101 protein-coding genes and 1 riboswitch are annotated in these 111,715 nt (G+C 56.3%); of the genes, 55 read left to right on the forward strand and 46 right to left on the reverse strand.

Annotated features, from left to right (window positions below; all coding sequences use genetic code 11):
- Nucleotides 1-354 precede the first annotated feature (354 nt).
- Both murI and btuB read right to left on the reverse strand, forming a co-directional pair.
- Nucleotides 355-1,206, reverse strand: a complete 852-nt coding sequence (gene murI, locus CKK19_RS01920) for a glutamate racemase (protein ID WP_063853121.1) — start codon at nucleotides 1,204-1,206, stop codon at nucleotides 355-357.
- Complete coding sequence (gene btuB / locus CKK19_RS01925; RefSeq protein ID WP_023330102.1) at nucleotides 1,151-2,998, reverse strand: TonB-dependent vitamin B12 receptor BtuB; 1,848 nt, start codon at nucleotides 2,996-2,998, stop codon at nucleotides 1,151-1,153. The genes murI and btuB overlap by 56 nt, the downstream gene beginning before the upstream one ends.
- A 65-nt stretch (nucleotides 2,999-3,063) precedes the next feature.
- Nucleotides 3,064-3,240, reverse strand: a riboswitch (cobalamin riboswitch).
- Nucleotides 3,241-3,344: 104 nt separating this feature from the next.
- Here btuB and trmA point away from each other — a divergent pair.
- On the forward strand, nucleotides 3,345-4,445 hold the full coding sequence (trmA, locus tag CKK19_RS01930) for a tRNA (uridine(54)-C5)-methyltransferase TrmA (RefSeq protein ID WP_023298887.1): 1,101 nt from the start codon (nucleotides 3,345-3,347) through the stop codon (nucleotides 4,443-4,445).
- Between the two features lie 90 nt (nucleotides 4,446-4,535).
- Here trmA and CKK19_RS01935 read toward each other — a convergent pair whose 3' ends face one another.
- A complete protein-coding gene (locus CKK19_RS01935) occupies nucleotides 4,536-4,895 on the reverse strand; it encodes a YijD family membrane protein (protein WP_063853122.1) in 360 nt (119 codons plus the stop codon).
- 9 nt (nucleotides 4,896-4,904) lie between these two features.
- Nucleotides 4,905-5,543 (reverse strand): HTH-type transcriptional repressor FabR, encoded by a 639-nt coding sequence (gene fabR / locus CKK19_RS01940; RefSeq protein WP_003862059.1) that lies wholly within the window; start codon nucleotides 5,541-5,543, stop codon nucleotides 4,905-4,907.
- A 196-nt stretch (nucleotides 5,544-5,739) separates the two neighbouring features.
- Between fabR and sthA the strand changes: the two genes are divergently transcribed.
- The gene (sthA, locus tag CKK19_RS01945) at nucleotides 5,740-7,140 is read left to right on the forward strand and encodes a Si-specific NAD(P)(+) transhydrogenase (protein WP_063853123.1); all 1,401 of its coding nucleotides are present in this window, start codon (nucleotides 5,740-5,742) and stop codon (nucleotides 7,138-7,140) included.
- On the opposite strand, the gene oxyR is transcribed toward sthA, so the two are convergent.
- The 4 genes from oxyR to argC form a co-directional block, all read right to left on the reverse strand.
- Nucleotides 7,123-8,040 carry a DNA-binding transcriptional regulator OxyR gene (gene oxyR / locus CKK19_RS01950; RefSeq protein ID WP_022649783.1) on the reverse strand — a complete coding sequence of 306 codons (918 nt, stop codon included), beginning with the start codon at nucleotides 8,038-8,040 and terminating at the stop codon, nucleotides 7,123-7,125. The genes sthA and oxyR overlap by 18 nt on opposite strands.
- Nucleotides 8,041-8,345: 305 nt before the next feature.
- A complete protein-coding gene (gene argH, locus CKK19_RS01955; protein ID WP_058646043.1) occupies nucleotides 8,346-9,719 on the reverse strand; it encodes an argininosuccinate lyase in 1,374 nt (457 codons plus the stop codon).
- Nucleotides 9,720-9,824: 105 nt separating this feature from the next.
- Nucleotides 9,825-10,601, reverse strand: coding sequence for an acetylglutamate kinase (gene argB / locus CKK19_RS01960; RefSeq protein WP_094948456.1), 777 nt, complete (start codon nucleotides 10,599-10,601; stop codon nucleotides 9,825-9,827).
- 6 nt (nucleotides 10,602-10,607) lie between these two features.
- Nucleotides 10,608-11,612 carry an N-acetyl-gamma-glutamyl-phosphate reductase gene (gene argC / locus CKK19_RS01965; protein WP_045623064.1) on the reverse strand — a complete coding sequence of 335 codons (1,005 nt, stop codon included), beginning with the start codon at nucleotides 11,610-11,612 and terminating at the stop codon, nucleotides 10,608-10,610.
- Nucleotides 11,613-11,700: 88 nt separating this feature from the next.
- Between argC and argE the strand changes: the two genes are divergently transcribed.
- The 5 genes from argE to gldA all read left to right on the forward strand — a co-directional run bounded on the left by argE (nucleotide 11,701) and on the right by gldA (nucleotide 18,584).
- Complete coding sequence (gene argE, locus CKK19_RS01970; RefSeq protein ID WP_015569956.1) at nucleotides 11,701-12,852, forward strand: acetylornithine deacetylase; 1,152 nt, start codon at nucleotides 11,701-11,703, stop codon at nucleotides 12,850-12,852.
- A 306-nt stretch (nucleotides 12,853-13,158) separates the two neighbouring features.
- The gene (gene ppc / locus CKK19_RS01975) at nucleotides 13,159-15,810 is read left to right on the forward strand and encodes a phosphoenolpyruvate carboxylase (RefSeq protein WP_022649787.1); all 2,652 of its coding nucleotides are present in this window, start codon (nucleotides 13,159-13,161) and stop codon (nucleotides 15,808-15,810) included.
- A gap of 102 nt (nucleotides 15,811-15,912) precedes the next feature.
- Nucleotides 15,913-16,677, forward strand: coding sequence for a helix-turn-helix transcriptional regulator (locus CKK19_RS01980; RefSeq protein WP_023298892.1), 765 nt, complete (start codon nucleotides 15,913-15,915; stop codon nucleotides 16,675-16,677).
- Nucleotides 16,678-16,805: 128 nt separating this feature from the next.
- A complete protein-coding gene (gene fsa / locus CKK19_RS01985) occupies nucleotides 16,806-17,468 on the forward strand; it encodes a fructose-6-phosphate aldolase (RefSeq protein WP_063853125.1) in 663 nt (220 codons plus the stop codon).
- 12 nt (nucleotides 17,469-17,480) lie between these two features.
- Nucleotides 17,481-18,584 (forward strand): bifunctional L-1,2-propanediol dehydrogenase/glycerol dehydrogenase, encoded by a 1,104-nt coding sequence (gene gldA / locus CKK19_RS01990; RefSeq protein ID WP_023298894.1) that lies wholly within the window; start codon nucleotides 17,481-17,483, stop codon nucleotides 18,582-18,584.
- 91 nt (nucleotides 18,585-18,675) lie between these two features.
- Here gldA and katG read toward each other — a convergent pair whose 3' ends face one another.
- The 4 genes from katG to metB all read right to left on the reverse strand — a co-directional run bounded on the left by katG (nucleotide 18,676) and on the right by metB (nucleotide 25,757).
- On the reverse strand, nucleotides 18,676-20,856 hold the full coding sequence (gene katG, locus CKK19_RS01995; RefSeq protein ID WP_023298895.1) for a catalase/peroxidase HPI: 2,181 nt from the start codon (nucleotides 20,854-20,856) through the stop codon (nucleotides 18,676-18,678).
- A 144-nt stretch (nucleotides 20,857-21,000) separates the two neighbouring features.
- Nucleotides 21,001-21,891 carry a methylenetetrahydrofolate reductase gene (gene metF, locus CKK19_RS02000; RefSeq protein WP_022649792.1) on the reverse strand — a complete coding sequence of 297 codons (891 nt, stop codon included), beginning with the start codon at nucleotides 21,889-21,891 and terminating at the stop codon, nucleotides 21,001-21,003.
- Nucleotides 21,892-22,161: 270 nt separating this feature from the next.
- Nucleotides 22,162-24,594 (reverse strand): bifunctional aspartate kinase/homoserine dehydrogenase II, encoded by a 2,433-nt coding sequence (locus tag CKK19_RS02005; protein WP_063853126.1) that lies wholly within the window; start codon nucleotides 24,592-24,594, stop codon nucleotides 22,162-22,164.
- A 2-nt stretch (nucleotides 24,595-24,596) separates the two neighbouring features.
- Complete coding sequence (metB, locus tag CKK19_RS02010) at nucleotides 24,597-25,757, reverse strand: cystathionine gamma-synthase (protein ID WP_063853127.1); 1,161 nt, start codon at nucleotides 25,755-25,757, stop codon at nucleotides 24,597-24,599.
- Between the two features lie 275 nt (nucleotides 25,758-26,032).
- Here metB and metJ point away from each other — a divergent pair, with 275 nt between their 5' ends.
- Nucleotides 26,033-26,350, forward strand: a complete 318-nt coding sequence (metJ, locus tag CKK19_RS02015) for a met regulon transcriptional regulator MetJ (protein WP_006179183.1) — start codon at nucleotides 26,033-26,035, stop codon at nucleotides 26,348-26,350.
- Nucleotides 26,351-26,398: 48 nt separating this feature from the next.
- Here metJ and rpmE read toward each other — a convergent pair whose 3' ends face one another.
- Complete coding sequence (gene rpmE / locus CKK19_RS02020) at nucleotides 26,399-26,611, reverse strand: 50S ribosomal protein L31 (protein ID WP_003862040.1); 213 nt, start codon at nucleotides 26,609-26,611, stop codon at nucleotides 26,399-26,401.
- A gap of 200 nt (nucleotides 26,612-26,811) precedes the next feature.
- Between rpmE and priA the strand changes: the two genes are divergently transcribed.
- The 7 genes from priA (at nucleotide 26,812) to rraA (ending at nucleotide 34,749) form a co-directional block, all read left to right on the forward strand.
- Complete coding sequence (priA, locus tag CKK19_RS02025; protein WP_063853128.1) at nucleotides 26,812-29,007, forward strand: primosomal protein N'; 2,196 nt, start codon at nucleotides 26,812-26,814, stop codon at nucleotides 29,005-29,007.
- A gap of 119 nt (nucleotides 29,008-29,126) precedes the next feature.
- Nucleotides 29,127-30,152 carry a DNA-binding transcriptional regulator CytR gene (gene cytR, locus CKK19_RS02030; protein ID WP_063853129.1) on the forward strand — a complete coding sequence of 342 codons (1,026 nt, stop codon included), beginning with the start codon at nucleotides 29,127-29,129 and terminating at the stop codon, nucleotides 30,150-30,152.
- Nucleotides 30,153-30,244: 92 nt separating this feature from the next.
- Nucleotides 30,245-31,213, forward strand: coding sequence for a cell division protein FtsN (ftsN, locus tag CKK19_RS02035; protein WP_063853130.1), 969 nt, complete (start codon nucleotides 30,245-30,247; stop codon nucleotides 31,211-31,213).
- 94 nt (nucleotides 31,214-31,307) lie between these two features.
- A complete protein-coding gene (gene hslV / locus CKK19_RS02040; protein ID WP_022649795.1) occupies nucleotides 31,308-31,838 on the forward strand; it encodes an ATP-dependent protease subunit HslV in 531 nt (176 codons plus the stop codon).
- A gap of 9 nt (nucleotides 31,839-31,847) precedes the next feature.
- Entirely contained in the window at nucleotides 31,848-33,182 is a 1,335-nt protein-coding gene (gene hslU / locus CKK19_RS02045; protein WP_022649796.1) for an HslU--HslV peptidase ATPase subunit, read from the forward strand.
- Between the two features lie 62 nt (nucleotides 33,183-33,244).
- On the forward strand, nucleotides 33,245-34,171 hold the full coding sequence (gene menA / locus CKK19_RS02050) for a 1,4-dihydroxy-2-naphthoate polyprenyltransferase (protein WP_088581795.1): 927 nt from the start codon (nucleotides 33,245-33,247) through the stop codon (nucleotides 34,169-34,171).
- 92 nt (nucleotides 34,172-34,263) lie between these two features.
- Entirely contained in the window at nucleotides 34,264-34,749 is a 486-nt protein-coding gene (gene rraA, locus CKK19_RS02055; RefSeq protein ID WP_022649798.1) for a ribonuclease E activity regulator RraA, read from the forward strand.
- Between the two features lie 393 nt (nucleotides 34,750-35,142).
- Here the strand turns inward: rraA and zapB are convergent, their stop codons facing one another.
- Complete coding sequence (gene zapB, locus CKK19_RS02060; RefSeq protein WP_022649799.1) at nucleotides 35,143-35,382, reverse strand: septal ring assembly protein ZapB; 240 nt, start codon at nucleotides 35,380-35,382, stop codon at nucleotides 35,143-35,145.
- 400 nt (nucleotides 35,383-35,782) lie between these two features.
- On the opposite strand from zapB, the gene CKK19_RS02065 reads away from it, so the two are divergent.
- From CKK19_RS02065 to fpr, 4 genes are all read left to right on the forward strand, one after another.
- Nucleotides 35,783-36,628 carry an MIP/aquaporin family protein gene (locus CKK19_RS02065; RefSeq protein ID WP_022649800.1) on the forward strand — a complete coding sequence of 282 codons (846 nt, stop codon included), beginning with the start codon at nucleotides 35,783-35,785 and terminating at the stop codon, nucleotides 36,626-36,628.
- A 21-nt stretch (nucleotides 36,629-36,649) separates the two neighbouring features.
- Nucleotides 36,650-38,158 (forward strand): glycerol kinase GlpK, encoded by a 1,509-nt coding sequence (gene glpK, locus CKK19_RS02070; RefSeq protein ID WP_063853131.1) that lies wholly within the window; start codon nucleotides 36,650-36,652, stop codon nucleotides 38,156-38,158.
- A gap of 170 nt (nucleotides 38,159-38,328) precedes the next feature.
- Nucleotides 38,329-39,339, forward strand: coding sequence for a class II fructose-bisphosphatase (glpX, locus tag CKK19_RS02075; RefSeq protein ID WP_023307187.1), 1,011 nt, complete (start codon nucleotides 38,329-38,331; stop codon nucleotides 39,337-39,339).
- Between the two features lie 96 nt (nucleotides 39,340-39,435).
- Nucleotides 39,436-40,182 (forward strand): ferredoxin--NADP(+) reductase, encoded by a 747-nt coding sequence (gene fpr, locus CKK19_RS02080; RefSeq protein ID WP_022649803.1) that lies wholly within the window; start codon nucleotides 39,436-39,438, stop codon nucleotides 40,180-40,182.
- On the opposite strand, the gene CKK19_RS02085 is transcribed toward fpr, so the two are convergent.
- Nucleotides 40,183-40,602 (reverse strand): DUF805 domain-containing protein, encoded by a 420-nt coding sequence (locus tag CKK19_RS02085; protein WP_022649804.1) that lies wholly within the window; start codon nucleotides 40,600-40,602, stop codon nucleotides 40,183-40,185. It lies immediately after the preceding gene.
- A gap of 112 nt (nucleotides 40,603-40,714) precedes the next feature.
- Between CKK19_RS02085 and CKK19_RS02090 the strand changes: the two genes are divergently transcribed.
- Together CKK19_RS02090 and tpiA are read left to right on the forward strand one after the other, a co-directional pair.
- Nucleotides 40,715-41,311 carry a DUF1454 family protein gene (locus CKK19_RS02090; protein ID WP_022649805.1) on the forward strand — a complete coding sequence of 199 codons (597 nt, stop codon included), beginning with the start codon at nucleotides 40,715-40,717 and terminating at the stop codon, nucleotides 41,309-41,311.
- Between the two features lie 111 nt (nucleotides 41,312-41,422).
- Nucleotides 41,423-42,190 (forward strand): triose-phosphate isomerase, encoded by a 768-nt coding sequence (tpiA, locus tag CKK19_RS02095; RefSeq protein WP_003862019.1) that lies wholly within the window; start codon nucleotides 41,423-41,425, stop codon nucleotides 42,188-42,190.
- 46 nt (nucleotides 42,191-42,236) lie between these two features.
- On the opposite strand, the gene CKK19_RS02100 is transcribed toward tpiA, so the two are convergent.
- From CKK19_RS02100 to cpxP, 6 genes are all read right to left on the reverse strand, one after another.
- Complete coding sequence (locus CKK19_RS02100; RefSeq protein WP_063149395.1) at nucleotides 42,237-43,541, reverse strand: SLC13 family permease; 1,305 nt, start codon at nucleotides 43,539-43,541, stop codon at nucleotides 42,237-42,239.
- A gap of 73 nt (nucleotides 43,542-43,614) precedes the next feature.
- Complete coding sequence (locus CKK19_RS02105; protein WP_063853151.1) at nucleotides 43,615-44,358, reverse strand: CDP-diacylglycerol diphosphatase; 744 nt, start codon at nucleotides 44,356-44,358, stop codon at nucleotides 43,615-43,617.
- Nucleotides 44,359-44,469: 111 nt separating this feature from the next.
- A complete protein-coding gene (locus CKK19_RS02110) occupies nucleotides 44,470-45,459 on the reverse strand; it encodes a sulfate ABC transporter substrate-binding protein (protein WP_023298902.1) in 990 nt (329 codons plus the stop codon).
- A gap of 208 nt (nucleotides 45,460-45,667) precedes the next feature.
- A complete protein-coding gene (gene pfkA / locus CKK19_RS02115) occupies nucleotides 45,668-46,630 on the reverse strand; it encodes a 6-phosphofructokinase (protein ID WP_003862009.1) in 963 nt (320 codons plus the stop codon).
- A 184-nt stretch (nucleotides 46,631-46,814) separates the two neighbouring features.
- Nucleotides 46,815-47,699 carry a CDF family cation-efflux transporter FieF gene (fieF, locus tag CKK19_RS02120; RefSeq protein ID WP_023298903.1) on the reverse strand — a complete coding sequence of 295 codons (885 nt, stop codon included), beginning with the start codon at nucleotides 47,697-47,699 and terminating at the stop codon, nucleotides 46,815-46,817.
- Nucleotides 47,700-47,852: 153 nt separating this feature from the next.
- The gene (gene cpxP / locus CKK19_RS02125) at nucleotides 47,853-48,359 is read right to left on the reverse strand and encodes a cell-envelope stress modulator CpxP (protein ID WP_023305089.1); all 507 of its coding nucleotides are present in this window, start codon (nucleotides 48,357-48,359) and stop codon (nucleotides 47,853-47,855) included.
- A gap of 150 nt (nucleotides 48,360-48,509) precedes the next feature.
- Here cpxP and cpxR point away from each other — a divergent pair, with 150 nt between their 5' ends.
- Complete coding sequence (gene cpxR / locus CKK19_RS02130; protein WP_003862004.1) at nucleotides 48,510-49,208, forward strand: envelope stress response regulator transcription factor CpxR; 699 nt, start codon at nucleotides 48,510-48,512, stop codon at nucleotides 49,206-49,208.
- A complete protein-coding gene (gene cpxA, locus CKK19_RS02135; RefSeq protein ID WP_063853132.1) occupies nucleotides 49,205-50,578 on the forward strand; it encodes an envelope stress sensor histidine kinase CpxA in 1,374 nt (457 codons plus the stop codon). Before cpxR ends, cpxA begins: the two co-directional genes overlap by 4 nt.
- 99 nt (nucleotides 50,579-50,677) lie before the next feature.
- Here cpxA and yiiM read toward each other — a convergent pair whose 3' ends face one another.
- A complete protein-coding gene (gene yiiM / locus CKK19_RS02140; protein ID WP_046621326.1) occupies nucleotides 50,678-51,352 on the reverse strand; it encodes a 6-hydroxyaminopurine reductase in 675 nt (224 codons plus the stop codon).
- Nucleotides 51,353-51,418: 66 nt separating this feature from the next.
- Nucleotides 51,419-52,039, reverse strand: coding sequence for a superoxide dismutase [Mn] (gene sodA / locus CKK19_RS02145; protein WP_003861999.1), 621 nt, complete (start codon nucleotides 52,037-52,039; stop codon nucleotides 51,419-51,421).
- Nucleotides 52,040-52,327: 288 nt separating this feature from the next.
- Between sodA and rhaT the strand changes: the two genes are divergently transcribed.
- Nucleotides 52,328-53,362 (forward strand): L-rhamnose/proton symporter RhaT, encoded by a 1,035-nt coding sequence (rhaT, locus tag CKK19_RS02150; RefSeq protein WP_022649813.1) that lies wholly within the window; start codon nucleotides 52,328-52,330, stop codon nucleotides 53,360-53,362.
- Here the strand turns inward: rhaT and rhaR are convergent, their stop codons facing one another.
- Complete coding sequence (rhaR, locus tag CKK19_RS02155; RefSeq protein WP_032676783.1) at nucleotides 53,363-54,211, reverse strand: HTH-type transcriptional activator RhaR; 849 nt, start codon at nucleotides 54,209-54,211, stop codon at nucleotides 53,363-53,365.
- A gap of 73 nt (nucleotides 54,212-54,284) precedes the next feature.
- Nucleotides 54,285-55,121, reverse strand: a complete 837-nt coding sequence (gene rhaS / locus CKK19_RS02160) for an HTH-type transcriptional activator RhaS (protein ID WP_022649815.1) — start codon at nucleotides 55,119-55,121, stop codon at nucleotides 54,285-54,287.
- A 301-nt stretch (nucleotides 55,122-55,422) separates the two neighbouring features.
- On the opposite strand from rhaS (CKK19_RS02160), the gene rhaB reads away from it, so the two are divergent.
- The 9 genes from rhaB (at nucleotide 55,423) to rhaM (ending at nucleotide 65,369) form a co-directional block, all read left to right on the forward strand.
- Nucleotides 55,423-56,892, forward strand: a complete 1,470-nt coding sequence (rhaB, locus tag CKK19_RS02165; protein WP_048965903.1) for a rhamnulokinase — start codon at nucleotides 55,423-55,425, stop codon at nucleotides 56,890-56,892.
- On the forward strand, nucleotides 56,889-58,148 hold the full coding sequence (rhaA, locus tag CKK19_RS02170) for an L-rhamnose isomerase (RefSeq protein ID WP_022649817.1): 1,260 nt from the start codon (nucleotides 56,889-56,891) through the stop codon (nucleotides 58,146-58,148). Before rhaB ends, rhaA begins: the two co-directional genes overlap by 4 nt.
- Nucleotides 58,149-58,269: 121 nt before the next feature.
- Complete coding sequence (rhaD, locus tag CKK19_RS02175; protein WP_022649818.1) at nucleotides 58,270-59,100, forward strand: rhamnulose-1-phosphate aldolase; 831 nt, start codon at nucleotides 58,270-58,272, stop codon at nucleotides 59,098-59,100.
- 82 nt (nucleotides 59,101-59,182) lie between these two features.
- Nucleotides 59,183-60,169, forward strand: a complete 987-nt coding sequence (gene rhaS, locus CKK19_RS02180; RefSeq protein ID WP_023298909.1) for a rhamnose ABC transporter substrate-binding protein — start codon at nucleotides 59,183-59,185, stop codon at nucleotides 60,167-60,169.
- A gap of 100 nt (nucleotides 60,170-60,269) precedes the next feature.
- On the forward strand, nucleotides 60,270-61,772 hold the full coding sequence (locus CKK19_RS02185) for a sugar ABC transporter ATP-binding protein (RefSeq protein WP_063853134.1): 1,503 nt from the start codon (nucleotides 60,270-60,272) through the stop codon (nucleotides 61,770-61,772).
- A complete protein-coding gene (locus CKK19_RS02190) occupies nucleotides 61,772-62,776 on the forward strand; it encodes an ABC transporter permease (RefSeq protein WP_225455020.1) in 1,005 nt (334 codons plus the stop codon). Before CKK19_RS02185 ends, CKK19_RS02190 begins: the two co-directional genes overlap by 1 nt.
- Complete coding sequence (locus tag CKK19_RS02195) at nucleotides 62,773-63,774, forward strand: ABC transporter permease (protein ID WP_063853135.1); 1,002 nt, start codon at nucleotides 62,773-62,775, stop codon at nucleotides 63,772-63,774. The genes CKK19_RS02190 and CKK19_RS02195 overlap by 4 nt, the downstream gene beginning before the upstream one ends.
- A gap of 135 nt (nucleotides 63,775-63,909) precedes the next feature.
- On the forward strand, nucleotides 63,910-65,058 hold the full coding sequence (gene fucO, locus CKK19_RS02200) for a lactaldehyde reductase (protein WP_063853136.1): 1,149 nt from the start codon (nucleotides 63,910-63,912) through the stop codon (nucleotides 65,056-65,058).
- A complete protein-coding gene (gene rhaM, locus CKK19_RS02205; RefSeq protein WP_022649824.1) occupies nucleotides 65,055-65,369 on the forward strand; it encodes an L-rhamnose mutarotase in 315 nt (104 codons plus the stop codon). Before fucO ends, rhaM begins: the two co-directional genes overlap by 4 nt.
- Here the strand turns inward: rhaM and CKK19_RS02210 are convergent.
- The 4 genes from CKK19_RS02210 to CKK19_RS02225 all read right to left on the reverse strand — a co-directional run bounded on the left by CKK19_RS02210 (nucleotide 65,357) and on the right by CKK19_RS02225 (nucleotide 70,469).
- Entirely contained in the window at nucleotides 65,357-66,634 is a 1,278-nt protein-coding gene (locus CKK19_RS02210; RefSeq protein WP_063853137.1) for an MFS transporter, read from the reverse strand. The genes rhaM and CKK19_RS02210 overlap by 13 nt on opposite strands.
- 44 nt (nucleotides 66,635-66,678) lie before the next feature.
- Nucleotides 66,679-68,802, reverse strand: a complete 2,124-nt coding sequence (locus CKK19_RS02215) for an alpha-galactosidase (RefSeq protein ID WP_063853138.1) — start codon at nucleotides 68,800-68,802, stop codon at nucleotides 66,679-66,681.
- A 105-nt stretch (nucleotides 68,803-68,907) separates the two neighbouring features.
- On the reverse strand, nucleotides 68,908-69,903 hold the full coding sequence (locus tag CKK19_RS02220; RefSeq protein ID WP_063853139.1) for a LacI family DNA-binding transcriptional regulator: 996 nt from the start codon (nucleotides 69,901-69,903) through the stop codon (nucleotides 68,908-68,910).
- A 17-nt stretch (nucleotides 69,904-69,920) separates the two neighbouring features.
- Complete coding sequence (locus CKK19_RS02225; RefSeq protein ID WP_023305101.1) at nucleotides 69,921-70,469, reverse strand: helix-turn-helix domain-containing protein; 549 nt, start codon at nucleotides 70,467-70,469, stop codon at nucleotides 69,921-69,923.
- 103 nt (nucleotides 70,470-70,572) lie between these two features.
- On the opposite strand from CKK19_RS02225, the gene CKK19_RS02230 reads away from it, so the two are divergent.
- Together CKK19_RS02230 and CKK19_RS02235 are read left to right on the forward strand one after the other, a co-directional pair.
- Nucleotides 70,573-71,232 (forward strand): AzlC family ABC transporter permease, encoded by a 660-nt coding sequence (locus CKK19_RS02230; RefSeq protein WP_022649831.1) that lies wholly within the window; start codon nucleotides 70,573-70,575, stop codon nucleotides 71,230-71,232.
- Nucleotides 71,232-71,555, forward strand: coding sequence for an AzlD domain-containing protein (locus tag CKK19_RS02235; protein ID WP_022649832.1), 324 nt, complete (start codon nucleotides 71,232-71,234; stop codon nucleotides 71,553-71,555). Before CKK19_RS02230 ends, CKK19_RS02235 begins: the two co-directional genes overlap by 1 nt.
- A 40-nt stretch (nucleotides 71,556-71,595) precedes the next feature.
- On the opposite strand, the gene CKK19_RS02240 is transcribed toward CKK19_RS02235, so the two are convergent.
- Nucleotides 71,596-71,808, reverse strand: coding sequence for a DUF1471 domain-containing protein (locus CKK19_RS02240; protein WP_003861966.1), 213 nt, complete (start codon nucleotides 71,806-71,808; stop codon nucleotides 71,596-71,598).
- 114 nt (nucleotides 71,809-71,922) lie between these two features.
- Complete coding sequence (gene fdhD, locus CKK19_RS02245) at nucleotides 71,923-72,759, reverse strand: formate dehydrogenase accessory sulfurtransferase FdhD (protein ID WP_063853140.1); 837 nt, start codon at nucleotides 72,757-72,759, stop codon at nucleotides 71,923-71,925.
- Between the two features lie 371 nt (nucleotides 72,760-73,130).
- Between fdhD and fdnG the strand changes: the two genes are divergently transcribed.
- From fdnG to fdhE, 4 genes are read left to right on the forward strand one after another with little or no spacing between them, the layout of a single operon-like run.
- Nucleotides 73,131-76,181, forward strand: coding sequence for a formate dehydrogenase-N subunit alpha (fdnG, locus tag CKK19_RS02250; protein ID WP_139153886.1), 3,051 nt, complete (start codon nucleotides 73,131-73,133; stop codon nucleotides 76,179-76,181).
- A gap of 12 nt (nucleotides 76,182-76,193) precedes the next feature.
- Nucleotides 76,194-77,096: a formate dehydrogenase subunit beta gene (gene fdxH / locus CKK19_RS02255; protein ID WP_003861960.1), complete on the forward strand. Its 903-nt coding sequence runs from the start codon at nucleotides 76,194-76,196 to the stop codon at nucleotides 77,094-77,096.
- Complete coding sequence (gene fdoI / locus CKK19_RS02260; RefSeq protein ID WP_006808711.1) at nucleotides 77,093-77,728, forward strand: formate dehydrogenase cytochrome b556 subunit; 636 nt, start codon at nucleotides 77,093-77,095, stop codon at nucleotides 77,726-77,728. Before fdxH ends, fdoI begins: the two co-directional genes overlap by 4 nt.
- A complete protein-coding gene (fdhE, locus tag CKK19_RS02265) occupies nucleotides 77,725-78,654 on the forward strand; it encodes a formate dehydrogenase accessory protein FdhE (protein WP_022649835.1) in 930 nt (309 codons plus the stop codon). The genes fdoI and fdhE overlap by 4 nt, the downstream gene beginning before the upstream one ends.
- 39 nt (nucleotides 78,655-78,693) lie before the next feature.
- Here fdhE and CKK19_RS02270 read toward each other — a convergent pair whose 3' ends face one another.
- Complete coding sequence (locus tag CKK19_RS02270; protein ID WP_080339264.1) at nucleotides 78,694-79,065, reverse strand: type II toxin-antitoxin system VapC family toxin; 372 nt, start codon at nucleotides 79,063-79,065, stop codon at nucleotides 78,694-78,696.
- A gap of 2 nt (nucleotides 79,066-79,067) precedes the next feature.
- Complete coding sequence (locus CKK19_RS02275) at nucleotides 79,068-79,310, reverse strand: ribbon-helix-helix protein, CopG family (protein WP_023298920.1); 243 nt, start codon at nucleotides 79,308-79,310, stop codon at nucleotides 79,068-79,070.
- A gap of 199 nt (nucleotides 79,311-79,509) precedes the next feature.
- On the opposite strand from CKK19_RS02275, the gene CKK19_RS02280 reads away from it, so the two are divergent.
- Nucleotides 79,510-80,430, forward strand: coding sequence for an alpha/beta hydrolase (locus CKK19_RS02280; protein WP_063146850.1), 921 nt, complete (start codon nucleotides 79,510-79,512; stop codon nucleotides 80,428-80,430).
- A gap of 8 nt (nucleotides 80,431-80,438) precedes the next feature.
- Here the strand turns inward: CKK19_RS02280 and fabY are convergent, their stop codons facing one another.
- From fabY to CKK19_RS02310, 6 genes are all read right to left on the reverse strand, one after another.
- Nucleotides 80,439-81,380, reverse strand: coding sequence for a fatty acid biosynthesis protein FabY (gene fabY, locus CKK19_RS02285; RefSeq protein WP_022649838.1), 942 nt, complete (start codon nucleotides 81,378-81,380; stop codon nucleotides 80,439-80,441).
- A gap of 44 nt (nucleotides 81,381-81,424) precedes the next feature.
- Nucleotides 81,425-81,862 carry a D-aminoacyl-tRNA deacylase gene (gene dtd, locus CKK19_RS02290; protein ID WP_015569909.1) on the reverse strand — a complete coding sequence of 146 codons (438 nt, stop codon included), beginning with the start codon at nucleotides 81,860-81,862 and terminating at the stop codon, nucleotides 81,425-81,427.
- Nucleotides 81,859-82,740, reverse strand: coding sequence for a virulence factor BrkB family protein (locus tag CKK19_RS02295; RefSeq protein WP_023298923.1), 882 nt, complete (start codon nucleotides 82,738-82,740; stop codon nucleotides 81,859-81,861). The genes dtd and CKK19_RS02295 overlap by 4 nt, the downstream gene beginning before the upstream one ends.
- Complete coding sequence (gene yihX, locus CKK19_RS02300) at nucleotides 82,734-83,333, reverse strand: glucose-1-phosphatase (RefSeq protein WP_063853141.1); 600 nt, start codon at nucleotides 83,331-83,333, stop codon at nucleotides 82,734-82,736. Before yihX ends, CKK19_RS02295 begins: the two co-directional genes overlap by 7 nt.
- 118 nt (nucleotides 83,334-83,451) lie before the next feature.
- Nucleotides 83,452-84,252 carry a DeoR/GlpR family DNA-binding transcription regulator gene (locus CKK19_RS02305; RefSeq protein ID WP_023298924.1) on the reverse strand — a complete coding sequence of 267 codons (801 nt, stop codon included), beginning with the start codon at nucleotides 84,250-84,252 and terminating at the stop codon, nucleotides 83,452-83,454.
- Nucleotides 84,253-84,286: 34 nt separating this feature from the next.
- Nucleotides 84,287-85,183: a sugar kinase gene (locus tag CKK19_RS02310; RefSeq protein WP_038416951.1), complete on the reverse strand. Its 897-nt coding sequence runs from the start codon at nucleotides 85,181-85,183 to the stop codon at nucleotides 84,287-84,289.
- A gap of 155 nt (nucleotides 85,184-85,338) precedes the next feature.
- Between CKK19_RS02310 and yihU the strand changes: the two genes are divergently transcribed.
- The 7 genes from yihU (at nucleotide 85,339) to ompL (ending at nucleotide 94,076) form a co-directional block, all read left to right on the forward strand.
- Entirely contained in the window at nucleotides 85,339-86,229 is an 891-nt protein-coding gene (gene yihU, locus CKK19_RS02315) for a sulfolactaldehyde 3-reductase (protein ID WP_225455021.1), read from the forward strand.
- Between the two features lie 17 nt (nucleotides 86,230-86,246).
- Nucleotides 86,247-87,122 (forward strand): sulfofructosephosphate aldolase, encoded by an 876-nt coding sequence (yihT, locus tag CKK19_RS02320; RefSeq protein WP_023305113.1) that lies wholly within the window; start codon nucleotides 86,247-86,249, stop codon nucleotides 87,120-87,122.
- Nucleotides 87,123-87,136: 14 nt separating this feature from the next.
- Nucleotides 87,137-88,378: a sulfoquinovose isomerase gene (gene yihS, locus CKK19_RS02325; RefSeq protein WP_225455022.1), complete on the forward strand. Its 1,242-nt coding sequence runs from the start codon at nucleotides 87,137-87,139 to the stop codon at nucleotides 88,376-88,378.
- A 16-nt stretch (nucleotides 88,379-88,394) separates the two neighbouring features.
- Nucleotides 88,395-90,419, forward strand: a complete 2,025-nt coding sequence (locus tag CKK19_RS02330; protein ID WP_063853143.1) for an alpha-glucosidase — start codon at nucleotides 88,395-88,397, stop codon at nucleotides 90,417-90,419.
- A gap of 45 nt (nucleotides 90,420-90,464) precedes the next feature.
- Nucleotides 90,465-91,847 (forward strand): MFS transporter, encoded by a 1,383-nt coding sequence (locus tag CKK19_RS02335; protein WP_063853144.1) that lies wholly within the window; start codon nucleotides 90,465-90,467, stop codon nucleotides 91,845-91,847.
- Nucleotides 91,848-91,890: 43 nt separating this feature from the next.
- A complete protein-coding gene (locus CKK19_RS02340; RefSeq protein ID WP_063853145.1) occupies nucleotides 91,891-93,315 on the forward strand; it encodes an MFS transporter in 1,425 nt (474 codons plus the stop codon).
- 74 nt (nucleotides 93,316-93,389) lie between these two features.
- Nucleotides 93,390-94,076, forward strand: coding sequence for a porin OmpL (gene ompL, locus CKK19_RS02345; RefSeq protein ID WP_032626918.1), 687 nt, complete (start codon nucleotides 93,390-93,392; stop codon nucleotides 94,074-94,076).
- A gap of 75 nt (nucleotides 94,077-94,151) precedes the next feature.
- On the opposite strand, the gene typA is transcribed toward ompL, so the two are convergent.
- Complete coding sequence (typA, locus tag CKK19_RS02350; RefSeq protein ID WP_022649851.1) at nucleotides 94,152-95,975, reverse strand: ribosome-dependent GTPase TypA; 1,824 nt, start codon at nucleotides 95,973-95,975, stop codon at nucleotides 94,152-94,154.
- A gap of 377 nt (nucleotides 95,976-96,352) precedes the next feature.
- Between typA and glnA the strand changes: the two genes are divergently transcribed.
- From glnA to CKK19_RS02370, 4 genes are all read left to right on the forward strand, one after another.
- Nucleotides 96,353-97,762, forward strand: a complete 1,410-nt coding sequence (glnA, locus tag CKK19_RS02355) for a glutamate--ammonia ligase (protein WP_023298930.1) — start codon at nucleotides 96,353-96,355, stop codon at nucleotides 97,760-97,762.
- A gap of 167 nt (nucleotides 97,763-97,929) precedes the next feature.
- Nucleotides 97,930-98,979: a nitrogen regulation protein NR(II) gene (gene glnL, locus CKK19_RS02360; protein WP_003861923.1), complete on the forward strand. Its 1,050-nt coding sequence runs from the start codon at nucleotides 97,930-97,932 to the stop codon at nucleotides 98,977-98,979.
- Nucleotides 98,980-98,990: 11 nt separating this feature from the next.
- Entirely contained in the window at nucleotides 98,991-100,403 is a 1,413-nt protein-coding gene (glnG, locus tag CKK19_RS02365; protein ID WP_022649852.1) for a nitrogen regulation protein NR(I), read from the forward strand.
- 110 nt (nucleotides 100,404-100,513) lie between these two features.
- Nucleotides 100,514-100,624: a YshB family small membrane protein gene (locus tag CKK19_RS02370; RefSeq protein WP_017382667.1), complete on the forward strand. Its 111-nt coding sequence runs from the start codon at nucleotides 100,514-100,516 to the stop codon at nucleotides 100,622-100,624.
- Nucleotides 100,625-100,724: 100 nt separating this feature from the next.
- Here the strand turns inward: CKK19_RS02370 and hemN are convergent, their stop codons facing one another.
- Nucleotides 100,725-102,098: an oxygen-independent coproporphyrinogen III oxidase gene (hemN, locus tag CKK19_RS02375; protein WP_048966006.1), complete on the reverse strand. Its 1,374-nt coding sequence runs from the start codon at nucleotides 102,096-102,098 to the stop codon at nucleotides 100,725-100,727.
- A 188-nt stretch (nucleotides 102,099-102,286) separates the two neighbouring features.
- Nucleotides 102,287-102,802, reverse strand: coding sequence for a Der GTPase-activating protein YihI (gene yihI / locus CKK19_RS02380; protein WP_022649854.1), 516 nt, complete (start codon nucleotides 102,800-102,802; stop codon nucleotides 102,287-102,289).
- Nucleotides 102,803-103,382: 580 nt separating this feature from the next.
- Between yihI and yihA the strand changes: the two genes are divergently transcribed.
- A complete protein-coding gene (yihA, locus tag CKK19_RS02385) occupies nucleotides 103,383-104,012 on the forward strand; it encodes a ribosome biogenesis GTP-binding protein YihA/YsxC (protein WP_003861913.1) in 630 nt (209 codons plus the stop codon).
- Nucleotides 104,013-104,323: 311 nt separating this feature from the next.
- On the opposite strand, the gene polA is transcribed toward yihA, so the two are convergent.
- Entirely contained in the window at nucleotides 104,324-107,116 is a 2,793-nt protein-coding gene (gene polA / locus CKK19_RS02390; RefSeq protein WP_063853146.1) for a DNA polymerase I, read from the reverse strand.
- Nucleotides 107,117-107,555: 439 nt separating this feature from the next.
- Here polA and CKK19_RS02395 point away from each other — a divergent pair, with 439 nt between their 5' ends.
- On the forward strand, nucleotides 107,556-108,464 hold the full coding sequence (locus tag CKK19_RS02395) for an acyltransferase (protein WP_022649857.1): 909 nt from the start codon (nucleotides 107,556-107,558) through the stop codon (nucleotides 108,462-108,464).
- 21 nt (nucleotides 108,465-108,485) lie between these two features.
- Here the strand turns inward: CKK19_RS02395 and dsbA are convergent, their stop codons facing one another.
- The 3 genes from dsbA to CKK19_RS02410 all read right to left on the reverse strand — a co-directional run bounded on the left by dsbA (nucleotide 108,486) and on the right by CKK19_RS02410 (nucleotide 110,468).
- On the reverse strand, nucleotides 108,486-109,109 hold the full coding sequence (gene dsbA / locus CKK19_RS02400) for a thiol:disulfide interchange protein DsbA (RefSeq protein ID WP_022649858.1): 624 nt from the start codon (nucleotides 109,107-109,109) through the stop codon (nucleotides 108,486-108,488).
- A gap of 27 nt (nucleotides 109,110-109,136) precedes the next feature.
- The gene (locus tag CKK19_RS02405) at nucleotides 109,137-110,123 is read right to left on the reverse strand and encodes a serine/threonine protein kinase (RefSeq protein ID WP_063853147.1); all 987 of its coding nucleotides are present in this window, start codon (nucleotides 110,121-110,123) and stop codon (nucleotides 109,137-109,139) included.
- A 75-nt stretch (nucleotides 110,124-110,198) separates the two neighbouring features.
- Complete coding sequence (locus tag CKK19_RS02410; protein ID WP_003861904.1) at nucleotides 110,199-110,468, reverse strand: YihD family protein; 270 nt, start codon at nucleotides 110,466-110,468, stop codon at nucleotides 110,199-110,201.
- A 68-nt stretch (nucleotides 110,469-110,536) separates the two neighbouring features.
- Here CKK19_RS02410 and mobA point away from each other — a divergent pair, with 68 nt between their 5' ends.
- The gene (mobA, locus tag CKK19_RS02415) at nucleotides 110,537-111,121 is read left to right on the forward strand and encodes a molybdenum cofactor guanylyltransferase MobA (RefSeq protein WP_063853148.1); all 585 of its coding nucleotides are present in this window, start codon (nucleotides 110,537-110,539) and stop codon (nucleotides 111,119-111,121) included.
- The gene (mobB, locus tag CKK19_RS02420) at nucleotides 111,118-111,621 is read left to right on the forward strand and encodes a molybdopterin-guanine dinucleotide biosynthesis protein MobB (RefSeq protein ID WP_022649861.1); all 504 of its coding nucleotides are present in this window, start codon (nucleotides 111,118-111,120) and stop codon (nucleotides 111,619-111,621) included. The genes mobA and mobB overlap by 4 nt, the downstream gene beginning before the upstream one ends.
- Nucleotides 111,622-111,715 lie beyond the last annotated feature (94 nt).

Genomic DNA, 111,715 nt, shown 5'->3' on the forward strand with positions numbered 1-111,715 from the left:
TGAATTACGTATGTTCACTCGTTGAGACTTGGTATTCATTTTTCGTCCGAGGACGTTAAGAATCCATGTCACTTTGAGTGCCCACACAGATTGTCTGATAAATTGTTAAAGAGCAGTTGCAACGCGGCTTTCAGCTCATCGTTGCGAGGTCCCGTATATTACGTTTTCCTCATTCAGAGTCAAGCAATTATTTTCACTTTTCTCTGTTGGCGTTCATCTCTGAACCCCGCTGTCCCGGCGGCTTGTAAGCCGTTGTTCCGTGTCAGTGGAGGCGCATTATAGGGAGTTCTCAGACGTTGACAACCCCTCTTTGAAAAAAAACGTTCAACCGTCTCTTTTTTGCTCAAAACCGTGCTACAGCGCCAGTTTTTCGAGCGTTTCGAAGCCATAACGACGTAAAACGGGCAAAAGTTGTTCGGTTTCTTTTGTTATCGCCATACAGAAAGCGATGTTCGCATCCGCTGATTTCGCATCCGGCGCCTCGTGCTCCAGTAGCCAGCCGGTCCGACGCGCAATCGCAGCACCGGAATCCACCAGCCGGGTCCCTTCAGGCAAAACCTTTAACAGCTCTTCCTGTAATAGCGGGAAATGGGTGCAGCCGAGAACAACCGTATCCGGTGGTTCCTGCATCCGCAGCCATGGACGCAGAATGCGACGCAGCTCTTCAAGCGATACCGTCTCGCCGTGCAGTTTCGCTTCCGCCATTTCCACCAGCTCCGCGGAGCCGAGCATGGCGATCTGGCATTCATTGGCAAAGCGCTCAATAAGCTCACGCGTATAAGGACGTTTTACCGTACCGCGTGTCGCCAGCAACCCCACGATACCGTTCGCCGTCAGACGCGCCGCAGGTTTGATTGCCGGGACAACGCCCACAACCGGGAACGGGAATTTTTCGCGCAGGGCAGGAAGAGAGACCGTGCTTGCCGTATTACAGGCAATAACCGCCAGCGCCAGGGGATAGCGCTTTTGTACCGCAGTGACGATTTCAATCACACGCTCAACGATAAAGTCTTCACTCTTTTCCCCATACGGGAACGCGACGTTATCGAAGGCGTAGATGTAATGGAGATCCGGCAGGAGCTGCCGAATCTCATCATAGACCGAAAGCCCACCGACGCCGGAATCAAACACCAGCACGGTGGGACGCGGATCAGAAGGTGTAGCTGCCAGACAAGGTGTATTCCCGTCCTGCAGTTTGGTAGCCATAAACTGTCTCGTAATCTTTATCGAACAGGTTGGCTATTTTACCACGAACTGTGAGATGTGAGGTGACAGGATATGAAACCGCGACGTCCCACAGGCTGACGCCGCCCATTTTAACTTTCTCTGACGGATAGGTTCCAAAGTCGGTGTCGTAGCGCGTGCCGAGATAGTGATACGTCAGGCTCCAGTCAACATCATAGATCTGCGTATCAAGCTGATATTTCACCTGCTGTTTAGCACGACGGTCCAGAAGTTGATTGGTTGCCGCATTGCGGGCATCCACATAGTCGTAGCCCACAGTATGCGTCAACGGACCCGTATCAAACGACGCTGTCGCTTCTACACCTTTAATGCGTGCTTTGCCGACGTTGTAATATTGCTGCAGGTTATTGTTGAAGTCGATGAGATTATCAACGTCATTACGATAGCCGGATACGCGCCAGCTTACGCCTGCCGTCAGGCCTTCAAACGCCCCTTCCCACTGCTTGCTCTCTTCAGGATCAAGATGGGTATTGCCGTAGAAGCCATAGAGCTGACCCAGATTCGGCGCTTTATAGGCCGTGCCATAAGAGGCTATGAAGCGGTAACCGTCAACGAACTCCCAGGCTGCGCTACTTTGCCAGGTACCATGGCGACCAAACTGAGAGTTGTCATCGCTGCGGGCCGCCGCCTCCAGAGTGAAATCTCCAAACTGCTGCAACCCAGTCAGGTAGACGCCAGTGTTACGCAGGTCATAGGCGTTGGTTACGTAGTTGGTACCCGGCTCGGTGCTCTGTTTCTGCCAGTCAACGCCCGCGCCGATGTTGCCATGTCCCACGTCAACTGAGTTGGTCCACTGAACATTGTACTGTTTGATTTCATCCAGGGTTGCTGTGGAGTCATAGCGTCCAAGGTGCGGATCGTAATTGTAGTCTTTGCTGTGACTGTAGCTGGAGAGCAACTGTGAATGGAAAACATCCCGGTTAAACCGCAATCCGGCATCCCAGGTCTGGCTATAGAGTTGGCGGGTATCAACCAGCACATCAGGGGTAAATGAACTGTAATAGCCGTCATAGGCGGTACGGTTGCTGTAACCATAGCCGCGAACGAAACCACTCCATTGCTCAGAGAAAGCATGCTCCAGTGCGCCGTAGAGCGTTTTATTCATAAAGCCGTCGCGATCGGTCTGGGCAAGGCCGCCGTTATTACCGTCAGCAACGACGTCAAAGCCTTTTGTGTAGGTGTAATCCCCCGCCAGCGTAACGCGCGTACTTTCACCCAATGTTTGCTGGGTGCTGCCACCATAATTCTGGAAGCCGTGTGTCCCAACGCCAGCATTCAGCGTTGTGCCATCCTTCGCACGCGTAGTGATAATGTTGACTACACCACCGATCGCATCCGAGCCGTACACCGCCGAACGCGGTCCACGAAGATATTCGATGCGCTGCACCAGGGAGATCGGAAACTGGCTGAGATCGGACGACCCCGTGACGCCCGCCTGGTTAAGGCGGATCCCATCGACGAGAATCAGGACATGGCTGGAGTTCGTACCGCGTATAAAGAGAGAAGAGAGCTGCCCCATCCCGCCATTTTGTGCCGTATCTACGCCAGGCAGGCGACGCATGACATCCAGAACAGTGGTGGATTGCCAGCGGTCGATATCGGCCCGCGTCACGACAGAAGTCGCAGCCAGGACAGATTTTTCAGGTTGTTCGAAACGGTTTGCTGTCACCACCAACGAGTCGGCGCTTTCCTGCGCCCAGCCCGAAAATGCCGTGACGGAAAACGCCGTCAACAGCGATACTTTTTTAATCATTGTTAAAGCATCCACAATATAAGAAGGATGCCGCAGGCCTCATCGATAGCACGCGATGATGAAACCAAATGCGACGTGATCCCGGCAGGTCTTCGGGCTGGGTGGCGTTATACGGATGAAGACTTCCCGTTTTCACAGTGTCTACAACTCTCATCCCGCCAGTCTTTACCGCTGCGCGTCAGCTCCAGATTTGCACTGGATTCCCTTTTCACTCTCAGGAGACCGGAAACAGAATGCTACAATTAGACACGTATAGATGTCCAGATAGCTATTAGCCATTAAATCTGGACATCCACTGCACAATCCCTACAATCCCCGCGTAATTCTTTATCACTCAGGACGCATCATGACCCCCGAACACCTCCCGACAGAACAGTACGACGCACAGCTGGCAGAAAAAGTTGTCCGCCTGCAAAGTATGATGACGCCTTTCAACGCGCCCGTTCCCGAGGTGTTTCGTTCTCCGGTCAGCCACTACCGTATGCGCGCTGAGTTTCGCATCTGGCACGATGGCGATGACCTGTACCACATCATTTTCGATCAGCAGACGAAATCCCGGATTCGCGTAGACAGTTTCCCGGCGGCGAGTGAGCTTATCAACCAGCTAATGACGCTGATGATCGACGGTGTGCGCACTAATCCGGTGCTGCGCAACAAGCTGTTCCAGATTGACTACCTGACCACCCAAAGCAATCAGGCCATTGTCTCTCTGCTCTATCACAAAGCGCTGACCGACGAGTGGCGCGAGCAGGCAGAAGCCCTGCGCGATGCGCTGCGCGCGCAGAACATCAACGTGCACCTGATTGGCCGCGCGACCAAAACCAAAATCATGCTGGACCAGGATTACATCGACGAGCGTTTGCCGGTGGCAGGAAAAGAGATGGTTTACCGTCAGGTGGAGAACAGCTTCACCCAGCCGAATGCGGCAATGAACGTGCAGATGCTGGAGTGGGCGCTGAATGCGACGGAAGGGTCGACGGGGGATCTGCTGGAGCTCTACTGCGGTAACGGCAACTTCTCGCTGGCGCTGGCGCGTAACTTCGAGCGCGTGCTGGCGACGGAAATCGCCAAACCGTCGGTGGCCGCCGCGCAGTACAACATCGCCGCTAACCATATTGATAATGTGCAGATCATTCGTATGGCGGCAGAAGAGTTTACCCAGGCGATGAACGGCGTACGTGAGTTTAACCGCCTGCAAGGGATTGATTTGAAGAGCTACCAGTGTGAGACAATTTTTGTCGATCCGCCGCGCAGTGGCCTGGACAGCGAAACCGAGAAGATGGTGCAGGCGTACCCGCGTATTTTGTACATCTCCTGTAACCCGGAGACGCTGTGCAAGAATCTGGAAACATTAAGCCAGACGCACAAGGTTGAACGTCTGGCGCTGTTCGATCAGTTCCCATATACGCACCATATGGAGTGCGGCGTACTGCTCACGGCGAAGTAATGTGGGCCTTGTAGGGCAGGTAAGCGAAGCGCCACCTGCCAAAAAAGCCGGATGGCGCTTCGCTTATCCGGCCTACAATGACAAAACCCTTTACTCTGGTAACTGGCTCTTGCGGCTACGCATGCGCGAGCCAATCCAGAACACCAGCGCCACAGACAGCACCGCAGGCAGGAAGTTAGAACCGATATCCGGATACTCTGCACGCACCACGGTGCTGTACAACAGTACACCCTGAATAAAACAGGCTGCGGCCAGCCCCGGTAACCCAACCGGCATGGTGCGGTTCAGATAACGTTGATGCAGGCAATACACCGTCAGCACCAGCGCGATAATCGGGAAAATCGAGAACGGTACAATTGAGCTGAAAACCGCCGCAAACGTACCGTTAATGGATAAGCCAGCGATCAATGCCAGCAACAGCGTTCCTTTATCCTGACCTGACTGTTTCATTACTCACCTTCACTCATCGTTTTGATGTGCCAACTTCTCTTGTTCACGGCGATACCAGTAGTACGCACCTTTAGAAATCATCCGCAGCTGCAATACCAGTCGCTCTTCGAGTTGCTTACGTTGTTCAATGCTGACATCCAGCGCTTCGGCACCCGCACTGAAAACAATGGTCACCATCGCCTCGGCCTGTGCTTCCGTAAACGCACGCGGCATATGGTTTTCGAGTTCAAGATAGTCGGCAAGTTCCGCGATGAAATGCTGAATTTCACGCGCGACGGCGGCACGAAACGCCGCCGACGTGCCAGAGCGCTCGCGCAGCAAAAGGCGAAACGCGTTAGGGTTATTGCCGATAAATTCCATAAATGTCGACACGGAGGTGCGGATCACGCTGCCGCCTTTGGCAATACGCTGACGCGCCTGACGCATAAGCTGGCGCAGCATCAAACCGCTCTCGTCGACCATGGTCAGGCCCAGTTCATCCACATCACGGAAATGACGATAGAAGGACGTTGGCGCAATCCCGGCCTCGCGCGCCACTTCGCGCAGGCTTAAACTGGCAAAACTCCGCTCAGCACTCAGTTGACTGAATGCGGCTTCCACCAGCGAACGCCGGGTTTTCTCTTTTTGTTGTGCTCTTACGCCCATCACGATAGTTGAATCCTTCCAAAGGCCCGTTGGCACTATACCAGAGAATAAAATTAATCTGTTTACCTGGCTTTGTGAATGATTGTTTACGCGCGGTTTGTGCTCCACTGCCCGAAAAAAGCACAACGATAATTGGGTTACCCAGGCAATGATGTTATGATTCTGTTGCTTTTATGTATAAGAACAGGTAAGCCTTGCCATGCCACATTCCTACGATTACGACGCAATAGTTATTGGTTCCGGCCCCGGCGGCGAAGGTGCTGCTATGGGTCTGGTAAAACAGGGAGCCAGAGTAGCGGTTATTGAGCGCTACCATAATGTCGGCGGCGGTTGCACCCACTGGGGCACCATCCCTTCGAAAGCCCTCCGCCACGCCGTTAGCCGCATTATCGAATTTAACCAGAACCCTCTTTACAGCGACCACTCCCGACTTCTTCGTTCTTCTTTTGCCGATATCCTGAATCACGCAGACACGGTCATTAACCAGCAGACGCGCATGCGTCAGGGTTTCTATGAGCGCAACCACTGTGAAATTCTGCAGGGTAACGCGCATTTTGTGGATGAACACACCCTGGCGCTGGAGTGCCACGACGGTTCGGTTGAGACGCTCACCGCTGAAAAATTTGTGATTGCCTGCGGATCGCGCCCATATCATCCGGCAGACGTGGACTTCTCTCATCCACGCATTTACGACAGCGACTCCATCCTCAGCCTGCACCACGAGCCACGCCATGTGATCATCTATGGCGCGGGCGTGATTGGCTGTGAATATGCGTCGATTTTCCGGGGAATGGAGGTCAAAGTTGATTTGATCAACACCCGCGACCGGCTGCTGGCATTCCTCGATCAGGAGATGTCAGATTCCCTCTCCTACCACTTCTGGAACAGTGGCGTGGTGATTCGCCACAACGAAGAGTACGAGAAAATCGAAGGCTGCGACGACGGTGTGATCATGCACCTGAAATCTGGTAAGAAGCTGAAGGCGGACTGCCTGCTGTATGCCAACGGCCGTACCGGCAACACGGATTCATTACAGCTGGAGAATATCGGGCTTGAAACCGACAGCCGCGGTCAGCTCAAGGTCAACAGCATGTACCAGACTGCGCTGCCGCACGTTTACGCGGTCGGCGACGTTATTGGTTACCCAAGTCTGGCCTCCGCTGCTTACGATCAGGGCCGCATCGCCGCACAGGCGTTGGTGAAAGGTGAAGCGACGGCGCATCTGATCGAGGACATCCCGACGGGCATCTACACCATCCCGGAAATCAGTTCTGTCGGCAAAACCGAGCAGCAGTTGACGGCCATGAAGGTGCCTTACGAGGTGGGTCGTGCCCAGTTTAAACACCTGGCGCGCGCACAAATTGTGGGGATGAGCGTGGGTACGCTGAAGATCCTGTTCCATCGCGAGACGAAAGAGATCCTCGGTATTCACTGCTTTGGTGAACGTGCCGCGGAAATCATTCATATCGGCCAGGCGATCATGGAGCAAAAAGGTGGTGGCAACACCATCGAGTACTTCATTAACACCACCTTTAACTACCCGACCATGGCGGAAGCCTATCGGGTAGCTGCGCTGAACGGCTTAAACCGCCTGTTTTAACGCGTTGTCGAAATGGCCATCCATTGCACCACGGATGGCCTCTGCCAGCTGCTCATAGCGGCTGCGCAGCGGTGAACCCGGACGATAAACCAGGCCGATCGTGCGACGCGGCTCTGGCTTAATACACGGCAGATAGACCACGCCATCACGCTTACGCTCGCGCGGCACGGCCAGCGCAGGCAGCAGCGTAATGCCACTTCCCGCCGCGACCATGTTACGCAGCGTTTCCAGGCTGGTTGCGCGGAAATGGGTATCTTCATCTGCACCCGCTTCGAAGCAGAAGCCCATCGCCTGATCGCGCAGACAGTGGCCGTCTTCCAGCATCAGCAGCTTTTCTCCGGCCAGATCGGCCATCGGCACGCGATCGCGGTTCGCCCACGGGTGATCTTCATAGATCGCCAGCATCATCGGCTCATCGAACAGCGGTACTTCAATAAAGGCTTCACTCTCTTTGACCAGCGCCAGGATCGCGCAGTCGAGCTTGCCGCTGTCTAACTGCGCCAGCAGCTGATGGGTTTGCGCTTCATGCAGGTACATTTCGAGTTTCGGGAACGTCTGGTGCAGCAGCGGAATGATTTGCGGCAACAGATACGGGCCAACGGTTGGGATCAGGCCAATATGCAGCGGGCCGGACATCGCCTCCCCCTGCTGGCTTGCCATTTCCTTGAGCACTTTGACCTCGCGCAGTACGGTGCGCGCCTGATCCACCAGCAGCAGACCTGCCTGCGTGAACAGTACCTTACGACTGGTGCGCTCCAGCAGCATCACGCCCAGCTCATCTTCCAGCTTGCGGATCTGACCGCTCAGCGTTGGCTGGCTGACGTGGCAGGAGTCTGCCGCGCGGCGAAAATGGCGATGCTCAGCTAACGCTACCAGGTATTCAAGATCACGAATATTCATTATTCATCCTCCGTCGCCACGATAGTTCATGGCGATAGATAGCATAGCAACGAACGATTATCCCTATCAAGCATTCTGTTGAATAATACATCACATAGACGAGGCGGCACGTGTTTGACCCAAAACGACCCCGCACCGTCAGCGAGTTTCTCTCAAAACTCGAAAAACTAAAGCCAACGTGAACTTTTGCGGACCCCGTGGTCCGCTTTTTTTTGCGTATAAAAAAGCCCGGCACTAAGCCAAGCTCCGTTTTTCTCCCTCTCCCTGTGGAAGAGGGCCGGGGTGAGGGCACCAGCCCGCACAAATCAAACCAACCGGTTTTTCGCGTCCGTAATCGCCTGCGCTACCTGCTTCGGCGAGACTCCACCTTTCGCTGCACGCTTATCCAGGCAGGATTGCAGGGCCAGAATCGGGTAGACATCCTCCCCAATAACCGCACTGAATTTTTGCAGGTCGGCAAGCGCCAGCTCTTCAAGGGCTTTACCCTGACGAATCGCTTCCACTACCGCTTCACCCACAATATGGTGCGCCTCGCGGAACGGTACGCCTTTCGCCACCAGGTAGTCTGCCAGCTCGGTAGAGTTAGCATACCCCTGCTGCGCCGCTTCCTGGCAGCGAGGACGTTTCACCTGAATGCCGTCCAGCACCAGCGCGCCCATATGCAGACAGTCCAGCCAGGTGTCGAGCGCGTCGAACAGCCCCTCTTTGTCTTCCTGCATATCTTTGTTGTATGCCAGCGGCAGCCCTTTCAGGGTCATCATCATGCCGGTCAGCGCGCCCTGCACGCGGCCACATTTGCCGCGGATCAGCTCCAGCGCATCCGGGTTTTTCTTTTGCGGCATCAGGGAGGAGCCGGACGTCACACGGTCGGACAGCTCCACAAACCCGGCTTCGCCAGAGTTAAAGAAGATCAGGTCTTCGGCAAAGCGCGACAGGTGCACCATCCCGATAGAGGCATTCGACAGCAGCTCCAGCACGTGGTCACGGTCAGAGACGCTGTCCAGGCTGTTGCGGGTGGCGGAAGCAAAGCCCAGCCAGCCTGCCAGCTGCTCACGGTCGATTTCATAAGCCGTACCGGCCAGCGCGCCGCTGCCCAACGGGCTAACGTCCAGACGCGTTAAGGTATCCTGTAAACGGCTCTCATCACGCGCCAGCATCTCAACGTAGGCCAGACACCAGTGCGCAAAGGTCACCGGCTGTGCGCGTTGCAGGTGGGTATAACCCGGCATCACCGCATCCTGATTGTTCTGCGCAGTGTCCACCAGCGCGCTCTGCAGCTGACGATTCGCCGCCAGCAGTTCGCCGACGGTCTCTTTACACCACAGCTTCAGGTCGGTCGCCACCTGGTCATTACGGCTACGCCCGGTATGGAGCTTTTTACCCAGCTGGCCGACTTTGTCGATCAGTTTGCCTTCCACCCAACTGTGAATATCTTCGGCATCGCTCTGGAGGATTTGCTGCGGATCCAGACGCACCTCTTCCAGCAGGTTGTTCAGCGCCTCTTCCAGCTGCTGCTGTTCGTCTGCGGTCAGCACGCCAACGGTCACCAGCGCTTTGGACCAGGCCACAGAGCCGACAATATCCTGTTCGGCCAGGCGGTAGTCGAAGCGCAAAGAGTCGTTGAACTGTTTGAACCGCTGATCCGCTGCCTGTGTAAAACGCCCACCCCAAAGTGCCATAACGAATTTCCTTAATGATGATATTTTTGCCCGGTTGCGCTGCGCTTACCGGGCCTACAAAATTCACGTAGGCCGGATAAGCGAAGCGCCATCCGGCACAGAATCTTAAGCCAGAATACGCGTACCAATCGGCGTACCGTTAAACAGCGCCGGGAGTTGCTCCGCGTGACGCCAGGAGGCGATATCCACCGGACGACCCAGCGTGCGCGCGGCATCCAGCGCCGCGTTCACCTTAACGATCATGCCGTCGGTGATAATGCCCTGATCGATCAGCTGTTCGGCTTTTGCGGCGGTCATTTCCGCTATACGCTGGCCTTTGCCGTCCAGAATACCGCTCACGTCGGAGAGCAGGATCAGGTCTGCGCCCAGCGTGGCCGCCAGCGCGGTTGCCGCCTGGTCCGCATTGACGTTCATCAGCTCGCCCTCTTCGGTCACGCCGATTGAGCTCACCACCGGCAGAAAACCACCTTCCAGCAGGGTGTTAATCAGCTTAGGCGAACCTGGCTGCGCCAGTCCAACATGGCCAAGCGCTTCGTCGAGCTGGGTCACTTTCACGCTATCGCCATCGCCCAGACAGAGACCAACGGACGCGATGTGGTGCTTCTTCGCCCACGCCAGCAGCGTTTTGTTCGCCGTCCCCGCCAGCGCACCAGTAATAATGTCAATCTGGTCGGCAGGCGTGACGCGCAGGCCATTTTTCTTAATCACCGGCAGGTTGAGCCCTTTCATCAGCTCGTCCACCACACAGCCGCCGCCGTGGACAATCACCAGCGGACGTTGATGTGATTCACGATAGTTCACCAGCGCGGTAAACAGGCGCTCCAGCGCTTCTTCGCTGTCCAGCAGTACACCACCGAGTTTGATAATTAATGGGTTCATCATCACACCTTAAATAAGAGCCTGCGTTTCAGGGAAGCCGAAACGAATATTTGCACACTGCATTGCCTGTGCGGCAGCGCCTTTGAGTAAGTTATCTTCTGCGGCGACCACAATCAGGTGCTCGCCCTGCACGGCAAAGCCGATGTCGCAGAACGGCAGGCCGACCACGTTTTTTAGCGCTGGTACGCCTTTGTCATACAGACGCACCAGTGGTTTATCCGCATACGCCTGCGTGAAGACTTCGCTCACCTGTTCTTTGGTCACACCCGGCTTCAGGCGGCAGGTAATGGTTTCGAGGATCCCGCGCGGGAAGCTACCGAGGTGCGGGGTGAAGATCACCTCCGCGCCCAGATGGGTGGTGATTTCAGGGTGATGACGGTGATTAAACACGCCATACGGCTGAAGGCTCACTTCGCAGAAACTGTTGGAGATCGCGGCCTTGCGCCCGGCGCCGCTCACGCCGCTGGTGGCGTTGATCACCGGCCACTGGTCAAGATCCAGCAGACCCGCGTCGATCAGCGGCTTAAGGGAGAGCTGCGCCGCCGTCGGGTAACAGCCAGGCACGGCAATCAGATTCGCTTCTTTCAGTTTATCTGCGCTCCACTCCGCCAGGCCGTACACCGCTTTTTCGAGCAGATCCGGGTGCTGATGGGTGAAGCCGTAATATTTTTCGTAGAACGCGCTGTCGTTAACGCGAAACGCGCCGGAGAGATCGAAGACCACGCAACCGGCTGCCAGAAACTGCGGCGCCAGGTCGTGACTGACCTCGTGTGCGGTGGCTAAAAACACCACGTCAACGCCGTCGGTAAACTCGCTGATGTCAGACATGGCCTGCAAAGGCAAATCAACCACGCCCTTAAGTTGTGGATGCAAATCGGAAATTAACTTTCCGGCATCATTGCTTTGCGCTGACACGGTCAAAGCGGTTATGGTCATATGTGGGTGGCGATTCACGTAGCTTACAAGCTCTGCGCCCGCATAACCGCTAGCGCCTACAATCAGCGTATTCAACATCGGGTTCCTTTATGCTCAACGTTAATGTATTTTTATTCACATTTATTGCATGAATATTGATACTATCACGACCTAAGGTGTGTCAACAATGAAAATGAACTTACCGCCATTTATCGAGATTTACCGCGCCCTGATTGCCACACCGTCCATCAGCGCAACGGAAGAAGCGCTGGATCAGAGCAATGAGTCTTTAATCAATCTGCTGGCGGGTTGGTTTAGCGATCTTGGGTTTAACGTTGAGGTTCAGCCCGTCCCCGGAACACGTCACAAATTTAACCTGCTCGCCAGCACCGGACATGGCGCTGGCGGCCTGCTGCTGGCTGGTCACACTGACACCGTGCCGTTTGACGATGGCCGCTGGACCCGCGATCCGTTCACCCTGACAGAGCACGACAACAAGCTCTACGGTCTCGGCACGGCGGACATGAAAGGCTTCTTTGCTTTTATCCTCGACGCGCTGCGTGACGTGGACGTGACAACGCTGAAAAAGCCGCTCTACATTCTGGCGACCGCCGATGAAGAGACCAGCATGGCGGGCGCACGGTATTTCTCTGAAAACACATCGATTCGCCCGGACTGCGCGATCATCGGTGAACCTACCTCTCTGCAACCGATTCGGGCGCACAAAGGCCATATTTCTACCGCAGTGCGCGTGCTGGGCCAGTCTGGTCACTCCAGCGATCCGGCGCGCGGCGTGAACGCCATTGAGCTGATGCATGACGCGATTGGCCGCATCATGACCCTGCGCGACGATCTGAAAGAGCGCTATCACTACGAGGCGTTCACCGTGCCGTATCCGACGCTGAACCTCGGCAGCCTGCACGGCGGTGATGCGTCCAACCGTATCTGCGCCTGCTGCGAACTGCATATGGATATCCGTCCTCTGCCGGGTATGACGCTGAGCGATCTGGATGGCTTACTGAACGAAGCGCTGGCCCCGGTCAGCGAGCGCTGGCCGGGACGTCTGACGGTCTCCGAACTGCATCCGCCGATTCCAGGCTACGAATGCCCGCCTGACCACCAGCTGGTTCAGGTGGTGGAAAAACTGCTCGGAGAGAAAACCGACGTGGTGAACTACTGCACCGAAGCGCCGTTTATTCAGACCCTGTGCCCGACGCTGGTTCTGGGCCCTGGCTCCATCAACCAGGCCCACCAGCCGGACGAATATCTCGAAACCCGCTTCATCAAGCCCACCCGCGAACTCATTACCCAGGTTGTGCATCACTTCTGCTGGCATTAAAACGGCCCCTCACCCTGCCCTCTCCCCAAAGGCGAGAGGGTGTTCAAGTTCCCTCTCCCCTTTGGGGAGAGGGTTAGGGTGAGGGGAGTAAATCCCGCGATTTTCGTCACATTCCCATAAGCATCTCTTATCTGACGCAATACGAATTAAATTTCGTAAATTGCCCGCATTTATTCATCTGCTGAACCGTTTTCGCAGCAATTGACGACGGGGGTTTTACGTGGCTTTATAAAGGGAGATGACAAAATAATGTCCAGAAAATTTTCGCCTGGGCATAAACAAAAATGATGGGGTGACTGGGTTTTTATGAACGAACAATATTCCGCGTTGCGTAGTAATGTCAGTATGCTCGGCAAAGTGCTTGGAGATACCATCAAAGATGCGTTGGGGGAGAACATCCTCGACCGTGTTGAAACCATCCGCAAGCTGTCCAAATCTTCCCGCGCCGGTAACGAGGCCAATCGTCAGGAGCTGCTCACCACCTTGCAGAACCTCTCTAATGATGAGCTACTGCCCGTTGCCCGCGCCTTCAGCCAGTTTCTGAACCTGGCAAACACCGCTGAGCAATACCACAGCATTTCGCCAAAAGGCGAAGCGGCCAGCAACCCGGAAGTCATTGCCCGCACCCTTCGTAAACTCAAAGATCAGCCCAACCTCAACGAAGCGACCATCAAAAAAGCGGTGGAATCCCTTTCGCTGGAGCTGGTGCTGACCGCACACCCAACCGAAATCACACGTCGTACGCTGATCCACAAAATGGTGGAAGTGAACAACTGTCTGAAACAGTTGGATAACAAAGACATTGCCGACTACGAACGTAACCAGCTTATGCGCCGCCTGCGCCAGCTGATTGCTCAGTCCTGGCACACCGATGAAATTCGTAAGCATCGCCCAAGCCCGGTCGACGAAGCAAAATGGGGCTTTGCGGTGGTGGAAAACAGCCTGTGGGAAGGGGTGCCAAACTACCTGCGCGAGCTTAACGAACAGCTGGAAGAAAATCTGGGCTATCGCCTGCCGGTCGACTTTGTGCCGGTTCGCTTCACTTCCTGGATGGGCGGCGACCGCGACGGCAACCCGAACGTGACGGCGGAAATCACCCGTCACGTCCTGTTGTTGAGCCGCTGGAAAGCAACCGACCTGTTCCTGAAAGATATTCAGGTGCTGATCTCCGAGCTGTCGATGGTAGAAGCGACGCCGGAACTGCGCGCGCTGGCCGGTGAAGAAGGTGCCAGTGAGCCGTACCGTTTCCTGATGAAAAAACTGCGCGGTCAGCTGATGGCCACGCAGGCCTGGCTGGAAGCGCGCCTGAAAGGCCAGCGCCTGCCGAAGCCGGAAGGTCTGCTGAGCCAGAACGAACAGCTCTGGGAACCTCTGTACGCCTGTTATAAATCGCTTCAGGCCTGCGGGATGGGCATCATTGCCAATGGCGAGCTGCTCGACACCCTGCGCCGCGTGAAGTGTTTCGGCGTGCCGCTGGTGCGTATCGACGTCCGTCAGGAAAGCACCCGTCATACCGAAGCGCTGGGCGAGCTGACCCGCTATCTCGGCATTGGCGACTATGAAAGCTGGTCCGAAGCCGACAAACAGGCGTTCCTGATCCGCGAGCTGAACTCCAAGCGCCCGCTGCTGCCGCGCAATTGGGAGCCAAGCAATGACACCCGCGAAGTGCTCAACACCTGTAAAGCGATCGTGGATGCGCCGAAAGGATCGGTGGCCGCCTATGTGATCTCCATGGCGAAGACCCCGTCCGACGTGCTGGGCGTTCACCTTCTGCTGAAAGAAGCGGGCATCGACTACGCACTGCCGGTAGCACCGCTGTTTGAGACTCTCGACGACCTGAACAACGCCAACGACGTGATGACCCAGTTGCTGAACATCGACTGGTATCGCGGCTTTATTCAGGGCAAGCAGATGGTGATGATTGGCTATTCCGACTCCGCGAAAGATGCGGGCGTGATGGCAGCCTCCTGGGCGCAGTATCAGGCGCAGGATGCGCTAATTAAAACCTGCGAAAAAGCCGGTATTGAACTGACCCTGTTCCACGGACGCGGCGGTTCAATTGGTCGTGGCGGTGCGCCTGCACACGCGGCGCTGCTCTCCCAACCACCAGGAAGCCTGAAAGGCGGACTGCGCGTGACCGAGCAGGGCGAGATGATCCGCTTCAAGTACGGCCTGCCGGAAGTGACCATCAGCAGCCTGTCGCTCTATACCAGTGCGATCCTGGAAGCCAACCTGCTGCCGCCGCCGGAGCCAAAAGAATCCTGGTGCCGGATTATGGACGAGCTGTCTGACATCTCCTGCGATCTGTATCGCGGCTACGTGCGTGAAAACAAAGACTTTGTGCCTTACTTCCGCTCAGCCACGCCTGAGCAGGAGCTGGGTAAACTGCCGCTCGGCTCGCGCCCGGCCAAGCGTCGTCCTACTGGCGGCGTTGAATCCCTGCGCGCCATTCCGTGGATCTTTGCCTGGACGCAAAACCGTCTGATGCTGCCAGCCTGGCTGGGTGCCGGTGCGGCGCTGCAAAAAGTGGTGGAAGACGGTAAGCAGAGCGAACTGGAAACCATGTGCCGCGACTGGCCATTCTTCTCTACCCGTCTGGGCATGCTGGAGATGGTCTTCTCGAAAGCCGACCTGTGGCTGGCGGAATACTACGATCAGCGTCTGGTGAAACCCGAGCTGTGGGCGCTGGGTAAAGAGCTACGCGAGCTGCTGGAAGGCGACATCAAAGTGGTGCTGGATATCGCTAATGACTCCCACCTGATGGAAGACCTGCCGTGGATCGCCGAGTCTATCCAACTGCGTAACATCTACACCGACCCGCTGAACGTTTTACAGGCTGAACTGCTGCACCGTTCGCGTCTGGCGGAAGAGGAAGGTAAAGAGCCGGATCCACGCGTCGAACAGGCGTTAATGGTGACGATTGCAGGCGTTGCGGCGGGGATGCGTAACACCGGTTGATCGGTTTTGCCGGGTGGCGCTTACGCTTACCCGGCCTACAATAGGCTTTTCGTAGGCCCGGCAAGCGCCAGCGTCGCCGGGCAATACCCTGGTATCCACACCATGCACCACGATATCCCCCACATCCTGAATGACCTGATCAACGGCACCTTGCCGCTGCGTCAGGTGCATTTCCCCCCTTCGGCTAAACCGCTCCCCCGAACGTCACCTTGCCTCGTGCTTAGCTTTGATACGGCCTGCGAAGCGTTATTTTTTTCATCCGGTAATATTCCGCTTCAACCCGCCTTTTCGCTCAACATCAGCTTCGGCAAGCAACAACTGACTCTTCAGCTCGAGCGCGACAACACGCTTTTGCAACAGCAACAGGTTGCCAGACGCGGGCCGCGAGTGGGCGCATTCCTTTTGCAGACGCTCGCTGAATTGCAAATGCAGCCAGACGATCGGGAAACGGCCAGACTGGTGGTATTAAGTTTGCTCAGCCACTGTCGCGATCTGCTGGGCAGCGATATCCATACCGCCAGCCGCAGCCGTGCATTATTTGAAGCGATTCGTCACTACATCGAAGAACATCACGCCTCTGCACTGACCCGTGAATCGGTGGCGCAGGCGTTTTATATTTCACCGAACTACCTTTCTCATCTTTTTCAAAAAACAGGCAGCGTGGGGTTCAACGAATATCTTACGCAAACACGCCTCGAGCACGCGCGTCAGCTTCTTAAAGGCTACGAGTTTAAAATCAAAGATATCGCTGCAAGCTGCGGATTTACGGACAGTAACTACTTTTGCCGTCTCTTTCGCAAGCACACTGAACGTTCCCCTTCCGAATATCGACGCCAGTATCACAGCCAGCTGATCGCCAAAAAGTAGCATTGTGATCGCTCTCTCACTTCGCCAGGGACATTACATTTATCCAGTATTTGGCAAAATTGACCTGTATTCGCCGCGACTGGGTGCGCCGTATCCTTTATTCAACCTTTCTGACTTAAGGAAAAATAATGGAACTGTACCTGGATACCGCCAACGTGGCAGAAGTTGAACGCCTGGCGCGCATTTTTCCCATTGCGGGCGTGACCACCAACCCAAGCATCGTAGCCGCCAGCGGCGAATCTGTCTGGGAGATGTTGCCGCGCCTGCAGCATGCTATCGGCCCGGAGGGCAGGCTGTTTGCCCAAACCATGAGCCGCGACGCCGAAGGAATGGTGGCGGAAGCAAAACGGCTGAACAATGCCCTGCCGGACATCGTGGTAAAAATTCCCGTCACTGCACAGGGGCTCATCGCGATTAAAGCGCTGAAGAAAGAGGGAATTACCACGCTGGGAACCGCCGTTTACAGCGCCGCTCAGGGGTTACTGGCCGCGCTGGCAGGAGCGAAATATGTCGCACCGTATGTAAACCGCGTCGATGCGCAGGGCGGTGACGGCATTCGCACGGTACAGGAACTGCAATCCCTGCTGGAACAGCATGCGCCAGAGAGCATGGTGCTGGCTGCCAGCTTTAAAACGCCGCGCCAGGCGCTGGATTGCCTGTTGGCAGGATGTGAGGCAATTACGCTTCCCTTAGACGTAGCGCAACAAATGCTCGGCACGCCAGCGGTAGAGTCAGCCATAGAGAAGTTCGAGCAGGACTGGAAAAACGCGTTTGGTAACCTCAACCTCTAAGGGAGATATGTTATGGACCGTATCATTCAATCGCCGGGGAAGTACATCCAGGGCGCTGATGTTCTCACTCGTCTCGGCGACTACCTGAAGCCGCTGGCGGCTCGCTGGCTGGTGGTAGGCGATAAATTTGTGCTGGGTTTTGCCGAAGAAACCCTGCGTCAGAGTTTTAAAAAAGCCGGACTCCATGCCGAAATTGCACCGTTTGGCGGCGAATGTTCGCAAAATGAAATCGATCGCCTGAAAAAACTGGCCGACAGTACCGACTGCCTGGCGGTGCTGGGTATCGGGGGCGGAAAAACGCTGGATACCGCCAAAGCGCTGGCGCACTTTATGGACGTGCCGGTGGCTATTGCCCCGACCATTGCCTCCACCGATGCGCCGTGCAGTGCCCTTTCCGTGATTTATACCGACAGCGGCGAGTTCGATCGCTACCTGATGCTGCCGCACAACCCGAACATGGTGATTGTCGATACCAGGGTGGTGGCGGGCGCACCTGCGCGCCTGCTGGCCGCCGGGATTGGCGATGCCCTGGCAACCTGGTTTGAAGCGCGCGCCTGTTCGCGTAGCGGCGCCACGACCATGGCGGGTGGCAAGTGCACGCAGGCAGCGTTAGCGCTGGCTGAGCTGTGCTACAACACGCTGGTTGAAGAGGGCGAGAAAGCGATGCTGGCGGCGGAACAACACGTGGTGACGCCTGCTCTGGAACGCATTATTGAAGCCAACACCTATCTGAGCGGCGTGGGCTTTGAAAGTGGCGGGCTGGCGGCGGCACACGCCATTCACAATGGCATGACGGCGGTGCCGGATGCGCACCATTTCTACCACGGTGAAAAAGTGGCATTTGGTACGCTGACGCAACTGGTACTGGAGAACGCGCCGGTAGAAGAAATCGAAACCGTTGCGGCGCTGTGCCATAGCGTCGGGCTGCCAATTACGCTGGCGCAGCTGAATATCAAAGAGGATATTCCGGCTAAAATGCGGCTGATCGCGGAGGCGTCCTGTGCCGAAGGGGAAACCATTCACAACATGCCTGGCGGCGTAACGCCGGATCAGGTCTATGCGGCGCTGCTGGTGGCGGACCAGTATGGACAGCGATTCTTGCAGGAGTGGGAGTAATAGAAAAGCCGGGTGGCGCTGCGCTTACCCGGCCTACATGGCACTTTAATTTGTAGGCCGGGTAAGGCGTAGCCGCCACCCGGCACAAGGGTTACTTCACGTCAAACCGATCCAAATCCATCACTCGCGCCCATGCGGCAACGAAGTCGCGGACGAACTTCTCTTGTGCATCGCTGCTGGCGTAAACTTCGGCCAGCGCGCGGAGGACAGCGTTGGAACCGAAGACCAGATCGGCGCGGGTGGCGGTATATTTCACTTCCCCGCTGGCGCGATCGCTACCGGCAAACAGCTCGTTTGAGTCGTCGGTCGCTTTCCACTGGGTGTTCATATCCAGCAGATTGACGAAGAAGTCGTTGCTCAGCACGCCCTCGCGGTTAGTAAACACGCCATTCTTGCTGCCATCGAAGTTTGCACCCAGCACGCGCAAACCGCCGATCAACACCGTCAGTTCCGGCGCGGTCAGGGTCAACTGCTGGGCTTTGTCGATCAGCAGCGACTCCGTGGTGGACACATCCACCTGTGCGCGATAGTTACGGAAACCGTCGGCAATCGGTTCGAGCAGGTTAAACATCTCGATATCCGTCTGATCCTGACGCGCATCCACACGACCTGGAGTGAACGGTACGTTGACGTAAACGCCTGCCGCTTTCGCCGCCTGCTCAACGCCCACGACACCCGCCAGCACAATGATATCGGCCAGTGACGCTTTGTTGGTGGTGCGCTGGATCGCTTCCAGAGCCGGTAATGCCCGCACCGCCGCGGCGTTAACGTCCCAGTCGCGCTGAGGTGCCAGCGCCAGACGCGCGCCGTTAGCGCCGCCACGCTTGTCGCCGCCGCGGAAGGTCGATGCCGACGCCCAGGCCACGGAAACCAGCTCGCTCACGGAGAGACCCGAGGCCGCGATTTCCGCTTTCAGGCTTTCAATATCTTCCTGCGTCGGATGGAACACCGGCTGAGGCAGCGGATCCTGCCAAATCAGATCTTCTTTCGGTACTTCCGGGCCGATGTACCGCGCTTTTGGCCCCATATCGCGGTGGGTCAGCTTGAACCACGCGCGCGCAAAGGCTTCGTTGAAGGCCTGCGGATCGTTCAGGAAACGACGGGAAATTTTCTCGAATTCCGGATCAAAACGCAGCGTCAGGTCGGTGACCAGCATGGTTGGCTTGCGTTTTTTCGACGGGTCGAACGGGTCAGGCATAATTTCCGGCGCATCCACGGCTTCAAACTGAATTGCGCCCGCCGGGCTACGCGTCTGCACCCATTCGTATTTGAACAGGTTCTCGAAGAAATAGTTGCTCCACTGGGTTGGGGTTTGAGACCAGATAACTTCCAGCCCGGAGGTGATGGCGTCAGCGCCAATACCGGTGCCGTGCGTGCTGGCCCAGCCCAGGCCCTGCGCTTCAATAGGCGACGCTTCAGGGTCAGTGCCCACGTGCGTGGCTTCGCCTGCACCGTGCGTTTTACCGAGCGTATGGCCGCCTGCAATAAGCGCAACGGTCTCTTCGTCATTCATGCCCATGTTGCCAAAGGTAGCGCGGATCGCCGCCGCCGCAGACAGCGGTTCACCACTGGCGTTTGGCCCTTCCGGGTTAACGTAAATCAGGCCCATTTCTGTGGCGGCCAGCGGGCGCTTCGCCAGCGCTTCCGGGTCACGGTGAGTCAGCCAGGCTTTTTCATCGCCCCAGTTCACGTCCAGATCCGGTTCCCAGACGTCTTCACGCCCGGCACCGAAACCAAAGGTGCGGAAGCCGGAGTTCTCCAGCGCCACGTTACCCGCGAGGATAAACAGGTCGGCCCAGGAGATTTTTTGTCCGTATTTTTGCTTAATTGGCCACAGCAGACGGCGAGCCTTATCCAGGCTGACGTTGTCAGGCCAGGAGTTCAGCGGCGCAAAACGCTGCTGACCGCGACCGGCACCGCCGCGACCATCAACGGAGCGATAGGTACCCGCACCGTGCCAGGCCATACGGATAAACAGGCCCGCATAGCTGCCCCAGTCGGCAGGCCACCACGGTTGTGAGTCGGTTAACAGTGCTTTGAGATCGCCCTTAAGGGCGGAATAGTCGAGCTTACTGAATTCTTTACGGTAGTCGAAGTCTTCACCCAGAGGGTTTGAACGGCTGGAGTGTTGATTAAGTAAATCGATGCGGAGTTGTTTAGGCCACCACTCTTTGCTGCCGGTACCTGCACCCGCGCTGTGATCGACGCCGCCCTGGTGGAACGGACATTTGCCGGCGGATGCCGCGTTATTGGTCTCGTCTGACATGCTCATCGCTATGCTCCCTTTACAGTGTTACCGTTACGATATACACCACTAGCGATAAGAGATAGTTGAATTAATCCACAGATTCGATAGCTAATACCTTTTAACTTTCTGTTCGAGTAAAAAACCCTCACTTTATGAGGGTTTTTTACTTTATAACGCCGGGCGGACACCCAGCGTATGGCAAATGGCGTAACTCATCTCCGCGCGGTTAAGCGTATAGAAGTGGAAATCCTTCACCCCTTCACGGCTTAAAATCTTCACCATATCCATCGCGATATTGGCCCCCACCAGCTTGCGTGTTTCCGGGTCATCGTCCAAACCTTCGTACATTTTGGACATCCACAGCGGAATGCGCACGTTGGTCATATCCGCGAATTTCTTCGCCTGTTTGAAGTTCGAGACCGGCAGAATGCCAGGGATGATTTCGACATCAATACCCGCCGAGACGCAGCGGTCGCGAAAGCGTAAATAGCTTTCCACATCAAAGAAGAACTGAGTAATGGCGCGATTGGCACCTGCGTCCACCTTACGCTTCAGGTTAAGCAGATCCGCCTGGGCGCTTTTCGCTTCCGGGTGAACTTCCGGGTAAGCGGCAACGGAAATATCAAAGTCAGCAACGTCTTTCAGCAGGGCAACCAGATCGGTGGCGTACATGTCCGGCTTACCGCTCCCCGGCGGCAGGTCGCCGCGCAGGGCAACGATATGACGAATGCCGTTGTTCCAGTAGTCCTGAGCAATCGCGCGCAGTTCATCAGGGGTGGCGTCGATACAGGTGAGGTGCGGTGCCGCTTCCAGACCGGTTCGGTCTTTAATGCCCTTAATGATGCTGTGCGTGCGGTCACGCTCACCGGAGTTGGCGCCGTAGGTCACGGAGACGAACTTCGGCTTCAGGCTGCTCAGGCGATCGATAGAGCTCCACAGGGTTTGCTCCATTTCACTGGTGCGCGGCGGGAAAAATTCAAAAGAGACGTTAATCTGGCCGTTTACTTCGGCCAGGCTCTGATTCAGGGCTTCCCGCTGGTTGGCGTGAAAAAAGCTCATACCTTACCTCTATCTTTCGCGTGTCATTGTTTGTTGTGTTGTGAACTTCTATACGTTTAGACGTCCAGATGTAAAAATGACGGAAAAGCGGGATGACGTCAACAGAAATAATCAACATTAACGGTGAGGTTTGTTCAGGGAAGATGAAGGGCGTTCATGATGGGGGGTGAGAAGGCCCCTCACCCCAGCCCTCTCCCCAAAGGGGCGAGGGGGGAAAGACCGCACCGAGCAGTCCCCTCTCCCCTAAGGGGAGAGGGTTAGGGTGAGGGGTTACAGTAGCTTAGCCAGGCGATTAATGTCGGACTGAATGGCTCCGGCGGTCACATCGCGCCCCGCACCCGGGCCACGGATCACCAGCGGGTTATCGCGGTACCAGCGGCTTTCGATGGCGAAGACGTTATCGCACGGCAGCAGCGCCGCCAGCGGATGTTCAGGACGTACCGCCTCCACGCCCACACGCGCTTTACCGTTCGCCTCGAAGCGCGCCACGTAACGCAGCACCAGGCCCATCTCGTTTGCCGCTTCCAGACGTTGCACCATCTGCTCGTTCAGCTCGTCGCCGTTCTCAAAGAAGTGATCGACAGATCCTTCCTCGCAGCCCGCAGGCACCAGAGACTCAACGCGAACCTGACCCGGCTCAATGTCGTAGCCCGCTTCACGCGCCAGGATCACCAGCTTGCGCATCACGTCTTTACCGGCAAGGTCAACGCGCGGATCCGGCTCGGTTAAGCCCTGCTGCCACGCCTGATCCACCAGGTCGGTGAACGGCACGGTACCGTCAAATTGCAGGAACAGCCAGGAGAGCGTGCCGGAGAAGATCCCGCTCAGCGCCAGAATGCTGTCGCCGCTATCAATCAGATCGCGCACGGTATGGTTAACCGGCAGACCTGCGCCAACGGTGGCGTTATACAGCCAGTGACGACCCGTTTTTTCGAACGCGTCGTGGATCTGGCGATATTTGTCAGTGCTGCTCGCGCCTGCCAGCTTGTTGGCGCTGATGACGTGGAACCCGTGGCTGGCGAAATCCAGATACTGATCGGCCAGTTGCTCGCTGGCGGTAACGTCCAGCACCACCAGATCGTCGTACGGGTGCGCGCGCATCCACAGGAACAGCGACTCTTCGTCCTGCTCAACCGCTTCATCGTTAAAGAAGGCCAGCGCCCGACTGGCGTCCAGCCCTTCGTAGTTCAACAGGCTGCGGCGGCTGTCCACCACGCCTGCCAGAATAAACTCAAATCCGGTACGCGCCGAAAGCGTCACCTGCTCGCGGGCGAACAGCTCCAGCCAGCGGGAACCGATGTTCCCTTTCCCGAACAGTACCAGGCCGATGCGTTTTTCCGCACGGAACAGGGAGGTGTGCAGGCCCTGAATCAGGCTTTCGGTTGGCCCCTTGCGCAGAACGGCAACCAGGCTGATGCCTTCTTCCGACTGCCAGGTGAACTCCACCGGCTGCCCTTTCAGCTGCTGCCAGAAGCGGTGGCAGTGCAGCGGGTTACGGGTGACGCCCGCGCCCACCATTGCCACCAGCGCCAGTCCCTGACGCAGGCGAAGCTCGCCCGGCAGTCCCGCTTCATCCAGAATCTTCAGGGCGCTGTCCACCACTTCAGCGGTATAGCAGAACTGTAACAGCTGGCGATCGTTATGCACGCCAACGGCCAGCGGACGCACCTGGGCACGTTTCAGGATGGTGTCGATATCTTTGTGCGCCAGTTTGAAATCCTGGCCCGCAGGTACCTGGAACTCAATCAGGCAGATGTCATCGTGGCTGGTGACAATGCGCGCGCCCGTACCGGATGCCAGCACGCGCTCGATGCGAGTGGAACCCTGATCCGGCGTGTAGCTACAGCGTAGTTGCAGGTCGATGTCGCTGCCGGAAACCGGCTGTAGCGTGCGCGCGTGCAGCACTGGTGCCGCCAGACGCGCCAGCTCGCTCGCTTCGTCGAGACGCAGCAGCGGCAGCAGGCAGGCATCTTTTACTTTGCGCGGGTCCGCGCTGTAGACACCGGCCACGTCGCTCCAGATGGTGACGCGGGACACGCCCGCCAGGGCGCCAATCTGCGTTGCCGAGTAGTCAGAGCCGTTACGGCCCAGCAGTACGGTTTCACCTGCGTTGCTGCGACTGATAAAGCCGGTCACCACAATACGTTTACCCGGATGTTGCACCAGCAGCTGTTGCAGCAGCGGGTAGGACAACCCTTCGTCCACCTGCGGCTGTGCGGCGCGTTCGGCACGCAGGAAATCACGCGCGTCGAGCCAGGCGGCTTCCACGCCAAGATGTTGCAGCACGGCGGCCATCAGGCGCGCAGACCACACTTCACCATGGCCAACCACTTCCGCATACACCGCATCGGTAACGCCGCTGTCCAGCAGAGCTGCCAGACGCTCAAGGTCGTGAGTAAAGGCGCTTATCAGTCCGTCCGCCACGTCTGCAGGCAGCAAACCGGCAATCAGTTCACTCTGGTAACGACGTAAGGACTGTTGCACCTGATGCGCAGAGAGGCGATCGGTCTGGCTCAGTTTCAGCCAGCTAATCAGCTGGTTGGTGGTGCTGCCCGCCGCAGAGACAACCATCATGTCCCCCGGCTGTGAATACTCGGTCATGATCCCTGCGACACGCAGATAACATTTCACATCAGCAAGACTACTACCACCAAACTTGTGCAGCTGACGACCCTTCGCCCCTGCCTGCGCTATCACACTCATGATTACCCCTTGGCTGCGACCCGGAAGCCATTTTCCAGATCGGCAATTAAATCTTCAGAATCTTCAATACCGGTCGAGATACGCAGCAGCGTCTCGGAAATCCCGGCGGCGGCACGTGCTTCGGGTGCCATACCTGCGTGCGTCATGGTTGCGGCGTGGGAGATCAAGCTTTCTACTCCCCCTAAGGATTCCGCCAGCGTAAACAATGACAACCCGCTCAGGAAGCGACGCAGCGTTTGCTCGTCACCGTCCAGTTCAAAACTTAACATCGCGCCAAATCCTTTCTGTTGGCGCGCGGCAATCTCGTGCCCCTGGTTTTCCGGCAGCGACGGGTGATAAAGCTTCTTCACCAGCGGCTGGGTTTTCAGGAAATCCACGATCGCCTGGGCATTACGCTGCGCCACGTCCATACGCGGTGACAGGGTGCGGATACCACGCAGCAGCAAATAGCTGTCGAACGCGCCCGCGGTGACGCCAATGTTATTGGCCCACCATGCCAGTTCAGTGACAACATCAGGATCTTTGGCAATCACCACACCCGCTACCACGTCAGAATGGCCGTTCAGATATTTCGTGCATGAATGCAACACCAGATCGGCACCCAGTGCCAGTGGGTTCTGAAGGGCCGGACTGAGGAACGTATTATCCACTACACTTATCGCTCCCGCATCCCTTGCGAGCTGACAAATTTTCGCAATTTCGACTACGCGCAACAATGGATTGCTTGGACTTTCCACCAGAACCAGCTTCGGCTGTTCGGCTAACGCCTGTTTCAGCGCCTGTTCGTCGTTTTGATCGACAAACAACACGCGGTAGCAGCCACGTTTCGCCAGGCTATCAAACAGACGATAGCTGCCGCCGTAGCAGTCGTGCGGCGCCACCAGCAAATCGCCAGGTTTCAGGAACACCGTGGTCACCAGATGAATGGCAGACATGCCGGTATTGGTTAATACCGCCCCTGCGCCGCCTTCCAGTTCCGCCAGCGCGCGCTGGGTAACGTCACGCGTAGGATTGCCGCGACGCGAGTAGTCATGCGCGCGAGGTTCATTAAATCCGGTGAAATTATAGGTGCTGGAGAGATGAATTGGCGGGACAACGCAGCCGTACTGCTCGTCATCATTCAATCCGCTACGCACTGCGATGGTGGCCTGTTTACGCGTCATGGTGAGGCTTCCTGGCGAATGAGGTGAAAAGTCAGGCACCAGAGTAAACATTGAAAGTATGGACGTCAATACATCTGGACATCTAAACTTCTTTGCGTATAGATTGAGCAATGCGCAAATAGCCGTTAAAATTATATGCTTTAGGACACGCTACAGCGGCAATATCCGTGCCTCGGTATCGTCTCTACGGTAAACTACGCAAGATTACGGTTCAAAACTGATGGTTACTGGTTTTGCACCTTTAGATTAATGACTGAGAGGATTAAAGGTATCTCATGGCTGAATGGAGCGGCGAATATATCAGCCCATACGCTGAGCACGGTAAGAAGAGTGAGCAAGTCAAGAAAATCACGGTGTCCATTCCTCTGAAGGTGTTGAAGATCCTCACCGATGAACGTACGCGTCGTCAGGTGAACAACCTGCGTCACGCCACCAATAGCGAACTGCTGTGCGAAGCGTTCCTGCATGCGTTTACCGGCCAACCGTTGCCGAACGATGACGATCTGCGCAAAGAGCGCAGTGACGAAATTCCAGAAGAGGCGAAGGTGATCATGCGTGAACTGGGTATCGACCCGGATACGTGGGAATACTGATAAGCGGATACAAAAAAGGCACCTTGCGGTGCCTTTTTTTCGGGAAACTTATTTAGCGCCCGGGATGCTGAAACGCTTGTTGAAGCGGTCAACACGGCCACCGGTTGCAACATCACGCTGCTTACCAGTGTAGAACGGGTGGCATTTGCCGCACACGTCCAGGTTCAGATCGTGACCCACGGTAGAGCGGATCTGGATAGAGTTACCGCAAGAGCAGTTTGCAGTAATCATTTCGTATTTCGGGTGAATATCTTTTTTCATGGGAGAACCTCAGTTAAGGCCGCGTCGCTCTTCCAGCCCTAACGCCAGACACCACGCGATGTTGAATGTAAGTTCTTTGGCGTAAAGTACACCAAAGGCGGCGAATCATACAGAATTTAACCAACGTATGCAAACTGATCCGCACGCCGCTTTCACTAATGTGTATACTAACGCGCCACTTTTCAAGTCAGGAAGATTCGATGCCCGTCGCTCACGTTGCCCTGCCCGTTCCGCTTCCCCGCACCTTTGACTACCTGCTGCCCGACAGCATGAGCGCCAAAGCGGGCTGTCGCGTGACCGTGCCGTTCGGTAAACAGCAGCGCGTGGGGATCGTCGTCTCCGTCAGCGATAAAAGCGAGCTGCCGCTTACCGAGCTGAAATCGATCGTTGAAGTGCTGGATGATGAACCTGTTTACTCTCACAGCACCTGGCGACTGCTGTTGTGGGCGGCAGATTATTATCACCATCCTATTGGCGACGTATTGTTCCACGCCCTGCCGATTATGCTGCGTCAGGGTAAGCGCGCCAGCCATGCGCCAATGTGGTACTGGTTTGCCACCGAGCAGGGTCAGGCGGTCGACATTAACAGCCTGAAGCGCTCGCAAAAACAACAGCAGGCGTTGGCCGCGCTACGCCAGGGGAAAATCTGGCGCCATCAGGTCGACGAGCTCGAGGTGAGCGAAACCGCGTTGCAGGCATTAAGGAAGAAAGGGCTGAGCGAGCTGGCCAGCGAAGCACCTGCCCTTCACGACTGGCGCGACGGCTTTTCCGTCTCGGGCGATCGCCTGCGTCTGAATACCGAGCAGGCCACCGCCGTGGGCGCGATTCACAGCGCCGCCGATCGTTTCTCCGCCTGGCTGCTGGCGGGCGTCACCGGCTCCGGTAAAACCGAAGTGTATCTGAGCGTACTGGAAAATGTGCTCGCGCAGGGCAAACAGGCGCTGGTAATGGTGCCGGAAATCGGCCTGACGCCGCAAACCATCGCCCGTTTCCGTGAACGCTTTAATGCGCCCGTTGAGGTTCTGCACTCCGGCCTGAACGACAGCGAGCGCCTCAGCGCCTGGCTGAAAGCGAAAAACGGCGAAGCGGCGATTGTGATTGGCACCCGTTCCTCACTCTTTACGCCGTTTAAAAATCTCGGCGTTATCGTGATCGATGAAGAGCATGACAGCTCCTATAAACAGCAGGAAGGCTGGCGCTATCACGCCCGCGACTTAGCCGTGTACCGCGCCCACAGCGAGCAAATCCCCATTATTCTGGGGTCCGCCACCCCCGCGCTTGAAACGCTGCACAACGTTCGCCAGCGTAAATACCACATGCTGCGCCTGACGCGCCGCGCGGGAAATGCCCGTCCGGCTATTCAGCATGTGCTGGATCTGAAAGGCCAGCAGGTGCAGGCCGGGTTAGCGCCTGCGCTGATTAGCCGCATGCGCCAACATTTGCAGGCGGGCAACCAGGTGATCCTGTTTCTGAACCGCCGCGGCTTCGCGCCTGCGTTGCTGTGCCACGACTGCGGCTGGATTGCCGAGTGCCCGCGCTGCGATCACTACTACACCTTCCACCAGGCTCAGCGCCATTTACGCTGCCACCACTGCGACAGCCAGCGTCCGGTACCCCGTCAGTGCCCGTCCTGCGGCTCAACGCACATCGTGCCGGTGGGTCTGGGGACGGAGCAGCTCGAACAGGCGCTGGCGCCGTTCTTCCCGGATGTACCCATCTCGCGTATCGACCGGGACACCACCAGCCGCAAAGGGGCGCTGGAGCAGCAGCTGGCGGAAGTGCATCGCGGCGGCGCGCGCATCCTGATTGGCACTCAAATGCTGGCGAAAGGGCATCACTTCCCGGACGTGACGCTGGTCGCCCTGCTGGACGTCGACGGCGCGCTGTTCTCCGCGGATTTTCGCTCCGCCGAGCGTTTCGCACAGCTTTATACCCAGGTTGCTGGTCGCGCCGGTCGAGCGGGTAAGCAGGGCGAAGTAGTGCTGCAAACGCACCATCCTGAGCACCCGCTGCTGCAAACGCTGCTGCACAAAGGCTATGACGCCTTCGCCGACCAGGCGCTGGCCGAACGTCAGACGATGCAGCTTCCTCCGTGGACCAGCCACGTCATCATCCGTGCGGAAGATCATAACAACCAGCAGGCGCCGCTATTCCTGCAACAGCTGAGAAATCTCCTGCAGGCCAGCCCACTGGTGGATAATCAGCTGTGGATTTTAGGCCCGGTACCCGCGCTCGCCCCGAAACGCGGCGGCCGTTTCCGCTGGCAACTCTTACTTCAGCACCCTTCGCGTATCCGTTTACAGCAGATCGTCAGCGGCTCGCTGGCGCTGATTAATACCCTGCCGGAAGCGCGAAAAGTGAAGTGGGTTCTGGACGTCGATCCGATTGAAGGCTGAAGACGGATCGAAAAATTTAATGCGCCTCACACTTTTTATGAAAATTCTGTAACCGATTCCATTAACTATCTGTAAAAATGGTGCGGTCCGCAGTTCGGTGTTCAGGCGAGGAGAAGACGTTGAAGTCCAGGAAAGAGGTTGCCTCGGCGACCATGAAAGACGTTGCCGAGAAAGCACAAGTCTCAACAGCAACCGTGTCCCGCGCATTGATGAACCCTGACAAAGTCTCCCAGGCGACCCGAAACCGGGTTGAAAAGGCGGCGCTTGAGGTCGGTTATTTCCCGCAAGCCATGGGGCGCAACGTTAAACGCAACGAATCCCGCACCATCCTGGTGATCGTGCCGGACATCTGCGATCCCTTCTTCAGCGAAATCATCCGCGGCATTGAGGTCACGGCCGCCGCCCAGGGCTATCTGGTGCTGATTGGTGATTGTGCCCACCAGAACCAGCAGGAAAAAACGTTCATCGACCTGATCATCACCAAGCAGATTGATGGCATGCTGCTGCTTGGCTCACGCCTGCCGTTTGATGCCAGCATTGAAGAACAGCGCAATTTACCGCCAATGGTCATGGCGAACGAATTCGCGCCGGAGCTGGAGCTGCCGACCGTTCATATCGATAACCTCACCGCCGCGTTCAACGCCGTGAACTATCTTCAGGAGCTGGGGCATAAGCGTATCGGTTGTATTGCCGGACCAGAAGAGATGCCGCTGTGTCATTACCGGTTGCAGGGCTACGTTCAGGCGCTTCGCCGTACCGGGGCTATTGTCGATCCGCACTACATTGCGCGCGGTGATTTCACCTTTGAAGCGGGCGGGCAGGCGCTGGAAAAATTGCTTGCCTTGCCAGAACCACCTACCGCGGTCTTCTGCCACAGCGACGTGATGGCGCTGGGGGCGTTATCCTACGCCAAACGTCACGGCCTGCGCGTGCCAAAGGACCTGTCGATAATCGGTTTTGATAATATTTCGCTTTCGGAGTTTTGCGATCCGCCGCTTTCGACTGTTTCGCAGCCGCGGTATGACATTGGCCGGGAAGCGATGCTGCTTTTGCTGGATCAGCTGCACGGTCAAACAGTTAGCAGTGGGTCACGACTACTGGATTGTGAGCTGATTGTGCGCGGCTCTACCCAGGCATTAACTTAAAGTAAATACCTTTCGACACCCTTATCTGGTCAAAGCCCCGTCGCTTAAGTAACATGGCGGGCTGACGAACGAATAAATACAGCGAAACGATAGTGGCACAACGAGATTATGTACGTCGCGGCCAGCCGGCACCTTCGCGACGCAAAAAGAGTAGTTCAAAAAGCAAGCAACGTAGCCTGTCTGCTGTCTCCCCAGCCATGGTCGCCATTGCTGCGGCTGTGCTGGTGGCCTTTATTGGCGGCCTCTACTTCATTACGCATCATAAAAGAGAAGAGTCTGAAGCCCTTCAGGGTAACAAGGTCGTCGGCAACGGCCTTCCTCCGAAGCCTGAAGAGCGCTGGCGCTACATTAAAGAGCTGGAAAGCCGCCAGCCTGGCGTACGTGCGCCTACCGAGCCTTCTGCCGGGGGTGAAGTGAAGAATGCCGATCAGCTGACGGACGAACAGCGCCAGTTGCTCGCTCAGATGCAGGCGGACATGCGCCAGCAGCCTACGCAGCTGAACGAAGTACCGTGGAACGAACAAACCCCGGCGCAGCGTCAACAAACGTTGCAGCGCCAGCGTCAGGCACAGCAGCAAACGCAACAGCAGCAGTGGACGCAGACGCAGCCGGTACAACAGCCGCGTACACAACCGCAGCAGCAGACGCGTACTGTACAAACGCAGCCTGTTCAGCAGCAGCCGAAAGCCCAGCCGCAGAAGCAAACAGCACAGCCGTATCAGGATCTGTTGCAGACGCCTGCACATACCACTGCGCAACAGCCAAAAACGCAGCAGGCTGCGCCGGTCACTAAAGAGACCGAGGCACCGAAGCAGACGGCTGAGAAAAAAGATGAACGCCGCTGGATGGTTCAGTGCGGTTCGTTTAAAGGCGCTGAGCAGGCAGAAACGGTGCGAGCTCAGCTGGCATTTGAAGGATTTGACTCACGCATTACCACCAATAACGGCTGGAATCGCGTGGTGATTGGACCGGTCAAAGGCAAAGAAAACGCAGACGGCACCATTTCCCGTTTGAAAGTGGCTGGCCACACAAACTGCATTCGACTCGCCTCCGGGGGTTGAAACCCCCAAAATCCCCCCCATCTATCATTTAATTCAGCCCTGAGCACAGGCTCAGGGCTTCTGTTTCCCGAATCTGTAACCAGGGGGTCTGCTCGTGACAACAATAGTAAGTGTACGCCGTAACGGCCAGGTGGTAATTGCCGGTGATGGCCAGGCCACGCTGGGTAATACCGTCATGAAAGGCAACGTGAAGAAAGTACGTCGTCTTTATAACGACAAAGTGATCGCCGGTTTCGCAGGCGGCACGGCTGATGCCTTCACGCTGTTTGAACTGTTTGAACGCAAACTGGAAATGCATCAGGGTCATCTGGTGAAAGCCGCCGTTGAGCTGGCAAAAGACTGGCGTACCGACCGCATGCTACGCAAGCTCGAAGCGCTGCTGGCCGTGGCTGACGAAAACGCCTCGCTGATCATCACCGGTAACGGCGATGTGGTTCAGCCTGAAAACGACCTGATTGCCATCGGCTCTGGCGGCCCGTACGCCCAGGCCGCAGCCCGTGCGCTGTTGGAAAATACCGACATGAACGCGCGCGATATCGCGGTGAAAGCGTTGGATATTGCAGGTGATATCTGCATCTATACCAACCACAATCACACCATCGAAGAATTGACCTCCAAAGCGTAAGGATCGCCCATGTCTGAAATGACCCCACGCGAAATTGTCAGCGAACTGAACAAACACATTATCGGCCAGGACAACGCCAAGCGCTCCGTGGCTATCGCACTACGTAACCGCTGGCGTCGCATGCAGCTCGACGAAGAGCTCCGCCACGAAGTGACACCAAAAAATATTCTGATGATCGGCCCGACCGGGGTGGGTAAAACCGAAATCGCTCGTCGTCTGGCCAAACTGGCTAACGCGCCGTTCATCAAAGTTGAAGCCACCAAGTTCACCGAAGTGGGCTATGTGGGTAAAGAAGTGGACTCCATCATCCGCGATCTGACCGATTCAGCGATTAAGATGGTGCGTGTCCAGGCGATTGAGAAAAACCGCTATCGCGCCGAAGAGATGGCCGAAGAGCGTATTCTCGACGTGCTAATCCCACCGGCAAAAAATAACTGGGGACAGGCTGAACAGCAGCCTGAACCTTCTGCTGCGCGTCAGGCATTCCGCAAAAAACTGCGTGAAGGCGAGCTGGACGACAAAGAGATTGAGATCGATCTCGCTGCCGCGCCAATGGGCGTTGAAATCATGGCCCCTCCGGGCATGGAAGAGATGACCAGCCAGTTGCAGTCCATGTTCCAGAACCTGGGCGGGCAGAAACAGAAAGCGCGTAAGCTGAAAATCAAAGACGCGATGAAGCTGCTGATTGAAGAAGAAGCCGCGAAGCTGGTTAACCCGGAAGAGCTGAAACAGGACGCTATCGACGCGGTTGAGCAGCACGGTATCGTGTTTATCGACGAAATCGACAAAATCTGTAAGCGCGGCGGCAACAGCTCCGGCCCGGATGTTTCCCGCGAAGGCGTTCAGCGCGACCTGCTGCCGCTGGTGGAAGGTTGCACCGTCTCTACCAAGCACGGCATGGTGAAAACTGACCACATTCTGTTTATCGCGTCAGGTGCGTTTCAGGTTGCCAGCCCATCCGATCTCATTCCGGAACTGCAGGGTCGTCTGCCAATCCGCGTTGAGCTGCAGGCGCTGACCACTGAAGATTTCGAACGTATCCTGACTGAGCCAAACGCTTCTGTGACCGTACAGTACAAAGCGTTGATGGCGACCGAAGGCGTGAATATCGAGTTCACCGACGATGGGATCAAACGCATCGCTCAGGCCGCATGGCAGGTCAACGAAACCACCGAAAACATCGGTGCGCGTCGTCTGCACACCGTGCTGGAACGCCTGGTGGAAGATATCTCTTACGATGCGAGCGACCTTAACGGTCAAACCATTACCATTGACGCAGAGTATGTGGGCAAACACCTGGATGCGTTAGTGGCAGATGAAGATCTGAGCCGTTTTATTCTATAATCGCGTTCAATGCATTTTCATCACTGTTGATGGGGGCTATGGCCCCCATTTTTATTGGCTAAATAACTATGACTGATATCAGCCGTACGCAGGCGTGGCTCGAAAGTCTGCGTCCAAAAACGCTTCCTCTGGCTTTTGCCGCCATTATCGTCGGTACCGCGCTTGCCTGGTGGCAGGGGCATTTCGATCCCCTGGTGGCTGGTCTGGCACTTGTCACCGCCGGGCTACTGCAAATCCTCTCTAATCTCGCCAATGATTACGGCGATGCGGTAAAAGGCAGCGATAAACCTGATCGTATCGGGCCGCTGCGCGGGATGCAAAAAGGGGTAATTACCCAGGCACAGATGAAGCGGGCGCTGATTATCACCGTGGTGTTGATTTGCCTGTCCGGCCTGGCGCTGGTGACGGTCGCCTCGAAAACCACCAGCGATTTCATTGGCTTCCTGGTGCTGGGCTTGCTCGCCATTATTGCAGCAATTACCTATACCGTCGGGACGCGTCCTTACGGGTATATTGGTCTGGGCGACATCTCCGTACTGGTGTTCTTCGGCTGGCTGAGCGTCATGGGAAGCTGGTACTTGCAGGCGCATACGGTGATCCCCGCCCTGTTCCTGCCCGCGACCGCCTGCGGTCTGCTGGCGACGGCGGTGCTGAATATCAATAACCTGCGCGACATCGACAGCGACCGTGAGAACGGTAAGAACACGCTGGCCGTGCGTCTGGGCCCGGTGAATGCCCGCCGCTATCACGCCTGCCTGCTCATCGGCGCGCTGGTCTGCCTGGCACTGTTCAATCTGATCTCTCTGCACAGCCTGTGGGGCTGGCTGTTTGTGCTCGCCGCACCGCTGCTGGTTAAGCAGGCCCGCTATGTCATGCGTGAACTCAGCCCGGCTGCCATGCCGCCGATGCTGGAGCGCACGGTAAAAGGCGCGTTGCTGACTAACCTGCTGTTCGTCATCGGGATTGTCTTAAGCCAGACGCTGAGTTAGCTGACAAATATCAATTAACAATTGATGATTTTGCCAACAAGGCATTTCGCACGATATACTGAACACATTCGCAGCAACAGAGCGTTAAACCTATGAAATACGATACCTCCGAGCTTTGTGACATCTACCAGGAAGATGTCAACGTCGTTGAACCCCTGTTCTCCAACTTTGGTGGACGGTCGTCGTTTGGCGGACAAATCATCACGGTGAAATGTTTCGAGGACAACGGGTTGCTGTACGATCTGCTCGAAGAGAACGGCCGTGGCCGCGTTCTGGTGGTCGACGGCGGCGGTTCCGTGCGCCGTGCATTGATTGATGCTGAACTGGCGGGAATTGCCGTCCAGAACGAGTGGGAAGGCATTGTGGTGTACGGTTCCGTGCGTCAGGTGGACGATCTCGAAGACATGGATATCGGGATTCAGGCCATCGCGGCCATACCGGTAGGCGCAGCGGGCGACGGCATCGGCGAAAGCGACGTGCGCGTCAATTTCGGCGGCGTGACCTTCTTCTCGGGCGACCACCTTTATGCTGACAATACCGGCATTATCCTTTCCGAGGATGCGCTGGACATTGAGTAGTTAATCGATAAGCGAGATGCATAAAAAAACCGCCAACAGCAATGTGGCGGTTTTTTTGTCCCTCGGGATTCGCGGTCCGTTGGGTGATATTGCAACCTTTAACCGGGCTTGTGTCCACCGACTTATCACCGGTGGTGAACGGTGGAGCGGTAAGCAGCAGGGACCGCATAATGAAACGCTATTTATGTATCGCGTTCATTGTCGCCAGCGTACTCGTGGTAAAGAGCGATGAACCTGTTGGGTTTGTTGCTTTTGCTACGACAGCGCAGGACAAGTAGCGTTAAGGCCGCCTCAGGCGGCCTTTTTTATGGTTTGATATCGGTTAGCGAAAACCATAAAAAAGCCGGGTGGCGGCTTCGCCTTACCCGGCCTAATCAGTTAACCCCACCGGAATTAAACTTCTTCCATACGTCCCAGCAGTGCCTGCAGGCGATCCTGCCAGCCGTTCTGCTGTTCGCGGAGCTGGTTGTTTTCGCGCTCCAGTTCTTCACGGCTGTGCTGAGCATTCTGAACTTCCTGGGACAGGGAGTTGTTTTTCTCTTTCAGCTCTTCAATTTCCATCTGCAGCAGGGTGATGGTGTCGATCGCCTGCTGTACTTTCGATTCCAGTTTCTCAAACACTTCTAAAGACATGATGCTACCTCTCCTGAATTGCAAGGCGACGCTTTAACGTAAACGCGCACGACATATACCGTCGATTGTATGGAGCGCGGCGCTCTGTGTCCAGCGACACACCGCGCAGATCGCGGTTTGCAACACTTTTAGGTCTGGTCCTGGTGCGTTCGCGGTATATACCCCTAAATTGTTAACTCTTTAGTTAATGAAATGATTCAGCTCACATTATACCGTTGATGCAAAAACGCGCTTTATGGCGCGAAAACGCTCATTTTATTGACACAGACCACACATTTTGATTTCGATATTTCTCGTTTGTGCTCGTTAACGATAAATTAACACTATGTCTACAGGGCATCGTGGCTGTCACGGGCGGTCACGCAAACAATAAACATTACTCTTTTGCAGGATTCCGAATATGAGTCAGACATCAACCTTAAAAGGCCAGTGCATTGCCGAGTTCCTGGGTACCGGGTTGTTGATATTCTTCGGAGTAGGCTGTGTCGCTGCACTGAAAGTGGCGGGTGCCAGTTTTGGTCAGTGGGAAATCAGTATTATCTGGGGTCTGGGCGTGGCGATGGCCATCTACCTGACCGCAGGGGTTTCCGGCGCACATCTTAACCCGGCGGTGACCATCGCGTTGTGGCTATTCGCGTGCTTTGACGGACGCAAAGTTGTCCCTTTCATCATTTCACAATTTGCCGGCGCCTTTTGCGCAGCGGCGTTAGTTTACGGGCTTTATTACAATCTTTTCACCGACTTCGAACAGACGCATCATATGGTGCGTGGCAGTGTCGAAAGTCTGGATCTGGCAGGCATTTTCTCAACGTATCCGAATCCGCATATTAATTTTGTGCAGGCGTTCGCAGTTGAAATGGTGATTACCGCTATTCTGATGGGCGTCATTATGGCGCTGGGCGACGACGGAAACGGCATTCCGCGCGGCCCGCTGGCACCACTTTTGATTGGCCTTCTGATTGCGGTAATTGGCGCATCCATGGGTCCGCTGACCGGCTTTGCGATGAATCCGGCGCGTGACCTGGGTCCAAAAACCTTCGCCTTCTTTGCAGGATGGGGCGATGTCGCCTTTACCGGCGGCAAAGACATTCCTTACTTCCTGGTTCCGCTGTTCGGGCCAATCGTAGGGGCGGCGCTGGGCGCATTCGGCTATCGCAAATTAATTGGTCGCCACTTACCGTGCGACACCTGTGTGGAAGAGGAAAAAGAGTCGACTTCCACCACACAACAAAAAGCTTCGCTGTAATCTGACTACGGGACACATACCATGACCGAAAAAAAATATATCGTTGCGCTCGACCAGGGCACTACCAGCTCCCGCGCTGTCGTAATGGATCATGACGCGAACATTGTCAGCGTGTCTCAACGCGAATTTGAGCAAATCTATCCGCGTCCAGGCTGGGTTGAACACGACCCGATGGAGATCTGGGCGTCACAAAGCTCCACGCTGGTGGAAGTGCTGGCGAAAGCCGACATCAGTTCTGACGAGATTGCCGCTATCGGTATCACCAACCAGCGTGAAACCACCATTGTCTGGGAGCGCGAAACCGGTAAGCCCATCTACAACGCCATTGTCTGGCAGTGCCGCCGCACCTCAGAGATCTGCGAAAAACTGAAGCGCGACGGAATGGAAGAGTACGTGCGCAGTACAACCGGTCTGGTCATTGACCCCTATTTCTCCGGCACCAAAGTGAAGTGGATCCTCGATCACGTGGAAGGTTCACGCGAACGTGCACGACGCGGCGAGCTGCTGTTTGGCACCGTCGATACCTGGCTTATCTGGAAGATGACTCAGGGACGCGTTCACGTCACCGACTACACCAACGCCTCGCGCACCATGCTGTTCAACATCAACACCCTGGAGTGGGATGACAAGATGCTGGACGCGCTGGACATTCCGCGTGCGATGCTGCCAGACGTGCGCAAATCTTCAGAAGTTTACGGCCAGACCAACATCGGCGGTAAAGGCGGCACCCGTATTCCTATCGCCGGTATTGCCGGTGACCAGCAGGCGGCGCTGTTCGGCCAGCTGTGCGTCAAGGAAGGGATGGCGAAGAACACTTACGGCACCGGCTGCTTTATGCTCATGAACACCGGCGAGAAAGCGGTGAAATCAGAAAACGGTCTGCTGACCACCATCGCCTGCGGCCCACGCGGTGAAGTGAACTATGCCCTGGAAGGGGCGGTATTCATGGCGGGCGCCTCCATTCAGTGGCTGCGCGACGAGATGAAGCTGATCAGCGATGCGTTTGACTCCGAATACTTCGCGACCAAAGTGAAAGACACCAACGGCGTATACGTGGTGCCAGCGTTTACCGGTCTGGGCGCACCGTACTGGGATCCGTACGCCCGCGGCGCGATTTTCGGCCTGACGCGCGGTGTGAACTCAAACCACATTATTCGTGCGACCCTGGAATCCATCGCCTACCAGACGCGCGACGTGCTGGAAGCGATGCAGGCGGACTCCGGCATTCGTCTGCACGCCCTGCGCGTGGACGGCGGTGCGGTAGCCAACAACTTCCTGATGCAGTTCCAGTCCGACATTCTGGGTACCCGCGTTGAACGTCCTGAGGTGCGAGAAGTAACGGCGCTGGGCGCGGCGTATCTGGCAGGTCTGGCGGTTGGCTTCTGGCAAAACCTTGACGAGCTTCAGGAAAAAGCGGTGATCGAACGCGAATTCCGTCCAGGCATCGAAACCACCGAGCGCAACTACCGCTACAGCGGCTGGAAGAAAGCGGTGAAACGTGCCCTGGCATGGGAAGAGCACGACGAGTAAGACAGACTCACCCCTCACCCTAACCCTCTCCCCAAAGGGGCGAGGGGACTTAAAACACCCTCTCCCCTTTGGGGAGAGGGCCGGGGTGAGGGGCTCAGACCGCACCACCCCTCCCCCTCCCCACTCTGTGATAAACTTCGTGCAATTCCTTTTGATTGTACGAGTACCTCATGAAACGTGAACTTGCTATCGAGTTTTCCCGCGTCACCGAAGCTGCCGCCCTCGCAGGCTACAAGTGGCTGGGCCGTGGCGACAAAAATACCGCAGACGGCGCAGCCGTCCACGCCATGCGCATTGTGCTTAATCAGGTCAATATCGATGGCACTATCGTCATTGGCGAAGGCGAAATCGACGAAGCCCCGATGCTCTACATCGGTGAAAAAGTCGGGACGGGCAAAGGCGATGCGGTGGATATCGCGGTCGACCCGATCGAAGGCACGCGCATGACGGCGATGGGCCAGGCCAACGCGCTGGCGGTGCTGGCGGTGGGCGATAAGGGCTGCTTCCTCAACGCGCCAGATATGTACATGGAAAAGCTGATTGTCGGTCCTGGTGCTAAAGGCGCTATCGACCTTAGCCTGCCGCTGGATGCCAACCTGCGCAATATCGCAGCGGCGCTGGGTAAACCGCTCAACGAACTCACCGTGACCATCCTGGCGAAACCGCGCCACGACGCCACCATCGCTTATCTGCAAGCACTCGGCGTGCGCGTATTTGCCATTCCTGATGGCGACGTTGCCGCCTCTATTCTGACCTGCATGCCGGACAGCGAGGTCGACGTGCTTTACGGCATCGGCGGCGCGCCGGAAGGTGTGGTCTCTGCGGCAGTGATCCGCGCGCTGGACGGCGATATGCAGGCGCGTCTGCTGCCACGCCATGAGGTCAAAGGCGACAGCGACGAGAACCTTCGCATTGGTGAAGACGAACTGGCGCGCTGTGCGGCGATGGGCATCGAGGCCAATAAAGTGCTCGCGCTGAACGAGATGGCTCGCAGCGATAACGTGGTCTTCTCCGCAACCGGCATCACCAAAGGCGATCTGCTGGATGGCATCACCCGCAAGGGAAACATGGCCACCACTGAAACCTTGCTGATCCGCGGCAAATCCCGCACCATTCGCCGCATTCAGTCCATTCATTATCTCGACCGCAAAGACCCGGACGTACAGACGCACATTCTGTAAAACCGTTTGATCGATAGAGCTTTCCGGCCCGAATGGGCTGGAAATGTTTCCCACAAGTACGGAAGATAGAAGAGAGAAACAGCACAGGAGAAGATCATGGCGGACTGGGTAACAGGTAAAGTCACAAAGGTACAGTTCTGGACCGATGCGCTATTTAGCCTCACGCTGCACGCGCCCGTTCATCCGTTTACCGCCGGGCAGTTTGCCAAGCTCGGGCTGGATATCGACGGTGAACGCGTACAGCGCGCCTACTCTTACGTTAACGCGCCTGATAACCCGGATCTCGAGTTCTATCTGGTCACCGTCCCGGACGGTAAGCTCAGCCCGCGCCTCGCCGCGCTGAAACCGGGCGATGAGGTGCAGATTGTCTCCGACGCGGCGGGGTTCTTCGTGCTGGATGAAATCCCCGACTGTGACACGCTCTGGATGCTGGCGACCGGCACGGCCATCGGCCCGTATCTCTCTATCCTGGAGTACGGCAAAGATCTGGAGCGCTTTAAGAATATCGTGCTGGTTCACGCCGCGCGCTACGCCGCAGACCTGAGCTATTTGCCGCAGATGCAGGCGCTGGAACAGCGATATGGCGGGAAGTTAAAAATTCAGACGGTGGTCAGCCGCGAAACCGCAGCTGGCTCGTTAACCGGTCGCGTTCCGGCGTTGATTGAAAGCGGCGCGCTGGAAGAGGCGGTGGGTTTACCGATGAATACCGAAACCAGCCACGTGATGCTGTGCGGTAACCCGCAAATGGTGCGCGATACGCAGCAACTGCTGAAGGATACCCGGCAGATGACGAAACACCTTCGCCGCCGACCGGGCCATATGACCGCCGAACACTACTGGTGATCAGCGGTACTTCACCTCAAGGGTATCTTTTCCGTATTTGTTCTCGCTCTGGGTGCCAATAAACGCACCCAGTTCGACAACCATCATCACAAAGATAACCGTCGGCAGCAGTCTGCCCACCACCCACGGGAGGATGGAGGGCAGCATTGACCAGTTCCCCGCCACCAGCATCCACGCCAGAATAATCAGAAAAGCCCAAGCGCCGGAGCGACCGCGATCGTGCAGACGTTTCACCACCACGGCGGCGGTTGGCCACAGTAAACAGACCAGCGCAAAAGCCGCAGTTTGCGTGCTCAGCCAGGCGTTATAGGCAACAAAAAACAGAAGCAGCATGGCGACAACCCACGCTGCCATCCAGATCCAGAAGTCACGGCGTCCAATACGCCCTTTGAATGAAAACAACCACTGCTGTATGGTCATGTAAGGTTCCTTATTATTGTTTAGCCCGCATTTTACCCTGGAGTTGTGACCTTTTGACAAGCCGACCAGATATCGTTTTAATCATGGGCAATAACGGCCAGGGGCAATGTTGATGAAAAGTTCGGCACACTCTCTTTATTTGTGTTTAGCGATGCTGAGCGCCAGTTTTTCTCTGCACGCCGCGGAACCGGCTTCCCCGGTCACCGCCCCCTACCTTCTGGCGGGCGCCCCCTCTTTCGATCAATCTATCAGCCAGTTCCGCGAAGCCTTCAATAAAGAAAACCCCTCGCTTGCGCTGGGGGAGTTCCGTGCGATTGATGGTGCCCGCGATACGCCAACCCTGACCCGCGCTGCCAGCAAAATTAACGAGAATCTATATGCTTCCACTGCCCTTGAGCGCGGAACGTTAAAAATCAAAAGCATGCAGATCACCTGGCTGCCGATTCAGGGCCCAGAGCAGAAAGCGGCGAAAGCGAAAGCGCTGGAGTATATGAGTGCTATTTTGCGCGCCTTTACTCCCACCTTCACGAAAGCGCAAAGCCAGCAAAAGCTGCAAAAACTGCTTACCGCCGGGAAAAACAAACGCTATTACGCCGATACGGAAGGTGCCGTTCGCTATGTCGTCGCAGATAACGGCGAAAAGGGGCTGACCTTCGCGGTTGAACCGATTAAGCTGGCCCTATCAGACGCACTCGAGGGGGCGAATTAATGACAAAAAGCAAAGCCTTTCGAGGGAAAATCTCTATACTGATTCACAGACCATGCTGCCCTTAAGGGTGGCCATATTCCTTAATTCGCTTATTGAGCGTGGAGAATTGAAATGCGACATCCTTTAGTGATGGGTAACTGGAAACTGAACGGCAGCCGCCACATGGTAAACGAACTGGTTGCTAACCTGCGTAAAGAGCTGGCTGGCGTGACCGGCTGCGCGGTTGCTATCGCTCCGCCGGATATGTACCTGGATCTGGCTAAACGTGCCGCTGACGGCAGCCACATCATTCTGGGCGCGCAGAACGTTGACGTTAACCTGTCTGGCGCGTTTACCGGTGAAACCTCCGCTGAAATGCTGAAAGACATCGGCGCGAAATACATCATCATCGGCCACTCTGAGCGTCGCACCTACCACAAAGAATCTGACGAGTTCATCGCGAAGAAATTCGCTGTGCTGAAAGAGCAGGGTCTGATCCCGGTTCTGTGCATCGGTGAAACCGAAGCAGAAAACGAAGCGGGTAAAACCGAAGAAGTGTGCGCACGTCAGATCGACGCTGTGCTGAAAACCCAGGGCGCGGCAGCGTTCGAAGGCGCGGTTATCGCTTACGAGCCAGTCTGGGCGATCGGTACCGGCAAATCTGCAACTCCAGCGCAGGCACAGGCGGTGCACAAGTTCATCCGTGACCACATTGCAAAAGCAGACGCGAAAGTGGCTGAGCAGGTCATCATCCAGTACGGCGGTTCCGTTAACGCATCAAACGCAGCTGAGCTGTTCACCCAGCCAGACATCGATGGCGCGCTGGTTGGCGGCGCATCCCTGAAAGCAGACGCTTTCGCGGTGATCGTTAAAGCGGCAGAAGCGGCTAAGCAGGCGTAATTGCCTTTGGGGCGGGTGGCGCTTCGCTAACCCGCCCTACAAACCACTACAAACGTCCTAATACGCTAAACCACAAATAATCCAGCGGCAGCAGCACCAGATACGTCGCAATCGCCAGCGCCAGGCAGAGCAGCATCCCCGCCTTCGCAGGCACTTTCCCTAAGCCCATCGCCACCACGATCGGCGACGCCTGATACGGCAGCAGCGGCGTGGAATACCCCAGCACCTGAATCATGATCACCGACAGCAGCGGGAAGCCGGTCGCGTCGGAGAAGCTCTGCGCCAGCGTGGTGTACAGCGCCGGAACGCCGTTGGCGGTCATAATGAAGTTGAGCGCCGTGGTGATCCCCGTCAGCGCCAGGAAGCTGGTAAACGGGCGGTCTGCATCCAGCGGCATGATATGGAGCAACGCATCGCCTACGGCCGCACCGATACCGGTCTGCGTCACCGTAATGGCCAGCCCGAGTATACCCGCGACGTAAATACAGGTGCGCATATTCACCCCCGCCGAGAACTCCTCGCCGGTGATAAATCCGATGCGCGGCAGCATAACGATGACCGAGGCCGCCAGCCCTGTCCACGCTGGGCCCACGCCGTGCCAGCTCTCCGTTACCCACATCGTCAACACCACCGCCAGCAGCCAGGCGAGTCGTTTTTCGTCACGCCCCATCGATTCCGATGGCGCGAGATCCTTCGCCGGTTTTGGGTTGCCGGGAAACAGCCAGCAGATCAGGCCAATCAGAATCAGGCCTTTGAGAATACCCAGCACCGGCGTGTGCAGCAGCAGATACGGGACATAGTTGAGGTGGATACCGTATGAGCCCTCCGCCGCGCCGCTCATCACCAGGTTTGGCACGTTAGCGGGCAAAATAGTGGCCGAGAGCTGGAAAGTGCCAAACCCGACCGCCAGCGCCAGGCCAAACCAGGCCCGCGAGCCATCAGGAATGCCGGCCCGCTTCGCCATCGCGGCGACAATCGGCATCAGCAGCGCAATACGTCCCATGTTCGACGGCATCACGAATGCCAGGGCATAGCTCAGCAGCACAACGCTTGCCACCATCAGCACCCAGGAGTCGGTAAGCTTTGCCGACAGCGCCCGGGCGGCCCTGTCCGCCAGGCCGGTTTTCCGAATCGCCACGCCCAGCACAAAGCCGCTGAACACCAGCCAGAAGGCAGACGAGGCGAAGCCGCCAAAGATCACTTCCGGCGGGGCGATTCTGGCGGTCATCGCCGCCGTAAAGAACAGCAGCGCGGTGATAAATTCCGGCAACAGCGACGTCGCCCACAGCACGATGGTGACGCCGACGATCAGCGAGGGAAGCAGCAGAGGATGCGTTAACCAGAGCGACATACCTGTCTCCTGTAGAATTTTTCAGCAAGTCTACGGCGACAGGCAGGGCGAGTAAACGCTATTTATGGTGGGGTCACTTCAGGATATCGCATTGATGATCCTGCAATTCCTCAGCCGACGCACGGTTAAAGGTAAGCAGGTTACGCTCTGTCGCCAGCAATACAAACGAGCCGTCTGACTGCTGCGCCATCGCCAGCGCGAAGCGTCCCATATGGTCGCGCGCTTCCGGCAGTTCTTCCGCCAGCATCATAAACGGGCTGCGCTGCACCAGTTCGTTCTCCGTCACCCGACGGGCAAGGTACTCATGCCCTTCCAGCCCGCCCGGAAGCGGTAGCCACTGGGTGCTGATTTGCCCCTGCGCCGCGTTCAGCTTCTCGCGCACGTCCGGGCGCAGGCAGGAGATATGGATATGGAAATGGTTTTGCGTACGTCCGGTCGGGGAGTTGATGGTCAGCGAAACAGCGCTGTCAGGCACGTCGGCTCCCCGTTTCATGCTCATAAAATGACGAGACTGCCATGCCAGCCAGAAGAAATTCGGTGTCTGAGGCTCGGTCAGCAGCGGGCTTTCGGTGCCGTTGATACGGTACGTGGGCATCAGCAAGTATTGCAGCGGTCCGTTGCGGTCCTTGAACACCACGTAGCCCGCATCTGGCTTCACCTGCGCACACGGTGCCGGGTTACGGTTATGCAGCTGGTTGGGCACACACTGGTCGAGAACGATATGACGCAACGCATTCGGATTACCCGCTTTCATCCAGTACACGCCGCCTGCGGCAAGGGCGATAACGATCAGAATCAGTAAGATAATTTTTTTCACAACGCGTTCCCTGTTTTCAATAGAGGCAAAAGAGTAACGCAAAATGATGACCAAATAAAAAACCCGGTGGATTTCTCACACCGGGTTACCGTGTCGTTCTTTGTAAAACGCTTAGCGCTTGCTGATCTGGTCGAAGGTGCCGCCGTTAGAGAAGTGCTCTTTTTGCGCTTTGGTCCAGCCGCCAAAAACATCATCGATAGTGAACAGCTTCAGTTTCGGGAAGGCGTTTTCGTATTTCTTCGCGACGGCCTCATCGCGCGGGCGGTAGAAGTTTTTCGCCGCAATTTCCTGCCCTTCCGGTGAGTAGAGGTACTTCAGGTAGGCTTCCGCCACCGCTTTGGTGCCCTTCTTATCAACAACCTTATCGACGACGGAGACGGTCGGCTCAGCCAGGATGGATTCGCTCGGGGTCACGATCTCGAATTTGTCTTTACCCAGCTCGTTGGTCGCCAGCAGGGCTTCGTTTTCCCAGGCAATCAGCACGTCGCCGATGCCGCGCTCGACGAAGGTGTTAGTTGCGCCGCGCGCGCCGGAGTCCAGCACTTCGACATTTTTAAACAGCGCTTTCACGAATTCCTGCGCTTTAGCCTGGTCACCGTTGTTGTGGTGCAGGGCGTAGCCCCAGGCCGCCAGGTAGTTCCAGCGTGCGCCGCCGGAGCTTTTCGGGTTCGGCGTGATGACAGACACGCCCGGCTTAATCAGGTCGTTCCAGTCTTTAATCTGTTTCGGGTTGCCTTTGCGCACCAGGAAGACAATGGTCGAGGTGTATGGCGCAGAGTTGTCCGGCAGGCGCTTGATCCAGTTTTTGTCGATACGGCCACGCTCCGCGATCGCGTCTACGTCATAAGCCAGCGCCAGGGTAACCACATCGGCTTCAATGCCGTTGATCACCGATGTCGCCTGCTTACCTGAACCGCCGTGAGACTGGCGAACCACCACGTTATCGCCGGTTTCCTGTTTCCAGTGCGCCGCAAAAGCTTTGTTGTACTGGTCGTACAGTTCACGCGTCGGATCGTACGACACGTTCAGTAACTGAATGTCCTTTGCCAGAACGCTGGTCGATGCCAGCAATAATGTTAACCCCACGCCCCATTTATTCATCGCCCGGCTCTCTTGTGTAGTGTTTTGATGAATGCAGCGTGCCAGAAAGCTAATCGATGATTAAAGAATAAAAAAAGATTGGCTATAACGTGAAGGAATAAAAAGTGCGTGGGCACAAAAAAGCCGGGTGGCGGCTACGCCTTACCCGGCCTACGATCCGTGCTTTTGTAGGCCCGGTAAGCGCAGCGCCACCGGGCAACAGAGCCGATCAGTACAGTTTTTTCGCGCAGTCCAGCCAGTCACCTTTGAACGGACGCTTCATGTTTTCAATGGCGTCGATGATGTCATGGTGAACCAGTTTCTCGTTCTGAATACCGACGCAGCGGCCGCCGTGGCCCTGTAGCAGCAGCTCGATCGCGTACGCACCCATGCGGGACGCCAGGATACGGTCGTACGGGCCTGGGGAACCGCCACGCTGAATGTGACCCAGAACGGTCGCGCGGGTTTCGCGTTTGGTTTCGGTTTCGATGTACTTCGCCAGCTCGTCAACGTCACAGATGTGCTCGGTGATAGCAACGATGGCGTGTTTCTTACCTTTCGCGATGCCGGCTTTGATCTCTGCGACCAGATCTTCACGGCTGAACTCTACTTCCGGAACTACCACGAACTCACAGCCACCGGCAATGGCCGCTGCCAGGGTCAGGTCACCGCAGTAACGGCCCATCACTTCAACAATGGAAATACGCTGGTGAGAGGAAGAGGTGTCACGCAGGCGGTCAATCGCTTCCACAACGGTACCCAGCGCAGTGAAGTAACCGATGGTGTAGTCAGTGCCTTTGATGTCGTTGTCGATGGTGCCAGGCAGGCCGATGCACGGGAAGCCCATTTCAGTCAGACGTTTTGCACCCATGTACGAGCCGTCGCCGCCGATAACCACCAGCGCATCCAGACCCCGTTTTTTCATGTTTTCGATAGCCACTTCACGGATGTGTTCGTCACGGAATTCCGGGAAGCGCGCGGAACCGAGGAAAGTACCGCCACGGTTGATCATGTCAGACACGCTGTAGCGGTCGAGCTGAACCATGCGGTCTTCATACAGACCCAGGTAACCGTCATAGATACCAAAAACTTCCAGACCTTCCGTCAGCGCTGCACGGACAACCCCACGGATTGCCGCGTTCATGCCCGGCGCATCACCGCCGCTTGTCAACACACCGATTTTCTTAATCATGACTACCTCTGAACTTAGGAATGCAAAATTGAAATCTGCTGCCGGAAGAAACTGTTCAACCGTCGAATACTGCAAATAGTATATCAATCCCTTCCAGCTGAATTGATTCAGGTCAGGCCATATGGTGGTAATTTATCCACAAAATGCTGGTCTGGCTCACTTTTTTACAACGAATTACGAAAGCTCAAAACGCCCTGGGGACGACAGAGCACGGATCCTGGTGAATAATGACGTCTGACCCAGGGAAACGCTGCAAAATCGCCTGCTCCACCTGTTCAGCGACCATATGCGCCTGAACCAGTGGCAGGTTGTCTTCCATTTCCAAATGAATCTGAATAAAGCGGGTCGGCCCTGACTGCCGCGTACGAAGATCGTGAGCACCACTGACGCCAGGCCAGTGGGTCACGATGGCATAAATTTCATCACGTTCTGCATCCGGAAGCGCACGGTCAAGAAGCGACTGTACCGCGTCATACCCCATCCGCAACGCGCTGTATAAAATATAGATCCCTATCCCTAACGCAAACAACGCATCGGCACGATGCCAGCCATACCAGGCCAGACCGAGCGCAATAAGAATTGCCCCATTCATCATAACATCAGACTGATAATGAAGCATATCGGCCCGTACAGCCTGGCTTTGTGTTTTGCGTACAACCCAGCGCTGGAACGTTACAAGAACAAGTGTGCTTATAAGTGCAACTACGGTTACGACCACACCAACGCCCGGATCGTTCATCGGAGAAGGCGAAATAAGATGCTGAATGCCGGTCAAAAACAGGAAAAGCGCGGAGCCAGAAATAAACATACTTTGTGCCAGCGCGGCCAGCGATTCCGCTTTGCCGTGGCCAAACGTATGCTCTTCATCTGCCGGTTGCAGCGAATAGCGCACCACCAGCAGATTGGTCAGCGAGGCGGCAATATCCACCAGTGAATCCACCAGCGCCGCCAGAATACTAACCGACCCGGTGTACCACCACGCGAAAATTTTAATGATCAGCAAACACGACGCCGTCACCGTCGCGGCTATTGCGGCCCGGCTTACCAGCCGTCCATAGGATTGATTCATAAACACTCCTGTCATGCCATGGCGCTAGTATAACGGATGGCGGTGGAGTGAAAGGATGAATAAAGCGTTAACAACACTGAACGATGGGCAAAAAAAACCCCCACATCATGTGGGGGAAGACAGGGATGGTGTCTATGGCAAGGAAAACAGGGTTTACTGGTTACTACGGGTACTGCTATTGCTACTGAAAAGCGTCATATCTGAGCTTCGCTGCATCCGTGCAACCTCACGCAACTGGTTCATACGTTGCTGATGTTTGGTATTCAAAACCGCTTGCTGCTCGGGCGTTAGCAGGTGGAACATCTGGTTGCGAACCTTCGCCATTTCTACCTGGCGGGCAACCTGTTCCTGCGCCATTTTTTCTGCCTGAGCGCGTACAGCGCTTTCGTCAAAATTTTCTGCGGTGACAAGGCGATGCATTGTCTCCATTTCGCTAACATTAACAGGGGGCTGGTCGTGTCGTGCCCTCTGCATCAGATCTCGCATCTGTTGACGCTGATGTTCGGTTAAACTTATGCCGTCAAACATATGGCTTTGGCTGCTGTGCTGCGTTGCGCCCTCTGCTGAGGAACCGTTATCGCTGTTGATAGCTACAGCAGCCTGGCTAAACGCACAGAAGGCCAGCGTTGAGGCCATGACGGCAGCGGTAACTTTGCGCATCACTTGCTCCCAAAATCTTTCGTGTCGCGATTCAACGAGAGACAGTCTACGATTCAGGCTGCAAACATGCGTCAGGGGGTGTAAAACAACGTAAAGTCATGGATTAGATAGCCTTGATGTCGTAATTTCTGCCTCGGAGGTATTTAAACAATGAATAAAATCCTGTTAGTTGATGATGACCGAGAGCTCACATCTCTTTTAAAGGAGTTGCTCGACATGGAAGGTTTCAACGTCCTGGTTGCCCATGATGGGGAACAGGCGCTGAGTCTCCTTGACGACAGCATCGATTTACTTTTGCTCGACGTCATGATGCCGAAGAAAAACGGTATTGATACGTTGAAAGAGCTTCGCCAGACACACCAGACCCCCGTCATTATGCTGACCGCGCGCGGCAGCGAGCTTGACCGCGTACTCGGCCTTGAGCTGGGTGCGGATGACTATTTACCTAAGCCGTTCAACGACCGTGAACTGGTGGCCCGTATTCGCGCGATCCTGCGCCGCTCTCACTGGAGCGAGCAGCAGCAGAATACCGACAACAGCTCACCTACGCTGGAAGTGGACTCCCTGAGCCTGAACCCGGGCCGCCAGGAAGCGAGCTTCGACGGTGAAACGCTGGAGCTAACCGGCACCGAGTTCACCCTGCTGTATCTGCTGGCGCAGCATCTCGGCCAGGTGGTGTCGCGTGAACACTTGAGCCAGGAAGTGCTGGGCAAACGCCTTACCCCGTTTGACCGCGCCATCGATATGCATATCTCGAACCTGCGCCGTAAACTGCCGGAGCGTAAAGACGGTCACCCCTGGTTTAAAACCCTGCGTGGTCGCGGTTATCTGATGGTTTCCGCTTCATGATAGGCAGCTTAACCGCCCGCATCTTCGCCATCTTCTGGCTGACGCTGGCACTGGTTTTAATGCTCGTTTTGATGTTGCCAAAACTCGACTCACGCCAGATGACGGAGCTGCTCGACAGCGAGCAACGTCAGGGCGTGATGATCGAGCAGCACGTGGAAGCGGAGCTGGCAAACGATCCGCCGAACGATTTAATGTGGTGGCGCAGGCTGTTTCGCGCTATCGACAAGTGGGCGCCCCCCGGACAACGTCTTTTACTGGTCACCAGTGAAGGCCGCGTGATTGGGGCCGATCGCAATGAAATGCAGATTATCCGCAACTTTATTGGCCAGGCGGATAACGCCGATCACCCGCAGAAAAAGAAATATGGTCGGGTAGAAATGGTGGGCCCTTTCTCGGTGCGGGATGGGGAAGATAACTACCAGCTCTACCTGATTCGCCCCGCGAGCAGTTCCCAGTCCGACTTCATCAACCTGCTGTTTGACCGTCCGCTGTTGCTGTTGATTGTCACCATGCTGGTTAGTTCCCCGCTGCTGTTATGGCTGGCGTGGAGCCTGGCGAAACCGGCGCGTAAGCTGAAAAACGCGGCGGACGAAGTGGCGCAGGGCAACCTGAGGCAGCATCCGGAGCTGGAATCCGGGCCGCAGGAGTTCCTGGCCGCCGGAATCAGTTTTAACCAGATGGTGAGCGCGCTTGATCGAATGATGACGGCCCAGCAACGTCTGCTGTCGGATATCTCCCACGAGCTGCGAACGCCGCTCACGCGTTTACAGCTGGGTACCGCCCTGCTGCGCCGTCGCAGCGGTGAGAGCAAAGAGCTGGAGCGTATTGAGACGGAAGCGCATCGCCTGGACAGCATGATCAACGATCTGCTGGTGATGTCGCGCAATCAGCAGAAAAACGCGCTGGTGAGCGAAACGGTGAAAGCCAATCACCTCTGGCATGAGGTGCTGGATAACGCGGCCTTCGAAGCGGAACAGATGGGCAAATCCTTCACCGTCAATTTCCCGCCGGGCCCGTGGCCGCTGTACGGTAACCCCAACACGTTGGAAAGCGCGCTGGAGAATATCGTGCGTAACGCCCTGCGCTACTCGCACACGAAGATTGAAGTGGCGTTTTCGGTGGATAAAGACGGGATCACTATCATCGTGGACGACGACGGTCCAGGCGTCAGCCCGGAAGATCGCGAGCAGATTTTCCGTCCGTTCTACCGTACCGACGAGGCGCGCGACCGTGAATCTGGCGGTACGGGGCTGGGTCTGGCGATTGTTGAAACCGCCATGCAGCAGCACCGTGGCTGGGTGAAAGCCGATGACAGCCCGCTGGGCGGGCTGCGGCTAACGCTGTGGCTGCCGCTGTATAAGCGTTCGTAATCCCCTCACCCTAACCCTCTCCCCATAGGGGAGAGGGGACGGCTCGGTGCGGTCTTTTCACCCTCGCCCCTTTGGGGAGAGGGCCGGGGTGAGGGGCAATTATTTCCCCCATAATCTCCGCGAACTGCTCTCGATCTTGCCGCTTATCCGCCGCTTCTGCATCGTTCTGGTCCAGCTGGTGGATAATCCTGCCGCTGACAGCAGGCGGTGAAACTGTTCATCGTCGAAGGGCATATGCCAGGCAATGGCACAGGCCTCGTATACCGACACCTCACTCAGGCGCGAAGCCAGCTCAAGCGGCGCATCCGCCGAAATCTGTCCCGCCTGCACAACGCGATACAGCCAGCCGGTTTTACCCGCGTTTTGCAGCTGGGCCGACATATCCTGAATGCCAAAATGGTAGTTAAGCTTGAAGCACGGCGAGCGCGGCTGGGTGACCTGAATCAGAGCATCGCCCCAGCGATAAATATCGCCAATAAAGACGTTCTTCTCCGTCAGCCCTTCCGTTGAGAGATTTTCGCCAAACGCGGGGGCGACGAAAAGGTCCGCCTGTTCAGGAAATTCGGTTTTCCAGTGCTGATAGTGCTCGCGCGGATAGTGGCACAGCGCGCGATCGGGCCCGCCGTGGATTTTCTTTTCGGCCTGCTGGTCGCCCGCCAGACCAAGCTCGGTAAGCGTCAGCTCACCGTCGACCTGCACTTTGGCGATAGCGCTCGGGCGACTGCCTTCGTACTCCCTTACCTTGCCTGTAAACACATTCACCGGGTAATGCATCTCCACTCCTTCAGATACAAAAAAAGCGAGTCATCAGACTCGCTTCTCACAGGCGTCAATGCAACCTTATTTTTTAGCGGCGAAACGCGCTGCTGCTTCGTCCCAGTTCACTACATCCCAGAAGGCTTTGATGTAGTCAGGGCGACGGTTCTGGAACTTCAGGTAGTATGCGTGTTCCCACACGTCCAGACCCAGAATTGGGAAGCCGGATGCGCCAGAGATAGCTTCACCCATCAGCGGGGAGTCCTGATTTGCGGTTGAAACGACCGCCAGTTTGTCACCTTTCAGGACCAGCCACGCCCAGCCAGAGCCGAAACGGGTTGCAGCGGCTTTTTCGAATTCCGCTTTGAAGTTGTCAACGGAACCGAAGTCACGCTCGATAGCCGCTTTCAGGTCGCCCTGAAGGGTGGTGCCGGTTTTCAGGCCTTTCCAGAACAGGCTGTGGTTAGCGTGACCGCCCGCGTTGTTGCGCAGCACGGTTTTCTTGTCTGCTGGCAGCTGGTCCAGTTTGGTGATCAGCTCTTCAACAGGCAGATTAGCGAACTCTGGCAGGCTTTCCAGCGCAGCATTCGCGTTATTCACGTAGGTCTGGTGATGTTTAGTGTGATGGATTTCCATCGTCTGCTTGTCGAAATGCGGTTCCAGTGCGTCGTAGGCATACGGCAGGGATGGCAGTGTATAACTCATAATCCTCTCCATTATTGTCGGGCGGCACAGCTGTTAATGCCGCGTAAGCAGTTGGTTCATTATAGTTAATTAAATGATATTGAAAATGATTATCAATGCCGTAGTTTTTATAAGGTTATTCGGTTTTTGAGAAATGAAGGAATTGTGAGTCTGCTCACGCGGTTAACGTGCTGATTGCCATTCAAAACAAAAGTGCGGCAACCTTCTGAAGGTTCCCAAACCGCCTAATTTTTACACTCATCAAGTCGGCGGGAAGCCTCCGGCTATAAAAACGATGAGGATGTAAAAATGAATCATGCGATTACGATGGGTATTTTCTGGCATTTGATAGGCGCGGCCAGTGCAGCCTGTTTCTATGCCCCGTTTAAAAAGGTGAAAGGCTGGTCATGGGAAACCATGTGGTCCGTTGGCGGTACCGTGTCCTGGCTGATTTTGCCGTGGACAATCAGCGCCATGCTGCTGCCCGATTTCTGGGGCTACTTCTCCTCCTTCAACGCCTCCACCCTGCTGCCGGTATTCCTGTTCGGCGCGATGTGGGGTATCGGTAATATCAACTACGGCCTCACCATGCGCTACCTCGGAATGTCGATGGGGATTGGCATCGCGATCGGCATTACGCTGATTGTTGGCACCCTGATGACGCCAATCCTCAACGGCAACTTCGATGTGCTGATCAACACCCAGGGTGGGCGAATGACGCTGCTGGGCGTGCTGGTAGCGGTGATCGGCGTGGGAATTGTCACCCGCGCGGGCCAGTTGAAAGAACGCAAGATGGGCATCAAAGCCGAAGAGTTCAACCTGAAGAAAGGGCTGCTACTGGCGGTGATGTGCGGCGTCTTCTCGGCGGGCATGTCGTTCGCGATGAACGCCGCCAAACCGATGCACGACGCCGCTGCGGCGCTGGGCGTCGACCCGCTGTACGTTGCCCTGCCAAGCTACGTGGTGATCATGGGCGGCGGCGCACTGGTAAACCTCGGCTTTTGCTTCATTCGTCTGGCAAAAGTGAAGAATCTGTCGGTAAAAGCCGACTTCTCGCTGGCAAAACCGCTGATCGTCACCAACGTCCTGCTTTCCGCCCTCGGCGGTCTGATGTGGTATCTGCAATTCTTCTTTTACGCCTGGGGTCACGCCAGTATTCCGGCGCAGTATGACTACATGAGCTGGATGCTGCACATGAGCTTCTACGTGCTGTGCGGCGGGCTGGTTGGGCTGGTGCTGAAAGAGTGGAACAACGCCGGGCGTCGTCCGGTTGGCGTGCTGAGCCTGGGCTGCGTGGTGATTATTATTGCGGCCAATATCGTCGGCCTCGGCATGGCGAACTGATTACGCTGCCTTTCGACTGCGATGACGCCACTGAACCGGCGTCATCCCCACCTCACGGTTAAACACCACCGAAAAGTAGTTACTGTCCTCAAAGCCGCAGCGCATCGCCACTTCACTCACCATCAGCTCCGTATGCTGTAACAGATACTGAGCGTGGCAGATGCGCAGCTGGCGCAGATAGTGGTTTACCGTCATCCCCGTCTGGGTGCGGAACTGCTGGCGCAGCGCGCGCTCGCTGCACTGCTCCTGCTCGCAGAATTTTTCCAGCACGAAACTCTTGTTAAGACTGCCCGCAAGCCGGGTGATGAGCTTATCCAGCAGCGCTTCCTGCGTGGTGGCAGAGGGATTATCCGTAGCGTAACGATGGCGCTTCAGGGTCATCACCAGCTGGGCAAAAAGCAGCTCCGACATCTGGTTTGCCACCGGATCGCTCTTCTGGCTCTCCTGCTCCAGCTGGGAAATCGTCTGGCGCACCTGAGCCATGCCGTTGCTGCTTAAGCGCCAGTGCGGTTCGCCTCTGGCATCATGTAAACCGGGGATATTGCCCGACCAGTCGACATTCAGTTTAAGCCTGTCAGGGCAGTAGATGACGTTCTGCAACACCAGATCGTTAACCGAGGCGTAAGAGTGTTTATCTTCGGCGCGGATGTAGAACAGGTCTCCGCGCGTGATGCGGTAGGGACGGTCGTTGAGGACGTGCAGGCCGTTGCCCCGCCACACCAGCACCAGCTCGCAGAACTCGTGGGTATGCTCGGCAAAGACGTTTTGCGGATAGCGGTCCGCCACCGCGACGGCCTGACTCGCGGAGGCAAAAAAATCATCTTTACGAAGAATTAACTGAGCAGCCACACCACAACCTCGACGGCGAATAACCGGATATTATTAGCCTTTCTGCGGTAAAAAAACGGTGACTGCCCTCGCGTTACTGAAGCAACGCGTCTTTCCCCTGACGGATATCGCGCGGCGACCAGCTAAATTCCCGACGAAACAGCGTTGAAAAGTGGTTACTGTCGCCGAAACCGCAGCGATAGGCGATATCGGTGACGCTTTCATCCGTGTGCCTTAAAAGGTGACGCGCTTTGATCAGGCGCAGACGGTTGAGGTAGCGCTGCGGCGTCAGCCCGGTATGCTGCTTGAGCTGACGATGCAGCGTGCGCAGCGAGAGCGAAAAGTCATCCGCCAGCGTTTCCCAGCAGACATCTTCGGCAAAATGATCTTCCAGCCAGGCCATCAGCTGATTCAGGCGCGCGTCGTTATTTTCCAGCCCTTCCACCAGGCTACTGCGCCGCAGCAGCACCAGCAGCTGCATAAACAGCATCTCGCGGGTAGCAATGGCATGCGTCTCCTGTCCATCCTCGCTCTGCTCCATCTGGCTTACCAGCTGACGCACCTGCTGCAACGTGGACTGATTCACCCGCCAGTGCGACGGATAATGGCCGTCCTTCTCCTGCGGCAGCAGCTGATTCAGCCCGGAGAGAAACTGAAACGCATCCGGAGAACGATAGAGCACATTGGTCAGGCACAGGTTATCGGTATGTTCATACAGGTGCCTGTCGTGATCGCGCACGAAGCACACCGTACCGCCGCTGATGGTATACGGCTGACCGTTAAACACGTGGATGCCCGTTCCGTGCTCAACAATCACAATTTCATGAAAATCATGATGATGTTCCGGGAACGCAGCCTGAGGCAGCCGTGGCTCAATCGCAACCGGCGAAGCCCCCGAAGGAAAAAAATCGACGCTGTGCAGTACGGTCATAACGGCCTCTACCAATGAGAAAAGTTCTCAAAATAGTAATTAAGGCCTTCCCCGCTCACCTTAAATTTTTGACAGCAAACCGCGCAAAAGCTGCCGGTTTTTCAAGAAACAGGCGGAAAGATCGGGAAATGCGGTCAGCGTCACACTGCCTGCAAACCCCGCGATTACTGGAAACTGTGAACTCCCTCACGTTCATCTTTGCTTTCTTGCCAGCGCGAGATTTGGGCTGTCAGTGGCGAGAAGGTGGCTATTTCTTCCCTTTCTTACACTCCTCGCTAATGACTTAAGAAAGGACCCGACCATGACTTTTCGCCATTGTGTGGCTGTCGATTTAGGCGCATCCAGCGGCCGTGTAATGCTCGCCACCTGGGACTGCGACCTGCACACCCTTACGCTTCGCGAAATGCACCGTTTCGCCAATTGTCTGCAAAAACAGGACGGTTTTGTTACCTGGGATATCGACGCCCTGGAAGCAGAGATCCGCACCGGACTTCACAACGTCTGCGAAGACGGTATTCGCATCGACAGTATCGGCATTGATACCTGGGGTGTGGATTACGTGCTGCTGGACAGTCACGGCGAACGCGTCGGCCTGCCGGTCTCCTACCGCGACAGCCGCACCGATGGGCTGATGGCGCACGCCATCGCGCAGCTTGGCAAGGAGAACATCTATGGTCGCAGTGGCATCCAGTTCCTGCCGTTTAACACGCTGTATCAGCTACGTGCGCTGGTTGAGCAACAGCCTGAGCTGGTCGAAAAGGTGGCGCATGCGCTGCTGATCCCGGACTACTTAAGCTACCGTCTGACCGGCAATATGAACTGGGAATACACCAACGCCACCACCACGCAGCTGGTCAACATCAACACCGATAACTGGGATGAACATCTGCTGGCCTGGACGGGCGCCTCGCCGTCCTGGTTCGGCGCGCCAACCCATCCGGGCAATGTAATCGGCCACTGGCTTTGCCCGCAGGGGAATGAAATCCCTGTTGTCGCCGTCGCCAGTCACGACACCGCGAGCGCGGTCATTGCCTCGCCGCTCGCCGACAAAGATGCGGCCTATCTCTCTTCCGGCACCTGGTCGCTGATGGGCTTCGAGAGCAAAACCCCGTACACCAGCGATGCCGCGATGGCGGCGAACATCACCAACGAAGGCGGTGCCGAAGGCCGCTACCGGGTGCTGAAGAACATCATGGGGCTGTGGCTGCTCCAGCGGGTGCTGAAAGAGCAGGCCATCACCGACCTGCCCGCGCTTATCGCGGAAACCGAAACGCTGAAGGCCTGTACCTTCCTGATCAACCCGAACGACGATCGCTTTATCAACCCGGTGCACATGAGCGCCGAAATCCAGGCCGCCTGTTTTGAAGCGGGGCAGCCGGTACCTTCCCGCTCCGCCGAGCTGGCACGCTGCATTTTTGACAGCCTCGCCCTGCTGTATGCCGACATCCTGAGCGAGCTGGCTGACCTTCGCGGCAAACCGTTCACACAACTGCATATCGTGGGCGGCGGCTGCCAGAACCAGCTGCTGAACCAGCTCTGCGCGGATGCCTGCGGCATTACCGTGGTGGCAGGTCCGATTGAAGCCTCCACGCTCGGCAATATCGGCATTCAGCTGATGACCCTGGACGAACTTTCAAACGTCGACGATTTCCGTTCGGTGGTGACGGCGAATAACAGCCTGACCACCTTCACCCCCCATCCCTGCCATGAAATTGCCCGCTACCGGGCGCAGTTTCAGCAAAAACGACTGACTAAGGAGCTTTGCGCATGACCACTCAACTTGAACAAGCCTGGGACCTGGCTAAACAGCGTTTCGCCGCCGTCGGCGTGGATGTCGAAGAGGCGCTGCGCCAGCTCGACCGTCTGCCCGTCTCCATGCACTGCTGGCAGGGTGATGACGTCGCCGGTTTCGAGAACCCGGGCGGTTCCCTGACGGGGGGTATTCAGGCCACGGGTAACTACCCGGGCAAAGCGCGCAACGCCACCGAACTGCGTGCGGATCTGGAGCTGGCGCTGAGCCTGATCCCCGGGCCAAAGCGCCTGAACCTGCACGCCATTTATCTCGAATCCGACGAGCCGGTCGCGCGTAACGAAATCAAACCGGAACACTTTAAGAACTGGGTGGAGTGGGCGAAGGCCAACCGGCTGGGTCTGGATTTTAACCCGTCCTGCTTCTCGCACCCGCTGAGCGCGGACGGCTTTACCCTTGCGCACGCCAACGACGAAATCCGCCAGTTCTGGATCGACCATGTCAAAGCCAGCCGCCGGGTCTCGGCGTATTTCGGCGAGCAGCTTGGCACGCCATCGGTAATGAATATCTGGATCCCGGACGGCATGAAGGACATCACCGTAGACCGACTGGCCCCGCGTCAGCGTCTGCTGGCCGCGCTGGATGAAGCTATCAGCGAAAAACTGGACCCGGCGCACCACATCGACGCCGTCGAGAGCAAGCTGTTCGGCATTGGCGCAGAGAGCTACACCGTGGGCTCAAACGAGTTCTACATGGGTTACGCCACCAGCCGCCAGACCGCGCTGTGCCTGGATGCCGGCCACTTCCACCCAACCGAGGTGATCTCCGACAAAATCTCCGCCGCCATGCTCTACGTGCCGCGCCTGCTGCTGCACGTCAGCCGCCCGGTCCGCTGGGACAGCGACCACGTGGTGCTGCTGGATGACGAAACCCAGGCCATTGCCAGCGAAATCATCCGCCACGACCTCTTTGACCGCGTACACATTGGCCTCGACTTCTTCGACGCCTCCATCAACCGCATCGCGGCGTGGGTTATCGGCACCCGCAACATGAAGAAAGCCCTGCTGCGCGCGCTGCTGGAGCCTGTCGCCGCCCTGAAACAGCTGGAAGAAAACGGCGACTACACCGCGCGCCTGGCGCTGCTGGAAGAGCAGAAATCCCTGCCGTGGCAGGCGGTATGGGAGATGTACTGCCAGCGTCACGATGCGCCTGCGGGCAGCCAGTGGCTGGACAACGTGCGGGCATATGAGGAAGACGTGTTGAGTCAGCGCGGGTAACTGCCCCCTCACCCCTGTCCTCTCCCCAAAGGGGAGAGGGAGCAAACCATCCCCTCTCCCCTTTGGGGAGAGGGTTAGGGTGAGGGGTTCAACCTCACCGCGATAACTGGAAATGAAAACTATGCAGACCATCACCACCTCCTGGTTCGTCCAGGGCATGATCAAAGCCACCTCTGACGCCTGGCTCAAAGGCTGGGATGAGCGCAACGGCGGCAACCTGACGCTACGCCTGGACGACGCGGATATCGAGCCATTTGCCGCCGATTTCCACCAGAAGCCGCGCTATATCGCCCTGAGCCAGCCGATGCCGCTGCTCGCCAACACGCCGTTTATCGTCACCGGTTCCGGGAAGTTCTTCCGCAACGTCCAGCTCGACCCGCAGGCCAACCTTGGCGTGGTGAAAGTGGACAGCGACGGTGCGGGCTACCACATTCTCTGGGGTCTGACGGACGACGCGGTACCGACATCCGAACTCCCGGCGCACTTCCTCTCCCACTGCGAACGCATCAAGGCGACCAATGGCAAGGACCGCGTAATCATGCACTGCCACGCCACCAACCTGATCGCCCTGACCTACGTGCTGGAAAATAATTCTGATTTCTTCACCCGCAAACTGTGGGAAGGCAGTACCGAGTGTCTGGTGGTGTTCCCGGACGGCGTCGGCATTCTGCCGTGGATGGTGCCGGGCACCGACGAAATCGGTCAGGCAACCGCAACGGACATGCAGAAGCACTCACTGGTGCTGTGGCCGTTCCACGGCGTCTTCGGCAGCGGCCCGACGCTGGATGAAACCTTCGGCCTGATCGACACCGCCGAGAAATCCGCGGAAGTGCTGGTGAAGGTCTATTCCATGGGCGGCATGAAGCAGACCATCACCCGGGAAGAGCTGATCGCCCTGGGCAAACGCTTTGGCGTCACCCCCATGCAGTCGGCGTTAGATCTGTACCAATAACAACATCGCGCCCCGCTCATTGAGACGGGGCGAAAACCACCTGCAATCCCTACAACTAACTCAAGTCAGTGGAGTAAAAGCAATGAAAATAAAAGCAAGCTTGATCCTCACCGTTGCCGCTCTGGCGTTGTCCGGTTCCGCTTTAGCAGAAGTGAAAATCGCCCTGGTGGCGAAGTCCTTAGGAAATGGATTCTTCGAGGCAGCGAACGTCGGCGCGCAGGAGGCGGCCAAAGAGTTAGGCGATGTAAAAGTGATTTATACCGGCCCGACTACCACCACGGCGGAAGCGCAGATCGAGGTGCTGAACGGGTTGATCGCCCAGGGCGTGGATGCGATCGCGATTTCCGCGAACGATCCGGACGCCGTCGTGCCGGTGCTGAAAAAAGCGATGCAGCGCGGCATTAAGGTTGTGTCGTGGGACTCCGGGGTGGCGAAAGCCGGACGCCAGATCCACCTCAACCCGTCCAATAATGCCCTGATTGGCGAAACCAACGTGAAGCTCGCCGCCGACGCGCTGAAAGCGCTGAATGTCGAGAAAGGCGACGTGGCGGTGCTGAGCGCCACGCCAACCTCCACCAACCAGAATACATGGATTGCGGAGATGAAAAAGGTGCTGCCGAAGTACCCGTCCGTCAATCTGGTGACCGTGGCCTACGGAGACGATCTCTCTGACAAAAGCTACCGCGAAGCGGTCGGCTTGCTGAAAACCTACCCCGAACTGAAAGTGATTGTTTCGCCATCGTCCGTGGGCATCGTGGCCGCTGCGCAGGCGGTGAAGGACCAGGGCAAGATTGGCAAAGTGTACGTCACCGGTTTAGGCCTGCCGTCCGAGATGGCGGGCGCGGTGAAGTCCGGTGCGAGCAAGAGCTTTGCCATCTGGAACCCGATCGACCTCGGCTATGCGGCAACCTACCTGGCGGATGACCTGGTGAAAGGCACGGCCACGAAAGGTGAGGCCAGCATGGGCAGACTGGGCAAAGTGAAGCTGGATGCTGACGGCAACGGCGCGATGGCCGAGCCGTTCGTCTACGATGCCAGCAATATTGATAAGTTCTCGAAAATCTTTTGATGCAATTTGTAGGCCGGGTAAGCGGCAGCGCCATCCGGCAAAAGGCGGGTGGCGCTGCCGCTTACCCGCCCTACAAATTCCTCTGTCCAGGAGAACTATCATGACCCCATTGCTACAGCTTTCTGGCATCACCAAGGTGTTCCCCGGCGTGCGTGCTCTTGAGAACGTGCAGCTTGCGCTGTGGCCCGGCAAAGTGACCGCCCTGATAGGCGAAAACGGCGCGGGCAAGTCGACGCTGGTCAAAGTGATGACCGGCATTTACCAGCCCGACGAGGGCGAAATTCTCTATAAAGCGATCCCCGTTCATCTCCCGACGCCGGAGTCGGCGCATAAAATGGGCATCACCGCCATTCACCAGGAAACCGTGCTGTTTGATGAACTCTCGGTCACCGAGAATATCTTTGTCGGTCAGTACCTTCACAAAGGCTTCCTGAAAAAGCTCGACTGGCCGGAAATGCACAGCCGGGCGCAGGCGATCCTCACGCGGCTGGAAGTGCAAATCGACCCGCGCGCGACGCTGAAAACCCTGAGCATCGCCCAGCGTCATATGGTGGCGATTGCCCGCGCGCTGTCGTTTGAGGCGCAGGTGGTGATCCTCGATGAACCCACGGCGGCGCTGTCGCAGCATGAAATCCTCGAGTTTTACCAGATTGTGGAGCGCTTAAAGCAGGAGGGCAAAGCCATCCTGTTTATCTCCCACAAGTTCGACGAGATTTTTGAGCTGGCGGACCATTACACCATTTTGCGCGACGGCGCGTTCGTCGGCGCAGGTGCAATAAATGAGATCACCGAGGAGCGCATGGTGTCGATGATGGTCGGGCGCGCCATTACCCAAACTTTCCCTAAAATCGACTGCGAAAAAGGCGAGACGGTGCTGGAGGTGAAAAACCTCTGCCATCCGACCGAGTTTGCGCATATCTCGTTCTCCCTGCGTAAAGGGGAAATCCTCGGCTTTTACGGGCTGGTGGGGGCCGGGCGTACCGAGCTGATGCAGGCGCTTTCCGGCGTCACGCGGCCATCGTCCGGGGAAATTATCCTCAACGGACAGCCCCGGCGCTTCCGCCAGCCTGCGGATGCGATCAAAGCCGGTATCGTCTGCGTGCCGGAAGAAAGACAGAAACAGGGGGCGATTATCGCCCTGCCGATTGCCCAGAACATCAGCCTGCCTCAGCTCAGCAAGCTCAATCCGAACGGTGTGCTGCATGACGACCGTGAATGGAAGCTGGCGGACGAGTACGCCAAACGCCTGCAAGTGAAAGCCTTCAGCTGGAAGCAGGCGGTGGAGACCCTCTCTGGCGGCAACCAGCAAAAGGTCGTGATCGGCAAATGGCTGGCGACGCACCCTGACGTGATTATCCTCGATGAGCCGACAAAAGGCATCGATATCGGCTCAAAAGCAGCCGTGCATCAGTTTATGTCCGAGCTGGTCAGTCAGGGGCTGGCGGTAATTATGGTCTCGTCCGAACTGCCGGAAGTGATGGGCATGGCGGATCGCATTATCGTCATGCACGAGGGGCTGATGGTGGCCGAGTACCAGGCGGGAGACGCGACGGCGGAAACCATCGTCAGCGCCGCCAGCGGTGCAAAACAGGAGGCGGCATAATGCTTAGCTCACTCTTAAAACACCGCGAAGCCCTGCTGGGCGCGGTGATTATCCTGATGATCGTCGCCATTGGCAGCCGCGTGCCATCGTTTATCGCGCCGGGCAACCTGGTGGAGATGTTTAACGACACCGCCATTCTGATCGTCCTCGCGCTCGGGCAGATGATGGTGCTGCTCACGAAAGGCATCGACCTGTCGATGGCGGCCAATCTGGCCCTGACCGGGATGATTGTCGCCCTGATTAATTTCCATTACCCGGACGTGCCCGTCTGGGCGCTGCTGATCCTTGCCAGCGTGCTTGGGCTGCTGATGGGCGCGATAAACGGCCTGCTGGTGTGGAAGCTGGGCATTCCGGCGATTGTGGTAACGCTCGGCACTATGAGCATCTACCGCGGAATGATCTTTTTGCTCTCCGGCGGCGGCTGGGTGAACTCAAACCAGATGGGTACAGATTTCCTCGGCCTGCCACGTGCGTCAGTGCTGGGCTTGCCGGTGCTGAGCTGGTGCGCCATCGCCGCGCTGCTGCTGGTGGGCTACTTCCTGCGCTACAGCCGCACCGGACGAGCGCTCTACACCGCAGGCGGTAATGCCACGGCAGCGTACTACACCGGGATCAACGCCGGAAAAATGCAGTTCATTAGCTTCTGCCTTTCCGGTCTGCTGGCCGGGTTCTGCGGCTACCTGTGGATATCGCGCTTTGCCGTTGCGTATGTTGACGTCGCTAACGGTTTTGAATTGCAGGTGGTGGCAGCCTGTGTGATTGCGGGGATCAGCACCATGGGCGGCACCGGGCGCGTGCTCGGCTGTCTGTTTGGCGCACTGTTCCTCGGGGTGATTAACAACGCCCTGCCGGTGATCGGCGTCTCCCCGTTCTGGCAGATGGCGATTTCCGGCACGGTAATTGTGATAGCAGTGCTGCTGAACGAGCGCGGCAATAAACGTAAAGGCCGATTGATACTGCGCGATGCGGCGCTGGCACGTCAGAAACTGGCGGTGAAATCATGAGCAAAATGATGACATCTGAAGCAATCAAACCCACTTCTGCGCCGGGCATCTTCCAGCGTCTGCTGTGCTGGGAGGGGTTCCTGCTGGCGGTGACGCTGGCGGTGTTTGTGGTGAACGCGCTCGCCTCACCCTACTTCCTCAATATCTGGAACCTCTCCGACGCGACGTTCAACTTCACCGAAAAAGCGATCATCGTGTTGCCGATGGCGATGCTGATTATCGCCAGGGAAATTGACCTGTCGGTAGCCTCCACCATCGCGCTCAGCTCCACGGTGATGGGCTTTTGCGCGGCGGCGGGCGTCGATACGCCGCTGCTGGTCTGCGTCGGATTAGGCGTCGGGCTACTGTGCGGGCTGTTCAACGGCATTCTGGTGACGCGCTTTAACCTGTCGTCCATCGTCATCACCATCGGCACCATGAGCCTGTACCGCGGGATCACCTACATCCTGCTCGGGGACCAGGCGCTGAACAGCTATCCGGAGAGCTTCGCCTGGTTCGGCCAGGGCTACGTCTGGGGCGCGCTGTCGTTTGAATTCGCGCTGTTTATCGTGCTGGCCGCTCTGTTTGCCTTTGTGCTGCACCGCACCAACTTTGGCCGCCGCACCTACGCCATCGGCAACAACCCGACCGGCGCGTGGTACTCCGGCATCAACGTGAAGCGCCACAGCCTGATCCTCTTCGCGCTGGTGGGGCTGATGTCCGGCCTGGCGTCGGTGCTGCTTACCTCGCGTCTGGGCAGCACCCGCCCGACCATCGCGATGGGCTGGGAGCTGGCGGTGGTGACGATGGCGGTGCTCGGCGGCGTCAATATTCTCGGTGGGTCCGGCAGCATGGTGGGCGTGATTATCGCCGCCTTCCTGATGGGGCTGGTGACCTTCGGCCTGAGCCTGCTCAACGTGCCCGGCATTGTGATGTCGGTGATTATCGGCGCGATGCTGATCGTGGTGATTTCGCTGCCGATTATTACCCGCCGGATGATGCTGCGAAGACGGAATTAAATTGCCCCTCACCCCTGCCCGCTCCCCTGAGGGGAGAGGGTGAAAAGCCGCACCAAGCAGTCCCCTCTCCCCTCCGGGGAGAGGGTTAGGGTGAGGGGAACGGATTACCTCAAAAGCATATTAAGGAGAATTATCATGAGCTTTATGTTGGCACTCCCCAAAATCAGCCTGCACGGCGCGGGCGCAATCGGCGATATGGTCAACCTGGTGGCGAGCAAGCAGTGGGGAAAGGCACTGGTTGTCACCGACGGTCAGTTGGTAAAACTCGGCCTGCTCGACAGCCTGTTTAACGCGCTGGACGCCCATCAGATGTCGTATCACCTGTTCGATGAGGTCTTCCCAAACCCAACGGAAGCGCTGGTGCAAAAAGGCTATGCGGCATATCAGGATGCAGAGTGTGATTACCTGATTGCCTTTGGCGGCGGCAGCCCGATTGATACCGCCAAGGCAATCAAAATCCTCACTGCCAACCCCGGTCCGTCAACCGATTATTCCGGCGTCGGCAAGGTGAAAAACGCGGGCGTGCCGCTGGTGGCGATCAACACCACCGCAGGCACGGCAGCGGAGATGACCAGCAACGCGGTGATCATCGACGCCGCGCGTCAGGTTAAAGAGGTGATTATCGACCCGCACATCATCCCGGATATCGCCGTGGACGATGCCAGCGTGATGCTCGATATTCCGGCCTCCGTGACCGCCGCAACCGGCATGGACGCGCTAACCCACGCCATTGAAGCTTACGTCTCCGTGGGCGCACACCCGCTGACCGATGCCAACGCGCTGGAAGCCATTCGTCTGATCAACCTCTGGCTGCCGAAAGCGGTCGACGACGGTCACAACCTGGAAGCGCGCGAGCAGATGGCTTTTGGGCAGTATCTGGCGGGCATGGCGTTTAACAGCGCCGGGCTGGGGCTGGTGCATGCTCTGGCGCACCAGCCGGGCGCGACGCACAACCTGCCGCACGGCGTCTGCAACGCCATCCTGCTGCCGATCATCGAAAACTTTAACCGCCCGAACGCGGTCGCCCGATTCGCCCGTGTGGCGCAGGCGATGGGCGTTGACACGCGCGGCATGAGCGACGAAGCGGCCAGCATGTCCGCCATTCAAGCGATTCGCGATCTAAGTGCCCGCGTCGGCATTCCGTCCGGATTTAGCCAGCTCGGCGTCACCAAAGCCGATATTGAAGGCTGGCTGGATAAAGCGCTCGCTGACCCGTGCGCGCCGTGCAACCCACGTACCGCCAGCCGCGATGAGGTCCGCGAGCTGTACCTGGAGGCATTATGATCCGCAAAGCGTTTGTGATGCAGGTAAACCCGGATGCGCACGAGGAGTATGCGCGCCGCCACAACCCGATCTGGCCTGAGCTGGAAGCGGTACTGAAAGCCCACGGCGCGCACCACTACGCCATTTACCTCGACAAAGCCCGCAACCTGCTGTTTGCGACAGTGGAGATTGAATCGGAGGAGCGCTGGAACGCGGTGGCAAATACCGACGTCTGCCAGCGCTGGTGGAAACATATGGCTGACGTTATGCCGTCTAACCCGGACAACAGCCCGGTGAGTGCGGAGCTGAACGAGGTGTTTTACCTGGACTGATGTGTTAACGCTGCTGCCCCTGCGGTAGCAGCTATCTCCCGCCTGCCACTCAGCGTAAACGCCGACACAACCGTAATCGCCAGCACGAAGCAGCCCAGCATCAGGTACGTCTCCTGGAAGCCGACCCGGTCATACATATTTCCGGCAAAGGCGGAGAGGAAGATCGCCGCCGACTGTTTGGCAAACTGGAAGCCAATCAGGTAGATGGTGGCCGACAGGCGCGTATCAAACACCCCGGTGATGTACTTGAATGCCCCCACCAGCAGGAACGGGACTTCCAGCGCGTGCAGCATCTTCAGGGCAATCACCTCCACGGCAGTGGTGGCAAACGACGAGCCGATAATGCGCGTCGCCATGATTACCCCGGCAATCAACAGCGTGTTTTTCGCGCCGATGCGGTTAATGATCCACGGCGAGCAGAACATGATGATCGCGTTACAGATTTCCCCGGCCGTGGTGGCGAAACCAAAGGCGCGGGTCCCCTCCTGCGGTGTGGCGAAAAAGGTTTTAAAGAAGGTGGCAAACTGCTGGTCGAAGACGTCATACACGCAGGCCACGCCAATCACGTACAGGATGAACATCCACATTCTGCGCTGGCGGAACAGGGTGAAGACGGTTTTAGCGGTGATCTGCGGCTGATTGGCGCCCAGGGCATTCATCACCTGCGCCGTCTGGTTGGGCTTCGGTTTCGCAACCACCAGCAGCAGCATCAACAAAAGCGCTGCCGCCGATCCCATCCAGAAAACATACGACGGATCGATGCCGAACAGGATGCCGCCCGTTGAGGCGCACAGCCCCCAGCCGAGACAGCCGAACATGCGCGCCTTGCCGTACTCAAAAAAGCTGTTGCGGCTCACGCGTTCAATGTAGGCCTCAATCGCCCCCGAACCCGCTGAGAAGACAAAGCCGATATACAACCCACCGCTCAGCGCCCCCAGCCAGATATTGGTTTTCAGCAGCGGGGCGAAGACGTACAGGAAGAACGGCGCGAACAGGAACAGCAGCACCGAAATGATCCACAGCAGGTGTTTTTTCAGCCCCAGCTTGTCCGAAATGACCCCCAGCACCGGCTGGAAGGCAATGGCCGACAGCGAGATGCAGGAGAAAACAATCCCCGTATGGGTTTTGTTCAGGCCGATGATGTCCGACAGCCAGATCGGCAGGAACGGAAAACAGGTGGCCATGATGAAGAAGTAGAGAAAGAAGAACAGCCCGAAGATCCAGAAGTTAGGGTTGTCTTTGTGGGTACAGGTTGTTGTGTTCATTATTTTTATCCTCAACGGAGGGCCGGTTGCCCGGCCCGTCACCCTTACACGCGTTCCACACCAATCAGAATGGCGGTTTCCGGATCCAGAATTGGCAGCGCAATACCCGCCTGCATCAGCCATTCACCGCTTACCGTTTGCGGCGCGTCCATCCACGCCGGCAGCTTGCGCATGGTGTGCCCGCCCTCGCCCGTAATCTGAATGTTCGGATGATCGAGCAGCGTGATGCGGTACTGCGCGCTGGCGTCTAACCCCGGCATGCGCAGCGGCATCATCAGGGTGTAATCCGGCATCGCGAGCTGGCTGACCAAAAACAGCCCCTGCGTCTTGTCTTCGCTCAAAATACCCTGCGCCAAAGTGGTGGCGTCCGGCATATCCACGCGCCACTGGGTGCCGTGATGAATGACCTCGCGCCACCGCTTATACAGCGCGGCGTAATGTCGATAGCCTTCACGCTCCTGCGCGTCGACGGTGAGCGGATCCAGCTCCAGCCCCATGTGACCAAACAGCGCCGTCAGCCCGCGGAACTGAATGCTGTGCTGGCGGAAGGTAGCGTGACATTTATGATGACCGATATGCGCCCCCATCACCTCCGGCGGGAAGAAGTAGCTCATGCCGCGCTGGATAGTGTTGCGCTCCAGCGCGTCGTTATTGTCGGACGCCCAGAAGCGGTGGCAGCGGGTCAGCACTTCATAATCGATTCGCCCGCCGCCGGAGGAACAGGATTCAAACTCAATGTGCGGGAAACGCTCGCCCAGCACGTCCAGCAGGCGATAAAACTGGCGCGTCTGGGCATCGGCGGCGGCTTTGCCCTTGTTCCCTGGCTGCACCAGCTCGCGGTTCATGTCCCATTTCACGTAGTCGACCGCGTGTTCGCCCAGCAGCCAGCTCATGCGCTCGACCAGATAATCAAAGGCCTGCGGAATATTAAGATTGAGCACCAGCTGATGTCGCCCGGTCGGCTGGGCGTAGCCCGGCAGCGCCAGCACCCAGTCAGGGTGCGCGCGGTACAGATCGGAATCCGGGTTAATCATCTCCGGCTCAACCCAGATACCAAACTCCATGCCGAGCTGTTTAACGTGATCGATTACCGGCTTAAGGCCGTTCGGGTATTTTTTCTCGTCCAGATACCAGTCGCCCAGCGCGGCGTGGTCGTCGTTGCGGCCTTTGAACCAGCCGTCGTCAATGATAAAGCGCTCCACGCCCAGCGCTGCGGCCTCGTCGGCCATGCGCATGATGTAGTCCGGATCGTGGTCGAAGTAGATCCCCTCCCAGGTGTTGAGATGCACCGGGCGCGGTTTATCTTCCGGGAAGCGGATAACGTTATCGCGGAGGTAGCGGTGGAACCGCTGGCTCATGCCATTCAGCCCGTGCGGGGAGTGGCTGGCATACAGGCGCGGCGTCCAGAGCGTTTCCCCCTCTTTAATCGCCATTTCACCCGGCAGGTAGAGCGCTTCGGCCTGCATATAGCGGCGGCCGTCGGTTTTCGCTTCCGCGCGCAGGCGGTGGTTGCCGCTCCAGCCCAGATGCACGCCCCAGACGTCGCCCTGCATTTCGCTGAACGATGGCGTACCGGCGATCAGCGCCGGGAAATGTTCGTGGGAGGTTTTACCCCGGCGGTTTTCAATCACAAAGCTGTCATGTTCAAGCATCACGCGGTGCGGCTGAAACTCCCTGATCCAGCGTCCGTGGAAGGCCATCACCTCCTGCGCGCGCTCGGCAATCGGGAGCGTCACGGCAAAGCGATCCACCTGCCACGCCTGCGTTTTCAGGTTGGTTAACCCATGGCGCACCACCAGTACGCCGCTGGCATCCAGCGTTAATTCACTGGTCAGGCGCAGGCCCGCCTGTTTATCTTCCGCCGTTACCGTCAGGGTTTGCCCCTGCTGTTGTACGCCTGTGGTGGTGAAGACAGGCGAACCGTCCAGCCCCTGGCGATGCCCCTCGATGCCGGACGAACCAAACAGGCCGTGCCCCAGCTCTGCCATCAGCGTGACGGGCGAGTCGACGTCCAGCCTGCCGTTAGCAACCGGCCGCGCCAGCGTAGCGACATCCTGCGGCGAAAAGTGGTGAAGGTGCGGTCCCCAGTAGAGAATTTCGGAGAACGGATGGGTTTTTAGCACCACGTCAACCGTATTGCTTTCAAGTCGAAAAATGGCATCTTGCATCGGACATCTCCTGTCATCGGGATGTCCTGAGTGTTGATCCGAAACGTTTCGGATATAAACCACAACGTTTCGGATCTGTGATCGAGTTTTGAATTTTTGGTGTAATCAGGCCGTCTGGCCTGGGGAAAATTCCGGCTGCCAGAGCACCTGAAGCGTATCAATGTCGTCGCCGTTAATCAGCTGGCGCACCATATCGGCAATCTGTTTCCCGACACCCTGACGGGTAGACTGGATCACCGCCGCGACGTCGATATCGACAATGCTGTCCTGCGGTAAACCGTCATAGACCACCAGCGAGACGGCATTTTCACCGGTTAAGCGCCCCATCTGCGCCAGAGCCATCGCTGCGCCGTCGCCATGAGTGTTGCAGTCGGTAATGATGGCCGTGGGCGGCTGCGGCAGGGAGAGAAGTTCTTGCGTGGTGGCATACCCCACGCGGCGCGAAGGGGGCATGGCGCGCAGCCATTCGCTGGAAAGACCGGCTTCCCGCAGCGCGTCCAGGAAGCCCTGGCGACGCTGGGTGATGAATGCCTGGTTGTTGCTTTCGCCCAGCAGCGCAATGCGCTGATGGCCTTTCTCGATCAGCCAGCGGGTGGCCTGATACGTACCGGCATAGTTGTCGAAATCGAACCACGCGTACGGCTGCGGCAGCTGGCTGCGGCCGAGCGCCAGGAACGGGAACCCGGCGGCCTGAAGCTGCTCAAGACGCGGATCGTGATCCAGCGTATGCGCGACAATCAGCGCATCCACGCGTCGGCTCTGCATCATGCGCATATAGCTGTGTTTGTCCGCCAGATCGTCGTCAGCGATGAGCAGCAGGTCAATCTCATGTCGCGCCAGTTCGTGGCTAATTTCGCCGACCATGTCCATAAAAACGCTGTTATTGAGCGGAACAGGATGCACCGGAAACACCAACCCGACGGCGTCGATTTTGCCCATCTTCAGGCGACGGGCAAAGGTATTTGGTCGGTAGCCACGGCGCTGGGCCTCCGCTTCCACGCGGGCGCGCGTCTCAGCAGAAACGTCGTCATATCCGTTGAGGGCGCGGCTGACGGTGGTAACAGACAGCCCCAGTTCTTTGGCAATGGCTTTAAGCGACATGATTTTCCGTATCTTCTTTAGTTTTGTTCCGCCACCAGCAGCGCGTGCGTATCTGGCTCCAGCGCCTTAAAGATATGCGGCTGGTCAGCGGGATAGCAAATGTAATCTCCCGGGCCGAGCTCTTCCGCCGCGTCGATCAGGCCGACCATCGCCCGCCCCTGGGTCACGATAATATGCTCAACCGACCCTGGCGGATGCGGCTGGGAAATACGGTCTGCCCCCGGCTGAGTCAGCAGCAGGTAGATATCACGACGCGCCCCCGGCGGACACGCCGCGAGCAAAATCGCCTCGTAGTTCGCCTGCCCGGCGACAACTTTTGTGCCCTCGCCGCGGCGGATCACCTGCGTGACGGGCTGCTGTGGCTCCAGTAATCGGGCAAACGGAATATCCAGCGCCACGCAAAGCGACCAGAGCGTTTCCAGGCTAGGGTTGCCGTTGCCAGACTCCAGTTGTGAAAGCGTGGATTTGGCGATCCCGGCACGGCGGGCGATCTCCGCCAGCGAAAGTCCGGTTCGCAGGCGTTCTCGCACCAGGCTTCTGGCGATTACGCTGATTGGCTGCGTCATAATAACGGCCTCATTCTCTCTATAACGAACGAATCGTTCGTCTTGTAAAACGTTTTTGATGCGTTCATTATAATGGAAATACGTTCGATATGGCTAAAATGGTATGAAGAATCACCTCTCTTGCCTGAAAGGCGACACGATAAAAGCGATCGTCCTGGTCTGCCTCGCGGTGGGCGTGGTCGGCATGTCCTACGGCTCGCTGGCGATGGCCTACGGCTTCCCGCTGTGGGTGCCGTTTGTTCTCTCCCTCACGGTGCTGGCAGGCGCATCCGAGTTTATGTTCATCGGCATCGTGGCGAGCGGCGGCAATCCGCTGGCGGCGGCCGCAGCCGGTTTACTGGTAAACGCGCGCCATGTGCCGTTCGGCGTGACGGTGCGTGACCTGGTGGGCAAGCGCGGCCTGAGCTTTCTGGGCTGTCATATCATGAACGATGAAAGCGTGGTGTTTGGCCTGTCGCAAAAAACCGCCGAGCAGCGTAAAGCGGCCTACTGGCTGTGCGGGTTAGGCGTGGCAATCATCTGGCCACTGGGCGCGGTGCTGGGGGCGATGGTCGGCAAGCTACTGCCAGACCCGGAAACCATCGGGCTGGACGCGGTGTTCCCGGCGATCCTGCTGGCGTTAGTGGTGCCGGCATTTAAAAACCGCACCACGCTGATCCGCGCCTGTAGCGGCGCGTTGTTGTCGCTGGCAGCCGTGCCGTTCGCACCGGTGGGCCTGCCGGTGCTGCTCTCTTTGCTCGGCCTTGCCGCGAGGAAAAAATAATGGAAAACATGACGGTCTTTATTCTCGGCATCGCCATTCTTTCTGCCGGAACCTATCTGATGCGTCTCGGCGGGGCAAAACTCGGCAGCCGGCTGGCGCTTTCTGAACGTTCGCAGGCGCTGCTTTCAGATGCGGCTACCGTTTTGTTGTTCTCCGTCGCGCTGGCGACAACGTTTTATGAAGGGGACCATTTTGCCGGGATGGCGCGCGTGCTGGGGGTGGGGTTCGCGGTGTTTTTGGCCTGGCGCAAAATGCCGTTAATTGTGGTGATCGTCGCGGCGGCGGTGGTGACGGCGCTGCTGCGTCTGGCGGGCATAAACTAAAAAAGCGCCCCATGGGCGCTCTTTCGACGGTACTGCGAAATTATTTGTTCAGTTCAGCGGTCATGTGTACGCGGTTACCGGTGAATGCCTGAGTAATTTTGTAGGATGACGCGCCCGCTTCCTGAGCCTGTGCGGCGATTTTAGCTTCTGCACCGTCCAGCGTAGAGGCGGATGCGGTCACAGTCTGCGCAGCGAAAGAACCGAAAGATGTAGCCAGAGCGATTACTGCGACAAAAGTTTTGATGCTTTTCATGAGATAAACCCTTTCGTTAAGTTGTTTAGATAAGGCACCGTGCCTTGATGAGATAAATACTAGACCTCATCATGAACAACTAAAAGCGGAAGGATTTGCTATACTCATTCAAAATTACTGATTAACAATTAATCGCTGCGGATGGGTGTAAATTGTCGCCCTGCCTGGCTTGCAGAACCCCACCAGCGTCAGGTTGCAGCGCTCCGCCACTTCAACCGCCAGCGTGGTTGCCGCTGACACCGCAAACAAAATTTCCACGCCGCACATGGCGGATTTTTGCACCATCTCGTAGCTGGCGCGGCTGGAAACGAGCGCGGCCCCTTGCTGCCAGACGTTGTTTTCCCGAGCGCGACGGCCCAGCAGCTTATCCAGCGCGACGTGGCGGCCAACATCTTCATGCCCGCCTGCAATGCTCCCCGACGGCAATACCCACGCCGCCGCATGCGTACAACCGCTGAGCTGGCCGATGGGCTGAACGTCATTCAGGTGCACAAGCGCCCGATCAAGATGCGCCAGATTGAACGTCTGGGTGAACGGCAGCGGGATAATGGGTTTGCCGATATCGTTAAGCTGTTCAACACCGCACACGCCGCAGCCGGTACGTCCGGCCAGCGCCCGGCGGCGCTCTTTCAGCCCCATAAAGCGGCGGCTGGAGAGTTCGATTTGCACTTCGAGACCGTTACAGGCCGGTACGATGTCCATGCCGTAGATCTCCTGCGGATGCGCAATGATGCCTTCCGAGAGGGAGAAACCGATGGCGAACAGCTCGAGATCTTTCGGCGAGGCCATCATCACCACATGCGAAATCCCGTTGTAAACCAGGGCAACGGGGACCTCTTCCGCCAGAAAATCCGGCGTGGCATGTGAAATGTGAGGCGGTCTGTGTACCGACAGTTCCACGATGCCCGCAGGCAGTGGCGACGCGTGGGTAGCACGGTTTTGTTTAAACACGACGGTATTCCTGAACAACCACGGAAGTGAGCCTGCTATTGCACCACAAACAGCGGACCTTACGCATAGTATGGATCAACTTTTCAGCATCCATTCTCCTACTCAATTCGGAGGGGTGCAACCGGTCATCTGCTACACACCCTTAACATCCGCAGAGAGAAATGTGATTGATATCACACTTTATAATCAATGCCGTGATAATACGTTCACTTTGTTTTAACGCCGTTGGAACAGGCGTACCGACATTGTGGTATTCTGGGCTTATCCCTCGGAGAAATGAGGGATTAACGCAAATTTTTCTCCTTTGCGGTTAATTCTCAACCGCAAAGTAAAACTACATAGCAATGTCGTAATGAACCAAGGAGTGACCCATGCAGGTCAGCAGAAGGCAGTTCTTTAAGATCTGCGCTGGCGGTATGGCAGGCACCACGGCGGCGGCACTGGGCTTTGCGCCCGGCGTAGCGCTGGCGGAAACTCGGCAGTATAAACTGCTGCGCACCCGCGAAACCCGTAACACCTGTACGTACTGCTCCGTCGGCTGTGGGCTGTTAATGTATAGCCTCGGCGACGGTGCGAAAAACGCCAAAGCATCTATTTTCCACATCGAAGGCGATCCGGATCATCCGGTCAACCGTGGTGCGCTGTGTCCGAAAGGGGCCGGTCTGGTAGATTTTATCCACTCCGAAAGCCGCCTGAAGTTTCCTGAGTACCGCGCTCCCGGCTCTGACAAATGGCAGCAAATCACCTGGGAAGAGGCGTTCGATCGCATCGCTAAGCTGATGAAAGAAGACCGCGATGCCAACTTTATTGCGAAGAATGCCGAAGGCACCACCGTTAACCGCTGGCTCTCCACCGGCATGCTGTGTGCTTCAGCGTCCAGTAACGAAACCGGCTATTTAACCCAGAAATTTACGCGCGCACTCGGTATGCTCGCGGTCGACAACCAGGCGCGTGTCTGACACGGACCAACGGTAGCAAGTCTTGCTCCAACATTTGGTCGCGGTGCGATGACCAACCACTGGGTCGACATCAAGAACGCCAACCTTATTGTGGTGATGGGCGGTAACGCCGCTGAAGCGCACCCTGTCGGGTTCCGCTGGGCGATGGAAGCCAAAATCCACAACGGCGCGAAGCTGATTGTGATCGATCCCCGCTTTACGCGTACAGCGTCAGTGGCGGATTTCTACACCCCTATTCGTTCAGGTACTGACATCACTTTCCTGTCAGGCGTATTGCTGTACCTGATGACCAACGAAAAATATAACCGCGAGTACACCGAAGCCTATACCAACGCCAGCCTGATCGTGCGTGAGGATTACCACTTCGAAGATGGCCTGTTCAGCGGTTATGACGCCGAAAAACGCAGGTACGACAAAACCAGCTGGAACTACGAGCTGGACGAAAACGGCTTTGCGAAGCGCGACACCACCCTGCAACACCCGCGCTGCGTGTGGAACCTGCTGAAAGAGCACGTGTCCCGCTATACGCCAGAGGTTGTCGAAAACATCTGTGGGACGCCGAAGGCGGACTTCCTGAAGGTGTGCGAGTTGATTGCGGAAACCAGCGCGAAAGATAAAACCGCGTCGTTCCTGTATGCACTCGGCTGGACGCAGCACTCCATCGGCGCGCAGAACATCCGCACCATGGCGATGGTTCAGTTGCTGCTCGGCAACATGGGGATGGCAGGCGGCGGCGTTAACGCCCTGCGCGGTCACTCCAACATCCAGGGTCTGACCGACCTTGGCCTGCTGTCTCAGAGCCTGACGGGTTACATGAACCTGCCGAGCGAGAAACAGACTGACCTGCAAACCTATCTGACGGCCAGCACGCCAAAACCGCTGCTCGAAGGCCAGGTAAACTACTGGGGCAACTATCCGAAGTTCTTCGTCTCGCTGATGAAAGCCTTCTACGGCGACAAGGCGACGGCGGAAAACAGCTGGGGCTTTGACTGGCTGCCGAAGTGGGACAAAGGGTACGACGTCCTCCAGTACTTCGAAATGATGCACCAGGGCCAGGTCAACGGCTATATCTGCCAGGGCTTTAACCCGGTGGCGTCGTTCCCGAACAAGAACAAGGTTGTCGAGTCTCTGTCGAAACTGAAGTACCTGGTGACAATTGACCCGCTCAATACCGAAACCTCAACGTTCTGGCAGAACCACGGTGAGTCGAACGATGTCGACCCGTCGAAGATTCAGACCGAAGTGTTCCGTCTGCCGTCCACCTGCTTCGCGGAAGAGAACGGCTCTATTGTCAACTCTGGCCGCTGGTTGCAGTGGCACTGGAAAGGTGCGGACGCCCCGGGCATCGCCCTGAACGACGGCGAGATCCTGGCCGGTATCTTCTTACGCCTGCGTAAAATGTACGCGGCTGAAGGCGGCGCAACGCCTGAGCCGGTGCTGAACATGACCTGGAACTATTCGACGCCGGAAAACCCTGCGCCGGAAGAAGTAGCCATGGAGAGCAACGGTAAGGCGCTGGCGGACGTTATCGACCCGGCGACCGGCACCGTGCTGGCGAAGAAAGGCGATCAGCTCAGCACCTTCGCACACCTGCGTGACGACGGTACGACGTCAAGCGGCTGCTGGATCTTTGCCGGTAGCTGGACGCCGAAAGGCAACCAGATGGCCAACCGCGATAACGCCGACCCGTCGGGCCTCGGTAATACGCTGGGCTGGGCATGGGCATGGCCGCTTAACCGCCGCATCCTCTATAACCGTGCCTCTGCTGACCCGCAGGGCAACCCGTGGGATCCGAAGCGTCAGCTACTCAAGTGGGACGGCGCGAAATGGGGCGGCGTGGATATTCCGGACTACAGCACTGCAGCACCAGGCAGCGATGTCGGGCCGTTTATCATGCAGCCTGAAGGGATGGGGCGCCTGTTTGCTATCGATAAAATGGCGGAAGGTCCGTTCCCGGAACACTATGAGCCGTTTGAGACGCCGCTGGGTACTAACCCGCTGCACCCGAACGTGGTCTCTAACCCGGCAGCCCGTATCTTCAAGGGCGATTTTGAAGCGCTGGGTAAAAAGGACAAGTTCCCGTATGTCGGCACCACTTACCGTCTGACTGAGCACTTCCACTACTGGACCAAGCACGCGCTGCTGAATGCCATCGCGCAGCCGGAACAGTTTGTGGAGATCGGCGAGAAGCTGGCGAACAAACTCGGCATCGCCCATGGCGATACCGTGAAGGTCTCCTCTAACCGCGGCTACATCAAAGCCAAGGCGGTGGTGACCAAGCGTATTCGCACGCTGAACGTTCATGGTCAGCAGGTGGATACCATCGGCATCCCAATTCACTGGGGTTATGAGGGCGTGGCGAAGAAAGGGTTCATTGCGAATACCCTGACGCCGTTCGTCGGTGATGCGAACACGCAGACGCCGGAGTTTAAGGCCTTCCTCGTGAACGTGGAAAAGGTGTAACGGAGACGACTTATGGCTTATCAATCTCAAGACATTATCCGTCGTTCCGCGACTAACGGTTTCACGCCCGCGCCTCAGGCGCGGGACCACCAGCAGGAAGTGGCGAAGCTTATCGACGTGACCACCTGTATCGGCTGTAAAGCCTGTCAGGTGGCTTGTTCAGAGTGGAACGACATCCGTGACGAAGTGGGTCACAACGTCGGGGTGTACGACAACCCGGCGGACCTGACCGCCAAGTCCTGGACGGTAATGCGTTTCTCGGAAGTGGAACAGAACGACAAACTGGAATGGCTTATCCGCAAAGACGGCTGTATGCACTGTGCGGATCCGGGCTGCCTGAAGGCGTGTCCGTCAGAAGGGGCTATCATTCAGTATGCCAACGGCATCGTCGACTTCCAGTCTGAGCAGTGTATTGGCTGCGGCTACTGCATCGCGGGCTGTCCGTTCGACGTGCCGCGCATGAACCCGGAAGACAACCGCGTCTACAAATGTACGCTGTGCGTTGACCGCGTAAATGTCGGTCAGGAGCCAGCCTGCGTGAAGACCTGCCCAACCGGCGCTATCCACTTTGGCTCTAAAGAGGATATGAAAACGCTGGCGGCAGAGCGCGTGGGCGAGCTGAAAACCCGTGGTTACGATAACGCGGGCCTGTACGATCCGGCCGGGGTTGGCGGTACGCACGTGATGTACGTGCTGCACCACGCCGACAAGCCGAATCTGTACCATGGCCTGCCGGAGAACCCGGAAATCAGCGCCACCGTGAAGTTCTGGAAAGGTATCTGGAAACCGCTGGCCGCGGTCGGTTTTGCGGCCACCTTTGCAGCGAGCATCTTCCACTACGTCGGCGTTGGTCCGAACCGCGCGGAAGAGGAAGACGATAACCTGCATGAAGAGAAAGACGAGGTGCGCAAATGAGAAAACGTGACACCATCGTGCGCTACACCGCGCCGGAACGCATCAACCACTGGGTCACCGCCTTCTGCTTCATGCTGGCGGCGATAAGCGGGCTGGGGTTCTTCTTCCCCTCCTTCAACTGGCTGATGCAGATACTGGGCACGCCGCAGCTGGCGCGCATCCTGCACCCGTTCGTGGGTGTGGTGATGTTTGCCTCGTTTATCATCATGTTTTTCCGCTACTGGCACCATAACCTAATCAATCGGGATGATATCTTTTGGGCGAAGAATATTCGTAAGATCGTCGTCAACGAGGAAGTGGGTGATACCGGGCGTTATAACTTCGGCCAGAAATGCGTATTCTGGGCGGCGATTATCTTCCTGGTCCTGTTGCTGGTGAGCGGCGTGATCATCTGGCGTCCGTACTTTGCGCCTGCTTTCTCAATCCCGGTGATCCGATTTGCGCTGATGCTGCATTCATTTGCCGCAGTGGCGTTAATTGTGGTTATCATGGTGCATATCTACGCCGCCCTTTGGGTGAAAGGCACCATTACCGCGATGGTGGAAGGATGGGTAACCAGTACGTGGGCGAAGAAACATCACCCGCGCTGGTACCGTGAAGTCCGCCAGAAACAGGAAAAGTCATCTGAATGAGTATTCGCATAATCCCGCAAGATGAGCTGGGGTCGAGCGAGAAACGCACGGCGGATTATATTCCGCCGTTGTTGTTCCCCAGACTCAAGAACCTCTACAACCGCCGCGCAGAGCGTCTGCGCGAGCTGGCAGAGAACAACCCGCTGGGCGATTTTCTGCGTTTTGCCGCGCTGGTCGCCCATGCGCAGGAAGTGGTGCTATACGACCACCCGCTGCAAATGGATCTGACCGCACGCATCAAAGAAGCCAACGCGCAGGGCAAGCCGCCGCTGGACATTCACGTTCTGCCGCGCGACAAGCACTGGCATAAGCTGCTGCATTCGCTGATTGCCGAGCTGAAGCCCGAAATGAGCGGCACGGCGCTGGCGGTCATTGAGAACCTGGAAAAAGCCTCAGAGCAAGAGCTGGAAGAGATGGCGAGCGCGCTGTTTGCCTCCGACTTCTCGCTGGTGAGCAGCGATAAAGCGCCGTTCATCTGGGCTGCGCTGTCGCTCTACTGGGCGCAAATGGCGAGCCTGATCCCGGGTAAAGCCCGCGCTGAATATGGCGAAGCGCGCCAGTTTTGCCCGGTGTGCGGCTCAATGCCGGTCTCCAGCATGGTACAGATTGGTACGACGCAGGGGCTGCGCTACTTGCACTGCAACCTGTGTGAAACCGAGTGGCACGTGGTGCGCATCAAGTGCAGCAACTGCGAACAGACCCGCGATCTGAACTATTGGTCGCTGGAAAACGAAGACGCGGCGGTGAAAGCCGAAAGCTGCGGCGACTGCGGGACCTACCTGAAGATTCTGTATCAGGAAAAAGACCCGAAAGTCGAAGCGGTAGCCGACGATCTCGCCTCGCTGATCCTGGACGCGAAGATGGAGCAGGAGGGCTTTGCCCGTAGCTCGATCAACCCGTTCCTGTTCCCGGGGGAAGGGGAGTAATCTCCTGTGAGAATGCCGGGCGGCGCACGCTTGCCCGGCCTACAGGTGGTAAGGTGAAACGACCCCAGCAATACCCGAAAAGTCTTTCGTATTGCGCGAAATTAACGGACAGCTTCTGCTCTGAGCAGTAGCCAGAATAATGGCGTCAGGAAGCTTCATCCCGTGCTGTTCGCGAAGTAATACGCTTCTTTCAGCAATTTCCCTTGTTATATCAATAATTTCAAAGGCCCCCATCACGGCTGCCGTTTTTGCTTCTTGACCGTGCCTGCGAGCGCCCACCATTACTTCCATCCATGTGATGAGGCTAATGGCACGATGCGAAGCTGTGCGATCGATCGCATCCGCAGCCTCAACGTGGTTATTAAAAAGATCGATGAGGATATTGGTGTCAAACACAGCCATGTGCTCCATCATTACCACTCCTCACGCAGCTTGCGTTCGTACTCAAGCCCATCTTCCTGCTGATTTCCCCACAGGCCAAGCGCTTCGCGGATAACCGATGAATTCTGCTGGTCGAGATACAGTTCTATGGCTTCCCGCAGCAGTTCGGCGCGCGGCCGGTTGCGCAACTGCTTCAGGTTATCCAGTCGTTGAATCACGTCATCAGACAAATCGATCAGTATTCTGCCCATAGTAAGGTCCGCCAAAAGACTCATATATCACCTTAGTATATCATCCACGGTTAATTTTCAGGCAATATATCCATAATTAAGACATGGTTAAAGAACATTGTTAATGCAGTCACCGATTTTGCGAGCCGCTTTCCAGGACATTTATATCTTCAAATTCCTCTGTTTTCATCTTTCGTAAACCAGGCTATAAAGCTGTATATAAATACAGCATGAGGACGTAACCATGGCGCTGGAAAAGGGAATTGATAAGCTTGTACAAGATTTTATTGCAGCAGGGCGGCCTTCCTCGCGAAAGCAGAATATAGATGAACGGAGAGCCGGGTATGTTGCCAGCACAGCTCTGGCCGGGGAGACAGAAACTCGTGTCCAGGTTGAAACGCTTGTTCTTGAGGAGATGACCTTTCGGCTATTTTCGCCTGTCAATGCCCCTGAAACGTTACCTTGTGCCCTCTACTATCATGGCGGTTGTTTTGTCAGCGGTGGGTTTGAAACCCATGATAATCAGCTTCGCCAACTGGCGTTTTACGGTAACTGTCGGGTCATTGCGGTTCAGTACAGACTCGCACCCGAGCATACCTTCCCCGCTGCGCATGACGATGCAGAGAGAGCGGCAGATCTTGTCTGGCAAAATGCAGAACAATTAGGTGTGGATAAAAACCGGATTACACTTTGTGGAGACAGTGCGGGAGGGCATCTTGCGCTGGTAACGTCATTGCGGCTTAAGGCCAAAGGTCTCTGGGATCCCGCACAGCTCATTCTTATCTACCCCATGCTCGACGCTACGGCCAGTTTTGAAAGCTATACCCTCAATGGCATGGACTACGTAATTACTCGCGATACCCTTTTGAGCGGCTATGAAATGTATCTGGATAAAGCTGACCGTCAGCATCCTGAAGTCAGCCCACTGTGGCGCAACGACTTTAGCGGTCTGCCGAAGGTCCACATTGTTACCGCTGAGTATGATCCGTTACGCGACGAAGGCGAGGCGCTTTATCAGCGCCTCACGGAGCAAGGCGTGAAGTGTACCGCTCAACGATGGCGGGGTGTAATTCACGGCTTCTTCCAGTTGGGTGGAATTAGCCAGTCAGCGCGAGACGTTATGCGAGATATTGCCTGGCGCATTAACCATGCCGGGCGAGAGTGAGAAGGAGACTACTCCTCCTCGTTCCCGCCCTCTTCATACGCGCCATACGGCTTCGCAGGCAGAACGATATAGGTGCCTTCAAACACCGCGCCCGGCGTTTCATCGCCGAACAGCTCAACCTGCATTTGTACGCGTGCTTTACGCCCACGCGCCAGACGGTCGAGATCGCCGCCCAGTGCGCCCAGGTCAGCTACCGCGCTCGGCTTGCCGCTGATCGGCGCGCTGTAGCGGATATGGGCATCGGCCAGAATAATGGTGCCGCCGAGATGACGTTCGCGCAGCATCAGCCAGATCAGTCCCCAGCCGGTGAGCGTGGCGAGTGAAAACAGGCTACCGGCAAACAGGGTATGGTGTGGGTTCTGGTTGCCGGTTTCCGGCATGGTGGTAATAAATTTTTGCCCGGTATATTGCTGAATACGCACGCCCATTTTTTCACTGAGCGGAATGTGCTGATACCACGCCTGCTGGAGCTGCCCGCACCAGTCGGCACGATGGAGAATATCGTCCAGGGTGGCGATGGGTTTGATCATCAAAAAGTGACGAATCGGCGTAGTTTGCGGGGCGGTAATTTCCCCCTGATTCACGAAACCAAGCTTGGCAAAGAACTCAACGGCATCTTCACGGGCGCTACAGGTGACGCGCTTGACCCCTTCCTGACGGGCGACGGATTCCAGCGTCATGGCCATCAGCGTTCCGAGGCCTTTGTCCTGCACGGAGGGGTGAACGGCCATAAAGCGGATTGAAGCTTCGTTGTCGGCATTGATATACAGACGCCCCACGGCAACGAGGTTGCCCTCTTCATCAACCACCATCTGGTGGTGCGCCATCGCGTCCCAGGCGTCGCGTTCAGACCCTTTAGGTTGATGCAGTGGCTTGCGCAGCATTTCCCAGCGGAAATGGTAATAAACCTCTAACTCTTCTTCCGTTTGCGGTACTCGAAGGTGATACATAGCTGTACTCTCTCTTGTTACCCGCGGCCAGGCCGCCAGTTGGCTCATACCTGGAGCCAGAATGTGACGGGGCCATCGTTCACCAGCGAAACCTGCATATCCGCAGCGAATCGTCCGGTTTGTGTATTCATGTCCTGTTGGCGACAGCGCTCAACAAAGTACTCGTAAAGGGCTTCTGCGCGATCCGGTGCCGCGCCCTTCGAAAAACTCGGCCGCATGCCGCGTTCGGTATCCGCAGCCAGCGTAAACTGGGACACCACCAGCACGCTGCCGCCCGCCTGCTGAACGTTCAGGTTCATCTTGCCTTCCGCATCGCTGAAAATGCGGTAGCCCAGCACGCGCTCACACAAGCGGTTGGCTTTTTGTTCGTCGTCATCCTTTTCGACACCCAGGAGCACCAAAAGTCCTGGGCCGATTTCACCCGTCACCTCATCCGCCACGGTGACGCTGGCACGGGTTACGCGCTGAATCAATGCAATCATGGTTGGTCTGCTTCTTGTTGTTTTTCAGCTTCTGCTGCTTTTTTAAGTTCGCGGTAGACCCCGAGAGTGACAGTTATTTCGGCGCCAAGCAAGACGATGCACCACGTCCAGTAGACCCAGACAAACAAAATGGGGATCACCGCCAGTACGCCGTAAATCAGCTGATAAGAGGGGAACATGGTGATATAAAGCGCGAATCCTTTCTTGCCCAACTCAAAGAGCAACGCCGCGACCAGCGCACCCACCACGGCATCCCGGTTGGGTACGCGCGTAGTTGGCACCACGCTATAAAGCAGCCAGAACGAAAGCCACGATAAAATCAGCGGGAAGATGCGCAGCACGTTATCGATCACGCTGTTTAAATCGCTCGCCCAGCGCAGCGAAAGAAGGTAGGAGCTGATCGCCAGGCTAGCCCCCGCCAGCAAGGGGCCGAGGGTTAAAATCATCCAGTAGACGGCAAAGGAATAGACCTTTGGGCGGACTTTTTTGCTCCGCCAGATAGTGTTGAGCGCACTGTCGATGGAGTACATCAGCAGCAGCGCGGTAACAATAAGCCCACACGCCCCCACCGCCGTCATCTTGCTGGAGTTAGCGACAAACTGTTCAATGTAGTTCTGGATCACATCGCCGGTGGCAGGAATAAAGTTTGCGAAAACAAAATGGCGAAGCTGCATGCTCACATCGGCAAACATCGGAAACGCCGAAAAAAGCGCAAAAATCACCGCCACCAGCGGAACCAGCGAGAGCAAGGACACGTAAGCGAGATTGCCCGCCAGCGTGGTCATGTTGTCCTCATCAATGCGATGCCAGAGGAGTTTCAGCCACGCCCTCAGCGGGCGCGTGTGGTGATTGGCTTTTTGATGAACGGTTTTTAGCATAACTGCTTCGCAAAGTAGTTCGGTATCGTCTCTTTTCCGGTCACCAGAATGGAGGTGATACCTAACTGATTAGCCCCTTCTATATTATCGGCGTTGTCGTCAAAAAAGACCGCATCCGCTGCCGTGAATCCTTCTTCCTGCAATACCGCCTGATAGATGCGCGCCTCAGGTTTACGCATCCCCATCTCCTGGGAGAGATACACTTTATCTGCCGCCGCGTGAATTTCCGGGTATTCATCCGGCCAGAAGGTGGTATGCAGGCGGTTGGTATTAGACAGCACGACAACGCGATGCCCCTGCTCGCGCAGCTTGTGCATGATGTCGATCACTTCGGCGCGGATCGCGACAAATATGGCCTGCCAGCCGTGGGAAAATTGCTCGTAGCTTAACGAGAGACCCATTTCCTGACAGAAACGCTCTGCGAACGCTTCGTCGCTGAGCTCACCGCGCTCGTGCAAATGGAAAGTCTCACCCATCGCGAAATTCTGCTTTAACGTCGCCAGCGGAACACGGCTAAAATCGCTCCATGCGCCCAGCACCCGGTTAAAATCGATATCGACGATTACATTTCCTAAGTCAAAGATATAAAGCATGTTTATCTCCTTTCGCCGTGGAAAAGTAACTGTAGCGGGAAAGAGAAAGTTTAGCTATGCGCCAGATTCAGCTTAGAGAAAGGAAAGGCCCGAATCGCAATATCGGGCCATAAGACGATCAGCCAGCCTGCTGCTCTTCTCCGGAATTCACTTCGACAACCTCAACCTTGCTGGATTTTAGGTGACTTTGCAGCGCCGGGCCGGGCAGCTCATCGGTGAACAGCGCCGTCGCCTGCGCCACGTTGCCAATTTCAACCGCCGCGGAGGCGTGGTATTTCGTATGATCGGCCGCCAGTAAAATGTGACGGGAGTGGGCAATCATGGTTTTCACCACGCTGGCTTCGTTAACGTCAAATTCCATCATCGCGCCGTCGTGCTCTATCGCCCCCACGCTGGTCACGAGGTAGTCCGCCCGGAAGCCAGACACAAACGCCGTTGCCGCAGGCCCGATAATGCCGCCGTTATGCGGGCGCAGCGTACCGCCAGGTACCATCACCTCAAAACGCGGGTTCTTATAAAGAATGTGCGCCACCCGCAGGCTGTTGGTGATGATGCGCAGATGATTATGATTAAGCAGTGCCCGGGCAACGTGCTCCACGGTCGTCCCGATAGTGATAAAGATGGTCGAGCCATCCGGGATATAGTCCGCAATCGCTTCGGCAATCGCCCGTTTCTCTTCGGTCAGCGAGACTTCACGCTGTTCGAACGCCGTATTGACCACGCTGGATGCCCTGCCCGCACCGCCGTGATGACGGGTGATCAGCCCCTGCTCGCTAAGCTTGCGGATATCCCGGCGCACGGTTTGCGTCGACACATCCAGCAGCTGCGCCAGTTCATCAATGTTCATATAGCCGCGATCGGCAATCAGCGTCAGCAGCTGATCGTGACGCGGGTTGCCGGTCAGTTCGGTAAGGCTCATGGGCTGTCCTCTGAAAACCATCACGCCCCGCATTTTATACAAAAAGTGACAAAAAAGAGCGGGTTTGATCACAGTCGGGTATACCCGCGCGCCCGCCGGGCTTTGTGCATTTCAGTGCTGCGACGGCGCTGGCAAAACGCACGGCGTCTGCGGCGGGCAATTTCTGCCCCAGGCTGACCGCCAGCGCACCGTGGAACACGTCGCCCGCGCCGGTGGTATCAATGACCTTCACTTCAAATCCAGGCTGATGACATAGCGCGCCGTTTTCCAGCCAGAAACAGCCGTCTCGCCCCTGCGTGACATACACATGTCCATTTGTGAGCATTTGTGCTTTTTTTAATGCGTCTTCTGTTTCATCCAACTGCGTTAAACGCCGCAGTCCCGGCGCAGAGAAGGCCGCGTGATCGCTTAAGGCGATCAGCTCCGCGATATCCTGCGGGGTAACATCCGCATCCAGCAACGTCGGAACGCCCTGCTGACGGGCCAGTGTAAATGCCTGTTTTGCCCCGTCATGCCAGCGCACGTCGGCTAAGACAATATCCCACTGAGAGAAGTCGATTTCATGCAGCCAGCCTGCCTCGGCGGGCAGATCGGGGCTGGGGTAGTTGGCAATCACTCTTTCCCCACCTGCGTCCACCAGCACCGCCGATTGCGACGATCGGGCTCCCTTAACTACGCGCGTATAGCGGGTGTTCACCCCCAGGGATTCCAGCTCCGCAAGCAACCGTCTGCCGGTATCGTCGTCCCCCACCCGACCAATAAAATCCACTTCCGCGCCCAGTTTCGCGGCTGCCACTGCCGCCGTTGCCGCCGGGCCGCCGCCCACTTCCGTGTAGTCTTTTGCGACATATTTCCCACCTTCTTTTGGTAAATCATCGAGATACCAGATGCGATCCAGCACGGTAATGCCGACACAAACGATGCGAGTCATGGTGATTCCTTCTGCGATTTCTGATGCCTTCATTTTAATTTCACCAAATGTTTAAAAAGTGACCCGTGTCAATTTTTTGACTATAAATTACAAATACGATCAAAAACAGACACCACAAACGCGCAAAAATTGACACGATGTGACAGGAGAGAGGCATGTCAGCAATCGCATTTATCGGCTTAGGACAGATGGGCGCGCCCATGGCGAAGAATCTGTTGAAACAGGGCCACCAGCTTAACGTTTTTGATGTGAACCCGCAGGCGGTTCAGGCGCTGGTAGAGAGCGGCGCCCGGGCGGCGGCAACGCCCGCACAGGCAGCAACGGATGCCGAATTCGTGATCACTATGCTGCCAAACGGCGACCTGGTGCGCAGCGTGCTGTTCGGCGAGCACGGCGTGTGCGAAGGGTTGTCCCGCGACGCGCTGGTCATTGATATGTCCACCATTCACCCGCTGCAAACCGACGCGCTGATCCGCGACATGGCAGAGCAAGGCTTCAGCCTGATGGACGTGCCCGTCGGGCGCACCTCTGATCATGCCATCGCCGGTACGCTACTCCTGCTGGCAGGCGGCACGGCAGAGCAGGTTGAGTGCGCCACCCCCGTCTTAATGGCGATGGGTAATGAACTGATTAACGCCGGCGGGCCGGGAATGGGCATCCGCGTGAAGCTCATCAATAACTACATGAGCATCGCCCTGAACGCCCTTTCCGCCGAGGCCGCCGTACTGTGCGAAGCGCTTGGCCTCTCCTTTGACGTGGCGCTCAAGGTGATGAGCGGCACACCTGCGGGCAAAGGCCACTTCACCACGTCATGGCCGAACAAGGTGCTGAAAGGGGATCTTTCACCCGCCTTCATGATCGACCTTGCGCATAAGGATCTGGGGATCGCCCTCGACGTGGCCAACCAGCTGCATGTCCCAATGCCGCTGGGCGCGGCTTCACGAGAAGTTTACAACCAGGCACGCGCCGCCGGGCGCGGGCGCGAAGACTGGACAGCCATTCTTGAACAGGTTCGCGCATCTGCCGGGCTGAAAAAATCACACTGATACGAAAGGACTGAGGAATGACGATGTACACCCTGAAAGATATCACCCGACCTTCCGGCGGTTTTGCGATGCTGGCCGTGGATCAGCGCGAAGCGATGCGCCTGATGTTTGCGGCGGCAGGCGCGCCGGTACCGGTAACCGACCAGCACCTGACGGATTTTAAAGTCAACGCGGCAAAAATTCTGTCGCCGTACGCCTCTGCCATTCTCGTCGACCAGCAGTTCTGCTATCGCCAGATTGTCGAGCAGCGGGCCGTGGCCAAAAGCTGCGCGATGATTGTGGCAGCCGACGAGTTTATTCCGGGGAACGGTATTCCGGTCGACAGCGTGGTGATCGACAAGAGCATTGACGCGCAGGCGGTCAAACGCGACGGCGGCAAGGCGCTGAAGCTGCTGGTGCTGTGGCGCAGCGATGAAGATCCGCAGCAGCGCCTGGAGATGGTGAAAGCGTTCAATACGCTGTGCCACGATAACGGTCTGTTGAGCATTATCGAGCCGGTTGTGCGTCCACCGCGCCGCGGCGCCGCGTTTGACCGCGAGCAGGCGATTATCGATGCGGCCAAAGAGCTGGGCGACAGCGGTGCCGACCTCTACAAAGTGGAAATGCCGCTGTTTGGTAAGGGCACGCAGCACGAGCTATTGACGGCCTCGCAGAAGCTGAACGAGAACATCGCCATGCCGTGGGTGATCCTCTCCTCCGGCGTGGACGATAAGTTATTCCCGCGCGCGGTGAGCGTGGCGATGCAGGCGGGGGCATCGGGCTTTTTAGCCGGTCGCGCCGTCTGGTCCTCTGTGATTGGCCTGCCGGACACCGAGTTGATGCTGCGTGATATTTCCGTACCAAAACTTCAGCGTCTGGGTGAGATCGTCGACGAAATGATGGCTCGCCGTTAAGAAAGGATCCGAACATGAAATGGTTTAATACCCTGAGCCATAACCGCTGGCTCGAACAAGAGACCGACCGCATTCTCGATTTCGGTAAAAACGCCGCCGTACCGACCGGCTTTGGCTGGCTGGGCAATAACGGGCAGGTGCGTAGCGATATGGGCACCCATCTGTGGATCACCGCCCGCATGCTGCACGTTTACGCGGTGGCGGCGAACATGGGACGTCCTGGTGCGTACGCCCTGGTTGAGCACGGCATTAATGCCCTGAACGGTCCGCTGCGCGACAAGCAGCACGGCGGCTGGTACGCCTGCGTAAACGATGAAGGCGTGATTGATGCGACCAAGCAGGGCTATCAGCATTTCTTCGTCCTGCTGGGCGCGGCGAGCGCCGTCACCACCGGCCATCCGCAGGCACGCAAGTTGCTGGACGACGCCATCGAGGTGATTGAGCGCTACTTCTGGAGCGAACAGGAGCAGATGTGCCTGGAGTCCTGGGATGAAGCCTTCAGCAAAACGGAAGATTACCGCGGCGGTAACGCCAACATGCACGCCGTGGAAGCTTTCCTCATCGTCTATGACGTGACCCTCGACCGCAAATGGCTCGACCGCGCCCTGCGCATCGCCTCGGTGATTATTCACGACGTGGCGCGCAAAGGGGAGTACCGCGTTAACGAGCATTTCGACACCAACTGGAACCCGATCCGCGACTACAACATCGATAACCCCGCCCACCGCTTCCGCGCCTACGGCGGCACGCCGGGGCACTGGATTGAGTGGGGTCGCCTGATGCTGCACCTGCGCGCTGCCCTGGAAGCCCGCTTTGAAACCCCGCCGGAATGGCTGCTGGAAGATGCGAAAGGACTGTTCCACGCCACTACCCGCGACGCCTGGGCACCCGACGGGGCCGATGGCTTTGTCTACTCCGTGGGCTGGGACGGCAAGCCAATCGTCCGCGAACGCGTGCGCTGGCCAATCGTCGAAGCGATGGGTACGGCTTACGCGCTCTACACCGTCACTGGCGAGGCGCAGTACGAAGCCTGGTATCAGAAATGGTGGGATTACTGCATCAAGTACCTGATGGATTACGAAAACGGTTCATGGTGGCAGGAGCTGGACACCAATAACGAAGTGACCACCAAAGTCTGGGACGGCAAGCAGGATATTTACCACCTGCTGCACTGCCTGGTGATCCCCCGCCTGCCGCTGGCGCCGGGCTTAGCCCCTGCCGTCGCCGCCGGATTACTGGATAGCCTGGCCAAATAATAAAGACGGAGTTTTTATGCGTACCCTACACAATATTGACCTGAAAAATAACGAAAGTGGTTTCACCCTGCGCTGGCAGGACCGTCTGATTTTATCCCACTCTGCGAATGCCCCCTGCCTGTGGATCGGTGCAGGCGAAGCGGATATCGAGATGTTTCGCGGCAATTTCAGCATCAAAGACAAGCTTAACGAAAAGATTGCCCTGACGAACGCGACCGTCACGCAGCAAAGCGCGGGCTGGGCAATCCGCTTTACCCGCGGCGACGCGGTGAGCGCGACGCTGCTGGTGGGCGTGGATGGTGAGGGCCGTCTGGAGCTGAAGCTGAAAAATGACGCCGCCAGCCATAACCGCATCTGGCTGCGGCTGGCGGCTCAGCCTGACGATCATATCTACGGCTGCGGCGAGCAGTTCTCGTATTTCGATCTGCGCGGCAAGCCGTTCCCGCTGTGGACCAGCGAGCAGGGCGTGGGCCGCAACAAGCAGACCTACGTCACCTGGCAGGCCGACTGCAAAGAGAACGCGGGCGGCGATTACTACTGGACCTTCTTCCCACAGCCTACCTTCGTGAGCACCCAGAAGTACTACTGCCACGTGGATAACAGCTGTTATATGAACTTCGACTTCAGCGCGCCGGACTTCCACGAGCTGGCGTTCTGGGAAGATAACGCCACGCTGCGCTTCGAATGCGCAGAAACCTACGTCGATCTGCTGGAAAAACTGACCGGCCTGCTGGGGCGTCAGCCTGAACTGCCGGACTGGGTTTACGACGGCGTGACGCTGGGTATTCAGGGTGGCACCGAGGTGTGTCAGCAGAAGCTCGACGCCATGCGCGAGGGCGGCGTGAAGGTGAACGGCATCTGGGCGCAGGACTGGTCCGGCATCCGCATGACCTCCTTCGGCAAACGCGTGATGTGGAACTGGAAGTGGAACAGCGCGCTCTATCCGCAGCTTGATGAGCGGATTGCGCAGTGGAAACAGGAGGGCGTGCAGTTCCTCTCCTATATCAACCCGTACGTCGCCAGCGATAAAGATCTCTGCGAAGAAGCGGCGAAACGCGGCTATCTGACCAAAAACGCCAACGGCGAGGATTACCACGTTGAGTTCGGCGAATTCTACGCGGGCGTTATCGACCTGACCAACCCGGCAGCCTACGGCTGGTACAAAGAGGTCATCAAAAAGAACCTGATCGAACTGGGCTGCGTCGGCTGGATGGCCGATTTCGGGGAATATCTGCCGACCGATACCTACCTGCACAACGGCGTTAGCGCGGAGATCATGCATAACGCCTGGCCTGCCCTGTGGGCGAAATGTAACTACGAAGCACTGGAGGAGACCGGCAAGCTCGGGGAGATCCTGTTCTTCATGCGCGCGGGCTACACCGGCAGCCAGAAGCACTCGGTGATGATGTGGGCGGGGGATCAGAACGTCGACTGGAGCCTGGACGACGGTCTGGCGTCCGTCGTACCGGCGGCGCTGTCTCTGGCGATGACCGGGCACGGGCTGCACCACAGCGACATTGGCGGCTATACGACGCTGTTCGAGATGAAGCGCAGCAAAGAGCTGCTGCTGCGCTGGTGCGATTTCAGCGCCTTTACGCCGATGATGCGTACCCACGAGGGCAATCGCCCTGGCGACAACTGGCAGTTCGACGGCGACGCCGAAACCATCGCGCACTTCGCGCGCATGACCACCGTATTCACCACTCTGAAGCCGTACATCAAAGCTGCGGTTGCGCAGAACGCGAAAAGCGGCCTGCCGGTGATGCGTCCGCTGTTCCTGCACTACGAGGACGACGCGCGCGCCTACACGCTGAAATACCAGTACCTGTTTGGCCGCGATCTGCTGGTGGCCCCGGTTCATGAAGAGGGACGCCGCGACTGGTCGCTCTATCTGCCGCAGGACAGCTGGGTCAATGCGTGGACGGGGGAAACCTGCCAGGGCGGTGACGTGACCGTTGATGCCCCGCTCGGCAAACCGCCGGTCTTCTATCGCCAGCAAAGCGAATGGGCAGATCTGTTTAGCACCTTACGTCATATCTGATAAGGCTCGCCCGCGGGGAAACCTGCGGGCAGACGGAGAACAATAATGAGTCAACATACTTCTGACCCGGCAACCCTGCGCCTGCCGTTTAAAGAAAAACTCGCCTACGGGATGGGCGATCTCGGCTCTAACATCCTGTTGGATATCGGCACGCTGTATCTGCTGAAGTTCTACACCGACGTGCTGGGACTGCCCGGTACCTACGGGGGGATTATCTTCCTGATTGCGAAGTTTTTTACCGCCTTCACCGATATGGGCACCGGGATCATGCTCGACTCCCGGCGCAAGATTGGCCCGAAAGGGAAATTCCGCCCGTTCGTGCTGTATGCAGCCTTCCCTGTGACGCTGCTGGCGATTGCCAACTTCGTCGGCACACCGTTTGAGATGACCGGCAAAACGGTGATGGCAACGGTGCTGTTCATGCTGTACGGCCTGTTCTTCAGCATGATGAACTGCTCTTACGGCGCGATGGTGCCCGCCATTACCAAAAACCCGGACGAGCGAGCCTCGCTGGCGGCCTGGCGTCAGGGCGGCGCCACGCTCGGCCTGCTGCTCTGTACGGTGGGCTTTGTCCCGGTGATGAACCTCATTGAGGGCAATGACCAGCTTGGCTACATCTTTGCCGCCACCCTCTTCTCGCTGTTCGGGTTGTTCTTTATGTGGTGGTGCTATAAGGGCGTAACCGAGCGTTACGTTGAGACGCAACCTGCTAACCCGGTGCAGAAACCGGGGCTGTTGCAGTCGTTTCGCGCCATCGCCGGGAACCGTCCGCTGTTTATCCTGTGCATCGCTAACCTGTGCACGCTGGGTGCCTTTAACGTCAAACTCGCCATTCAGGTCTACTACACGCAGTACGTGCTGAACGACCCGATCCTGCTGTCGTACATGGGCTTCTTCAGCATGGGCTGTATTTTTATCGGCGTCTTTATGATGCCTGGCGCGGTGCGGCGCTTTGGTAAGAAAAAGGTCTATATCAGCGGGCTGGCAATTTGGGTGGCAGGCGATCTGCTTAACTACTTCTTCGGCGGCGGCTCGGTGAGCTTTGTGGCGTTCTCCTGTCTGGCGTTCTTCGGTTCCGCGTTCGTGAACAGCCTGAACTGGGCGCTGGTCTCCGATACCGTGGAGTACGGCGAGTGGCGCACCGGCGTACGCTCCGAGGGGACGGTCTATACCGGCTTTACCTTCTTCCGCAAGGTATCGCAGGCGCTGGCGGGCTTCTTCCCGGGGATCATGCTTACGCAGATTGGCTATGTGCCCAACGTGGTGCAATCCGCCGGCACGGTTGAAGGGCTGCGGCAGCTGATATTTATCTACCCGAGCCTGCTGGCGGTCATCACCATCGTGGCGATGGGCTGCTTCTACAACCTCAACGAGAAGATGTATGTGCGCATCGTAGAAGAAATTGAGCTGCGCAAACGTACGGCATAAATGACGTGATTGAGCGCCCTGCGGGGCGCTTTGAGGATCGACCATGACACACAATACTGATCCGTTAACCCTGAAATTGAGCCTGCGAGAGAAGTGCGCCTACGGGATGGGCGATTTTGGCTCGAACCTGATGCTGTGTATTGGCACGCTGTATCTGCTGAAGTTTTACACGGACGAGCTGGGCATGCCCGCGTTCTACGGCGGCATCATTTTTCTGGTCGCCAAGTTCTTTACCGCGTTTACCGACATGCTGACCGGGGTGCTGCTGGACTCCCGGCGTAATATCGGCGCGCGGGGGAAATTCCGGCCATTCATTCTCTACGCCTCCGTCCCGGTGGCGCTGGTGGCCACGGCGCAGTTTATGGCCAACGACTTTAGCCTGACGGTGAAAACGGCCCTCGCCACCGTGCTCTTCATGATGTTTGGCCTCTGCTACAGCATGATGAACTGCGCCTACGGTGCAATGGTTCCGGCCATCACCAAAAACCCGAACGAGCGCGCGCAGCTTGCGGCGTGGCGTCAGGGCGGCGCAACGGTAGGACTGTTGCTCTGCACCGTCGGCTTTATGCCGATTCAGGCGCTGTTCGTCAGCCAGCCCTCACTCGGCTATCTGGTGGCCGCGCTGGTGTTCGTCACCGGGGGGCTGTTCTGCATGTGGTGGTGCTACAGCGGGGTGAAAGAGCGCTACGTCGAGCTTACGCCCGATCACCATAAGCCCGGCATTCTGAAATCATTCTGCGCAATTTTCCGCAATCCGCCGCTGCTGGTGCTGTGCATCGCCAACCTCTGTACCCTCGCCGCGTTTAACATCAAGCTGGCGATTCAGGTCTATTACACCCAGTATGTGCTGAACGATCTGCATCTCCTGTCGTGGATGGGCTTTTTCAGCATGGGCTGCATTCTGATTGGCGTGTTTCTGGTGCCCGGTGCGGTAAAGCGCTTTGGCAAGAAACCGGTCTATCTGGGCGGGCTGGCGCTGTGGGCGGTGGGCGACGTGCTGAATTTCTTCTGGGGGACCAGCTCCCTGCTGTTTGTGCTCTTTTCCTGCATGGCCTTCTTCGGCACGGCGTTTGTGAACAGCCTGAACTGGGCGCTGGTGCCGGATACGGTTGATTACGGCGAGTGGAAAACCGGGATTCGCGCCGAAGGGTCGGTGTATACCGGCTATACCTTCTCGCGCAAAATCTCCGCGGCGCTCGCCGGTTTTCTGCCCGGCATCATGCTGACCCAGATTGGCTACGTTCCCCATGCCGTGCAGAGCGCGGGCACGCTGCTGGGTTTGCGTCAGCTGATTTTCCTCTGGCCGTGCGGCCTGGCGATCGTTGCTGCCGTGACCATGGGGCTGTTTTATAAACTCAACGAAGCGCGCTTCGCCTTTATTATCGAGGAGATTGGAAAACGGAAAAAACAGACAGCAAATACCCCTGAGATAACCACCAACAATAAAGCGTCAGCAGTCACTTTATAACTATAAATCCGGCCAATATGTCCTTCCTGTTAATCAGGAGGGAGGCCTTTCTGTACCTGATACATGGACAAATTATGAATAGAATCATCACCGTACTGATCGTGTCGTCTGTGTCCTGCCCGGTTTTTGCCGGGGCCTATGTCGAAACGCGCGAAGCGTACAATACGGCCTCTGAGCTGCACGAGGTGATCCTGCGTGCGGGCTATAACTTCGATATGGGCGCGGGGCTGATGTTCACCAACGCTTATAACGTGGGGAAATGGGACGAACTGAAGCACAGCTATAACGAAATCGAGGGTTGGTATCCGCTCTTCAAACCGACCGACAAACTCACCTTCCAGCCCGGCGGCTTGATCAATGACAGCAGCGCAGGATCGGGTGGAGCACTCTATTTAGATACTAACTATAAATTTACGGACTGGTTCAATCTGACGTTCCGCTATCGCTATAACCATAACAATTACGATACGCCGGACTATAACGGGCAGATGGATAAAAACGACACGCACGAATTCGCCAACTACTGGAATTTCAAAGTGACGGATGCGTTTTTCTACACCTTTGAGCCGCACTTTTTCCAGCGGGTGAATGATTACCACAGCAAAAATGGCAAAGATCATCACTGGGAAATTACCAACAAGTTCAGCTATAAGATCGACAGAAACTGGCTGCCGTATCTTGAGCTACAGTGGCTGGACCGATGGAATGATTACAACCGCGAGCAGTACCGGATTCGGTTAGGGTTACGTTATTCCTTCTAATAAAAAAGCCGCTGATAGCTCAGCGGCTTTTCGTTGCCGGGTGGCGCGCTTTACCCGGCCTACGGCATAACCGAATTACTCTTCTTTCGCACCGCGCATAGCACGTTTACGATCGTTCTCGGTCAGGTGACGTTTACGGATACGAATTGACTGAGGCGTCACTTCTACCAGTTCGTCATCATCGATGAATTCCAGAGCCTGCTCCAGCGTCATCTTGATCGGTGGAACCAGAACCGTTGCTTCGTCAGTACCGGACGCACGCATGTTGGTCAGTTTCTTACCGGTCAGGCAGTTTACCGTCAGGTCGTTAGAACGGCTGTGAATACCGATGATCTGGCCTTCGTAAACTTCAGCACCGTGACCCAGGAACAGCTTACCGCGATCCTGCAGACCGAACAGCGCAAACGCAACCGCTTTACCCTGACCGTTGGAGATCAGTACGCCGTTGTTACGCTGGCCCACTTCGCCCGGACGGATGTCGTCATAGTGGCTGAAGGTGGAGTACAGCAGGCCGGTACCGGAGGTCATGGTCATGAACTCAGAACGGAAGCCGATCAGGCCACGGCTTGGGATCACGTAGTCGAGACGTACGCGGCCTTTGCCATCTGGATTCATGTTTTTCAGGTCGCCTTTACGCTCACCCAGTGCCTGCATGACAGAACCCTGGTGCTGCTCTTCAACGTCCAGCGTTACGTTTTCGAACGGCTCTTGTTTACGGCCATCGATTTCGCGGAAGATAACTTTCGGACGGGATACCGCCATCTCGAAACCTTCACGACGCATGTTCTCAATCAGAACAGACAGGTGCAGCTCACCACGACCGGAAACGCGGAATGCATCAGCGTCTTCGGTTTCTTCAACGCGCAGCGCAACGTTATGCACCAGCTCTTTGTTCAGGCGGTCAAGGATCTGACGAGAGGTAACGAACTTACCTTCTTTACCACAGAACGGAGAGGTGTTGACGTTGAAGAACATGGATACGGTTGGTTCATCAACGGACAGGGCTGGCAGCGCTTCGACGTTCTGCGGATCGCAGATGGTGTCGGAGATGTTCAGTTCACCCAGACCGGTAATAGCGATGATGTCGCCCGCTTCAGCGATGTCGCTCTCGATACGCTCAAGACCCAGGTGAGTCAGAACTTTACCGACTTTACCGTTACGGGTTTTGCCTTCGCTATCGATGATAGTGACCTGCTGGTTAGGCTTCACTTTACCGCGCTTGATACGACCAATGCCGATTACGCCAACATAGTTGTTGTAGTCGAGCTGGGAGATCTGCATTTGCAGGGTGCCTTCCAGGTCAACGTTTGGCGCAGGAACGCGGTCAACAATCGTCTGGTACAGCGGAGTCATGTCTTCCGCCATGTCTTCGTGATCCAGACCGGCGATACCGTTCAGCGCAGACGCATAAACGATAGGGAAGTCCAGCTGTTCGTCGGTCGCGTCGAGGTTAACGAACAGGTCGAAGACCTGGTCAACAACCCAGTCAGGACGCGCGCCAGGACGGTCAACCTTGTTGATCACAACGATAGGTTTCAGGCCGTGGGCAAATGCTTTTTTGGTCACGAAGCGCGTTTGCGGCATAGGGCCATCAAATGCGTCAACCACCAGCAGCACGGAATCCACCATGGACATCACGCGCTCAACTTCACCACCGAAGTCGGCGTGCCCTGGGGTATCAACGATGTTGATACGGTAGTCATTCCATTTGATAGCGGTGTTTTTGGCGAGGATGGTAATCCCACGCTCTTTCTCCAAATCGTTGGAGTCCATCACACGCTCTTGAGTTTCGGCACGAGCATCAAACGTACCGGACTGCTGTAGCAGCTTGTCAACCAGGGTAGTTTTACCATGGTCGACGTGCGCGATGATGGCGATATTACGCAATTTTTCGATCACAACTTTGCCTCAGGCATTTAGAAATAGCGCGTTATTGTACACGGATTAATCGCACTACAAAACAGGATCACAAACATCCCCCGCAAACAAGTATTGCAGAGATGCTTTGTGATCGCTTTCACGGAGCGGTAAAAGGGCACTTTAACGTAAATTGCACCAATATGGTGCTCAATGTTCACACTGAAGCACTATAATGGTGCAACGAATCCAATGTGGTGCAGCCCTTCTGCACTATGGTGCGCATGATAACGCCTTTTTGGGGTGTTTTAAAAGTTGGCACAGATTTCGCTTTACAGAAATACAGTAAAAATATGGCAGCCCAGCCGATTTGAAGACCTCGTTACCACGACGACAATGACCAATCTGGAGAGTTAAGTATGTCCGCTGAACACGTTTTGACGATGCTGAACGAACATGAAGTGAAGTTTGTTGATCTGCGCTTCACCGATACCAAAGGTAAAGAACAGCACGTCACGATCCCTGCTCATCAGGTGAACGCCGAATTCTTTGAAGAAGGCAAAATGTTTGACGGCTCCTCCATTGGCGGCTGGAAAGGCATTAACGAATCCGACATGGTTCTGATGCCAGATGCAACCACTGCGCTCATTGACCCGTTCTACGAAGAACCTACGCTGATCATCCGCTGCGATATCCTGGAACCTGGCACGCTGCAAGGCTATGACCGTGACCCACGCTCCATCGCAAAACGCGCTGAAGAGTACCTGCGTTCTACCGGTATTGCAGACACCGTTCTGTTCGGGCCAGAGCCAGAGTTCTTCCTGTTCGACGACATCCGTTTTGGTGCTTCCATTTCTGGCTCCCACGTCGCTATCGATGACATCGAAGGCGCATGGAACTCTTCCACCAAGTACGAAGGTGGTAACAAAGGTCACCGTCCGGGCGTGAAAGGCGGTTACTTCCCGGTTCCTCCGGTCGATTCTTCTCAGGACATCCGTTCTACCATGTGTCTGATCATGGAAGAGATGGGCCTGGTTGTTGAAGCGCACCACCACGAAGTGGCAACGGCTGGCCAGAACGAGATCGCTACCCGCTTCAACACCATGACCAAAAAAGCGGACGAGATTCAGATCTACAAATACGTTGTGCACAACGTTGCGCACCGTTTCGGTAAAACCGCGACCTTCATGCCAAAACCCATGTTCGGCGACAACGGTTCCGGTATGCACTGCCACATGTCCCTGTCCAGGAACGGCACTAACCTGTTCTCTGGCGACAAGTACGCGGGTCTGTCCGAGCAGGCGCTGCACTACATCGGTGGTGTTATCAAACACGCTAAAGCGATCAACGCCCTGGCGAACCCAACCACTAACTCCTACAAGCGTCTGGTCCCTGGCTACGAAGCACCAGTAATGCTGGCGTACTCTGCCCGTAACCGTTCTGCTTCTATCCGTATCCCGGTGGTTGCGTCTCCGAAAGCGCGTCGTATCGAAGTGCGCTTCCCGGACCCGGCGGCTAACCCATACCTGTGCTTCGCAGCACTGCTGATGGCCGGTCTGGACGGTATCAAGAACAAGATCCACCCGGGCGAAGCCATGGACAAAAACCTGTACGACCTGCCGCCAGAAGAAGCGAAAGAGATCCCACAGGTTGCCGGCTCTCTGGAAGAAGCCCTCCAGGCGCTGGACGCAGACCGCGAGTTCCTGACCGCTGGCGGCGTGTTCACCGATGAAGCTATCGACGCTTACATCGCGCTGCGTACCGAAGAAAACGACCGCGTTCGCATGACGCCGCACCCGGTTGAGTTCGAACTGTACTACAGCGTTTAATTGATTTGTTTTACCCGGCGCATACGCGTCGGGAGTCGTTGCCGTGGAAACTTTAGCCCATCTTCGGATGGGCTTTTTTCTCCACCAACAACCTGATCTCACGCGCTTTTTACCTCTAAAACGCTATACTGCACTAAAATAGTGCAACGACTCCAGGAGACTGCTGAATGGCAACTGGCACGCTGCCCGATGCTGGGCAGATCCTCAATTCTTTAATTAACAGTATTTTGCTGGTCGACGACGAGCTGGCGGTGCATTACGCCAACCCGGCGGCGCAGCAGCTGCTCGCCCAAAGCGCCCGTAAACTATTTGGCACGCCGCTGCCAGAACTGCTGAGCTATTTCTCGCTGAATATTGGCCTGATGCAGGAGAGTTTGCAGGCGGGTCAGGGCTTCACCGATAACGAAGTGACGCTGGTGATTGACGGACGCTCGCATATTTTGTCCCTCACCGCACAGCGTCTGCCAGATGGCATGATTCTGCTGGAAATGGCGCCGATGGATAACCAGCGTCGTCTCAGCCAGGAGCAGCTTCAGCATGCGCAGCAGATTGCGGCGCGCGACCTGGTGCGCGGGCTGGCCCATGAGATCAAAAACCCGCTGGGCGGCTTACGCGGCGCGGCACAGCTTCTGACCAAAGCGCTGCCTGACCCTGCCCTGGCGGAGTATACCAACGTCATTATTGAGCAGGCGGACCGTCTGCGTAATCTGGTCGATCGCCTGCTCGGGCCGCAGCAGCCAGGGATGCACGTTTCAGAAAGCATTCACAAGGTCGCGGAGCGGGTGGTGAAACTCGTCTCGATGGAGCTGCCGGATAACGTCACGCTGGTGCGTGACTATGACCCAAGCCTGCCGGAGCTGGCGCACGATCCGGACCAGATTGAACAGGTGCTGTTGAACATTGTGCGTAACGCGTTGCAGGCGCTGGGCCCGGAGGGTGGCGAAATTATTCTGCGTACCCGCACCGCGTTCCAGCTGACGCTGCACGGCGTACGTTATCGTCTGGCAGCACGTATTGATGTGGAAGATAACGGACCGGGGATCCCGCCGCATCTCCAGGACACCCTGTTCTACCCGATGGTCAGCGGTCGCGAAGGCGGCACCGGGCTGGGGTTATCCATAGCCCGAAATTTGATTGACCAACACTCCGGCAAAATTGAATTTACCAGTTGGCCGGGACATACCGAGTTTTCGGTTTTCCTGCCGATTAAAAAATAAAGGTGACGTTTATGCAACGAGGGATAGTCTGGGTAGTCGATGACGATAGCTCCATCCGTTGGGTGCTTGAACGCGCGCTCACAGGAGCGGGATTAAGCTGCACGACGTTTGAGAGTGGCAGCGAGGTGCTCGACGCACTCACCACCAAAACGCCGGACGTTCTGCTCTCGGATATTCGCATGCCGGGTATGGACGGACTGGCGCTCTTAAAGCAGATCAAACAGCGCCACCCTATGCTTCCGGTCATCATAATGACCGCCCACTCCGACCTGGATGCTGCCGTCAGCGCGTACCAGCAGGGCGCGTTTGATTACCTGCCAAAACCGTTTGATATCGACGAAGCCGTTGCGCTGGTTGAGCGCGCTATCAGCCACTATCAGGAGCAACAGCAGCCCCGCAATGCCCCCGACTTTGGACCAACGACGGACATCATCGGTGAAGCGCCAGCCATGCAGGACGTGTTTCGCATCATCGGGCGTCTGTCGCGTTCGTCTATCAGCGTCTTGATTAACGGTGAATCAGGGACCGGTAAAGAGTTGGTCGCACACGCCCTGCATCGCCACAGCCCGCGGGCGAAAGCCCCCTTTATCGCCCTGAACATGGCAGCGATCCCTAAGGATTTAATTGAATCTGAGCTGTTCGGCCACGAAAAAGGGGCGTTTACCGGAGCCAATACCATTCGTCAGGGACGCTTTGAACAGGCTGACGGCGGCACGCTTTTCCTGGATGAAATCGGCGATATGCCGCTGGATGTACAGACCCGACTGTTGCGCGTGCTGGCAGATGGACAGTTTTACCGCGTGGGCGGGTATGCGCCGGTGAAGGTGGACGTACGCATTATCGCCGCGACGCACCAGAACCTGGAGCTGCGCGTACAAGAGGGGAAATTCCGTGAGGATTTATTCCATCGTCTGAACGTGATCCGCGTCCACCTGCCGCCGCTGCGCGAGCGTCGGGAAGATATCCCGCGTCTGGCGCGCCATTTCCTGCAGGTGGCGGCCCGCGAGCTGGGCGTGGAAGCCAAGCAGCTTCATCCGGAAACGGATGCCGCCCTCACCCGTCTGGCGTGGCCGGGCAACGTGCGTCAACTGGAAAACACCTGTCGCTGGCTGACGGTGATGGCCGCCGGCCAGGAAGTGCTGATTCAGGATTTACCGGCAGAACTGTTTGAAGCCACCGTGCCCGAGAGCACCGCAGGACATACGTTGCCGGACAGCTGGGCGACGCTGCTGGCGCAGTGGGCAGATCGCGCGCTGCGTTCCGGTCATCAAAACTTGCTTTCTGAAGCACAGCCTGAAATGGAGCGCACGCTGTTGACCACCGCGCTTCGTCATACCCAGGGCCACAAACAGGAAGCGGCTCGCCTGTTGGGATGGGGTCGAAACACCCTCACGCGCAAGCTGAAAGAGCTGGGAATGGAGTGATCTTACTCCGCTGTGTAAAGGTTACTAATTGAGCGCAAAGTGCCGTTATTTTGCGCTTTACTGTTCCGATGAGTTTTGTATGATCGTGCCCGGAAACTGGGGGGAGCATCATGCTGGAATCATTAGTGACCTTACTTTCGAGCGGTGCAGCAGAAAGCCACACGCCACAAACTGCCGTTGCGGCGGTATTGTGTGCGGCACTGGTTGGGCTGTTTAGCTAACGAGCTGTCAATGAAAAGCCGGGTGGCGGCTTCGCCTTACCCGGCCTACATAAATGCGAGTTGTAGGCCGGGTAAGCGAAGCGCCTCCCGGCATTGCAACTTAAATCACGCGCGAGAACTGCTGTAAACGTGCTTTCTGGCGCAGATAGGCATCGAAGCACATGCAGATATTACGAATCAACAGACGCCCCTTCGGCGTGACGACCACCGCGCTCTCCGACACATCCACCAGCCCGTCTTTCGCCAGCGGCGCCAGAAGCTTCAGGTCTTCGGCAAAGTAATCGCTGAATTGCAGATCCCATTGCGACTCCACCTCGCGGAATTCGAGACGGAAGTTGCAGATAAGCGCCTTAATCACATCACGACGGATGCAGTCGTCGCGCGTTAACGCAATGCCGCGCCACAGCGCGTTGCCCGTTTCATCAACTTGCTGGTAATACAGCTTCAGCTCTTTTTGGTTCTGGGCGTAGCAGTCGCCAATCATGCTGATAGCGGAGACACCCATTCCGAGCAGATCGGTATCTCCCTGGGTGGTGTATCCCTGGAAGTTACGGTGGAGAACACCTTCACGCTGAGCAATCGCCAGTTCGTCGTCAGGGCGGGCAAAGTGATCCATCCCGATAAACTGATAGCCGGTTTCGGTCAGCGAGGCGATGGTCTCCTGCAAAATGTCCAGCTTCTGCTGGGCGGAAGGCAGATCCGCATCTTTGATTTTGCGCTGCGCGGCGAACAGCGTCGGCAGGTGCGCATAGTTAAAGACGCTCAGACGGTCCGGGTTGAGCTCAGCCACGCGTTTAAGCGTGTAGGCGAAGCTCTCCGGCGTCTGCTTCGGCAGGCCGTAAATCAGGTCTATATTCGTTGAGGTAAAGCCGATTTCACGCGCATGGTTGAGTAAGGCAAAGATAAACGCTTCATCCTGCTCGCGGTTGACCAGGCGCTGTACTTCTTTGTTGAAGTCTTGTACACCCATACTCAGGCGGTTGAAGCCTTCGGCGCGTAAATGATCCAGCACATCCAGCTCGATTTCACGCGGATCGACCTCGATCGAAATTTCAGCGTCGTGGTTAAAACTGAAATTGCCGCGCAGTAGCGCCATCAGGCGGCTGATCTGCGCTTTATTCAGATAGGTTGGCGTACCGCCGCCCCAGTGAAGCTGGCTGACGTGACGGCCTTTAAACAGCGGTGCGCGGTGCAGAATTTCCTGTTCAAGCGCATCGAGGTATTGATCGGCTTTGTGCTGCTGGCGGGTAACGATCTTATTGCAGCCGCAGAAGTAGCAGAGCTTGTGGCAGAACGGAATATGGACGTAGAGCGACAGCGGGCGCTCGGGATAGCGCGCCACAGCTTGCTGAAAATCCGCCTCGCCGAAAGCGTCAGAAAACTCCAGCGCGGTGGGGTATGAGGTATAACGCGGCCCGGAATAGTTATATTTCTGGATCAGGGCCAAATCCCAGTCGATAGATGGTACAGACATGCTCACTCCTTCCGTTGGTGTCGCGTTCGTATACGGCGGCCCGTTCTGGTCCCGTTGCGGGCCATCATTCGGGTGCGCAGCCACTTCTGTCGCCGCGACAACCGCCGTAGTTTAACGAATAACCACACCAGATAACATATAACCGGAAGGGTTATAAGCAGGACGAGTGTACCTGCCGGGTGCAAATGTTAGTTTCCACCTTTCAGCAGACGCATCATATCTTCCTGCTTTTCGTCTTCCTCTTCGTCTTCTTCATCATCGTAGGACAGACCCAGCTTCTGCATCAGTTCATCAATGCGATCCAGTTTGGCATCTACCCAGGACTGCTCTTCAGCGGTCAGGGTTTCACCCTCTTCAAGACGTTCCAGCAGCGCATCCAGGCGCTCATCGTTCTCCAGCATATCCAGCTCAGCCTGCGGTGAAAGCATAGGTTTCTCGCTCTTTGGTTTGTGCTGCTTAGTGACCGGCGTGTCTGTCACGCCCAGTGGAATGGGAGTTTTACTGCCGATACGAGGATCTTTCTGCTGTTTGCCTTTTGCAGAAGCGCCTGCGGCACCGCCACCGTTAGCACGGCTACCCGCAGTATGGCCACGATGCTTTTTATCGCGTTTGCGATCGCGCGCTTCCTGATTCAGTTCTTCGCGCGTTTTGCGGCGTGCTTTTGCAGGGCGTTTCGCGCCCGCAGCGGAGGTCGGTTTTTTCATGATGTTTTATCTTTAAGTCGTTTTCTTCAGTATAGAATTGCGGCGAAATCTAGCAGAAAGCAAGCAAAGAAAAAAGGCGACAGAGCAATCTGTCGCCTTTTTTCCTGACTCACAACCCTTAACGGGTCAGACATTCCCTGTTTGCCTTCAACAAACCCTGTTTATCCCTTGGCTACTACCGTCCGTGATACGGTTCCGTTTCCTGTTAAAAACGCCTCCAGGCGCCGGTCGTCCTGACAATCCTGAGTCTTCGCCTCCTGGCGCTCCTGACCCTTATCCTTAAGTCGTTTTCCTGCTGGCATCCTCGCCTTGACGCACACTTTACCTTGTTCTCTTAAACTAACAAGCAACGAAAAGGTACTAAACCGGATTTTCAGATAATTACTCATTAATAACTCTTTGAATTTTAATATTTTGAGTTTTTTAGCGCCTGCGATTTCTCTTAAATTTCTCATACGCTTAAGGGCAGATCTCTTACATTCCGTAGGGCTTTCACTTACACGTCAATGACGAAGGGAAAAGCCTTTTGCCCGCATTCAGGTATAATCCCCCGCAGATTACGATTTTTGGAGACGACCACGTGACTACCTGGAACTACCAACAGACGCATTTTGTCACCAGTGCGCCCGATATTCGCCACCTGCCCTCAGACACAGGGATTGAAGTGGCATTTGCTGGCCGCTCCAATGCGGGAAAATCCAGCGCCCTGAATACGCTGACCAATCAGAAAAACCTGGCGCGTACCTCAAAAACACCTGGCCGTACTCAGCTGATTAACCTGTTTGAAGTGGCTGAAGGCAAACGCCTGGTCGATTTACCGGGCTACGGTTACGCGCAGGTACCGGAAGAGATGAAGATCAAATGGCAGCGTGCGCTGGGTGAATACCTGGAAAAACGCATGTGTCTGAAAGGTCTGGTGGTGCTGATGGATATTCGACACCCGCTAAAAGATCTCGACCAGCAGATGATTGACTGGGCGGTGGCAAGCGATATTGCGGTGCTGGTGCTGCTGACAAAAGCGGATAAGCTGGCGAGCGGCGCGCGCAAGGCGCAGGTGAACAAGGTGCGTGAAGCGGTGCTGGCATTCAACGGTGATGTACAGGTTGAACCGTTCTCCTCGCTGAAAAAGCAGGGTGTGGACAAACTGCGACAGAAGCTAGACAGCTGGTTTAACGATCTGGAACCGGCGACAGAAGCGGAAGCAGAGTAACAACAGGCGCGGCGATGACCGCGTTTTTTTCGCCCGAAACTTTCCTTTCCGCAATAAAAAACGCCCCAGTCATTACTGACTGGGGCGGCTAAAATATTCAGCCAAATCCGATTACGTGAAGTAAAAGGTCTGAAAGATAGAACATCTTACCTCTGTACCCTACGTCGTTAACTCTACTCTTTTTTTGTCTCTTGAAAAAGCACTTTTTGTAGTTTTTTTTCATTCTTTACATAGGGAATTCTAATGATCGTCACAAAACGCGCGTACTTATGTTGCTTACTTACATAAAACGCGCGTTATTACGATAACGCTTAGTGAGCCTGATCCCAGTTTTCGCCGCTACCCACTTCCACCAGCAACGGAACGTCCAGCTTCATGCTGTTTTCCATCAGTTCATGGATCTTCTGAGAGACCTTTTCCAGGTCGTCTTTATGGACTTCAAATACCAGTTCATCGTGTACCTGCATGATCATTTTCACGCGCGGTTTCTCTTTTTCCAGCCAGGCATCAACGGCGATCATCGCGCGTTTGATGATGTCTGCCGCAGTGCCCTGCATCGGGGCATTGATAGCAGCACGTTCAGCGCCAGCACGGCGCGCGGCGTTGCTGGATTTGATGTCCGGAAGGTAAAGACGACGGCCATCCAGCGTTTCAACGTAGCCTTTCTCTTTCGCCTGCGCGCGGGTACGCTCCATATATTCCAGCACGCCCGGATAGCGCTCAAAGTAGAGATCCATATACTTCTGCGACTCTTTACGCGGAATGTTGAGCTGGCGTGATAGGCCAAATGCGCTCATGCCGTAAATAAGGCCAAAGTTAATCGCTTTTGCGCTACGACGCTGTTCGTTTGTCACGCTGTCCAGCGGCAGGCCAAACACTTCGGCAGCTGTCGCCCGGTGGATATCCTTCCCTTCGGCAAATGCCGTCAGCAGGCCTTTGTCACGCGACAGGTGCGCCATAATACGCAGTTCGATTTGCGAGTAGTCTGCTGAGACAATCAGATAATCCTCTGGGGCAATGAAAGCCTGGCGTATACGGCGGCCCTCTTCATTACGCACCGGAATGTTCTGAAGGTTAGGATCGGTTGACGAAAGTCGCCCGGTCGCCGCTACAGCCTGGTGATAGGAAGTGTGTACGCGGCCCGTTTTCGGGTTAATCATCAACGGCAGTTTGTCGGTATAGGTCGATTTCAGCTTCGCCAGACCACGGTACTGCAGGATAACTTTTGGCAGCGGATAGTCCAGCGCCAGCTCTTCCAGCACCTCTTCAGAGGTTGAAGGCGCGCCGCCCGGCGTTTTCTTCAGCGGTTTGATACCCTGCTTTTCAAACAGGATGGTTTGCAGCTGTTTCGGTGACGACAGGTTAAATGCCTCTCCAGCAAGTTCATGCGCTTTCTGTTCAAGCTCGGTCAGGCGCTGCGCCAGCTCGCCAGAGTGATTATGCAGCACCGTTGGGTCGATTTTGACGCCGTTACGCTCAATGCGGGACAGCACAGGCACCAGCGGCATCTCAATGTTCTGGAAAACATTCAGCGGCCCTTCGTGCTTCTGCAATTTCGGCCACATTTTGAGATGCAGCTGTAGCGTGACGTCAGCGTCTTCCGCGGCGTAGCGGCCTGCTTCTTCCAGCGCGATCTGGTTAAAGGTCAGCTGATTTTTGCCCTTACCGGCAATTTCTTCAAAGGTGATGGTTTTGTGTTTCAGCCAACGATCGGATAAGGAATCCATATCATGGCGGCCCGCCACGCTGTCCAGAATGTAAGATTCCAGCATGGTGTCAAAAGCGATACCACGTAGCTCAATGCCGTAGTTTTGCAGAATACCGCGGTCGTACTTCAGGTTTTGCCCGACCTTCAGCGCTTTCTCGTCTTCCAGAATCGGCTTCAGCAGTTCTAAGGCGCGCTCGCGCGAGATCTGCTCCGGCGCATCCAGATAGTCATGCGCTACCGGAACATAGGCTGCCATACCCGGCTCCGTCGCGAATGACAGACCTACCATATTGGCAGATATGTTATCGAGACTGTCCGTTTCGGTATCGAACGCAAATACCGGTGCTTTTTTCAGCTTTTCAATCCAGGCGACGAGCTGCGACTCTTCAAGGATGGTTTCATAGTTATCGAATGAGAGCGCTGCCGCTTCTTCTTCTGCCTGCTCTTCGGCATCGACAACGATAGTTTCTTTCGGCTTCGCCGCAGATTTTGCCCCTTTCGCCTGAAGCCATTTCCCGGCTTCGACATCCGTGGTCCAGCGTTTAAATTCGTATTTTCTGAACAGGCCAAGCAGTTCTTCTGCGGCGGGTTCCTGCACTTCAAGCTGGTCGCAGGTAAGCTCCAGCTCGACGTCGGTTTTGATGGTGGCTAACTGATAAGAGAGGTAAGCCACCTCTTTGTTATCGGCGAGCTTTCCGGCCATGGTTTTTGCACCACGGAAGGTAAGTCCGGCAATTTTGTCGGACTCTGCGTACAGCGTATCCAACCCACCTAACCCTTGCAGCAGCGCCTGAGCTGTTTTTTCGCCCACACCCGGCACGCCAGGGATGTTATCCGAGGAATCCCCCATCAGGGCGAGGAAATCAATAATGAGTTCTGGCGGCACGCCATATTTGGCAACCACTTCTTCCGGGCCAAGAATGGTGTTGGTCATGGTATTAATCAGCGTGATCCCAGGTGTTACCAGCTGCGCCATGTCTTTATCACCGGTACTGATCAGCACCGGACGGCCAGCCTTTTCAGCTTCGCGCGCCAGGGTGCCAATAACGTCGTCAGCCTCAACGCCCGAGACAGCCAGCAAAGGCAGCCCCATCGCTTTGACCATAGCGTGCAGCGGTTCAATCTGCGCACGCAGATCGTCAGGCATGGGAGGACGGTGAGATTTGTAATGCTCAAATAATTCATCGCGGAAGGTTTTCCCCTTCGCATCAAACACCACGGCCGCATGGGTTGGGTGGTATTGCAGAATCAGGCTGCGCAGCATATTCAGCACGCCGTACATTGCGCCGGTAGGTTCCCCTGCGCTGTTGGTCAGAGGAGGAAACGCATGATACGCCCGATAAAGGTAAGAAGAGCCATCGACGAGTATAAGTGGGTTTTCTGGGATCTGAACCATAATGTCCGTGCCTTTAATTAATTTATGGGTAAAGGATGCCACAGAAGGATGAAAACATCAGGTTTTAGCGCTTTATACAGAAAAAGATTTTGCGATCGTGAAGATCGCTCGCAAAAACAAACTGTGGATAAGTTTGTGCATATTTTTAATACAGGTGAATAACAGTTCTATAAAACTGATACTGAAAACTTATTTATCAAATAAAATCAATTAGTTGAAATTAGATCACTTAAGATCCCACCCCGCTGATGGTTATTTAGTCTATGTGGATATAAGACGTAAGCACCCTGTCTATATAGAAAATTTCGCTGCATGGCAGGAAAAGCCGCAGCCTCTTCGTGCGAAAGCGCCCTGGTCTGGGCCAATATCTGATAAGATCGGCGCCCAGCACCGGATAGCCGGCTGCTTAATTACAGCTAACTATCTGAAAAAATTCATTATGTCGAAAATACTCGCTGCGATAACCTTATTGCTAAGCGTCATTTTAACTATTCTGGTTACCATCGCCTGTTCTGTGCCAATCATCGTTGCCGGAATAATTAAGCTCCTGCTGCCCGTCCCTCCGGTATGGCGTGCAGTGTCTGCTTTTTGTAATTTTATGATGTACTGCTGGTGTGAAGGGCTGGCGATCCTGTTGTATCTGAACCCCTGGTTAAAGTGGGACGTTCAGGGCCTCGAGAAGCTGAATAAAAAGAACTGGTATCTGCTGATCTGCAATCATCACAGCTGGGCCGACATCGTTGTATTGTGCGTGCTGTTTCGCAAACATATTCCGATGAACAAATACTTTCTGAAACAGCAACTGGCATGGGTGCCTTTCATTGGTCTGGCCTGCTGGGCGCTGGATATGCCGTTTATGAAACGCTATTCACGCAGCTATCTGATTCGTCATCCGGAACGCCGCGGTATGGACGTGGAAACTACGCGCCGTTCTTGCGAGAAGTTTCGCGCGCATCCCACCACCATAGTTAATTTCGTCGAAGGTTCGCGCTTTACCGAAGAGAAGCGCCAGCAGACTCGCTCTCCGTATCAGCACCTGTTGCCGCCAAAGGCAGCGGGTATCGCAATGGCCCTCAACGTGCTGGGTGAGCAGTTTGATAAATTGTTGAACGTAACGCTCTGCTATCCGGAAAACGACAGGACGCCGTTCTACGATATGCTCAGCGGCAAGCTGACGCGTATCGTAGTCCGCGTTGATCTGTTGCCCATCGATACGGAACTGCACGGTGATTACGTTAACGATAAAAACTTCAAACGTCGTTTCCAGCTTTGGCTCAATACACTCTGGAAAGAGAAAGACGAACAGATAGCGGAGTTAAAATCTTCATACAAAAACGCCGGTCAATGACCGGCGTTTTCTTTATGTTTGTTACTTCATCTCAACCAGGTGTTTCACGGTATCAGCGTACTGTTGTACGAAGATATCCATACTGGTGGTGTCCATACCACGCATATTTACCTGGTATTTACCGTTAACATACATCGCTGGCACGCCCTGCAACTGGAAGTCAGCGGCAGCTTTTTCCTGCTGTGCCACGAGAGATTTCACCACAAAACTGTTCCAGGCAGCGTCGTAGTCTTCACCTTTCACACCGGCATCAACAAACACTTTACGGATATCTGCCGTAGTTTGTACGGTCTGGGTTTTCTGTACGGCTTCAAACATAGGCGCGGTGATCTTATCTTCCACACCCAGCGCAATCGCAACCGCCCATGCCTGAGTCAGATCTTTACCCAATGGGCCAAGGAACTCAACGTGGTATTTCGTCATTTTGGTGCCTTCCGGCAGCTTTTTCTTCACGTTGTCAGAAACATGAAGTACCTGCTCAAACTCGTAGCAGTGCGGGCAGTAGAAGGAGAAGAACTCCAGCACCTGAGGCTCGCCAGCTACAGGCTTGTCCAGCGTAATGTACTGCTTGCCGTCGGTAAACTGCGCAGCAGTTGCGCTAAATGCCAGAATCATACCAGCCAGCGCCAGCCAAATTTTTTTCATGATTAACTCTCTCCTGGGTGTGTCCAATTAATACATCGGCGTTAATTGCAGAGGGGGTTCCTGTAGAACCTTAACCTGCTCGGTAAATGTGGATATCTGGTTGCGCCAGTAATCCTCCCCGGTAAGCCAGGGGAAATTTCGGGGAAAAGCCGGGTCTTCCCAACGCCTGATTAACCACGCGAGATAATAAACAAATCGCATCGCACGTAAAGGCTCTATCAGGGCAATTTCGTCTGAATTAAAGGGGCTAAATTCTTCATAAGCTTCAATTATGGTCTCAAGCTGCATGCGCTGCTCGGCTTTATCACCGTTAAGGAGCATCCACAGATCCTGCACCGCAGGTCCCATACGAGCGTCATCAAGATCGACAAATAGCGGGCCGTCGCGCCAGAGAATATTCCCGGCGTGGCAGTCACCGTGCAGGCGTAGAGCGGTAATATCATCCCGCCAGCAGGCTTTTACAGCATCAATAAGCTTATCGGTCGCCGTGAGGAAATTATCCTTAAGCGCCTTTGGGATCAGCGCCGATGTTTCGAATACCTCTCGCGGCTCAATAAGATATTCCTGAACACCAATCGTCGGTCGGGCAACAAACGATTTTTTACGTCCCGTCTGATGAATGCGCCCCAGATAACGGGCAACCCATTCCATCTGATCGATATTATCTGCCTCAAACTGTCTTCCGCCCAGGCTCGGAAATACCGCGTAGTAAAAACCCTGATGGGTCAGCAGCGTTTGGTTATTAAATTTGAGCGGTGCCGCAACGGGAACATCGTCATCCAGCAGTTCGTGGGCAAACTGATGCTCTTCCTGAATTTGTTCTGCGGACCAGCGCTGTGGCCGGTAAAACTTTACGACAAAGCGCTGGCGCTCTTCGTCCTGAAATTGGTAGACACGGTTTTCGTAGCTGTTTAAAGGGGTTAACCCGGAATCCACCCGAATACCCTGCTCGAACAGCGCATCCATAATGGTATCCGGGTGTAGTGTCTGGAAAGTAAAAGCCTGGTCGTTCATCCGATCATCCGGAAATTATACGAATGATTCAGGATATCATCTTGTGGCGATTTCGGTGGCTCCGCTTACAAGCTTTTACTCTTTAATTACGCCTCGGGCGCGCAGTAATGCGGTTTTAAAATCCTCTTCATAATCTTTCTGAATACCAGGAATAACAGCATCTTTAGCCGAGTCACGCATTTTGAGGTGGTAGATCAGGATGTCGTCAGAAAGGTCTGCCAGTTCGCCATCAAAACCTGACTCTTTCGCCAGTTTCTGTAAAAATTGCATCAGATTCAGCTCTGGCTCTTTTTGCCAGGCCGGCTGGAGAAGCTCAATGACTTCATTAAGACGTTTACATTTCATGGTAGTGCTCCTTTCATTTAGAGAGACACGTTAGCAGGGTCAATCCCACAATAAAAGAGGCGATATTCGTGAATCAATGCCAGGAAATCATCGGGGTCGTTCTTGCCGGAGGCAGGGCAACGCGAATGGGCGGAAAAGATAAAGGTCTTCAGCTCCTGAACAACACCCCCTTATGGCAGCATGTTGCTGATACCCTGGCAAATCAGGTGTCGTCGATGGCGATCAGCGCTAACCGACATGTTGATATTTATCAGCGCAGTGGGTATCCGGTTTATCAGGATAAGCTTGTGGACTACCCCGGCCCGCTGGCGGGAATGCTTTCCGTTATGCAGCAGTCGCATGGAGAGTGGTTTCTCTTTTGTTCATGTGATACGCCCTTCATCCCGTCCTGTCTGGTTGAACGTCTGGTGCAGCGGTGCGAGGGTGCTCCCGTCGTCTGGGTACACGACGGCGAACGCGACCATCCGACGATCGCATTGATTAATCGCTCGTTAATATCTGCGCTGAAAGATTACCTGGCCGCAGGAGAGCGACGCGTCATGGTATTTATGCGCCAGTCAGGAGGGCATTCCGTTGATTTCAGCGACATGAAATCGGCGTTTGTGAATGTAAACACGACGAAAGATTTGCAGATGATGCAGGAGAAGAAATGATACCCGTATTAGCGATCTCTGCCTGGAGCGGCACCGGGAAGACTACGCTGCTAAAAAAGCTGATACCTGCACTTTGCGCTAAAGGTATTCGTCCCGGATTGATTAAGCACACGCACCATAACATGGATGTCGATAAGCCGGGGAAAGATAGCTATGAGCTGCGTAAGGCTGGCGCTGCACAAACGATGGTGGCGAGTAACCAGCGCTGGGCGTTAATGACAGAAACTCCGGATGAAGCACCGCTGGATCTCGCTTATCTTGTCAGCCGGATGGATCATTCCACGCTGGATCTGGTGCTGGTTGAGGGGTTTAAGCACGAGGCTGTTGCGAAGATCCTGCTGTTCAGAAACGGTGCCGGGCATGATGTAAGTGAGTTAACGCTGGATGAACATGTGATTGCTGTGGCCAGTGACGCTGCGTTGACGCTGGAAGTACCGGTTCTGGATTTGAATAATGTGGAGGGGATTGCAGAGTTTATTTTGGCGTGGTGTGCAGTCTGAAAGCTGCCGGGTGACGGCTTCGCCTTACCCGGCCTATCGTTTTTCGAAGTACAAACGCAAAAAGGCCATCCTTGCGGATGGCCTCTTCACTTGT

Source organism: Enterobacter sp. CCUG 70166, assembly GCF_020224095.1.
GTDB classification, from domain to species: domain Bacteria; phylum Pseudomonadota; class Gammaproteobacteria; order Enterobacterales; family Enterobacteriaceae; genus Enterobacter; species Enterobacter intestinihominis.

What these genes read in the sequence shown, in the direction of transcription:
- priA (WP_063853128.1), top strand. Translation starts at nt 26,812, where the DNA reads ATGCCCGTCGCTCACGTTGCCCTGCCCGTTCCGCTTCCCCGCACCTTT.
- gldA (WP_023298894.1), top strand. Translation starts at nt 17,481, where the DNA reads ATGGACCGTATCATTCAATCGCCGGGGAAGTACATCCAGGGCGCTGAT.
- rhaS (WP_023298909.1), top strand. Translation starts at nt 59,183, where the DNA reads ATGAAAATAAAAGCAAGCTTGATCCTCACCGTTGCCGCTCTGGCGTTG.
- CKK19_RS02340 (WP_063853145.1), top strand. Translation starts at nt 91,891, where the DNA reads ATGACACACAATACTGATCCGTTAACCCTGAAATTGAGCCTGCGAGAG.
- CKK19_RS02210 (WP_063853137.1), bottom strand. Translation starts at nt 66,634, where the DNA reads ATGAACACAACAACCTGTACCCACAAAGACAACCCTAACTTCTGGATC.
- argE (WP_015569956.1), top strand. Translation starts at nt 11,701, where the DNA reads ATGAAAATGAACTTACCGCCATTTATCGAGATTTACCGCGCCCTGATT.
- rhaM (WP_022649824.1), top strand. Translation starts at nt 65,055, where the DNA reads ATGATCCGCAAAGCGTTTGTGATGCAGGTAAACCCGGATGCGCACGAG.
- ompL (WP_032626918.1), top strand. Translation starts at nt 93,390, where the DNA reads ATGAATAGAATCATCACCGTACTGATCGTGTCGTCTGTGTCCTGCCCG.
- CKK19_RS02305 (WP_023298924.1), bottom strand. Translation starts at nt 84,252, where the DNA reads ATGAGCCTTACCGAACTGACCGGCAACCCGCGTCACGATCAGCTGCTG.
- fpr (WP_022649803.1), top strand. Translation starts at nt 39,436, where the DNA reads ATGGCGGACTGGGTAACAGGTAAAGTCACAAAGGTACAGTTCTGGACC.
- CKK19_RS02225 (WP_023305101.1), bottom strand. Translation starts at nt 70,469, where the DNA reads ATGACGCAGCCAATCAGCGTAATCGCCAGAAGCCTGGTGCGAGAACGC.
- CKK19_RS02240 (WP_003861966.1), bottom strand. Translation starts at nt 71,808, where the DNA reads ATGAAAAGCATCAAAACTTTTGTCGCAGTAATCGCTCTGGCTACATCT.
- tpiA (WP_003862019.1), top strand. Translation starts at nt 41,423, where the DNA reads ATGCGACATCCTTTAGTGATGGGTAACTGGAAACTGAACGGCAGCCGC.
- mobB (WP_022649861.1), top strand. Translation starts at nt 111,118, where the DNA reads ATGATACCCGTATTAGCGATCTCTGCCTGGAGCGGCACCGGGAAGACT.
- argB (WP_094948456.1), bottom strand. Translation starts at nt 10,601, where the DNA reads ATGATGAACCCATTAATTATCAAACTCGGTGGTGTACTGCTGGACAGC.
- yihX (WP_063853141.1), bottom strand. Translation starts at nt 83,333, where the DNA reads ATGCTTTATATCTTTGACTTAGGAAATGTAATCGTCGATATCGATTTT.
- cpxR (WP_003862004.1), top strand. Translation starts at nt 48,510, where the DNA reads ATGAATAAAATCCTGTTAGTTGATGATGACCGAGAGCTCACATCTCTT.
- sodA (WP_003861999.1), bottom strand. Translation starts at nt 52,039, where the DNA reads ATGAGTTATACACTGCCATCCCTGCCGTATGCCTACGACGCACTGGAA.
- zapB (WP_022649799.1), bottom strand. Translation starts at nt 35,382, where the DNA reads ATGTCTTTAGAAGTGTTTGAGAAACTGGAATCGAAAGTACAGCAGGCG.
- CKK19_RS02110 (WP_023298902.1), bottom strand. Translation starts at nt 45,459, where the DNA reads ATGAATAAATGGGGCGTGGGGTTAACATTATTGCTGGCATCGACCAGC.
- CKK19_RS02190 (WP_225455020.1), top strand. Translation starts at nt 61,772, where the DNA reads ATGCTTAGCTCACTCTTAAAACACCGCGAAGCCCTGCTGGGCGCGGTG.
- yihS (WP_225455022.1), top strand. Translation starts at nt 87,137, where the DNA reads ATGAAATGGTTTAATACCCTGAGCCATAACCGCTGGCTCGAACAAGAG.
- glpX (WP_023307187.1), top strand. Translation starts at nt 38,329, where the DNA reads ATGAAACGTGAACTTGCTATCGAGTTTTCCCGCGTCACCGAAGCTGCC.
- rraA (WP_022649798.1), top strand. Translation starts at nt 34,264, where the DNA reads ATGAAATACGATACCTCCGAGCTTTGTGACATCTACCAGGAAGATGTC.
- metJ (WP_006179183.1), top strand. Translation starts at nt 26,033, where the DNA reads ATGGCTGAATGGAGCGGCGAATATATCAGCCCATACGCTGAGCACGGT.
- sthA (WP_063853123.1), top strand. Translation starts at nt 5,740, where the DNA reads ATGCCACATTCCTACGATTACGACGCAATAGTTATTGGTTCCGGCCCC.
- CKK19_RS02085 (WP_022649804.1), bottom strand. Translation starts at nt 40,602, where the DNA reads ATGACCATACAGCAGTGGTTGTTTTCATTCAAAGGGCGTATTGGACGC.
- fdxH (WP_003861960.1), top strand. Translation starts at nt 76,194, where the DNA reads ATGGCTTATCAATCTCAAGACATTATCCGTCGTTCCGCGACTAACGGT.
- CKK19_RS02310 (WP_038416951.1), bottom strand. Translation starts at nt 85,183, where the DNA reads ATGACTCGCATCGTTTGTGTCGGCATTACCGTGCTGGATCGCATCTGG.
- CKK19_RS02090 (WP_022649805.1), top strand. Translation starts at nt 40,715, where the DNA reads ATGAAAAGTTCGGCACACTCTCTTTATTTGTGTTTAGCGATGCTGAGC.
- glnA (WP_023298930.1), top strand. Translation starts at nt 96,353, where the DNA reads ATGTCCGCTGAACACGTTTTGACGATGCTGAACGAACATGAAGTGAAG.
- CKK19_RS02215 (WP_063853138.1), bottom strand. Translation starts at nt 68,802, where the DNA reads ATGCAAGATGCCATTTTTCGACTTGAAAGCAATACGGTTGACGTGGTG.
- dsbA (WP_022649858.1), bottom strand. Translation starts at nt 109,109, where the DNA reads ATGAAAAAAATTTGGCTGGCGCTGGCTGGTATGATTCTGGCATTTAGC.
- CKK19_RS02370 (WP_017382667.1), top strand. Translation starts at nt 100,514, where the DNA reads ATGCTGGAATCATTAGTGACCTTACTTTCGAGCGGTGCAGCAGAAAGC.
- yihU (WP_225455021.1), top strand. Translation starts at nt 85,339, where the DNA reads ATGTCAGCAATCGCATTTATCGGCTTAGGACAGATGGGCGCGCCCATG.
- fieF (WP_023298903.1), bottom strand. Translation starts at nt 47,699, where the DNA reads ATGAATCAATCCTATGGACGGCTGGTAAGCCGGGCCGCAATAGCCGCG.
- fucO (WP_063853136.1), top strand. Translation starts at nt 63,910, where the DNA reads ATGAGCTTTATGTTGGCACTCCCCAAAATCAGCCTGCACGGCGCGGGC.
- cpxA (WP_063853132.1), top strand. Translation starts at nt 49,205, where the DNA reads ATGATAGGCAGCTTAACCGCCCGCATCTTCGCCATCTTCTGGCTGACG.
- CKK19_RS02280 (WP_063146850.1), top strand. Translation starts at nt 79,510, where the DNA reads ATGGCGCTGGAAAAGGGAATTGATAAGCTTGTACAAGATTTTATTGCA.
- cpxP (WP_023305089.1), bottom strand. Translation starts at nt 48,359, where the DNA reads ATGCGCAAAGTTACCGCTGCCGTCATGGCCTCAACGCTGGCCTTCTGT.
- fdoI (WP_006808711.1), top strand. Translation starts at nt 77,093, where the DNA reads ATGAGAAAACGTGACACCATCGTGCGCTACACCGCGCCGGAACGCATC.
- CKK19_RS02065 (WP_022649800.1), top strand. Translation starts at nt 35,783, where the DNA reads ATGAGTCAGACATCAACCTTAAAAGGCCAGTGCATTGCCGAGTTCCTG.
- CKK19_RS02185 (WP_063853134.1), top strand. Translation starts at nt 60,270, where the DNA reads ATGACCCCATTGCTACAGCTTTCTGGCATCACCAAGGTGTTCCCCGGC.
- hslU (WP_022649796.1), top strand. Translation starts at nt 31,848, where the DNA reads ATGTCTGAAATGACCCCACGCGAAATTGTCAGCGAACTGAACAAACAC.
- murI (WP_063853121.1), bottom strand. Translation starts at nt 1,206, where the DNA reads ATGGCTACCAAACTGCAGGACGGGAATACACCTTGTCTGGCAGCTACA.
- hemN (WP_048966006.1), bottom strand. Translation starts at nt 102,098, where the DNA reads ATGTCTGTACCATCTATCGACTGGGATTTGGCCCTGATCCAGAAATAT.
- polA (WP_063853146.1), bottom strand. Translation starts at nt 107,116, where the DNA reads ATGGTTCAGATCCCAGAAAACCCACTTATACTCGTCGATGGCTCTTCT.
- CKK19_RS02330 (WP_063853143.1), top strand. Translation starts at nt 88,395, where the DNA reads ATGCGTACCCTACACAATATTGACCTGAAAAATAACGAAAGTGGTTTC.
- rhaB (WP_048965903.1), top strand. Translation starts at nt 55,423, where the DNA reads ATGACTTTTCGCCATTGTGTGGCTGTCGATTTAGGCGCATCCAGCGGC.
- fabY (WP_022649838.1), bottom strand. Translation starts at nt 81,380, where the DNA reads ATGTATCACCTTCGAGTACCGCAAACGGAAGAAGAGTTAGAGGTTTAT.
- CKK19_RS02220 (WP_063853139.1), bottom strand. Translation starts at nt 69,903, where the DNA reads ATGTCGCTTAAAGCCATTGCCAAAGAACTGGGGCTGTCTGTTACCACC.
- CKK19_RS02100 (WP_063149395.1), bottom strand. Translation starts at nt 43,541, where the DNA reads ATGTCGCTCTGGTTAACGCATCCTCTGCTGCTTCCCTCGCTGATCGTC.
- yihI (WP_022649854.1), bottom strand. Translation starts at nt 102,802, where the DNA reads ATGAAAAAACCGACCTCCGCTGCGGGCGCGAAACGCCCTGCAAAAGCA.
- CKK19_RS02275 (WP_023298920.1), bottom strand. Translation starts at nt 79,310, where the DNA reads ATGAGTCTTTTGGCGGACCTTACTATGGGCAGAATACTGATCGATTTG.
- glnL (WP_003861923.1), top strand. Translation starts at nt 97,930, where the DNA reads ATGGCAACTGGCACGCTGCCCGATGCTGGGCAGATCCTCAATTCTTTA.
- CKK19_RS02395 (WP_022649857.1), top strand. Translation starts at nt 107,556, where the DNA reads ATGTCGAAAATACTCGCTGCGATAACCTTATTGCTAAGCGTCATTTTA.
- CKK19_RS02270 (WP_080339264.1), bottom strand. Translation starts at nt 79,065, where the DNA reads ATGGAGCACATGGCTGTGTTTGACACCAATATCCTCATCGATCTTTTT.
- yihT (WP_023305113.1), top strand. Translation starts at nt 86,247, where the DNA reads ATGACGATGTACACCCTGAAAGATATCACCCGACCTTCCGGCGGTTTT.
- argH (WP_058646043.1), bottom strand. Translation starts at nt 9,719, where the DNA reads ATGGCACTTTGGGGTGGGCGTTTTACACAGGCAGCGGATCAGCGGTTC.
- btuB (WP_023330102.1), bottom strand. Translation starts at nt 2,998, where the DNA reads ATGATTAAAAAAGTATCGCTGTTGACGGCGTTTTCCGTCACGGCATTT.
- pfkA (WP_003862009.1), bottom strand. Translation starts at nt 46,630, where the DNA reads ATGATTAAGAAAATCGGTGTGTTGACAAGCGGCGGTGATGCGCCGGGC.
- metB (WP_063853127.1), bottom strand. Translation starts at nt 25,757, where the DNA reads ATGACGCGTAAACAGGCCACCATCGCAGTGCGTAGCGGATTGAATGAT.
- CKK19_RS01935 (WP_063853122.1), bottom strand. Translation starts at nt 4,895, where the DNA reads ATGAAACAGTCAGGTCAGGATAAAGGAACGCTGTTGCTGGCATTGATC.
- CKK19_RS02235 (WP_022649832.1), top strand. Translation starts at nt 71,232, where the DNA reads ATGGAAAACATGACGGTCTTTATTCTCGGCATCGCCATTCTTTCTGCC.
- yiiM (WP_046621326.1), bottom strand. Translation starts at nt 51,352, where the DNA reads ATGCATTACCCGGTGAATGTGTTTACAGGCAAGGTAAGGGAGTACGAA.
- trmA (WP_023298887.1), top strand. Translation starts at nt 3,345, where the DNA reads ATGACCCCCGAACACCTCCCGACAGAACAGTACGACGCACAGCTGGCA.
- rhaT (WP_022649813.1), top strand. Translation starts at nt 52,328, where the DNA reads ATGAATCATGCGATTACGATGGGTATTTTCTGGCATTTGATAGGCGCG.
- glpK (WP_063853131.1), top strand. Translation starts at nt 36,650, where the DNA reads ATGACCGAAAAAAAATATATCGTTGCGCTCGACCAGGGCACTACCAGC.
- CKK19_RS02295 (WP_023298923.1), bottom strand. Translation starts at nt 82,740, where the DNA reads ATGCTAAAAACCGTTCATCAAAAAGCCAATCACCACACGCGCCCGCTG.
- rhaD (WP_022649818.1), top strand. Translation starts at nt 58,270, where the DNA reads ATGCAGACCATCACCACCTCCTGGTTCGTCCAGGGCATGATCAAAGCC.
- CKK19_RS02005 (WP_063853126.1), bottom strand. Translation starts at nt 24,594, where the DNA reads ATGAGTGTGATAGCGCAGGCAGGGGCGAAGGGTCGTCAGCTGCACAAG.
- ppc (WP_022649787.1), top strand. Translation starts at nt 13,159, where the DNA reads ATGAACGAACAATATTCCGCGTTGCGTAGTAATGTCAGTATGCTCGGC.
- glnG (WP_022649852.1), top strand. Translation starts at nt 98,991, where the DNA reads ATGCAACGAGGGATAGTCTGGGTAGTCGATGACGATAGCTCCATCCGT.
- CKK19_RS02405 (WP_063853147.1), bottom strand. Translation starts at nt 110,123, where the DNA reads ATGAACGACCAGGCTTTTACTTTCCAGACACTACACCCGGATACCATT.
- fsa (WP_063853125.1), top strand. Translation starts at nt 16,806, where the DNA reads ATGGAACTGTACCTGGATACCGCCAACGTGGCAGAAGTTGAACGCCTG.
- rhaA (WP_022649817.1), top strand. Translation starts at nt 56,889, where the DNA reads ATGACCACTCAACTTGAACAAGCCTGGGACCTGGCTAAACAGCGTTTC.
- rhaS (WP_022649815.1), bottom strand. Translation starts at nt 55,121, where the DNA reads ATGACCGTACTGCACAGCGTCGATTTTTTTCCTTCGGGGGCTTCGCCG.
- metF (WP_022649792.1), bottom strand. Translation starts at nt 21,891, where the DNA reads ATGAGCTTTTTTCACGCCAACCAGCGGGAAGCCCTGAATCAGAGCCTG.
- oxyR (WP_022649783.1), bottom strand. Translation starts at nt 8,040, where the DNA reads ATGAATATTCGTGATCTTGAATACCTGGTAGCGTTAGCTGAGCATCGC.
- argC (WP_045623064.1), bottom strand. Translation starts at nt 11,612, where the DNA reads ATGTTGAATACGCTGATTGTAGGCGCTAGCGGTTATGCGGGCGCAGAG.
- CKK19_RS02335 (WP_063853144.1), top strand. Translation starts at nt 90,465, where the DNA reads ATGAGTCAACATACTTCTGACCCGGCAACCCTGCGCCTGCCGTTTAAA.
- CKK19_RS02230 (WP_022649831.1), top strand. Translation starts at nt 70,573, where the DNA reads ATGAAGAATCACCTCTCTTGCCTGAAAGGCGACACGATAAAAGCGATC.
- katG (WP_023298895.1), bottom strand. Translation starts at nt 20,856, where the DNA reads ATGAGCATGTCAGACGAGACCAATAACGCGGCATCCGCCGGCAAATGT.
- CKK19_RS02195 (WP_063853135.1), top strand. Translation starts at nt 62,773, where the DNA reads ATGAGCAAAATGATGACATCTGAAGCAATCAAACCCACTTCTGCGCCG.
- CKK19_RS01980 (WP_023298892.1), top strand. Translation starts at nt 15,913, where the DNA reads ATGCACCACGATATCCCCCACATCCTGAATGACCTGATCAACGGCACC.
- fdhE (WP_022649835.1), top strand. Translation starts at nt 77,725, where the DNA reads ATGAGTATTCGCATAATCCCGCAAGATGAGCTGGGGTCGAGCGAGAAA.
- dtd (WP_015569909.1), bottom strand. Translation starts at nt 81,862, where the DNA reads ATGATTGCATTGATTCAGCGCGTAACCCGTGCCAGCGTCACCGTGGCG.
- rpmE (WP_003862040.1), bottom strand. Translation starts at nt 26,611, where the DNA reads ATGAAAAAAGATATTCACCCGAAATACGAAATGATTACTGCAAACTGC.
- CKK19_RS02410 (WP_003861904.1), bottom strand. Translation starts at nt 110,468, where the DNA reads ATGAAATGTAAACGTCTTAATGAAGTCATTGAGCTTCTCCAGCCGGCC.